Annotated in this window: 83 protein-coding genes and 1 pseudogene; 14 read left to right on the forward strand and 70 right to left on the reverse strand. The window is 72.2% G+C overall.

The annotated features are described in order from the left end of the window. Positions 1-95: 95 nt before the first annotated feature. The 9 genes from argH to AB0B35_RS33005 all read right to left on the reverse strand — a co-directional run bounded on the left by argH (position 96) and on the right by AB0B35_RS33005 (position 8,559). Complete coding sequence (gene argH, locus AB0B35_RS32965; protein WP_361053029.1) at positions 96-1,529, reverse strand: argininosuccinate lyase; 1,434 nt, start codon at positions 1,527-1,529, stop codon at positions 96-98. A gap of 85 nt (positions 1,530-1,614) precedes the next feature. Beyond that, a complete protein-coding gene (locus AB0B35_RS32970) occupies positions 1,615-2,145 on the reverse strand; it encodes an arginine repressor (RefSeq protein ID WP_361053032.1) in 531 nt (176 codons plus the stop codon). A gap of 58 nt (positions 2,146-2,203) precedes the next feature. Further along, on the reverse strand, positions 2,204-3,142 hold the full coding sequence (gene argF, locus AB0B35_RS32975) for an ornithine carbamoyltransferase (protein WP_361053034.1): 939 nt from the start codon (positions 3,140-3,142) through the stop codon (positions 2,204-2,206). Further along, entirely contained in the window at positions 3,139-4,413 is a 1,275-nt protein-coding gene (locus tag AB0B35_RS32980; protein WP_361053037.1) for an acetylornithine transaminase, read from the reverse strand. The genes argF and AB0B35_RS32980 overlap by 4 nt, the downstream gene beginning before the upstream one ends. Beyond that, positions 4,410-5,318, reverse strand: a complete 909-nt coding sequence (gene argB, locus AB0B35_RS32985; RefSeq protein ID WP_361053039.1) for an acetylglutamate kinase — start codon at positions 5,316-5,318, stop codon at positions 4,410-4,412. The genes AB0B35_RS32980 and argB overlap by 4 nt, the downstream gene beginning before the upstream one ends. A 67-nt stretch (positions 5,319-5,385) precedes the next feature. Next, positions 5,386-6,540: a bifunctional glutamate N-acetyltransferase/amino-acid acetyltransferase ArgJ gene (gene argJ, locus AB0B35_RS32990; RefSeq protein WP_361053043.1), complete on the reverse strand. Its 1,155-nt coding sequence runs from the start codon at positions 6,538-6,540 to the stop codon at positions 5,386-5,388. Beyond that, entirely contained in the window at positions 6,537-7,550 is a 1,014-nt protein-coding gene (argC, locus tag AB0B35_RS32995; RefSeq protein ID WP_360538683.1) for an N-acetyl-gamma-glutamyl-phosphate reductase, read from the reverse strand. Before argC ends, argJ begins: the two co-directional genes overlap by 4 nt. Before the next feature lie 80 nt (positions 7,551-7,630). Continuing rightward, positions 7,631-7,882 carry a hypothetical protein gene (locus AB0B35_RS33000; protein ID WP_361053047.1) on the reverse strand — a complete coding sequence of 84 codons (252 nt, stop codon included), beginning with the start codon at positions 7,880-7,882 and terminating at the stop codon, positions 7,631-7,633. Further along, the gene (locus tag AB0B35_RS33005) at positions 7,879-8,559 is read right to left on the reverse strand and encodes a TNT domain-containing protein (RefSeq protein WP_361053049.1); all 681 of its coding nucleotides are present in this window, start codon (positions 8,557-8,559) and stop codon (positions 7,879-7,881) included. Before AB0B35_RS33005 ends, AB0B35_RS33000 begins: the two co-directional genes overlap by 4 nt. A gap of 107 nt (positions 8,560-8,666) precedes the next feature. Here AB0B35_RS33005 and AB0B35_RS33010 point away from each other — a divergent pair, with 107 nt between their 5' ends. Next, positions 8,667-9,272: a helix-turn-helix domain-containing protein gene (locus AB0B35_RS33010; RefSeq protein ID WP_361053052.1), complete on the forward strand. Its 606-nt coding sequence runs from the start codon at positions 8,667-8,669 to the stop codon at positions 9,270-9,272. Continuing rightward, the gene (locus AB0B35_RS33015) at positions 9,269-10,537 is read left to right on the forward strand and encodes an MFS transporter (protein WP_361053055.1); all 1,269 of its coding nucleotides are present in this window, start codon (positions 9,269-9,271) and stop codon (positions 10,535-10,537) included. The genes AB0B35_RS33010 and AB0B35_RS33015 overlap by 4 nt, the downstream gene beginning before the upstream one ends. Before the next feature lie 231 nt (positions 10,538-10,768). On the opposite strand, the gene AB0B35_RS33020 is transcribed toward AB0B35_RS33015, so the two are convergent. The 11 genes from AB0B35_RS33020 to AB0B35_RS33070 form a co-directional block, all read right to left on the reverse strand. Beyond that, positions 10,769-11,479, reverse strand: coding sequence for a pyrimidine reductase family protein (locus AB0B35_RS33020; RefSeq protein WP_361053058.1), 711 nt, complete (start codon positions 11,477-11,479; stop codon positions 10,769-10,771). Between the two features lie 8 nt (positions 11,480-11,487). Continuing rightward, entirely contained in the window at positions 11,488-12,378 is an 891-nt protein-coding gene (gene folP, locus AB0B35_RS33025) for a dihydropteroate synthase (protein ID WP_361053061.1), read from the reverse strand. Beyond that, a complete protein-coding gene (pheT, locus tag AB0B35_RS33030) occupies positions 12,378-14,858 on the reverse strand; it encodes a phenylalanine--tRNA ligase subunit beta (RefSeq protein ID WP_361053065.1) in 2,481 nt (826 codons plus the stop codon). Before pheT ends, folP begins: the two co-directional genes overlap by 1 nt. A 2-nt stretch (positions 14,859-14,860) precedes the next feature. Beyond that, entirely contained in the window at positions 14,861-15,952 is a 1,092-nt protein-coding gene (gene pheS, locus AB0B35_RS33035; protein WP_360538659.1) for a phenylalanine--tRNA ligase subunit alpha, read from the reverse strand. Between the two features lie 228 nt (positions 15,953-16,180). Then, a complete protein-coding gene (locus AB0B35_RS33040) occupies positions 16,181-16,993 on the reverse strand; it encodes an RNA methyltransferase (protein WP_361053068.1) in 813 nt (270 codons plus the stop codon). 8 nt (positions 16,994-17,001) lie between these two features. Then, positions 17,002-17,373 carry a 50S ribosomal protein L20 gene (rplT, locus tag AB0B35_RS33045; RefSeq protein ID WP_120320125.1) on the reverse strand — a complete coding sequence of 124 codons (372 nt, stop codon included), beginning with the start codon at positions 17,371-17,373 and terminating at the stop codon, positions 17,002-17,004. 41 nt (positions 17,374-17,414) lie between these two features. Beyond that, the gene (rpmI, locus tag AB0B35_RS33050; protein WP_120320124.1) at positions 17,415-17,609 is read right to left on the reverse strand and encodes a 50S ribosomal protein L35; all 195 of its coding nucleotides are present in this window, start codon (positions 17,607-17,609) and stop codon (positions 17,415-17,417) included. 70 nt (positions 17,610-17,679) lie between these two features. Then, the gene (gene infC / locus AB0B35_RS33055; protein ID WP_360538725.1) at positions 17,680-18,255 is read right to left on the reverse strand and encodes a translation initiation factor IF-3; all 576 of its coding nucleotides are present in this window, start codon (positions 18,253-18,255) and stop codon (positions 17,680-17,682) included. A gap of 345 nt (positions 18,256-18,600) precedes the next feature. Further along, positions 18,601-19,065 carry a PH domain-containing protein gene (locus AB0B35_RS33060; RefSeq protein WP_361053072.1) on the reverse strand — a complete coding sequence of 155 codons (465 nt, stop codon included), beginning with the start codon at positions 19,063-19,065 and terminating at the stop codon, positions 18,601-18,603. Between the two features lie 207 nt (positions 19,066-19,272). Continuing rightward, complete coding sequence (gene hisG, locus AB0B35_RS33065; RefSeq protein ID WP_360538650.1) at positions 19,273-20,118, reverse strand: ATP phosphoribosyltransferase; 846 nt, start codon at positions 20,116-20,118, stop codon at positions 19,273-19,275. Positions 20,119-20,231: 113 nt separating this feature from the next. After that, positions 20,232-20,504, reverse strand: a complete 273-nt coding sequence (locus AB0B35_RS33070; RefSeq protein WP_361053075.1) for a phosphoribosyl-ATP diphosphatase — start codon at positions 20,502-20,504, stop codon at positions 20,232-20,234. Between the two features lie 85 nt (positions 20,505-20,589). Here AB0B35_RS33070 and AB0B35_RS33075 point away from each other — a divergent pair, with 85 nt between their 5' ends. Further along, positions 20,590-21,537, forward strand: a complete 948-nt coding sequence (locus AB0B35_RS33075; RefSeq protein ID WP_361053079.1) for an NADP-dependent oxidoreductase — start codon at positions 20,590-20,592, stop codon at positions 21,535-21,537. A gap of 35 nt (positions 21,538-21,572) precedes the next feature. Here the strand turns inward: AB0B35_RS33075 and AB0B35_RS33080 are convergent, their stop codons facing one another. The 24 genes and pseudogenes from AB0B35_RS33080 to pyrR all read right to left on the reverse strand — a co-directional run bounded on the left by AB0B35_RS33080 (position 21,573) and on the right by pyrR (position 48,500). Continuing rightward, positions 21,573-22,481 (reverse strand): GerMN domain-containing protein, encoded by a 909-nt coding sequence (locus AB0B35_RS33080; protein ID WP_361053082.1) that lies wholly within the window; start codon positions 22,479-22,481, stop codon positions 21,573-21,575. A 115-nt stretch (positions 22,482-22,596) separates the two neighbouring features. Further along, positions 22,597-23,070: a 6,7-dimethyl-8-ribityllumazine synthase gene (gene ribH / locus AB0B35_RS33085; RefSeq protein WP_203690014.1), complete on the reverse strand. Its 474-nt coding sequence runs from the start codon at positions 23,068-23,070 to the stop codon at positions 22,597-22,599. Next, a complete protein-coding gene (locus AB0B35_RS33090) occupies positions 23,070-24,302 on the reverse strand; it encodes a bifunctional 3,4-dihydroxy-2-butanone-4-phosphate synthase/GTP cyclohydrolase II (protein WP_361053085.1) in 1,233 nt (410 codons plus the stop codon). Before AB0B35_RS33090 ends, ribH begins: the two co-directional genes overlap by 1 nt. Before the next feature lie 85 nt (positions 24,303-24,387). Further along, positions 24,388-24,990, reverse strand: coding sequence for a riboflavin synthase (locus AB0B35_RS33095; protein WP_203690010.1), 603 nt, complete (start codon positions 24,988-24,990; stop codon positions 24,388-24,390). A gap of 40 nt (positions 24,991-25,030) precedes the next feature. Next, a complete protein-coding gene (ribD, locus tag AB0B35_RS33100; RefSeq protein ID WP_361053089.1) occupies positions 25,031-26,119 on the reverse strand; it encodes a bifunctional diaminohydroxyphosphoribosylaminopyrimidine deaminase/5-amino-6-(5-phosphoribosylamino)uracil reductase RibD in 1,089 nt (362 codons plus the stop codon). A 268-nt stretch (positions 26,120-26,387) separates the two neighbouring features. Further along, positions 26,388-27,335: pseudogene (locus AB0B35_RS33105) on the reverse strand (response regulator); the annotation flags it as partial. Continuing rightward, on the reverse strand, positions 27,332-28,039 hold the full coding sequence (rpe, locus tag AB0B35_RS33110) for a ribulose-phosphate 3-epimerase (protein ID WP_361053092.1): 708 nt from the start codon (positions 28,037-28,039) through the stop codon (positions 27,332-27,334). The pseudogene AB0B35_RS33105 and the gene rpe, both read right to left, overlap by 4 nt. Positions 28,040-28,217: 178 nt before the next feature. After that, positions 28,218-29,675 carry a transcription antitermination factor NusB gene (locus AB0B35_RS33115; RefSeq protein ID WP_361053095.1) on the reverse strand — a complete coding sequence of 486 codons (1,458 nt, stop codon included), beginning with the start codon at positions 29,673-29,675 and terminating at the stop codon, positions 28,218-28,220. After that, positions 29,672-30,598: a methionyl-tRNA formyltransferase gene (gene fmt, locus AB0B35_RS33120; RefSeq protein WP_361053097.1), complete on the reverse strand. Its 927-nt coding sequence runs from the start codon at positions 30,596-30,598 to the stop codon at positions 29,672-29,674. The genes AB0B35_RS33115 and fmt overlap by 4 nt, the downstream gene beginning before the upstream one ends. A 3-nt stretch (positions 30,599-30,601) precedes the next feature. Next, positions 30,602-31,159 carry a peptide deformylase gene (gene def, locus AB0B35_RS33125; protein ID WP_360538621.1) on the reverse strand — a complete coding sequence of 186 codons (558 nt, stop codon included), beginning with the start codon at positions 31,157-31,159 and terminating at the stop codon, positions 30,602-30,604. A 160-nt stretch (positions 31,160-31,319) separates the two neighbouring features. After that, positions 31,320-33,221 (reverse strand): primosomal protein N', encoded by a 1,902-nt coding sequence (locus AB0B35_RS33130; protein WP_361053213.1) that lies wholly within the window; start codon positions 33,219-33,221, stop codon positions 31,320-31,322. 241 nt (positions 33,222-33,462) lie between these two features. After that, positions 33,463-34,653: a methionine adenosyltransferase gene (gene metK, locus AB0B35_RS33135; protein WP_155370367.1), complete on the reverse strand. Its 1,191-nt coding sequence runs from the start codon at positions 34,651-34,653 to the stop codon at positions 33,463-33,465. Between the two features lie 133 nt (positions 34,654-34,786). Continuing rightward, the gene (coaBC, locus tag AB0B35_RS33140) at positions 34,787-35,980 is read right to left on the reverse strand and encodes a bifunctional phosphopantothenoylcysteine decarboxylase/phosphopantothenate--cysteine ligase CoaBC (RefSeq protein ID WP_361053100.1); all 1,194 of its coding nucleotides are present in this window, start codon (positions 35,978-35,980) and stop codon (positions 34,787-34,789) included. A gap of 10 nt (positions 35,981-35,990) precedes the next feature. Next, positions 35,991-36,257, reverse strand: a complete 267-nt coding sequence (gene rpoZ / locus AB0B35_RS33145) for a DNA-directed RNA polymerase subunit omega (protein WP_203689990.1) — start codon at positions 36,255-36,257, stop codon at positions 35,991-35,993. 34 nt (positions 36,258-36,291) lie between these two features. Continuing rightward, on the reverse strand, positions 36,292-36,906 hold the full coding sequence (gene gmk / locus AB0B35_RS33150) for a guanylate kinase (RefSeq protein WP_361053103.1): 615 nt from the start codon (positions 36,904-36,906) through the stop codon (positions 36,292-36,294). Between the two features lie 390 nt (positions 36,907-37,296). Beyond that, entirely contained in the window at positions 37,297-37,611 is a 315-nt protein-coding gene (gene mihF, locus AB0B35_RS33155) for an integration host factor, actinobacterial type (protein WP_120320109.1), read from the reverse strand. 212 nt (positions 37,612-37,823) lie between these two features. After that, the gene (gene pyrF, locus AB0B35_RS33160) at positions 37,824-38,669 is read right to left on the reverse strand and encodes an orotidine-5'-phosphate decarboxylase (RefSeq protein ID WP_361053106.1); all 846 of its coding nucleotides are present in this window, start codon (positions 38,667-38,669) and stop codon (positions 37,824-37,826) included. A gap of 73 nt (positions 38,670-38,742) precedes the next feature. Further along, entirely contained in the window at positions 38,743-40,002 is a 1,260-nt protein-coding gene (locus AB0B35_RS33165; RefSeq protein WP_361053216.1) for an adenosylmethionine--8-amino-7-oxononanoate transaminase, read from the reverse strand. Positions 40,003-40,076: 74 nt separating this feature from the next. Next, positions 40,077-41,189, reverse strand: coding sequence for a quinone-dependent dihydroorotate dehydrogenase (locus AB0B35_RS33170; RefSeq protein WP_361053109.1), 1,113 nt, complete (start codon positions 41,187-41,189; stop codon positions 40,077-40,079). Further along, positions 41,186-44,548, reverse strand: a complete 3,363-nt coding sequence (gene carB / locus AB0B35_RS33175) for a carbamoyl-phosphate synthase large subunit (RefSeq protein WP_361053112.1) — start codon at positions 44,546-44,548, stop codon at positions 41,186-41,188. Before carB ends, AB0B35_RS33170 begins: the two co-directional genes overlap by 4 nt. 1 nt (position 44,549) lies before the next feature. Next, positions 44,550-45,689, reverse strand: coding sequence for a glutamine-hydrolyzing carbamoyl-phosphate synthase small subunit (gene carA, locus AB0B35_RS33180; RefSeq protein WP_361053115.1), 1,140 nt, complete (start codon positions 45,687-45,689; stop codon positions 44,550-44,552). After that, complete coding sequence (locus tag AB0B35_RS33185) at positions 45,686-46,963, reverse strand: dihydroorotase (protein ID WP_361053219.1); 1,278 nt, start codon at positions 46,961-46,963, stop codon at positions 45,686-45,688. The genes carA and AB0B35_RS33185 overlap by 4 nt, the downstream gene beginning before the upstream one ends. 44 nt (positions 46,964-47,007) lie before the next feature. Next, a complete protein-coding gene (locus AB0B35_RS33190) occupies positions 47,008-47,916 on the reverse strand; it encodes an aspartate carbamoyltransferase catalytic subunit (RefSeq protein ID WP_361053118.1) in 909 nt (302 codons plus the stop codon). Further along, positions 47,913-48,500 (reverse strand): bifunctional pyr operon transcriptional regulator/uracil phosphoribosyltransferase PyrR, encoded by a 588-nt coding sequence (pyrR, locus tag AB0B35_RS33195; RefSeq protein WP_361053121.1) that lies wholly within the window; start codon positions 48,498-48,500, stop codon positions 47,913-47,915. The genes AB0B35_RS33190 and pyrR overlap by 4 nt, the downstream gene beginning before the upstream one ends. A gap of 325 nt (positions 48,501-48,825) precedes the next feature. Here pyrR and AB0B35_RS33200 point away from each other — a divergent pair, with 325 nt between their 5' ends. After that, positions 48,826-49,314, forward strand: a complete 489-nt coding sequence (locus AB0B35_RS33200) for a transcriptional regulator (RefSeq protein WP_120320100.1) — start codon at positions 48,826-48,828, stop codon at positions 49,312-49,314. A 72-nt stretch (positions 49,315-49,386) separates the two neighbouring features. Here the strand turns inward: AB0B35_RS33200 and nusB are convergent, their stop codons facing one another. Both nusB and efp read right to left on the reverse strand, forming a co-directional pair. Further along, positions 49,387-49,800, reverse strand: a complete 414-nt coding sequence (gene nusB / locus AB0B35_RS33205) for a transcription antitermination factor NusB (protein ID WP_203690101.1) — start codon at positions 49,798-49,800, stop codon at positions 49,387-49,389. A 54-nt stretch (positions 49,801-49,854) separates the two neighbouring features. Further along, positions 49,855-50,412: an elongation factor P gene (gene efp, locus AB0B35_RS33210; protein ID WP_360538589.1), complete on the reverse strand. Its 558-nt coding sequence runs from the start codon at positions 50,410-50,412 to the stop codon at positions 49,855-49,857. 183 nt (positions 50,413-50,595) lie between these two features. Between efp and AB0B35_RS33215 the strand changes: the two genes are divergently transcribed. Together AB0B35_RS33215 and AB0B35_RS33220 are read left to right on the forward strand one after the other, a co-directional pair. Then, positions 50,596-51,264, forward strand: a complete 669-nt coding sequence (locus AB0B35_RS33215; protein ID WP_120320097.1) for a response regulator transcription factor — start codon at positions 50,596-50,598, stop codon at positions 51,262-51,264. 13 nt (positions 51,265-51,277) lie between these two features. After that, positions 51,278-52,549 (forward strand): HAMP domain-containing sensor histidine kinase, encoded by a 1,272-nt coding sequence (locus AB0B35_RS33220; protein ID WP_361053124.1) that lies wholly within the window; start codon positions 51,278-51,280, stop codon positions 52,547-52,549. Between the two features lie 27 nt (positions 52,550-52,576). Here AB0B35_RS33220 and AB0B35_RS33225 read toward each other — a convergent pair whose 3' ends face one another. Then, complete coding sequence (locus tag AB0B35_RS33225; protein ID WP_361053127.1) at positions 52,577-53,095, reverse strand: hypothetical protein; 519 nt, start codon at positions 53,093-53,095, stop codon at positions 52,577-52,579. A gap of 58 nt (positions 53,096-53,153) precedes the next feature. Between AB0B35_RS33225 and AB0B35_RS33230 the strand changes: the two genes are divergently transcribed. Both AB0B35_RS33230 and AB0B35_RS33235 read left to right on the forward strand, forming a co-directional pair. Further along, entirely contained in the window at positions 53,154-54,305 is a 1,152-nt protein-coding gene (locus AB0B35_RS33230; protein ID WP_361053129.1) for a branched-chain amino acid ABC transporter substrate-binding protein, read from the forward strand. 23 nt (positions 54,306-54,328) lie between these two features. Continuing rightward, positions 54,329-54,979: a hypothetical protein gene (locus tag AB0B35_RS33235; protein ID WP_361053132.1), complete on the forward strand. Its 651-nt coding sequence runs from the start codon at positions 54,329-54,331 to the stop codon at positions 54,977-54,979. A gap of 10 nt (positions 54,980-54,989) precedes the next feature. On the opposite strand, the gene aroQ is transcribed toward AB0B35_RS33235, so the two are convergent. The 16 genes from aroQ to AB0B35_RS33315 form a co-directional block, all read right to left on the reverse strand. Further along, positions 54,990-55,424, reverse strand: a complete 435-nt coding sequence (aroQ, locus tag AB0B35_RS33240) for a type II 3-dehydroquinate dehydratase (protein WP_361053135.1) — start codon at positions 55,422-55,424, stop codon at positions 54,990-54,992. An 11-nt stretch (positions 55,425-55,435) separates the two neighbouring features. Then, complete coding sequence (gene aroB, locus AB0B35_RS33245) at positions 55,436-56,512, reverse strand: 3-dehydroquinate synthase (RefSeq protein ID WP_361053139.1); 1,077 nt, start codon at positions 56,510-56,512, stop codon at positions 55,436-55,438. Position 56,513: 1 nt separating this feature from the next. After that, positions 56,514-57,020, reverse strand: a complete 507-nt coding sequence (locus AB0B35_RS33250; RefSeq protein WP_361053142.1) for a shikimate kinase — start codon at positions 57,018-57,020, stop codon at positions 56,514-56,516. A 42-nt stretch (positions 57,021-57,062) separates the two neighbouring features. Further along, positions 57,063-58,241 carry a chorismate synthase gene (aroC, locus tag AB0B35_RS33255; protein ID WP_360538566.1) on the reverse strand — a complete coding sequence of 393 codons (1,179 nt, stop codon included), beginning with the start codon at positions 58,239-58,241 and terminating at the stop codon, positions 57,063-57,065. 115 nt (positions 58,242-58,356) lie between these two features. Further along, entirely contained in the window at positions 58,357-60,438 is a 2,082-nt protein-coding gene (locus tag AB0B35_RS33260) for a PQQ-dependent sugar dehydrogenase (RefSeq protein ID WP_361053144.1), read from the reverse strand. A 143-nt stretch (positions 60,439-60,581) separates the two neighbouring features. After that, positions 60,582-61,700 (reverse strand): glycerophosphodiester phosphodiesterase, encoded by a 1,119-nt coding sequence (locus AB0B35_RS33265; protein ID WP_361053147.1) that lies wholly within the window; start codon positions 61,698-61,700, stop codon positions 60,582-60,584. Positions 61,701-61,815: 115 nt separating this feature from the next. Next, on the reverse strand, positions 61,816-63,030 hold the full coding sequence (gene mltG, locus AB0B35_RS33270) for an endolytic transglycosylase MltG (protein ID WP_361053150.1): 1,215 nt from the start codon (positions 63,028-63,030) through the stop codon (positions 61,816-61,818). Between the two features lie 37 nt (positions 63,031-63,067). Further along, positions 63,068-63,874, reverse strand: coding sequence for a shikimate dehydrogenase (locus AB0B35_RS33275; protein WP_361053153.1), 807 nt, complete (start codon positions 63,872-63,874; stop codon positions 63,068-63,070). Next, positions 63,874-65,118 (reverse strand): endolytic transglycosylase MltG, encoded by a 1,245-nt coding sequence (gene mltG, locus AB0B35_RS33280; RefSeq protein WP_361053157.1) that lies wholly within the window; start codon positions 65,116-65,118, stop codon positions 63,874-63,876. The genes AB0B35_RS33275 and mltG (AB0B35_RS33280) overlap by 1 nt, the downstream gene beginning before the upstream one ends. Before the next feature lie 133 nt (positions 65,119-65,251). Then, positions 65,252-66,475, reverse strand: coding sequence for an endolytic transglycosylase MltG (gene mltG, locus AB0B35_RS33285; protein WP_361053160.1), 1,224 nt, complete (start codon positions 66,473-66,475; stop codon positions 65,252-65,254). Next, positions 66,472-66,930, reverse strand: a complete 459-nt coding sequence (gene ruvX / locus AB0B35_RS33290) for a Holliday junction resolvase RuvX (protein ID WP_361053163.1) — start codon at positions 66,928-66,930, stop codon at positions 66,472-66,474. The genes mltG (AB0B35_RS33285) and ruvX overlap by 4 nt, the downstream gene beginning before the upstream one ends. A 164-nt stretch (positions 66,931-67,094) precedes the next feature. After that, positions 67,095-69,773, reverse strand: coding sequence for an alanine--tRNA ligase (gene alaS, locus AB0B35_RS33295; RefSeq protein WP_361053166.1), 2,679 nt, complete (start codon positions 69,771-69,773; stop codon positions 67,095-67,097). After that, positions 69,770-70,075 (reverse strand): hypothetical protein, encoded by a 306-nt coding sequence (locus AB0B35_RS33300; protein WP_361053169.1) that lies wholly within the window; start codon positions 70,073-70,075, stop codon positions 69,770-69,772. The genes alaS and AB0B35_RS33300 overlap by 4 nt, the downstream gene beginning before the upstream one ends. 15 nt (positions 70,076-70,090) lie before the next feature. Then, positions 70,091-70,543 (reverse strand): DUF948 domain-containing protein, encoded by a 453-nt coding sequence (locus AB0B35_RS33305; protein WP_120320084.1) that lies wholly within the window; start codon positions 70,541-70,543, stop codon positions 70,091-70,093. A gap of 80 nt (positions 70,544-70,623) precedes the next feature. After that, entirely contained in the window at positions 70,624-72,852 is a 2,229-nt protein-coding gene (locus tag AB0B35_RS33310) for a hypothetical protein (protein ID WP_361053172.1), read from the reverse strand. Beyond that, positions 72,852-74,252, reverse strand: a complete 1,401-nt coding sequence (locus tag AB0B35_RS33315) for a replication-associated recombination protein A (RefSeq protein WP_361053175.1) — start codon at positions 74,250-74,252, stop codon at positions 72,852-72,854. Before AB0B35_RS33315 ends, AB0B35_RS33310 begins: the two co-directional genes overlap by 1 nt. 74 nt (positions 74,253-74,326) lie before the next feature. Here AB0B35_RS33315 and AB0B35_RS33320 point away from each other — a divergent pair, with 74 nt between their 5' ends. Beyond that, positions 74,327-75,061 (forward strand): GNAT family N-acetyltransferase, encoded by a 735-nt coding sequence (locus AB0B35_RS33320; protein ID WP_361053178.1) that lies wholly within the window; start codon positions 74,327-74,329, stop codon positions 75,059-75,061. 9 nt (positions 75,062-75,070) lie between these two features. On the opposite strand, the gene AB0B35_RS33325 is transcribed toward AB0B35_RS33320, so the two are convergent. The 4 genes from AB0B35_RS33325 to AB0B35_RS33340 all read right to left on the reverse strand — a co-directional run bounded on the left by AB0B35_RS33325 (position 75,071) and on the right by AB0B35_RS33340 (position 79,434). Further along, positions 75,071-75,790: a M50 family metallopeptidase gene (locus tag AB0B35_RS33325; protein WP_361053181.1), complete on the reverse strand. Its 720-nt coding sequence runs from the start codon at positions 75,788-75,790 to the stop codon at positions 75,071-75,073. Positions 75,791-75,974: 184 nt separating this feature from the next. Beyond that, positions 75,975-76,781, reverse strand: coding sequence for a sugar nucleotide-binding protein (locus AB0B35_RS33330; RefSeq protein WP_361053183.1), 807 nt, complete (start codon positions 76,779-76,781; stop codon positions 75,975-75,977). Further along, on the reverse strand, positions 76,781-78,574 hold the full coding sequence (gene aspS / locus AB0B35_RS33335; RefSeq protein ID WP_360539332.1) for an aspartate--tRNA ligase: 1,794 nt from the start codon (positions 78,572-78,574) through the stop codon (positions 76,781-76,783). The genes AB0B35_RS33330 and aspS overlap by 1 nt, the downstream gene beginning before the upstream one ends. Positions 78,575-78,831: 257 nt before the next feature. After that, positions 78,832-79,434 (reverse strand): hypothetical protein, encoded by a 603-nt coding sequence (locus tag AB0B35_RS33340; protein ID WP_361053186.1) that lies wholly within the window; start codon positions 79,432-79,434, stop codon positions 78,832-78,834. 35 nt (positions 79,435-79,469) lie between these two features. Between AB0B35_RS33340 and AB0B35_RS33345 the strand changes: the two genes are divergently transcribed. Continuing rightward, entirely contained in the window at positions 79,470-80,165 is a 696-nt protein-coding gene (locus tag AB0B35_RS33345) for a response regulator transcription factor (protein WP_361053189.1), read from the forward strand. Continuing rightward, positions 80,162-81,493, forward strand: coding sequence for a HAMP domain-containing sensor histidine kinase (locus AB0B35_RS33350; protein WP_361053192.1), 1,332 nt, complete (start codon positions 80,162-80,164; stop codon positions 81,491-81,493). Before AB0B35_RS33345 ends, AB0B35_RS33350 begins: the two co-directional genes overlap by 4 nt. Positions 81,494-81,605: 112 nt before the next feature. Here AB0B35_RS33350 and AB0B35_RS33355 read toward each other — a convergent pair whose 3' ends face one another. Genes AB0B35_RS33355 through AB0B35_RS33365 form a run of 3 tightly spaced genes read right to left on the reverse strand, consistent with a single transcriptional unit; the run spans position 81,606 to position 85,283 of the window. After that, complete coding sequence (locus AB0B35_RS33355; protein ID WP_361053195.1) at positions 81,606-83,165, reverse strand: glycoside hydrolase family 3 N-terminal domain-containing protein; 1,560 nt, start codon at positions 83,163-83,165, stop codon at positions 81,606-81,608. A 54-nt stretch (positions 83,166-83,219) separates the two neighbouring features. Next, the gene (gene hisS, locus AB0B35_RS33360) at positions 83,220-84,554 is read right to left on the reverse strand and encodes a histidine--tRNA ligase (RefSeq protein ID WP_361053197.1); all 1,335 of its coding nucleotides are present in this window, start codon (positions 84,552-84,554) and stop codon (positions 83,220-83,222) included. A 33-nt stretch (positions 84,555-84,587) separates the two neighbouring features. Then, positions 84,588-85,283 carry an MBL fold metallo-hydrolase gene (locus AB0B35_RS33365; protein ID WP_361053200.1) on the reverse strand — a complete coding sequence of 232 codons (696 nt, stop codon included), beginning with the start codon at positions 85,281-85,283 and terminating at the stop codon, positions 84,588-84,590. A gap of 282 nt (positions 85,284-85,565) precedes the next feature. Here AB0B35_RS33365 and AB0B35_RS33370 point away from each other — a divergent pair, with 282 nt between their 5' ends. The 3 genes from AB0B35_RS33370 to AB0B35_RS33380 all read left to right on the forward strand — a co-directional run bounded on the left by AB0B35_RS33370 (position 85,566) and on the right by AB0B35_RS33380 (position 88,331). Continuing rightward, on the forward strand, positions 85,566-86,510 hold the full coding sequence (locus AB0B35_RS33370) for a peptidylprolyl isomerase (RefSeq protein ID WP_361053203.1): 945 nt from the start codon (positions 85,566-85,568) through the stop codon (positions 86,508-86,510). Positions 86,511-86,536: 26 nt separating this feature from the next. Then, positions 86,537-87,358, forward strand: coding sequence for a peptidylprolyl isomerase (locus AB0B35_RS33375; RefSeq protein ID WP_361053206.1), 822 nt, complete (start codon positions 86,537-86,539; stop codon positions 87,356-87,358). A gap of 154 nt (positions 87,359-87,512) precedes the next feature. Continuing rightward, positions 87,513-88,331, forward strand: a complete 819-nt coding sequence (locus AB0B35_RS33380; protein WP_361053210.1) for a peptidylprolyl isomerase — start codon at positions 87,513-87,515, stop codon at positions 88,329-88,331. The last annotated feature ends 88 nt before the right edge of the window (positions 88,332-88,419 follow it).

An 88,419-nucleotide genomic window follows, 5' to 3' on the forward strand; every position in this document is an offset into this window, starting at 1 on the left:
TAGTTCAACTGGGTTTGCGTTCTTTATCGGCGGTCGGACCGCAGATCATGACCGCAAACAGCGATCTTCAGCGCCGCGCCGAAGGCCGGGGCGGGTCAGTGGGGGACGACGGATTCGGCGGACCAGGTGTGCCAGGTCTTGAGTTGGTCGGTGACCGAGGCGAGCTGGTCGGCCACGGGGCCGGGGCCGGTGGAGCCGGGGGTGGTGCGGGCGGCGAGGGCCGATTTGACGGTGAGCACGTCGCGCACCGACGGGTCCAGGTGCTCGCTGACGGTGGCCAGGTCGCTGTCACTGACCTCGTGCAGTTCGCATTCGCGCACCGAGCACAGGGCCACCAGCTTGCCGGTGATCTCGTGCGCGTCGCGGAACGGCACGCCCTTGCGGACCAGCCAGTCCGCCACCTCGGTGGCCAGGGAGAAGCCGACGGGCGCGGACGCGGCGAGCCGGTCCACCCGTACCGTCATGGTGGAGATCATCCCGGCGAGCGCGGGCAGCACGAGGGTGAGCGTGTCGACGGCGTCGAAGACGGGCTCCTTGTCCTCCTGCATGTCCCGGTCGTACGTCAGGGGCAGGCCCTTGAGCATGGTCAGCACGTTGACCAGCCCGCCGATGAGGCGGCCGGCCTTGCCCCGGGCCAGCTCGGCGATGTCGGCGTTCTTCTTCTGCGGCATGATCGACGAGCCGGTGGCGAAGGCGTCGTCCAGCTCGACCCAGCCGAACTCGTACGACGTCCACAGCACCACCTCCTCGCCGAGCCGGGACAGGTGCACGCCGAGCAGCGCGGTGATGAACAGGAACTCGGCGACGAAGTCGCGGTCGCTGACGGCGTCCATCGAGTTGGGGAACGAGGTGCGGAAGCCGAGTTCCTTGGCGACCGCGCCGGGGTCGAGCGGCAGGCCGGAGCCGGCCAGGGCGCCCGCGCCGAGCGGGCTGACCGCGGTGCGCTCGTCCCAGTCGCGCAGCCGGTCGAGGTCGCGCAGCAGCGGCTGCACGTGGGCGAGCAGCCAGTGGCCGAAGGTGACCGGCTGGGCGTGCTGCACATGGGTCAGGCCGGGGGCGGGGGTGTCGACGTGGCGGCCGGCCTGCTCGGTGAGCGCGTCGGCGAGTTCGGTGATGCGCCCGGCCAGGTCGCGGGCGTGGTCGCGCAGGTAGAGGCGCAGGTCGGTGGCGACCTGGTCGTTGCGGGAGCGGCCGGCGCGCAGCTTGCCGCCGAGCGTGCCGAGGCGCTCCAGCAGGCCGCGTTCGAGGGCGGTGTGCACGTCCTCGTCCTCGATGGTGGGCCGGAACGTGCCGGTGGCCACGGCGGCGTCGAGGTCGTCGATGGCGGCCAGCATCTTGCCGAGCTCGTCGGGGTCGAGCAGGCCGGCGGCGGCCAGGACGCGGGCGTGGGCGCGCGAGCCGGCGAGGTCGTACGGCGCGAGCCGCCAGTCGAAGTGCACGCTGACCGACAGCCGTGCCAGTGCCTCGGCGGGTCCGTCCGCGAACCGCCCTCCCCAGAGCCGGGTCATGTTCTGTTCCGTCCTTCGCATTTGTTGATCATGAAGTTATGGCAGGGACACGCCGTCGAACCGTGCCATAAGTTCATGATCGACGGGGTGGGGCGTGCGGGGTGGGTCAGGTGAGGTCGTCGTCGAGGGGGGCCAGGTCATCGGTGGTGTCGAGGCCGGCCCAGGTGGCGAACTTGGCGGCTAGGGCTTCGCCGCCGGCGGGGTCGCGGGCGACGACGAAGATGGTGTCGTCGCCGGCGATGGTGCCGACCAGGTCCGGCAGGCCGCTGCGGTCGATGGCGCTCGCCAGGTAGTGGGCCGCGCCGGGCGGGGTGCGCAGGACCGCGAGGTTGCCGCTGTGGTCGGTGCCGTTGAGGACCTCGCGGAGCAGGCGGATCAGGCGGGCCGGCCCGATCGTGGCCGGGCGCAGGGCCGGGTGGCCGTCCTCGGGGATCAGGTAGACCGCCGGTGCGCCGTCGCGGCCGCGTACCTTGACCGCGCCCAGCTCCTCCAGGTCACGGGACAGGGTCGCCTGGGTGACCTGCACGCCGTCCGCCGCGAGCAGCTCCGCGAGCTGGGTCTGCGACGTCACCGCGCCGCTGCGGATCAGCTCCTCGATCCGGGCGTGGCGCGCGGTACGAGTCATCGGCGCGGTCATGCCTCAACCTCCGTCCGCTCGGGCGTCTCATGTGCACCGTAAGGCATGGCGGTGCGCCTCACGCGTGCTCCATGAGGAACGTCAGCAGCGCCTTCTGCGCATGCAGTCTGTTCTCCGCCTGGTCGAAGACCGCGCTCGCCGCGCCGTCCATCACCTCGTCCGTGATCTCCTCGCCCCGGTGCGCGGGCAGGCAGTGCAGCACGATCGCGTCCGGGTCGGCGTGGGCGAGCAGCGCGGCATTGATCTGGTACGGCAGGAACGGCGTGATCCGGTCCAGCCCGTCGCCCTCGTGGCCCATCGAGGTCCAGGTGTCCGTGGCGATCACGTCCGCCCCGGACACGGCGTCCTTGGCCTCGGTGTACTCGGTGACCGAACCGCCGGTGCGGGCCGCGACCGCGGCCGCCTGGGCCAGGATCTCGCGGTCGGGGGTGAACCCGAACGGCCCGGCGATACGCACGTGCATGCCCGCCACGGCCCCGCCGAGCAGGTACGAGTGCGCCATGTTGTTGGCGGCGTCGCCGACGTAGGTCAGCGTGCGGCCCTGGGTGTGCCCCAGCCGCTGCCGGACCGTCTGCAGGTCGGCGAGCACCTGGCAGGGGTGGAAGTGGTTGGTCAGCGCGTTGACGACGGGCACGGTCGCCGCGGCGGCCAGCTCCTCGATCCGGGTGTCCTCGAAGGTCCGGATCACGATCGCGTCGACGTAGCGGGACAGCACCTTCGCCGCGTCCGACATGGTCTCGCCCCGGCCGAAGTGCGTGTTCGTGGCGTCGATGAGGACGGCGTGCGCGCCGAGTTCGGAGATGCCGACCTCGAACGACACCCGGGTGCGCAGCGACGGCTTCTCGAACAGCACGGCGATCGACTTGCCCGCCAGGGCCTTGCGGTGCCCGCGCCGGTTCTCGGCGTACTCCTGGGCGAGCGTGAGGACCTGGTCCTGCTCGGCCGAGGTCAGGTCGTCGTCGCGCAGGAAGTGCCGTCTGCTCGGCGTGGCGGTCATGCGGAGGCTCCGGTCTCGGTGGGGGAACCGGCCTGCGCGACGATCGCGGGCTGGGCCGGTGTCTCGGGCTGGGTCTGGGGCGCGACGAGGTCGAGGACCGTGCCGAGCGCGGCCAGGAACGCGTCGGCCTGGGCGCTCGTGAGGATCAGCGGCGGGGCCAGCCGGATCACGTCCGGCTGCGCGGCGTTGACGATGAACCCGGCGTCCAGCAGCGCCTTCTGCACGGCCGGGGCGACCGGCGCGGTGAGCACGACGCCGAGCAGCAGGCCGGCGCCGCGTACGCCGTCGACCAGCGGGTGGTCCAGGGCCTCGACGCCGCGGCGGATCCGCTCGCCGATCCGCTTGACGTGGTCGAGCAGGCCGTCGGCGGCGATGGTGCGCAGCACCGCCAGGGCCGCGGCGCAGGCGACAGGGTTGCCGCCGAAGGTGGTGCCGTGCTGGCCCGGGGTGAACAGCGCGGCCGCGCCGCCCGGGTGCGACTGGGCGAACGCGCCGTCGGCGAACGCGATGGTCGCGCCGATGGGCAGGCCGCCGCCGAGGCCCTTGGCCAGGGTGATCACGTCGGGGGTGACGCCCTCGGCCTGGTGGGCGAACCAGTGGCCGGTGCGGCCGACGCCGGTCTGCACCTCGTCGAGCACCAGCAGCGCGCCGTGCCGGGCGGTGATCTCCCGGGCCGCGGCGAGGAAGCCGGGCGGGGCCGGGACGACACCCGCCTCCCCCATGATCGGCTCCAGGATGACCATGGCGGTCTGGTCGCTGACGGCGGCGGCCAGGGCCGCGGTGTCGCCGTACGGGATGTGCGTGACGTCGCCCGGCAGCGGCCGGAACGGGTCGGCCTTGGCGGGCTGGCCGGTCAGTGCGAGCGCGCCCATGGTGCGGCCGTGGAACGCCTGCTCGCAGGCGACGACGTGGGTGCGCCCGGTGCGCCGGGCCAGCTTGAACGCGGCCTCGTTGGCCTCCGCGCCCGAGTTGGCGAAGAACACCCGGCCGGGGCGGCCGGTCAGCGCGAGCAGCAGCTCGGCCAGGGCGACCGGCGGCTCGGCGACGAACAGGTTGGACACGTGCCCGAGCTGCGAGATCTGCTTGGTGACCGCGGCGACGACGGCCGGGTGGCCGTGGCCGAGCGCGTTGACCGCGATCCCGGACAGCAGGTCGACGTAGGAGCGGCCCGCCTCGTCCACCACGACCGAACCCGCCCCGCTGACCAGGGCCAGCGGCGGGGTGCCGTAGTTGTCCATCAGCGACTGCTGCCACCGCTGCGTCAGCGTCATGGCTTCTCCCCGCTCGTGTCGTCGGCGCCGGGCCGCATGGTCTGGTCATCGGGGACGACCATGGTGCCGAACCCCTCGTCGGTGAAGATCTCCAGCAGGGTGGAGTGCGGGACCCGGCCGTCGACGACGACCGCGGACGGCACCCCGCCCCGCACGGCCCGCAGGCAGGCTTCCATCTTGGGCACCATGCCCGCCGACAGCGTCGGCAGCAGCGCGTCCAGCTCCTTGGCCGTCATCTTCGAGATCAGGCTGTCGGTGTCCGGCCAGTTCGCGTAGACGCCGGGCACGTCGGTGAGCACGATCAGCTTGCGCGCGCCCAGCGCGATGGCGAGCGCTGCGGCGGCCGTGTCGGCGTTGAGGTTGTGCGCCACGCCGTGCACGTCCGGGGCGACCGTGGACACCACCGGGATGTGCCCGGTCGCGAGCAGGGCGTCGACCAGCGAGGTGTCGACGCTGAGCACGTCGCCGACCTGGCCGATGTCGACCGGCTCGCCGTCGATGACGGCCGGGCGGCGTACCGCTGTGAACAGCCCCGCGTCGTCGCCGGCCAGGCCGACCGCATGCGGGCCGTGGCCGTTGATCTCGGTGACCAGGTCCTTGCCGACCGACAGCAGCACCATGCGCACCACGCTCATCGCCTCGGCGGTGGTGACCCGCAGGCCGCCCTTGAACTCCGAGGCGATGCCCATCCGGTCGAGCATGGCCGAGATCTGCGGGCCGCCGCCGTGCACCACGACCGGGCGCAGCCCGACGGCACGCAGGTAGGCCATGTCGGCGGCGAACGAGGCACGCAGCTCGGGCGTGGTCATCGCGTGGCCGCCGTACTTGACCACGATCGTCTCGCCGCGCAGCTCCGTCAGCCACGGCAGCGTCGCGACCAGCGCGGCGGGATCCAGTCCGCTCATGCCTTCTCCTCGCTGCGCTCGTCGGCAGCATGTCCGCCGGCCCGCACGATGAGCTCGCTCCGCTCGCTCATGACGAGTACGCCGAGTTCTCGTGCACGTACGCGTGGGACAGGTCGTTGGTCCAGACGGTGGCGCTGTCGTCGCCGGCGTTGAGGTCCACGGTGATGCGCACGTCGACCCCGGACAGGTCCACCTTGCTGCGGTCCTCGGCCGCGGCACCCGCGCGGCAGACCCACACGTCGTTGATGGCCACGTCCAGCTCGTCGGCCTCGAAGACGGCGTCGGTGCAGCCGACCGCGGCCAGGATCCGGCCCCAGTTCGGGTCCTTGCCGAACAGCGCGGTCTTGACCAGGTTGTTGCGCGCGATCTCGTGCCCGACGACGACCGCGTCCTCCTCCGAGGCGGCGTTGACGACCTCGATGGCGATCTGCTTGGTGTGCCCCTCGGCATCGGCGAGCAACTGCTGGGCCAGGGAGTGGCAGGCCTGGGTGACCGCGGCGGTCAGCTCCTCCTGGGTCGGCTCGACGCCGGACGCGCCCGAGGCCAGCAGCAGCACCGTGTCGTTGGTCGACATGCAGCCGTCGGAGTCGAGCCGGTCGAAGGTGAGCCGGCAGGCCTCGCGCAGCGCCTCGTCGAGGGCGTCCGCGCCGGCCACCGCGTCGGTGGTGAGCACGCACAGCATCGTCGCCAGGGACGGGGCGAGCATGCCCGCGCCCTTGGCCATGCCGCCGACGGTCCAGCCGTCGCCGGTGATCTCCACGACCTTGGGCCGGGTGTCGGTGGTCATGATGGCCTCCGCCGCGGCGAAGCCGCCCGCCTTGGCCAGCGCCTTGGCCGCGCCGTCGACGCCGGCCAGCAGCTTGGGCATGGGCAGCCGCTCGCCGATCAGCCCGGTCGAGCAGACCGCGACCTGGCCCGCGCCCATGCCGCCGAGGCGGGAGGCGACGTACTCGGCGGTGGAGTGGGTGTCCTGGAAGCCGCCGGGGCCGGTGCAGGCGTTCGCGCCGCCGGAGTTGAGCACGACGACCTTGACCGCCCGGCCTCGGACGACCTGCTGCGACCAGAGCACCGGGGCGGCCTTGACCCGGTTGGCGGTGAACACGCCCGCGGCGGTGGCGTCGGGGCCGTCGTTGACGACCAGCGCCAGGTCCAGCGCGCCGGTGCTCTTCAGCCCGGCGGCGACACCCGCGGCCCGGAAGCCCTTGGGGGAGGTGACCGTCATGGTGCCACTCCGTACACAGACAGGCCGGAGGTCTCCGGCAGCTCGAACATGATGTTGGCGCACTGGACGGCCTGGGCCGCGGCGCCGCGGCCGAGATTGTCGATCGCGCTGACCACGATGATCCGGCCGCTGTCGACATCCACGGTGGCCTGCAGGTGAGCCGAAGCCGAACCCAGGGTGGCGGCGGTGTGCGGCCAGGCGCCCTCGGGCAGCAGGTGCACCAGCGGCTCGTCGGCGTACGCGTCGGCGAGCACCGCGCGGACCACGCCCGCGGTGATGTCGCAGTTGGTGGGCTTGGCGGTGACCGTGGCCAGGATGCCCCGCGGCATCGGCGCGAGCACCGGGGTGAACGACAGGCTCGTCGCGCCGGTGGCCTGCTTGATCTCCGGCACGTGCTGGTGCGCGCCCACCTTGTACGGGCTGAGGTCGCCCATCACCTCGCTGCCCAGCAGGTGCAGCTTGGCCGACTTGCCCGCACCCGAGGTGCCGGAGGCGGCGACCACGACCACGTCGTCGGGCTCGGCCAGCCCGCTGTGCAGCAGGGGCGCGAGCGCGAGCGTGGTGGCCACGGCGTAGCAGCCGGTGGCGGCGACCCGGGACGAGCCGGCGATCAGCTCGCGCTGGCCGGGCAGCTCGGGCAGGCCGTAGGTCCACGCCCCGGCGTGCTCGCCGCCGTAGTAGCGGGTCCACGCGGCCGCGTCGTGCAGCCGGTGGTCCGCGCCCAGGTCGACGACCTTCGCCGAGGCGGGCAGGGCGGCCGCGACGGCACCGGACTCGCCGTGCGGCAGGGCCAGGAAGACAAGGTCGGCGTCGGTGAAGGCCTCGGGGGTGGTCTCGGTCAGAATGAGGTCGAGCCCGGTGAGGTGCGGGTGCACCGCGGCGACGGGCTTGCCCGCCTGGCTGTGCGCCGTGGCCGCGACGAGTTCGAACTCGGGGTGCCCGGCGATGAGGCGCAGCAGCTCGCCGCCCGCATAACCGCTCGCCCCGGCGACGCCGATCCGGATTCCCATACCTACCTCCGCATAAACATTCGCCATGAGCATACGACTCGGTGCATGTTCATGCAAATGAGGCTCGCGTCACTCATCGCCTAATCATCGGGGAAACCGGTAAGCACCTCGTAGAAGCGGGTGCAGGCGGCGGCCTCGGTGTCGAGGACCTCGCGCACGTCGTACACCCCGCGCTCGTAGGAACCGATCTCCCAGCGCTCGCCGGCCGGGCGCAGGAACCAGAAGTCGGTAGGGATCGGCACGTGCTCGTGCACGCCCGGCACCTGGAACGACTCCGGCGCCTGCCCGGTCTCCAGCAGCGCGGTGACGAGCACGTGCCGATCCGGGATCACCCGCGCACCGCCGGCAGCTCCTCGACCAGGTAGCCGTGGTCCAGCAGCCAGGTCACGCTCAGCTGGGTCCCGGCCTCAGGCACATACGCGCCCATCAGCTTGTACTGCATGCCCATGCCGTGCTGGCCGAACCAGGGCGCGGTCATGCCCGCGTCCACGGTGAACGGCTTGGCCACGCAGTACACGTGGTAGTTGGCCTGCGGCGCGCCCTGCGGCGTGTTCAGGTTCTGCGGCGGCAGCGCCCGCTCGGCGTACGGCGTGCGCACCGGGGCCAGGAAGGAGCCGCCCGCGAAGCCGAAGCGGTCGAGCCGCGCGCCGACGGCCAGCTCGACCGGGTTGCGGTCGACCATGTCGCCGTGGGTCATGAAGCCGTCGTTGGGCGGGTAGACCCAGTTCGCGCCGTCGCGGAACCGCGCGACGAAGTCGGCCTCGGTCAGCGTGCCGAACCGCTGGTAGCCGTGCAGCAGCGGGCCGACCACGCCGGAGCGCGGCAGCGGCTTCGGTCCCAGTTCCGGACGGGCGGGGTCGAAGAACTTCGCGGTCGCCGGCGCGATCGCGGGCGTGCCGGGCCGGCACTCGCCCCGGCCGTAGCCGAGCGCTGCGGACGCGTCGGCGGCCGGTGCGAGCGGGACGAGCAGTGCCGCGGCGAGCGCGGCGACCAGGAGACGGATTTTCACAAAACCCCCGTTAGTGAACCAATAGGCGTGATCACTAACGGACGGGAGGGCGATGGGGTTGCTCTGTCGACTCCCCAAGAAACGTTTGATGGTCTAGACTCCCCAACATGTCTTTGGGAGACGAGGAGCCGACCGGGCGTACGGTCACCGGCGACCTGCGCGCCCTGGCCCACCCGATCCGGCTGCGCATCCTGTCGCTGCTCACCGGCGCCGAGATGACCGCCGCCGAGATCGCCCGCGAGCTGGGCATCACCCACGCCAACGCGAGCTACCACCTGCGGCTGCTGCTCAACGCGGACTCGATCGAGGTCGCCGGGGAGGAGAAGATCCGGGGCGGGCAGGCCAAGCGCTACCGGTACGACGTCGCCAAGGCCTTCACCCCGCGCGGCGACCAGGCACACCCACGGCCCGACGACGTCCAGATCGTGTACGCCGCACTCGCCGCCGAACTCCAGCGCCGCGCCCGCTCCATCGTCACCGGCCCCGCCGCCGTCGGCACCCTCACCGACGCCGAGCTGTGGCTCGACCTCGACGAGTGGAAGGCGATCCGCGACCGGATCGCCCGGGCCAGCGAGCACATGCACCGCATCGCCCGGCGCCCGCACACCCCGGGCACGGTGCCCGTCAGCGCCACCATCGCCCTGTTCCGCCTGCAGGACGACAGCATCAGCGCCACGAGCGCGTCCCCCACCCCCGCCGAGGAGCAGGCATGACCACCTTCCGCGAATCGCTCGCGCCGCTGCGCCACGCCCCGTTCCGCCATCTGGTCACCGGCCGGGTGGTCAGTCTGCTCGGCAACGCCGTCGCGCCGATCGCGCTGGCGTTCGCGGTGCTCGACCTGACCCGCTCCCCCGTCGCCCTCGGCCTGGTCGTCGGCGCACGGTCGGTGACCAACGTGCTGTTCGTGCTCTTCGGCGGTGTGCTGGCCGACCGGCTGCCCCGCAACCTGGTCATGGTCGGTTCCAGCGTGCTGGCCGCGCTCACCCAGGCCGCCGTCGCCGCGTTGGTGCTCACCGGCACGGCGACGATCCCGCTGCTGATCGGGCTGAGCGCGGTCAACGGCATGGTCAGCGCCATCGCGATGCCCGCCACCGCCGCGCTGCTGCCGCAGACCGTGCCCGCCGACCTGCTCACCCCGGCCAACGCCCTGAACCGGCTCGGCGGCAACACCGCCATGATCGCGGGAGCCGCGCTGGGCGGCATCCTCGTCGCCGCCGTCGGCCCCGGCTGGGGCCTGGCCGCCGACGCCGCCACCTTCGCACTGAGCGCGCTCGCGTTCGCCCTGGTCCGCGTGCCGAACGTCCGCGACCGAGCCGTGCCGCGCGAAAGCACCCTGCATGAACTGCGCGTCGGCTGGACCGAGTTCGTCTCGCGCAGCTGGGTGTGGTCGATCGTGCTGGCGTTCATGTTCATCAACGCGGCGCACAGCGGCGGCATGAACGTGCTCGGCCCCACCGTCGCCGACCACACCATCGGCCGCTCCGGCTGGGGCACCGTGCTCGCCGCGAGCACCACCGGCATGGTCGCCGGGGCCGTGGTGGCGCTGCGCCTGCGGCTGCGCCGTCCGCTGCTGGTCGGGTGCGTCAGCACGCTCGGCTTCGCGCTGCCGACGCTCGCCCTGGCCGAGCTGCCGACCCTGCCGGTGCTGATGATCGCCGGATTCATCGCCGGGTTCGCCGTCGAGCAGTTCGCCATCGCGTGGGACTCGGCCCTGCAGCGGCACGTGCCCGCGGACCGGCTCGCGCGGGTGTACTCGTACGACATGCTCGGCTCGTTCCTTGCCATCCCGGTCGGCCAGGTCGCCGCGGGTCCGCTCGCCGCGTGGATCGGCACCCGCAACGCCCTGCTGTGCGCGGCGGGGGTCATGGTGCTCGGGGTGCTCGGCATGCTCACCAACCGCGGCGTACGCCACCTGCGCGCCGACACCCCCGTCACGCCGGCCGCCTCGGCCCGCCAACCCGCCCCGACCGCGGCCTGACCCACCCCGCTCCGCTTCCGGCCGCCCCCGCCCCCGTGCCCACGGACACGACCCGCATGCCGGGTGCCACGGACACGACCCGTGCGGCGTGCACGGCGGGCCCGACTCGCACCAAGGTCGTCCGACTTGCCAGGCACATGGGCGAATGCGTCTTCAAGATACGCACAGGTGCCAGGCAAGTCTGACGATCTTCGCGCCGCCCGTGCCGCCGCTCCCGTCCCAGAGGGCAGGTCAGGGGCGGGTGTGGCGGAGGAAGAGGTGGGTGCCGTCCGTCAGGACGTGGGCGGGGGTCAGCCGGTGGGGGGTGGACGGGGGGCCGGCGACGATGCGGACCGAGCCGGGGCCGGCCAGGGTCGGGCTGACGGTGAGGCAGAGCTCGTCGACCAGGTCGGCGGCGACCAGGCTGCCGAGCAGGTGCGGTCCGCCCTCGCAGAGGATCTGGGTCAGGCCGCGCGCGGCCAGCTCGGCGACCAGCACGGCCGCGTCGACCGAGGAGTCGCCGCAGTCGATCACTTCGGCCGGCTCGGGGTACGCGTGCGGCGCGGCGGCATGGGTGATGACGATCGGGCGTGCGGGCGGGTCGGCGAAGAACCTGTCCGGGATGTCGCCGGCGCGGGTCACCACCGCGAAGCGCGGGTGCGGGGTGAGTCCCTGGGCGACCCGCCAGGCCTGGGCGCCGGCGTCGAGCAGGGTCGCGCCGTACCCCTCGACCCGGATCGTGCCCGCGCCGACCACGACCACGTCGGCCTGCATCCGCAGACGCTTCATCAGGTCCTGGTCGGCGGGGCTGCCCAGCGAGCCGGAGCGGCCCTCCAGGGTGGCCGCCCCGTCCAGCGAGGTGATCATGTTGACCCGCAGCAGCGGCCGGTCCGCACGCGGATACGCCGCGAGCAGCTCGGACTCGGACAGCTCATCGGCGGGTTCGGGCGACAGCCTGCGCATACGCGACCTCACATGTTGTGCACGGTGTAGGCCGGCTGCCGCCAGCCCAGGATCGCCTCGGTCATGCGCACCGCGTCGACGGACTCGCGCACGTTGTGCATGCGCACGATCCGGGCCCCGAGCATGATCGAGGCGACCGCGGCGGCGAGGCTGCCGGACAGCCGCTCCCCCTGCGGCCGGTCGAGCGTCTCGCCGACGAAGTCCTTGTTGGAGACCGCGGCGAGCATCGGGTAGCCGACCGCGGCGATCTCCGGCAGCCGCCGGGTCAGCTCCAGGGTGTGGAACGTGTTCTTGTTCAGGTCGTGGCCCGGATCGATGACGATCTGGTCGGGGCGCACCCCGCGCTCCAGCGCGACGGCCACCCGCGAGCGCAGGAACTCCGCGATCTCGCTCGCCACGTCGGCGTACTGCGGGCGCGGGAAGTGCGTGCGCGGCTTCGCCCGGCTGTGCGTCACGATCAGCTGGCTGTGCGGGTGCGCCGCCACCAGATCGGCCAGCGCCGGGTCGTGCAGGCCGGTGGTGTCGTTGACGACGTGCGCGCCCCCGTCCAGGCACGCCTGGGCCACGTCGGCGCGGAACGTGTCCACGCTGATCACCAGGTGCGGGTGCCGCTCGGCGGTGGCCCGCACCACCGGCAGCACCCGCTCCAGCTCGACGTCGGCGTGGACCTCGCCGCCCTCGGGGGAGAACTTCACCCCGCCGATGTCGACCCAGTCCGCGCCGGCGGCGGCCGCGGCATCCACTGCCGCGACCGCCGCGTCGAGCGCGTACGTGGCCCCCTTGTCGTAGAACGAGTCGGGGGTCCGGTTCACCACCGCCATCACCGCGACCTGGCGGTCGAAGTCGAACTCGCGTCCGGCGATGACCCGCTTCGCAGCGGTGATGTCGGGGATGAACATCAGGCGCCGCGCAGGACCGCGCCGAAGCGCTGCGCCGTGACGGCCACCGCCGCGTCCCGGGCCGCGACCGCTTCCTCGACGGTCAGGGTCCGGTCCGGCGCGCGGAACGTCAGCTTGTACGCCAGCGAGCGCTGACCGGCGCCGAGCTGCTCGGACGTGTACACGTCGAACAGCCGCACCGACTCCAGCAGCGGACCCGCGCCCTCGGCCAGGGCCGCCTCGACCTGCGCCGCGGGCACCTGCGACGGCAGCACGAGGGCCACGTCGATCAGCGCCGGCGGGTACGTCGAGAACACCGGCGGCGGGGTCGGCCCCGGCAGCGGCACCGCGTCCAGGTTCAGCTCCATCGCGCAGGTGCGCTTGGGCAGGTCCAGCGCGGCGCACACGGCCGGGTGCAGTTCGCCCGCGTGCCCGACGACGACGCCGTCGACCGAGATCGCGGCGCACCGGCCCGGGTGCCACGGCGACTGCTGGGCGGCGGCGACACCGATCGACGCGTCCGGCACGGCCGAGGCCGCCAGCACCTCCCGCGCGGCCTGCACGGCGTCCGACCACGACGCCGCCCGGCCGGGACCCCACCAGCCGGAGCGCTCGAACTCGCCGGCCAGCACGACGGCCACGTGCCACGGCTGCACCGGGACGGAGGCGTTCGCCTTCTCCCACAGCGCCGGGTCGGGCCGGCCCGCCACACCCATCACCGGCGGCACACCGGCGGACAGGTCGGGCAGGAAGACCAGGCCCTGCTCGAACAGCGCGACGTCGCGCTGCCCGCGGCCGACGTTGCGCTTGAGCGCGGTCAGCAGCGGCGGCAGCAGGCTCGTCCGCATCAGCGGTTCCTCGTCGGACAGCGGGTTGGCCAGCCGCACCGCGTCGGTCGGCAGGCCGAGCGCGGACAGCGCGGTCGCGGACACGAACGGGTACGACAGCACCTCGACGTAGCCCTGCTCGGCCAGCGAGCGCCCGACCGAGCGCTTGCGGCGCTGCGCCGGGGTGAGGCCGTTGCCGGGCGGGGCGATCGGCAGCACGCTGGGCACGTTCTCGAAGCCGTCCAGGCGGACGACCTCCTCGACGAGGTCCGCGGGCTGGCGCAGGTCCGGCCGCCAGGACGGGGTGATCACGTCGACGCGGTCGTCGTACACCGCGACGTCGCAGCCGACCTCGGTGAGCACGTCACCGACGCGGTCGACGGAGTAGTCCACGCCGATCAGCCGGCTGGGCTCGGTCGCCGCCATCGAGATCATGGTCGGGTCGCCGGGGTGGTTCAGGTCGAGGATCTCCGCGCCCGCCGTGCCGCCGCCGTGCTCGACGAGCAGGCTCACGGCGCGCTCGATCGCGACCAGGCACAGCTGCCGGTCGACGCCGCGCTCCCAGCGCTTGGCGGCCTCGCTGAACAGCTTGTGCCGCCGCGCCGTGCGCCCGACCATCGTCGGGTCCCAGTGCGCCGCCTCGAACAGCACGTTGACCGTGCCGTCGACGACCTCGGACGTCTGCCCGCCCATCACGGCGGCCAGCGACACGGGGCCGGTGTCGTCGCAGATCACCATGTCCTCGGCGGACAGCACTCGCGCCTGACCGTCCAGGGTGGTGAGCTTCTCGCCCTCGGTGGCCCGGCGCACCACGAGACCGCCGGTGATCCGGTCGGCGTCGAAGGCGTGCATCGGCTGGCCGAGTTCGAGCATCACGTAGTTGGTGATGTCGATGGCCAGGCCGAGCGTACGGACACCGGCGGTGAGCAGGCGCTTGGCCATCCAGTCCGGGGTCGGCGCGGACGGGTCGATCCCGCGCACCAGCCGGGCGGCGAACCGGTCGCAGCCCTGGGTGTCCTGGATGGTCACCGGCCAGGCCGGGGTCGCGGTGCCGCCGGGGGCGGGCGCGAGGCCGGGGTCGGTGAACCGGCCCTTGAACGCGTGGCCGAGCTCCCGGGCCAGGCCGCGCACCGACATCTGGTACCCGCGGTCGGGCGTGACCGTGACGTGCACCTCGATGTCGTCGAGGCCGACCACCGGGCGCGCGTCGTCGCCCGGCTGCGCCTGCACCGACTCGGGAAGCACGATGATGCCCTCGTGGTCGCCGGACAGGCCCAGCTCCGCCGCGGAGCAGATCATGCCGTGCGAGTTGCGGCCGTACGTCTTGCGCGCGCCGATGGTGAAGCCGCCGGGCAGCACACCGCCGGGCAGGATCACCACGACGCGGTCGCCCTCGGCGAAGTTGCGGGCCCCGCAGACGATCTCCTGCGGCGCGCCGGTGCCGTTGGCCTGGCCCACGTCCACGGTGCAGAAGCGGATCGGCTTCTTGAACTCGGTCAGCTCCTCGATGGTCAGCACCTTGCCGACCACCAGCGAACCCTGCACCGAGTGGCGCTGGTCCGCGATCTCCTCGACCTCGATGCCGAGGTTGTTCAGCGCGAGGTCGAGATCGGCCTCGGTGAGGTCCGCGGGCAGCTCGACATGCTCACGCAGCCATGACAGTCCGACCTTCATGGTCAGTGCACCTCCATGCCGAACGCGCGGGTGAACCGCACATCGCCTTCGATCATTTCCCGCATGTCGCTCAGGCCGTTGCGGAACATCAGGGTCCGCTCGATGCCCATGCCGAACGCGAAGCCGGAGTACACCTCCGGGTCGATGCCGCAGGCCCGCAGCACGTTCGGGTTCACCATGCCGCAGCCGCCCCACTCGACCCAGCGCGGGCCGTCGCGGTGCTCGGCGAACCACACGTCGAACTCGGCCGACGGCTCGGTGAACGGGAAGTAGTGCGGCCGCCAGCGGGTGCGCGCGTCCGGGCCGAACATCGCGCGGGCGAAGTGGTCCAGCGTGCCCTTCAGGTGGGCCATGGTGATGCCCTTGTCCACGACCAGGCCCTCGACCTGGTGGAAGACCGGCGAGTGGGTCGCGTCGAGCTCGTCGGTGCGGTACACCTTGCCCGGCACCACGACGTAGATCGGGGGCTTGCGGCTGAGCATGGTGCGCGCCTGCACCGGCGAGGTGTGCGTGCGCAGCACCAGACCGGACTCGGTCGCGCCGGTCGCCGACTCGGCGGCCTTCACCCAGAACGTGTCCATCAGGCCGCGGGCCGGGTGGTCGGGCGAGATGTTCAGGGCGTCGAAGTTCGCCCACTCCAGCTCGACCTCGGGGCCCTCGGCGATCTCGTAGCCCATGCCGACGAACAGGTCGCCGACCCGTTCCATCAGCGTGGTCAGCGGGTGGCGGGCGCCGCGGGGGCGGCGGTCCCAGGGCAGGGTGACGTCGACGGCCTCGGTCTCCAGCACCCGCTGCGCCTGCTCGGCTTCGAGGATCACGTGGCGCGCGTCGTACGCGGCCTGGATCGCGGTGCGGGCCTCGTTGACGCGCTTGCCCGCGTCGGACTTCGCGGCCGGCGGCAGCGCGCCGATCTCGCGGCGGGCCAGCGACACCGCGGAGCGGTCACCCAGGTGAGCGGCCTTCTGCACGGCCAGCGCGTCGAGGTCGGTGGCGTCCGCGAAGGCCTTGTCCGCCGCGGCGACGGCGTCGTCGAGGGCGGCCGGATCGAGCATCGCGGCCTGCTTGGGGTCGTACGGATCGTGACGGTATGTCATCAGAACTCCAGATCGGCAACCGGATCAGTCTAGGCGTAGGGCCAGGACGGGCACGCGCGGCTTCGCCGCCGCCCACCGGTGCGACCTGAGAGGAAGAGCTGAGCGCAGTCAGTTCCGCCGCCCGCCACCGGCGGGCTGGCTAAAGGAACGGCGCGTCATTCTCGGCTCCCTCTCGGACATCGTCTCGCCACGGAGCATACCGCGCGGCGCGCTCGCTCCGCGCGCCCGTTACCGGCGCTGGGCGCGGGCCGAGGCGTAGAGGCAGACCGCGGCGGCGGCGGCGAGGTTGAGGCTCTCGGCACGGCCGTGGATGGGCACCCGGACCGCGGCGTCGGCGGCGTCGCGCAGCTCGTCGGGCAAGCCGTGGGCCTCGGACCCGAACAGCCACGCGGTGGGCCGGGCCAGGGAGCCGTCGTCGGCGAGGTCGTCGAGGTCGGTCGCGCCGTAGCCGGAGGTGGCCAGGGTGCGCAGGCCCGCTTCACGCAGGGCGGCCAGGGTCGCGGCGGCGTCGGGGGCGCGTACCACGTCGAGGTGGAACAGGCTGCCGGCGGAGGCGCGTACACACTTGGGGTTGAAGGGGTCCACGGCGTCGCCGGCGAAGATCACGGCGGTGGCGCCCGCGGCGTCGGCGGTGCGCAGCACCGTGCCGGCGTTGCCCGGGTCGCGGATCTCGACGGCTACCGCGACCAGCCGCGGCGCGCGGGACAGGGCGGCTTCGAGGGGCACGTCCAGCAGATCGCAGACGGCGATGACGCCCTGCGGGGTGACCGTGTCGGCCAGCGACTGCATGGCCTCGTCGGTGACCACGGAGAAGTTCGCGCCGCGCAGCAGCGTGCGGTGGCGGGCGCGGCCGTCCTCGGTCACGAAGATCTCGCGGACCGCGCCGGCTTCGAGGGCCTCGCGGACCGCCTGCGGGCCCTCGGCCAGGAAACGGCCGGCCTTCTCGCGGTCGCGGCGGCGGTGGAGCTTGGTAGCGGCAACGACCCGGGGAGTCCGCTGTGTGAACAGCGGGTCCCCGGGTCGCTGGAAGTGCTGCGTCACCGACGAGCTCAGGCGGCCTGAGCCTCGGCGACGGCCTTCTTGGCCACCGCGACGATGCCGGCGAACGCGGCCTCGTCGTTGACGGCCAGGTCGGCCAGGATCTTGCGGTCCACCTCGACACCCGCGAGCTTGAGGCCCTGGATGAGGCGGTTGTACGTCATGCCGTTGGCACGAGCGCCCGCGTTGATGCGGGTGATCCACAGCTGCCGGAAGTCGCCCTTGCGGTCCTTGCGGTCGCGGTAGGCGTACTGCATCGAGTGGAGGATCTGCTCCTTCGCCTTGCGGTACAGGCGGGAGCGCTGGCCGCGGTAACCGCTGGCGGCCTCGAGCAGGGTACGGCGCTTCTTCTGGGCGTTGACCGCCCGCTTGACGCGTGCCATATCAGCTTCTCCTTCAAAAGTTCTTGGCTAAAAGGCGCGCGTCAGCGGCCGAGCATCTTCTTGATGCGCTTCTCGTCGGCCTTGGCCACCGGGACCGTGCCGCTCAGGCTACGGGTCTCCTTGGAGGACTTGACCTCCAGGCGGTGACGCAGACCGGTCTGCTCGCGCATGATCTTGCCAGAGCCGGTCACCTTGACCCGCTTGGCCATGCCGCTGTGCTTCTTCATCTTCGGCATTAGGAAGTTCTCCCTGTCACAAATCTCGCCGCACAGCGGGGGCTGTGCGGCAGGTGCCCATCGAGCGTCGTCAGGCCTGCGCCGAGGTCTCGGCCACGGCCTCCTCGGCCTCCGCACCGGTGCCTTCGTCGCCCTTGCGGGCGGCGATCTTCGCGCTGCGGTGCGGCGCGAGCACCATGATCATGTTTCGCCCGTCCTGCTTCGCCGACGACTCGACGAAACCGACCTCCGCGACCTCTTCCTCCAGCTTGCGCAGGAGGCGGAAGCCGAGTTCCGGGCGGCTCTGCTCGCGACCGCGGAACATGATGGTCACCTTGACCTTGTCCCCGGCCTTCAGGAACCGCACGACGTGACCCTTCTTGGTCTCGTAGTCGTGCGAGTCGATCTTCGGCCGGAGCTTCATCTCCTTGATGACCGTCTGCTGCTGGTTACGCCGGGCTTCCCTGGCCTTGAGCGCGCTCTCGTACTTGAACTTGCCGAAGTCCATGAGCTTGCAGACCGGCGGGCGTGCCATGGGCGCAACCTCGACCAGATCCAGATCGACATCGGCGGCCAGCTGCAGGGCGCGCTCCAGCGGGACGATGCCCACCTGCTCGCCCTCGGGGCCGACCAGTCGGACCTCACGTGCCCTGATCTGATCGTTGATGCGTGGCTCGACGCTGATGTGGCCTCCCTCAATCGTGGTCCGCACCGCCGGATTCGCGGCGATGCGCTTGGCGTCTGACCGAAAGCAGAAGGCCCAGGCGACAGCCTGGGCCCGCTCGACCGGTCTGGGTGCACGCCAAGTGCACGACCTGAGATCAGGACAGGAAACGTCCCTCATCAGGTGACCGGACCCGGCTCGCTCGGTGGCGAACGGGTGGGAGCAGGCGCTCCGCTTGCCTCCGGAGTGCCGGACCACGCCAGAGCATGATCACGGGCAACCGGAAAGGTCGACTGGCAAAGATTACCACAACCCGGGATTGCGCCTCCGGGCCGGGGAGGGTATGGCTCAGCTCACGGCCGGTGCGGGCTGCTCCGCGCGGGCGGCGGCGCGCAGCGCGCGCAGGGACTGCACCGCCTGCAGCGCGTACGCCCGGTCCACGGCCTGCACGGCGAGCACCGAGACGGTGTCGTCGTTCTCCAGCTCCAGGCTCATCCAGGGCTGGTTGCGCTCGATGTTGATCGCGCGCACGGCGCCCCACGGCAGCTCGTAGCCACCGATGATGTTGCGGACCCGCACGCCGTCGGCGTCGGCTTCGACCCGCGGCCGGGCCACGGCCATGATGCCCAGGGCGAAGACGATGCCCAGGCCGATCATGGCGTACTGGTCACCCGTGCGGAACACGCCCTCGCCGACCTCGGTCAGGGCGGTGCCGATGAAGGTGAAGAGCACCAGCACCGCGACCGCGGCGGCGATGCACACCTTCCGGGTGCGCTGGGGCCGGAAACTGACGCGCTGTCCCTCACTGCTCACCCCGCCGAGTCTGCCACGCGTGTCGCCGACGGCTCCCACCGCCACGGCCTGCCATCGACGCTGGCCTGTCCCATCGACTTTCCGATCCTCGGAGTCGACGAGATAGGCCGGCGTCTGTCGCATCGCAGGCACCGCACCCAGGGCGGCCACGGTGAGTCGGGTGACCCGGGGCAGGGGTGGCATCGCTCGCGCCCCGGTCACCGCCCGCTACAGGCGGCAGGCGTGGATGTCGGTGACCAGGATGGCGCGGGCGCCCAGGTCGTACAGCTCGTCCATGATCCGGTGCACCTCGGTGCGCTGGACCATCGCCTGCACGGCGACCCAGCCCTCGCGGTGCAGCGGCGACACCGTCGGCGACTCGATGCCCGGGGTGAGCGCCACCGCGCCCTCCAGCCGGTCGGCGCGCACGTCGTAGGCGAGCATCACGTACCGCCGGGCCACCAGCACGCCCTGCAACCGTCGCAGCAGCTGACTGACCGCACCGTTGCGCTCGCCCTCGGGCCGCCCGACCAGCACCGCCTCGGAGACCAGGATCGGCTCGCCGACTGGAACCAGCCCGGCCTGGCGCAGCGTCCCGCCGGTGGCGACGACGTCGGCGATCACGTCGGCGACGCCGAGGCGCACCGCGTTCTCCACCGCGCCGTCGAGCTTGACGACGTCGGCTTTGATCTCGTGGTCGGCCAGGTACCGCTCGACCACCCCCGGGTAGGCCGTGGCGACCCGCCGCCCGGCAAGGTCCGGCAGATCCCGCACGGTCTCCGGAGGCGCGGCGAACCGGAACGTGGCCGGCGCGAACCCCAGCGGCAGCAGTTCGCTGACCGGCGCACCGGAGTCGACGAGCAGATCCTGCCCGGTGATCCCGAGGTCGAGGTCCCCGGAGCCGACGTACACCGCGATGTCCCGCGGCCGCAGATAGAAGAATTCGACCCCGTTGTCGGCATCCACGCAGACCAGGTCGCGATCGTCCCCGCGCTGGCGGTAGCCGGCTTCGCGGAGCATGTCGGAGGCGGGTTTGGACAGGGTGCCCTTGTTGGGCACGGCAATGCGAAGCATCTCTGTGAACTCGATTCTGTGATCAAGGCTAGTTGATCATGAAGTTGTGGCGGCGACACACCGTCGAGCCGTGCCATAAGTTCATGATCAACCCGGAGGAGACACGGGCGGGATCACAGATGTCGGTAGACGTCCTTGAGGGTGAGGTTTGCGGCGAGCATCAGGACCTGGGTCTGGTAGAGGAGTTGGGAGATCTCTTCGGCGGCCCGCTCGGGACCCTCATGCTCGGCGGCCATCCAGGACTCCGCCGCTTCCTCGACCACCTTCTTGCCGACCGCGTGCACCCCGGCGGTGACCGCCTTGACGGTGCCGGAGGCCGGGTCACCCGCGGCCACCTTGGCCTGCAGCTCCTCGAACAGCTCCTCGAACGTCTTCACACGGGTCATTCTGCCCGATCCCGGCGCCGACGCCCGCAGCGCCCGGCCCGCGCGGCACATGCTGGGACGACCCCCGGGCGAGGATCATGGGGGTATGACCGAACGCATGCTCGCCGTACGCCAGGACAGCCTGGGCGGGCCGGAGGTGCTCCGGCTGGCCGAGGTGGACCGCCCCTCCCCGGGTCCGACCGAGGTGCTGGTGCGAGTCCGGGCCGCCGGGGTCAACCCGGTGGACTGGAAGGTGCGCACCCGCGGCGGCGCCTTCGGCCCCCCGCCGTTCACGGTGGGCTGGGACGTCTCCGGCGAGATCGCGGAGATCGGCGCGGGGGTGACCCGGTTCGCGGTGGGCGACGAGGTGTTCGGCATGCCGCGCTTCCCGCAGGCCGCGAACGCCTACGCGCAGTACGTCACCTCCCCGTCGCGCCACCTGGCCCGCAAGCCCGCCGGGCTGGACCACGTGCACGCCGCGGCGCTGCCGCTGGCCGCGCTCACCGCCTGGCAGGCGCTGGTCGACACGGCGCAGGTCACCGAGGGGCAGCGGGTGCTGGTGCACGCCGCCGCGGGCGGGGTCGGCCATCTCGCGGTGCAGATCGCCAAGGCCAGGGGCGCGTACGTGCTCGGCACCGCCCGCGCTGCGAAACACGAACTGCTGCGCGAGCTGGGCGTGGACGAGCCGATCGACTACACGGCGTACGACTTCGTCCAGGTCGCCAAGGACGTCGACGTGGTGCTCGACACGATCGGCGGCGACTACGAGGACCGCTCGCTGCACGCGCTGCGCCCCGGCGGCATCCTCGTCGGCATCCTCAACGCGGGCAGCGCCGCCGAGACCGCCCGCAAGGCGCAGGCGCTCGGCGTACGCGGCACCGGCATGCTGGTTGAACCCGACCACACCGGGCTGGAGGAGGTCGCCGCGCTGATCGAGGCGGGCCGGCTGCGCCCGCTGGTCGCGGCGACGTTCCCGCTAGCGGAGGCGGCGCAGGCGCACCAGCTGGGCGAGACCGGGCAGACCACCGGCAAGATCGTGCTGACCGTCGACTGAGCCGGCGGGGCCGCCACGCGACCCCGCCGGTTCGCTCACTTCACCGTGACGGTGTGGTTGTCGACGAACATCTTCGCGCCGTCGTTCTCCGAGATGTCGAAGACCTCGATCACGTACGTGCCGGTGGGCAGCGACAGCCGCAGTTTCGCCTCGCCCTGGGCCGGGCCGCCGGCGTCGAGGGTGATGAAGCCCTCGCGCACCACGGTGCTCCCCCGGCGGACCTCGTAGTTCATCGTGGCCTCGAAGACCATGCCGGCGACGTGCAGGGTGAAGTCCTGGGGCACGGTCGCGCCCTCCTGCGGGTCGATCAGCCACACCGGCAGAAGTGTGGTCGCGGCCGGGGCCCGGCGCAGCGGATCCTTGGTGCCGACGTGGCCCCACAGCTCGTCGACGGGTTTGCCGTCGAGGTGGATGCGCACCTTGGGTTTGCCGCTGACCGCCGTCGCCGTCCACACGAGCTGCTGCACGGCCTGGTGCGCGGCGAACGAGCCGGCGTCGCCGTTGATCCGCGCCCCGGACAGGTCGACCGTGACGGTGTCGCCGCTGACGGACACCCCGCGCACCCGGGCACTGGCCGGCCACATGCTGGAGTAGTCGGGGTCGTACGCGGTGCGGCCGTCGAGCATCTCGGCGACCGCGGCCTTGACCTTCGCCGCGGCCGAGCCGTCGCCGGTGGACAGCCGGTGAAACTCGCGGACCAGCTTCGGCTCGCCGCGGTCGTTGGCCAGGTAGTAGACGGCCAGCGCCCCGCTGGTGCCCGCGGGTGGGGCGGGTTCCTCGGTGGAGGTGGGCGCGCTGGGCGAGGGTGCGGTGGTGCCCGGCGCGGCCGAGGCCGACGGCGCCGCTGACCCCGTGGGGTCCGGTGAGGGTGTGGTGGGGGTGCACGCCGCCGTGAGCGCGACGAGCGCCACCGACGACAGCACGCGGAACCTCAACGCAGACATACCTCAGGTGTACGACTCCCCCGCCACCTCCACCACCCACCGTTAAGGCGAAAGCAAAGCAAGGGCACCTTCTTGACGAACGTCCGTGTAGAAGGTGCCCTTCCTTGCTTTGCGGTCAGCGGGTGAGGTGGCGGAGGGTGACGGCGGCGTCGAGGGCGGCGACGACCGCGCCCCAGCCCTTGTCCTCGCTGGACTCGGGCAGGCCGGCGCGGTCGCGGGCCTGCTCGACGGTGTCCACCGTGAGGACGCCGTGGGCGACGGGGGTGGACTCGTCGAGCGCGATGCGGGTCAGGCCCTCGGTGACCGAGGAGCTGACGTACTCGAAGTGGGCGGTCTCGCCGCGGATCACCACGCCGAGGGCCACCACCGCGTCGTGCCGGCGGGCCAGGGCCTGGGCCACCACGGGCAGCTCGACCGAGCCCGCGACGTGGGCGACCTGCACGTCGGCCACGCCGCACGCCTTGGCCGCGGCCTGCGCCCGGTCGAGCATCTGCTCGACCAGGTCGGCGTGCCAGCGGGTGGCGACGATGCCGAGGCTGAGCCCGGTCGCGTCCACGGTCGACAGTTCGGGGGCGCCGTGACCGGCCATCAGCTCAGCCCTTCCAGGTCGTCCAGGTCGGACAGGTCCAGCTCGTGGCCCATCCGGTCGCGCTTGGTACGCAGGTAGCGCAGGTTCTCCGGGTGCGGCCGGATCGGCAGCGCCTCTCGGCCCACCACCTTCAGCCCGTACCCGTCCAGCCCGGCGCGCTTGGCCGGGTTGTTGGTGAGCAGGCGCATGGTGCGCACGCCCAGGTCGTAGAGGATCTGCGCGCCGGTGCCGTAGTCGCGGGCGTCGGCGGGCAGGCCCAGGTCCAGGTTCGCGTCGACGGTGTCCCGGCCGGCGTCCTGCAGCTGGTATGCCTGGAGCTTGTGCAGCAGGCCGATGCCGCGGCCCTCGTGCCCGCGCACGTACAGCACCACGCCGCGGCCCTCCTCGGCCACCTTGCGCAGCGCCGCCTGCAACTGCGGGCCGCAGTCGCAGCGCACCGAGCCGAACACGTCGCCGGTCAGGCACTCCGAGTGGACGCGGACCAGCACGTCCTCGCCCTCGCCGATCTCGCCGTAGACCAGCGCCACGTGCTCGGCGTTGTCGTGTGTGGCGTGGTAGCCGACGGCGGTGAAGTCGCCGTACTCGGTGGGCAGGCGGGCCTCGACGACCCGGCTGACCAGCTGCTCGGTGCGGCGGCGGTAGGCGATCAGGTCCGCGATGCTGATCAGCACCAGCTCGTGCTCGGCCGCGAAGCGCTGCAGGTCGGGCAGGCGCATCATGGTGCCGTCGTCGTTGACCATCTCGCACATCGCGGCGGCCGGGTGCAGGCCGGCGAGCTGGGCGAGGTCGACGCCGGACTCGGTGTGCCCGGGGCGGCGCAGCACGCCGCCGGTCTTGGCGCGCAGCGGCACCACGTGGCCGGGCCGGGCCAGGTCGGTGGGCTTGGTGGCGGCCTCGCCGAGCAGGCGCAGGGTGCGGGCGCGGTCGGCGGCGGAGATGCCGGTCGTCACGCCCTCGCGGGCGTCGACGGTCACGCAGTACGCGGTGCCGCGGCGGTCCTGGTTCGTGTAGTACATCGGCGGCAGTTCGAGGCGGTCGGCCTCCTCCTCGGTGATCGCCACGCAGATGTAGCCCGAGGTGTAGCGCACGGTGAAGGCGACCAGCTCCGGCGTCGCCAGCTCCGCGGCGAAGATCAGGTCGCCCTCGTTCTCGCGGTCCTCGTCGTCGACCACGATGACGGGCTTACCCGCCTTGATCGCCGCAATGGCATCTTCGATGGTGTTGAGGCTCATGCCGCCACCTCGCTGCGCTCGCCGGCGACCTGAGCCTCAACCAGGCTGAGCTGCCCGATTCGTTCGCTTCGCTCACTCATGATGTTCACTTCGCTCCCCGCTGCGCTGCGACCAGCTTCTCGACGTATTTGGCGATGACATCGACTTCCAGGTTCACCAGCGCGCCGGGCTGCTTGCGGCCGAGCGTGGTGAGCTCCAGCGTGGTCGGGATCAGGCTCACCGTGAAGGACTCGTCGTCGACCGCGACCACGGTCAGCGAGATGCCGTCCACGGTGATCGACCCCTTCTCCACGATGTACCGGGACATGCCCTCCGGGAGCAGGATCCGGACATCTTCCCAGCCGCCGCCGGGGTTCTTCGAGGCGATCGTGCCCACGCCGTCCACGTGGCCCTGCACGATGTGCCCGCCCAGACGGGTCGCCGCGGTGACCGCGCGCTCCAGGTTCACCCGCTCGCCGGGGGCGATCGAACCGAGCGAACTGCGGTCGAACGTCTCCTTCATGACCTCGGTCTCGAAGGTGTCGCCCGAGGTGGAGATGACGGTCAGGCAGACGCCGTTGACCGCGATCGAGTCGCCGTGCTTGGCGTCGGACACGACCAGCGGGCCGCGTACGGTGACCGTGGCCCCGTCGCCCTCCCAGGCCAGGCTCACGACCTCGCCGAGCTCTTCCACGATGCCGGTGAACACTCGTTCCTCCTCGCGTGCCGGCGACTGGCGTCCGGCCGTGTCACAAAGTGCCGCTGTCCGCGCTCACGCGCGGACGGGCGGTCAGGCGCAGATCTGGCCCGACACGGTCAACATCTAGCACCTCGAGGTCGATGGCGTCCGTGATGGTTGTCACCCCCGCGCCGACGAGTGCGGCCGGGCCGTCACCGAGCAGCTTCGGCGCGACGTACGAGATGATCAGGTCGACGAGGCCCGCGGCCAGGAACGCTCCGGCCAGCCGGGGGCCGCCTTCGAGCAGCACGCTGCGGATGCCGCGGTGGTGCAGTTCACTGAGCACCGCGCGCAGGTCCACCCGGCCCTCGGCGTCGCCGCCGAGCAGCGCGGTGGTGGCGATCAGGGTCGGCGCGGCGCCGTCGCGCACTCGGGCGCCGGCGGGCGTACGCCCCTGCGAGTCGATCACCACGCGCAGCGGCTGCCGGATGGCCAGGCTGCCGGTGCGCAGGTCACGGGTGGTCAGGCGGGGATCGTCGGCGAGCACCGTGCCGACCCCGACCATGATCGCGTCCACGGTGCCGCGCAGCCGGTGCACGTCCATGCGGGCCGCCTCGGAGGTGATCCACATGCTGGTGCCGTCGGCGGCCGCGGAGCGCCCGTCGAGCGTGGCGGCGGTCTTCCAGATCACGTAGGGCCGTCCCCGGCGCACCGAGGTGAGCCACGCGATGTTGCCCTCCTCGGCCTCGGCGGTGCGCACCCCGGTCAGCACCTCGACGCCGGCGTCACGCAGGGTCTGCTCGCCGCCCGCGGCCAGGGGGTTGGGGTCGTCCACGGCGATCACGACGCGGGACACGCCCGCGCGGATCAGCGCCTGGACGCACGGGCCGGTGCGGCCGGTGTGGTTGCAGGGCTCCAGGGTGACCACGGCGGTGCCACCGCGCGCCTTCTCCCCCGCCTGGGCCAGCGCCACGATCTCGGCGTGCGGTCCGCCCGCGTACGCGTGGAAGCCCTCGCCGACGACGTGTCCGGCGGAGTCCAGCAGCACGCAGCCGACAACCGGGTTCGGGCTGGTGGTGCCCAGTCCGCGCGCCGCCAGCTCGATCGCCCGCGCCATGGCCTTGTCCTCGGCCGGGCTCACCGTGGGTAGCTGCCCCATCCGCTCGTACCTCCCTGCAGATGTCGTGCTCGCCTGCAGCCGTGACCGGCCTGGGCCCTCCGCCTCGCTGCGGACGGCGCCGAACGGCTGCTCCAGCAGGCGACGTGTGCCTGACCGGCACGCCAGTGTGTCACGCGTGCGGGCCGGTTTCGGCGGCGGTGTCGCTCTCTGTGACGCGCTGCTGGGGCAGAGCGGGCGAGGGCTCCGCCGCGGGCCGCCGCCGAGGCAGGGGCCCGGCCGGGTCCTGCGGCTCGGCCGGGCGGTCCGAGCGCTGGTCGAGAGCCACCCAGTTGCCGTAGTGCTTCTTGGCCGCGGCCTTCATCTCCGAGGCGACGGCGACCACCTCGCCCGGGTGGCGGAACACCCGGCTCGTCGACACGGCCACCCCGATCGACAGTGTGACGAGGTTGACCTCGAAGACCTTGCCGCGCCGGTCGACCACCTCCAGGTAGCCGCGGGCCGAGTCGACGGGGTCGTAGAGGGCGTCAGCGGCCCGCTGGAAGTCGTAGATGGCGTAGCTGGTGATCTCCTGCACCTGGGAGGGGTGGCAGACCACCACGAAGTCGTCGCCGCCGACGTGGCCCAGGAACGCGGGGGGCAGGCCCACCGACACCGTCGCCCGCCGCATGGACCGGGCCAGCGCGCTGATGAACTGGTCGCCGCGGCCGAAGCCGTACACGTCGTTGACGCTCTTGAACCGGTCGATGTCGACGTAGCAGACCGCGTAGTCGTCGCCCGCCTTCAGCCGGTCGGCGATCTCCCGCAGGATGCGGGTGTTGCCGGCCAGCCCGGTCAGCGGGGAGACCTCCCGTGCCTCCTGGTTGCGCCGCAGCGTCGCGCGCACCCGGGCGATCAACTCCGAGGTGTCGAACGGCTTGACGATGTAGTCGTCCGCGCCCGCCGCCAGGCCGGCCACCTTGTCGGAGGTGAGCGCCTTGGCGGTGAGCACGATGATGGGCAGCGCGGTGACCATCGGGTCGGCGCGCAGCCGCCGGGTGAGCTCCAGGCCGTCCATCTCCGGCATCATCAGGTCGACCAGGGCCAGGTCGGGACGGCGGTGCTCCAGCAGCGCCAGCGCCTCCGGGCCGCTGTGCGCGCTCATCACGTCGAACCCGTGCAGGCGCAGGTTGACCTCGACCACGCGCACGATGTCGGGGTCGTCGTCGACGACCAGGATCACCTCGGCCTGGCCGGCTGCCTGCGGCTCGGTGGTCAAACTGTCGTGCCCCCACTGTCCGATGTGGTCTGACGGGCGACGGCCGCCTGCGCCAGAGCACGCAGTTTACGACAGGCTTCGGCGGGATCGTGGGCTCCGTACACCGCGGTTCCGGCGACGAACGCGTCCGCGCCCGCCAGCGCCGCCGCCTCGATGGTGTCCGCGGCGATGCCGCCGTCGACCTCGATGCGGATGTCCAGGTGGCCGGCGTCGACGTGGCGGCGCGCGGCGCGCACCTTGTCCAGCATCTCCGGCATGAACGCCTGGCCGCCGAAGCCCGCCTTGATGGTCATCACGAGGATCGTGTCGAAGTGCGGCAGCAGTTCCAGGTACGGCTCGATCGGGGTGTCCCGGTCCACCGCCAGCCCGGCCAGGGTGCCGGCCGCGCGCAGGTCCTTGGCCAGCGCCACCGGATCATCGCACGCCTCCGCGTGGAACGTCACGTTGTACGCCCCGAGCTGCGCGTACGCCGGAGCCCAGCGTTTCGGGTCCTCGATCATCAAATGGCAGTCGAAGGGGATGCCGGTGGCCCGGCGCAGGCTCTCCACCACGGGCGGGCCGATGGTCAGGTTCGGCACGAAGTGGTTGTCCATCACGTCGACGTGCAACCAGTCCGCCGCGCCCTCGACCGCTTTCGCCTCGGCGGCGAGGTTCGCGAAGTCCGCGGCGAGGATGCTGGGGGCGATGATGATGTCGGGCGTCACACGATCAGCTTACGGAGCGTGAAGCGGGATTCGCTCGCCGCGTCCCCCTCCCGCCGTCACACGACGGGAGGGGCTTCTCAGGCGTTCGGCCGTTGCGGCGGCGGGCTCTGCGCCCCTGCCGCCGACCGGGTCCGGCCGCGGCCCTCGGGGTCTCGCCGCGGCAGGGCCGGGGCGAGGCTCAGGACTTGCGGCGCAGCAGGGCCAGGAACATCGCGTCGGTGCCGTGCCGATGCGGCCACAGCTGCACCGTCGGCCCGTCGCCCAGGCCGGGCATACCAGCGGGCAGCGACTGGCGGGCGTCCACGAACTCGACGTCCATTCCGGAGCGGCGCACGGCCTCGGTCACGCTGACCTGCGTCTCCACCAGGTGCGGCGAGCAGGTCACGTACGCCACCAGCCCGCCGGGGCGCACCGCCCGCAGGGCTGCGGCGACCAGCTCGCGCTGCAGCTTGGTCAGCGGCGGCAGGTCCGAGGGCTGGCGCCGCCAGCGCGACTCCGGCCGCCGCCGCAGCGAGCCAAGGCCGGTGCACGGCGCGTCGACGAGCACCCGGTCGAAGCCGCCCTCGGGCAGGTCCCGGTCGGAGCCGACGCTGCGCCCGTCGGTGCAGACCACCGTGGCGGGCAGGCCGCGCACCGCGTTGGCGACCATGTTCGCCCGGTGCTCGGTGACCTCGACCGCGGTCAGGTGCGCGCCGCGCTGGGCGGCCAGCGCGGCCAGCAGGCCCGCCTTGCCGCCGGGGCCCGCGCACAGGTCGAGCCAGCGCTCGTCGGAGCCCTCCAGCGGGGCCTCGATCAGCGCGCTCGCGACGAGCTGGCTGCCCTCGTCCTGCACGTGCGCCCGGCCGGTCTTGATCTCGACCAGCTCACCGGGCGAGCCGCCGCCGAGGTAGACCGCGTACGGGGAGAACGCGCCGGGCTGCCCGCCGACGGCGTCGGCCAGCTCGACCGCGTCGGCACGGCCGGGCCGCGCGCACAGGTGCACCTCGGGCCGGTCGTTGTCGGCGCTGAGCAACTGGGCGGTCTCGGCGAGGTCGCCGCCGAGCGCCTCCCGGAACGCCCGCACGATCCACTCCGGATGGTTCTCGACCACCGCGAGGTGGCCGACCGGGTCGTCCTGTTCGGACGGCGCCACCTGGGCCAGCCAGGTGTCCAGGTCGCGCTCGGCGATGCGGCGCATGACCGCGTTGGCGAAGCCGGCCGCGCCGGGCGCGACCGAGTGCACCAGGTCGACCGTGGAGGCGACGGCGGCGTGCGAGGGCACGCGGGTGTGCAGCACCTGATACGCCCCCAGGCGCAGCGCGTCGCGGGCCGGCGGGTCGATGCGCGAGATGTCGCGGTCCGCCGCCACGGCGATGATCTTGTCGAGGGTGCCCCGGGCGCGCAGCGTGCCGTAGGTCAGCTCGGTGGCGAACGCCGCGTCCCGCCCGAACAGGCCGGCCTCGCGCAGCAGCCCCGGCAGCACCAGGTTCGCGTACGCGTCGTCGCGGTGCACCGCCAGCAGCGCCTGGTACGCCGTCATCCGGGACGGGTCGTGGGCGGGCCGCCCCGCCCGTGGCCCGCGCCCGCCCCGGGCGTCGCGGTCGTGCTGGCGCGGCTTGGCCGCACCGGAGCTGCTGCCCCCGCGGAACGATGTCACGAGAAGCTGTCCTCACCCTCGACACGGACCCCGCGGGCCCAGTCCACCGCCGACATGGGCTTCTTGCCCGCGGCACGTACCTCGCCCAGCTCCACCGGGCTCGTCGCGGTGCCGACCAGCACCCGGCGCTTCTCCACCAGCAGGTCGCCGGGCTTGAGCGCGGGGCCGTCGGCCACCGGCAGCACCGGGCCGAGCTTGACCCGCTCACCGCGGAACGTCGTCCACGCGCCGGGCCCCGGCGTGGTGGCGCGCACCCGCCGGTCCACCGCGAACGCCGGCTCGTCCCAGCGCACCTCGGCATCCTCGACGGTGATCTTCGGAGCCAGGGTGATGCCGTCGGCCGGCTGCGCCACGGCCCGCGCCGCGCCCGCGCCGATCGCGTCGAGCACCGTCACCAGCAGCCCCGCGCCGTCCACGGCGAGGCGCTCCAGCAGGTCGCCGGACGTGTCGCGGGGACGGATCGTCTCGGTCAGCGTGCCGAACACCGGCCCGGTGTCCAGGCCCGCCTCCAACTGGAACACCGACGCGCCGGTGAACTCGTCGCCGTGCCAGACCGAGTGCTGCACCGGGGCCGCGCCGCGCCACGCGGGCAGCAGCGAGAAGTGCAGGTTCACCCAGCCGTGTACGGGGATCTCCAGCGCCACCGGGGGCACCAGCGCGCCGTACGCGACGACCGGCACGCAGTCGGGTGCCAGCTCGCGCAGCCGGTCCAGGAACTCGGGCTCACGGGGCCGGGCCGGGGTGAGCACCTCGATGCCGCGCTCGTCGGCCCAGGCGGCCACGTGCGAGCGCACCATCCGCCGCCCGCGGCCCGAGGGCGCGTCGGGGCGGGTGACCACGGCCAGCAGCTCGTGGCCGGACTTCTCGATGGCGTCCAGGGAGGGCAGCGCCACCTCGGGCGTGCCGGCGAAGACCAGGCGCACGGGTTACCTCCCCAGACCGAACGGGCTCGGCGCGGCGTGCGGGGAGACCTTCACGACCGTCCGGCTGGGGTCGTACCAGTCGGCGCGGCGGATGTCGCGCAGCGCGGTCTTGCGCGCCTGCGCGTCCAGCCGCTCGATGAAGATGACGCCGTCGAGGTGGTCGGTCTCGTGCTGGATGCAGCGCGACATCAGGCCGGTGCCGACGATCTGCAGCGCGTCGCCGGACTCGTTGAAGCCCTTGGCGATGACGTTCTTGCGGCGTTTGGTGTCGTAGTACAGCCCCGGCACGGACAGGCAGCCCTCGTCGCCGTCCATCTCCTCCTCGTCGGGGAAGTGCAGCACCGGGTTGATCAGGTGCCCGACGACGTCGTCCACGTCGAAGCTGAACACCCGCAGCCCGACACCGATCTGCGGCGCGGCCAGTCCCACGCCTCCGGCGTCGCGCATGGTCTCGGTCAGGTCGCGCACGAGCCCGCGCAGTTCCTTGTCGAAGGTGACCACCTCGTCGGCGGGGGTGCGCAGCACCGGATCCCCGAAGAGTCGGATGGGCTGGACGGTCACAGGGGTCGTCTCCTCGAGTACGAAGGGCAGTGCTGATCAGTCTACGGAGTGGCCCGTGCCTGCCTGCACGATCGGTCGCGCGGCGGGGCGTTTGTCCGCTTATCGACGCCGCACATCACACCACACGCCGATCGCACGGATGCCGCAGCCGAGTGGCGGGTCAGAGTTCGTGCGGGTCCAGCTGGATGCGGACGGGGTGGGGGGCCTTGCGCAGGCTGCGCACGCCGGCCGCGTCGTGCAGGGCCTTGGCCAGGGCCAGGCCGCCCGCGCGACCGGTGCGCAGCAGCATCCGCTCCTCGTCGTCGCCGACCGGCAGCGGGCCCAGCACCTGCACGCCGTCGGGCAGCCTGGCCAGGTCCAGCAGGTCGTTGACCGCGTCCGCCTGACCGGTCAGCGTGGCCATCCGGGCCGCGGGCGGGAAGCCCAGCTCCCGGCGCTCCCCCAGCTCCCGCTCGGCCAGCCAGGCCGGGTCCCAGCGCACCAGCGCCTGCACCGTGGCCAGGCCGCTGTCGGCCACCACGACCACCTTGCCGCCCCGGCCACCCGGGCGGGCCAGCGCCGCCGCGTTGAACCAGCGCCGGGCCGCCTCCTCGGTGGCCCGCAGGTCGGCCCGGGTCAGCAGCGCCCAGGCGTCCAGCAGCAGCACCGCGCCGTAGCCGCCCTCGGCGACCGGCTCCGCGCCCGGCGTGGCCAGCACCAGGGCCGCCTCTGCGGGCACCGAGGCCAGCACCGCCTCCCGCCCCGAGGTGCGCACCGGCACGCCGGGCAGCGCCCGGCCCAGCTCCTCGGCGGTACGCCGCACGCCGGTCACCGCGGCCCGCAGCCGCCGGCCGCCGCACGCCGGGCAGGTCCAGCCCGCGGCGGGCCGGGCACACCAGCGGCACGTGGCGACCGCGTTGGCGCTGCCCAGCGCCAGCGGACCGGCGCAGTGGACGCAGCGGGCCCGCTCCCGGCACTCCTGGCAGGACACCGCCGGCACGTACCCGCGCCGCGGCACCTGCACCAGCACCGGCGCACCCGCCGCCAGGGCGTCGCGGGCGGCCAGCCAGGCGGCGCTCGGCAGTCGGGCCGAAGCGGCGGCCGGATCACGGGCCAGCTGGTTGTCGTCGGCCGGCTGCACCACCGGCGCGTACCGCCGCAGCTGGTCACGGTTGGCGGCGATCTCCTTCGCCCAGCCGGTGGCCAGCAGCAGCTGCGCCTCGGCGGTCCGGGCGAACCCGCCCACCAGCACCGCCGCGTCCTGCTGCTGGGCGCGGGTGAGCAGCACCTGCCGCGCGTGGGGGTACGGCGAGCGCGGCTCGGCGTGCAGGTCGTCGCCGTCGTCCCAGATCGCCACCAGGCCCAGGTCCGCCACCGGGGCGAACGCGGCCGCCCGGGTGCCGACGACCGCCGCGACCTGGCCGCGCCGGGCCCGCAGGAACCGCCGGTAGCGCTCGGTGGGCCCCAGCGCCGCGGCCAGCGCCACGTGCCGGTCCGGCCCCAACAGGGCGGTCAGCGCGGTGTCCAGGCGCTCCAGGTCGCGGGCGTCGGCCACCACGACCACCGCGCCCCGGCCCGCGTGCAGGGTCGCGGCGACGGCCTCGGCGATCCGGTCCGGCCACTGCTCGCCGGGCAGCGCCGACCACACCGCCCGTGGTGCGCGCCCCGCGCCCAGTGCCCGCAGGAACGCCTCCCCCGCCGGATACCGCTGCCAGCCCTCGTGCGGCGGCTCCGGGACCCGGCCCGTCGGGGCGGCCGGGACCGGTTCAGCCTCGACCTTCGCCTGCCGGGGCGGCACCGCCAGGCGCAGCACGTCGGCGAGGCTGCCCGCGTACCGGTCGGCGACCTCGCGGGCCGCGCGCAGCACCTGCGGGTCGAGCACCGGCTCCGCCGAGACGACCTTCTCCAGCCAGGACAGGCGGCCCTCGTGGGAGGTGTCCTCGACGCGGTCGAGCAGCCAGCCGTCGACGAGCTGGCCGCTGAAGCGCACCTTCACCCGGGTGCCGGGCCACGCCGTGACGTCGAGGTCGGCGGGGACGCGGTAGTCGAACGTGCGGTCGAGATGCGGCAGGGGCACATCCACGCACACCCGCGCGACGGGCAGGCGCTCGGCCGGCTCACGATCACGTTTCGGGCGGGGAGTCACCAGAAAGTCTTAGCAGACCCGTCCGACGCCCGGACCCGCGCTCGCCCCGCCGACGGCGGACGTCGTCCTGGCCGGCCGGCAGCGGCACCAACCGCCACACCCGCCAGAGTTAGGAAGGGCACCTTCCACAACGCATAGCGTTAAGAAGGTGCCCTTCCTTTGCGTGGGGCCGGGTGGGTCAGCTGACGGCGGACTTGAGGTCGGCGACGCGGTCGGTGCGCTCCCAGGTCAGGTCCGGCAGCTCGCGGCCGAAGTGGCCGTACGCGGCGGTCTGCTGGTAGATCGGGCGCAGCAGGTCCAGGTCCCGGATGATCGCGGCCGGACGCAGGTCGAAGACCTCGCCGATCGCCCGCTCGATCCGCTCCACCGACACCGTCTCGGTCCCGAAGGTCTCCACGAACAGGCTCACCGGCTTGGCCTTGCCGATGGCGTACGCCACCTGGACCTCGCAGCGCTCGGCCAGCCCGGCCGCGACGACGTTCTTGGCCACCCAGCGCATCGCGTACGCCGCCGAGCGGTCGACCTTCGACGGGTCCTTGCCGGAGAACGCACCGCCGCCGTGGCGGGCGTAGCCGCCGTACGTGTCGACGATGATCTTGCGGCCGGTCAGGCCCGCGTCGCCCATCGGGCCGCCGATCTCGAAGCGGCCGGTCGGGTTGACCAGCAGCCGGTAGCCCTCGGTGTCCAGGCCCAGGCCGTCGAGCTCGGGCGCGATGACGTGCTCGCGCACGTCCGGCGTGAGCAGCGACTCCAGCGAGATGTCCGGCGCGTGCTGCGACGAGACCACCACGGTGTTGAGCCGGACCGGCTTGAAGCCGTCGTACTCGATGGTGACCTGGGTCTTGCCGTCGGGGCGCAGGTAAGGAATCGCGCCGTCCTTGCGGGCCGCGGTGAGGCGGCGGGCCAGCCGGTGCGCGAGCGCGATCGGCAGCGGCATCAGCTCCGGCGTCTCCGAGCAGGCGAAGCCGAACATCATGCCCTGGTCGCCCGCGCCCTGCGCGTCGAGGGAGTCGGCGCCCTCGCCGGAGCGCTGCTCCAGCGCGCTGTCGACGCCCTGCGCGATGTCGGGCGACTGCGAGCCGATCGACACGCTCACGCCGCAGGAAGCGCCGTCGAAGCCCTTCTTGGAGGAGTCGTAGCCGATGCCGAGGATCGTGTCGCGCACGATGGTCGGGATGTCGGCGTACGCCTGGGTGGTGACCTCGCCGGCGACGTGCACCTGACCGGTGGTGATCAGCGTCTCGACGGCGACGCGGCTGCGCGGGTCCCGGGCGAGCAGCGCGTCCAGGATGCCGTCGCTGATCTGGTCAGCGATCTTGTCCGGGTGACCCTCGGTGACCGACTCCGAGGTGAACAGGCGACGTGCCACTCGATTTCTCCAATACAGCGCTTGATGACGATGGATGGACCGTAAGGCCATCGGCGTCCTGGCGAAAGTCTAGTTCCCTACAACGCCGCAAGGGCGCAAGCCCTGCCCGAGAGTCCGCAGGACGGGACGGCGGTCACAGCAGGGCGACGACCTGATCCCAGACCGCGTCGGCGAGATCGTCCTTGCTCCGCGAGGGCAGTTCGCGCTGCGAACCGTCCGCGCCGAGCACGACCGCCTCGTTGTGGTCGGCCCCGAAGACCAAGCCCTGGCCGACCTCGTTGACCACGATCAGGTCGGCGCGCTTGCGCACCAGCTTGCCGCGGGCGTGCTCCAGCGCGTCGTGGGTCTCGGCGGCGAAGGCCACCAGCACCTGGCCGGGCCGCTTGTTCGCCCCCAGTTCGGCCGCGATGTCCGGGTTCAGGGCCAGCTCGATGACCGGGGCCGCGCCGTCGTCGGTCTTCTTGATCTTCTGGTCGGCGTACGCCGCCGGGCGGAAGTCGGCCGGGGCGGCGGCCATGATCACGGCGTCGGCCTCCTTGGCCGCGCCGACCACGGCGTCGCGCAGCTCGGCCGTGGTGCCGACCCGGATCAGGTCCGCTCCGGCGGGCGCGGGCAGCGACACGTTGGCGGCGACGAGCGTCACCCGGGCGCCCCGGGCGATCGCGGTGCGCGCGAAGGCGTACCCCTGCTTGCCGGAAGATCTGTTGCCCAGGAAACGCACCGGGTCGAGCGGCTCACGGGTGCCGCCGGCGGTGACCACGACGTGGCGGCCGGCCAGGTCGGCCCGCGGGTCCACGCCGCGGGCCAGCACCCGGAGCGCGACCTCGAAGATCTGCGCCGGGTCGGGCAGCCGGCCCTTGCCGGTGTCCTTGCCGGTGAGCCGGCCGACGGCGGGCTCGATGACCAGCGCGCCGCGGCGGCGCAGCGTCGCGACGTTGTCGGCGGTTGCCGGGTGCTCCCACATCTCGGTGTGCATGGCCGGGGCGAACACCACCGGGCACCGTGCGGTGAGCAGGGTGTTGGTGAGCAGGTCGTCGGCCATGCCGTGGGCGGCCTTGGCCAGCAGGTCGGCCGTCGCGGGCACGACGAGCACCAGGTCGGCGCTCTGCCCGAGCTTGACGTGCGGCACCTGCGGCACGTCCGCCCACACCTCGGTGGCGGCCGGCTGGCCGGACAGCGCCTCCCAGGTCGGCGCGCCGACGAAGCGCAGCGCGGAGGCGGTGGGCACGACGCGCACCGAGTGACCGGACTCGGTGAGCAGGCGCAGCAGCTCGCAGGCCTTGTAGGCGGCGATGCCGCCGCCTACACCCAGGACGACGCGAGCCATGTCGGGAGGCTCAGGCCTCGTTGGTCGGTTCGGCGGTGAGCAGCCCGGCGTTGATCTCCCGCATGGAGATGGACAGCGCCTTCTCCTGCGGGGTGGTCTCCACCAGCGGGCCGACGTACTCCAGCAGGCCCTCGCCGAGCTGGCTGTAGTAGGCGTTGATCTGCCGGGCACGCTTGGCCGCGAAGATCACCAGCGAGTACTTCGACGAGGTCTTGTCGAGCAGCTCGTCGATGGGCGGGTTGGTGATGCCTTCGGGTTGGGCGACGGTTCCAGCCACGTTCCAGTCCTTGTCTCAGAGAGTGTGCCGGGCGCTAAACGCGCGGGCGTGCGGCAGCGAGCGCCGGCGAACCGAGTAATCCTACCAACTCGTCTGCGGCGCGCTCGAGGTAGTCGTTCACGACAGTCACGTCGAACTCGGACTCCGCGGCCAGTTCCTCGTCGGCGTGGGCCAGGCGGCGGCGGATGGTCTCCGGGCTCTCGGTGCCCCGGCCGATGAGCCGGCGGCGCAGCTCCTCCCGGCTGGGCGGGGCGAGGAAGACGAGCTGGGCGTCCGGCCAGGTCTCGCGGACCTGGCGGGCGCCCTGCAGGTCGATCTTCAGCAGGGCGGGGATGCCGGCGGAGATCCGGCCCTCGACCGCCGCGCGCGGCGTGCCGTAGAGGTTGCCGGCGAACTCGGCCCACTCCAGCAGCATGCCGGTGTCGGCCAGGCGCTCGAACTCGGTGCGGTTGACGAACGTGTAGTGCTTGCCGTCGATCTCGTAGTCGCGCTTCTTGCGGGTGGTGACCGAGACGGACAGCCATACCCAGGGCGAACGCTTGCGGATGACCTCGATGACGGCATCCTTGCCGACACCGGAGGGACCGGAGAGCACGGTAAGGCGGGCGGGCGCGGCCGCTCTGGCGGCGAGCGGTACGTCGTCTTCCATTCTCAAGTTCTACCCAATCGCGGAGCGGAGGTGGGAGCCGGGCCCCTGTTTGAGCAGTACGTCACCAAGTCTTAACAGGGGGTTCCGGCCCGGATGGGGCCTTCCTGCCCGCATAAACGAACCAGCGGCGCTGCCGTTTCGACAGCGCCGCCGGGCGACGATCTGCGCAACGTCCCGCTCACCCGATGGTGTGAGTGTCACTCACGCCGAAGTGGCAGGTCGTTGCGGTGGGCAGGCGGTGGAGCCTCGGCACACCGCTGCCCGTTCACCGCGGACGGGGCGTCCGCCCGCGGCGCGGAACGTGGCGTGCACCGTGGCGCGCCGCTATGAGCGGCGGCGCGCCGGGACACGCGTTGTTCCGGGGTCTTTCCGCTGACGAGGTTCGTCGGCTCAGGCCGCGAACTCGGCCAGCAGCGCCTTACGCTGCTGGTCGCCCAGCCCGCGCAGGCGGCGGGAGTCGGCGATCTTCAGCTTCTCCATGATCTGCGTGGCCCGGATCTTGCCGATGCCGGGGAGCGCCTGCAGCACGGCCGAAACCTTGAGCTTGCCGACGACATCGTCGCCCTCGGCGCGGTCAAGCACGGCGGCCAGGGTGGTCTTGCCCTGCTTGAGCTGCTCCTTGAGCTCAGCCCGAGCCTTGCGGACCTCCGCGGCCTTCTCCAGCGCGGCAGCGCGCTGCTCTGGGGTCAGTGACGGGAGCGGCACCAGTTCTCCTCAGGTCCTCTTGGTCACGCCGACGGGATCGCCGGCGTGTGGTGCGTCGGGTTCCCCACCGGACTCGGTGGCTAACCTTCGGCACCCGTTGCTGGTGAAAACCCGCGTGACTGGTGGGCCACGCGAGCAGATCAGCCCAGCGCGGGGAAACCTAGCGGTCGACGGCGTTTTCGGCAACGTCACCGCGCATGATCACGGAAAGGTCACGACCGGCCCGGACGTCCCAATGCGTCCCGGCAGGCATCGAGAGTCCGAGATGCCGCCTCCCGCAGCGCGTGCACGTCGGGGCCCGCGCCGAGCACTTCGCGCGACGACGACGGCAGCACCGCGCCGAGGTTCCCGGCGAAGATCCGGCGAAGATCGTCGGCCGTTCCGCCCTGCGCGCCGAGGCCCGGAACGAGGAACGGGCCGTTCACCTGGGAGAGGTCGTGACCGGTTTCGCCGATGGTCGCTCCGACCACGAGTCCGAGGCTGCCGAGCGGCTCCACACCCTTGTTGAGCTGGGAAATCTCGTCGATGATCGCCTGCGCGACGGTACGGCCGTCGATACCCCGAGCGTGCTGCACGGCCGGACCCTCCGGGTTGGACGTGAGAGCCAGAACGAAGACGCCCCCGCCGTGCTCAGCCGCCATGTCGAACATCGGCGCGAGCGATCCGAGTCCCAGGAACGGACTCGCGGTGATCGCATCGACATACATAGGCCTCGATGGGTTCAGATACGCGTCGGCGTACGCGGCGGCCGTCGAACCGATGTCGCCCCGCTTGACGTCGAGGAGCACAAGGGTTCCGGCCTGCCTAAACTGTCGGATAGTTGACTCAAGAATCTCCACCCCGCGGGACCCGAATCGCTCGAAAAACGCCGACTGCGGTTTGACGACGGCGACCCGACCGGCCAGCGCGTCGACCGTGATCCGGCAGAACGCCGCCACTCCGTCGGCGTCGTCGGGCAGGCCCCACGCCCTCAGCAGCGAGCTGTGCGGATCGATCCCGACACACAGCGGGCCGCGCTCATCCATCGCCCGCGCCAGGCGCGCACCGAACGGCTCCATGAAATCTCCTCACTCACTTTCGGATGTGACCGTCGCAGCCGCACGGTCGCGCTCGGCGACCGCTCGGACGGGGTCACGACGAACAGGCCGCCGCGGCCGCGTACATCGCCTTGGTGATCGCCGACACATCCTCATCGGAGCTGACGAACGGCGGCATCGTGTAGATCAGGTCGCGGAACGGGCGCAGCCACACGCCGTGCTCCACCGCGGCGGCCGTGGCGGCCGCCATGTCCACGTCGTGGTCGAGCTGCACCACGCCGATCGCGCCCAGCACCCGCACGTCGGCCACACCGGGCAGCTCGCGCACCGGCGCCAGGCCGGCCCGCAGCCCCGCCTCGATCCGGCGCACCTGCGCCCGCCAGTCACCCGACAGCAGCAGCTCGATGCTGGCGTAGGCGACCGCGCAGGCCAGCGGGTTGCCCATGAACGTGGGCCCGTGCGCGAGCACCGGCACCGCGCCCTCGGAGATGCCCCGGGCCACCTCGGCGGTGCACAGCGCCGCGGCCAGTGTCAGATATCCGCCGGTCAGCGCCTTGCCGACGCACATCACGTCGGGGGTCACCCCGGCGTGGTCGGCGGCGAACAGCTCGCCGGTGCGCCCGAAGCCGGTGGCGATCTCGTCGAACACCAGCAGCACGTCGAACTCGTCGCACAGATCGCGCAGCGCGCGCAGGTAGCGCGGGTCGTGGAAGCGCATGCCGCCCGCGCCCTGCACCACCGGCTCGACGATGACCGCGGCCAGCTCGTGCGCGTACGCCGCCAGCGCCTGCTTGAGCACCGTCACATAGGACTCGTCGTACTGCGCCGGAGGCGCGTCCACGAACACCTGGCGCGGCAGCGCGCCGCCCCAGAGGGAGTGCATGCCGCCCTCGGGATCGCACACGCTCATCGGCTGCCACGTGTCACCGTGATAGCCGCCACGCCACGTCGCCAGCCGCCGCTTGGCCGGCCGGCCCCGCGACACCTGGTACTGCAGGCACATCTTGATCGCGACCTCGACGCTGACCGAGCCCGAATCGGCCAGGAACACGTGCTCCAGCCCGGCCGGGGTGATGTCGACCAGCTTCCTGGCCAGGCGCACCGCCGGTTCGTGAGTGAGCCCGCCGAACATGACGTGACTCATCCGTCCCAGCTGGTCGGTGACCGCGGCGTCGAGCACCGGGTGCCGGTAGCCGTGGATCGCCGCCCACCAGCTCGACATCCCGTCGATCAGCTCGCGCCCGTCGGCCAGCGTCAGCCTCGTGCCCTGTGCGCCGTCCACGACGAGCGGCGTCTGCCGGCCCGGCATGGGGCCGTACGGGTGCCACACGTGTGCCCGGTCCAGCTCCAGCAGCTCGTCCTGGGTGAAAGGAAGGGCACCTTCCCAACGCTCCGCGTTGTGGAAGGTGCCCTTCTTAACCTCGTCGGTCACCGGGTGGCCTCCGGGGCCCGTCGCGCGGCGGCGCGTACGAGCGCCGGGCCGTGGTAGATGAATCCGGTGTAGAGCTGCACCAGGCTCGCGCCCGCGTCGAACATGCGGGCGGTGTCGTCGGCGCTCAGAAGGCCGCCGACGCCGATGATCGGCAGGCGGCCGTTCGTCTCGCCGTGCACGAACGACACGACCTTGTGCGCCCGCTCGGTCAGCGGCGCGCCGGACAGCCCACCCGCCTGCGCCGCCGTGGCCTGGTCGGCCGGTGCGACCCCGTCCCGGCTGAGCGTGGTGTTCGTCGCGATCAGACCGGCCACGCCCCGCGCCAGGCACACTTCGAGCAGCTCGGCGATGGCGTGGTCGGTCAGATCAGGAGCGATCTTCACCAGCACGGGCTTGGCCCGCCCAGCTTCGCCGGTCGCCGCACCGCCGGGCGGCGCCGACTCCGGGGCGCCGGGAGTGCCGGGCCCGCCCGGCGCCGCGGCACGCGGCTCGATCAGGGCGGCCAGGATCGCGTCCAGCTGGTCCCGGTCCTGCAGACTGCGCAGACCCGGAGTGTTCGGCGAGGAGACGTTGACAGCGAAGTAGTCGCCATAGGACTTCAGCGCGTCGTACGACGCCCGGTAGTCCGCGACGGCCTCCTCCAGCGGAGTCACCTTGGACTTGCCCAACGAGATCCCCAACGGCACACCCAGCGGCCCCAACGCGGCCAGCCGCCCCGCGAGCGCGGCAGCCCCCTCGTTGTTGAACCCCATCCGGTTGATGATCGCCCTGCTGTCCGGCAACCGGAACAGCCGCGGCCGGTCATTACCCGGCTGCGCCAGCGCGGTCACCGTGCCGACCTCGACGAACCCGAACCCGAGCGCGGGCCACGCCTTCAGCGCGACCCCGTTCTTGTCCATCCCCGCCGCCAGCCCGACCGCGTTCGGAAACCGCACCCCGAACACGTCCACCGGCCGCTCGACCGCATAACGCCGCCTGAGCAGGCTCAGCACCGCCGGCTGCCGGGAGATCCCGGCCAGCCTCCGCAGCGTCCACTCATGCGCGTGCTCGGCGTCCCCGCCCCCGATCCGGAACAACCGGGGGCGGACCACCTTCTCGAACAGGGTCACGCGGAGAGCTCCGGGCGGATCACGGCGTGGAGGTGTTGGAGGGGGCGGACGGTCATGTCGCCGCGGATCAGGGCTTCGATGCCCATGACGGCCGCCGCGGCGCCGGGGACCGTGGTGCAGCAGGGGATGTCGGCGGCCACGGCTGCGGAGCGGATTTCGTAGCCGTCGGAACGCGCCTTGGCGCCCGAACCTTGCGGGGTGTTGATGACCATCTTGACCTCGCCGGAGGCGATGAGGCTGACGGCGTCGCGGTCGGCGTCGTCGCTGTGCTTGCCGACGACCTCGCAGACGATGCCGTGGCGCCTCAGGACCTCGCCGGTGCCGACGGTGGCGACGATCTCGAAGCCGAGGTCGGCCAGGCGCTTGACCGGGAAGATCATGCCTCGCTTGTCGCGGTTGGCGACCGAGACGAAGATCTTGCCGCTGGTCGGCAGGGTGCCGTACGCGGCGGCCTGGGACTTGGCGAACGAGTGGCCGAACGCCATGTCGATGCCCATGACCTCGCCGGTGGACTTCATCTCCGGCGACAGCAGCGTGTCGACGCCCTTGCCGGCGGGGGTGCGGAAGCGCTTGAACGGCAGCACCGCCTCCTTGACCGCGACCGGGGAGTTCTCCGGCAGCAGGCCGCCGTCACCTTCGGCGAGCAGCATGCCCTCGGCCCTCAGCTCGGCGATCGTCGCGCCGAGCATGATCCGGGCGGCGGCCTTGGCCAGCGGCACCGCGGTCGCCTTGGAGACGAACGGCACGGTACGCGAGGCGCGCGGGTTGGCCTCCAGGACGTAGAGCATGTCGTCCTTGAGGGCATACTGCACGTTGAGCAGGCCCTTCACGCCGACGCCGCGGGCGATCGCCTCGGTGTACTCGCGCACCACGTCCAGGTGGCGGCCGCCGAGCGTGATCGGCGGCAGGGCGCACGCCGAGTCGCCGGAGTGGATGCCGGCCTCCTCGATGTGCTCCATCACGCCGCCGATGTAGACGTTGCCGTCGGCGTCGCAGAGCGCGTCGACGTCGATCTCGATGGCGTCGTCGAGGAACCGGTCCACCAGCACCGGGTGCTCCGGCGAGATGTCGGTGGCCCGGCCGATGTAGTCGCGCAGCGTGGCGTCGTCGTAGACGATCTCCATGCCGCGCCCGCCGAGCACGTACGACGGTCGGACCAGCACCGGGTAGCCGACCTCGTCGGCGATGCGCTTGGCGTCCTCGTACGAGATGGCGGTGCCGTGCGCCGGGGCGCGCAGCCCGGCCTCGGCCAGGACCCGGCCGAACGCGCCGCGCTCCTCGGCGAGGTGGATCGACTCGGGGCTGGTGCCCACGATCGGCACCCCGGCGTTCTTGAGCCGCTGCGCCAGGCCCAGCGGCGTCTGCCCGCCGAGCTGCACGATGACGCCGATGACACCGGGCCCGCCCGCGGCGACACCCGAGCTGTGCTCGGCGTGCACCACTTCGAGGACGTCCTCGAAGGTCAGCGGTTCGAAGTAGAGGCGGTCGGCGGTGTCGTAGTCGGTGGAGACGGTCTCCGGGTTGCAGTTGACCATGACGGTCTCGTAGCGGCCCTGGCCATCCGCCGACGAAACGTCGCGAAGCGCCATCACGGCGTGCACGCACGAGTAGTCGAACTCGATGCCCTGGCCGATGCGGTTCGGGCCGCTGCCCAGGATCAGCACCTTGGGCCGGGCACTCGGGGCGACCTCGGTCTCCTCGTCGTAGGACGAGTAGTGGTACGGCGTGGCGGCGGCGAACTCGGCGGCGCAGGTGTCGACGGTCTTGTAGACCGGCCGCACGCCGAGGCGGTGGCGCAGGGTGCGCACCCCGTCCTCACCCGCGAACTCCGGGCGCAGCGCGGCGAGCTGGCGGTCGGACAGGCCGGCCCGCTTGGCCTTGCGCAGCAGCGCCAGGTCGACCACGGGCGCGTCGAGGATCTCGGCGCGCAGCTCGACCAGGCCGAGGATCTGGTCCACGAACCACGGGTCGATGCCGCCGGAGGCCTCGGTCACCTGGGCGACGGTCGCGCCGTGGCGCAGCGCCTCCTCCACGGCGTACAGGCGGCCGTCGTGCGGGGTGCGCAGCGCGTCGAGCGCCTCCTCGACCGAGCCGAAGCGGTCCGGCGCGGTCCAGAAGCCGCCGGCCTTGGTCTCCATCGAGCGCATCGCCTTGTTCAGCGCCTCGGGGAAGTTGCGGCCCAGGCTCATCGCCTCGCCGACCGACTTCATCGTGGTGGTCAGCTCCGGGTCGGCCCCGGGGAACTTCTCGAACGCGAAGCGCGGGATCTTCACCACGACGTAGTCGAGCGTCGGCTCGAACGCGGCCGGGGTCTTGAGCGTGATGTCGTTCGGGATCTCGTCGAGGGTGTACCCGATGGCCAGCTTCGCCGCGATCTTCGCGATCGGGAAGCCGGTGGCCTTGGACGCCAGCGCCGACGAACGCGACACCCGCGGGTTCATCTCGATGACGACGATGCGCCCGTTCTCCGGGTTGATCGCGAACTGGATGTTGCAGCCGCCGGTGTCGACGCCGACCTCGCGCAGCACGGCGATGCCCAGGTCGCGCATGTCCTGGTACTCGCGGTCGGTGAGGGTCATCGCCGGGGCGACGGTCACCGAGTCGCCGGTGTGCACGCCCATCGGGTCGATGTTCTCGATCGAGCAGATGACCACGACGTTGTCGTGCTTGTCGCGCATCAGCTCCAGCTCGTACTCCTTCCAGCCGAGCACGCTCTCCTCGATGAGCACCTCGGTCACCGGCGAGGCGGCCAGGCCGCTGCCCGCGATCAGGTCGAGCTGCTCCGGGGTGTGCGCCATGCCGGAACCCAGGCCGCCCATGGTGAACGACGGCCGGATGACGACCGGCAGGCCCAGCTCGGCGACGGTGTCGCGGACCTCGGCCATGGAGTGGCAGACCCGGCTGCGCGGCACCAGGTCACCGGTCAGCCCGAGCCGGGCGCCGGCCTTGGCGACGATGTCCTTGAACAGCTGCCGGTCCTCGCCGCGCCGGATCGCCTCGATGTCGGCGCCGATCAGCTCGACGCCGTACTTCTCCAGCACCCCGGACTCGTGCAGGGCGACCGCGGTGTTCAGCGCGGTCTGGCCGCCCAGGGTGGGCAGCAGCGCGTCGGGGCGCTCGGCCGCGATGACCTTCTCCACGAACTCGGGCGTGATCGGCTCGATGTAGGTGGCGTCGGCGAACTCGGGGTCGGTCATGATGGTCGCCGGGTTGGAGTTGACCAGGCTGACCCGCAGGCCCTCGCTGCGCAGCACCTGGCACGCCTGGGTGCCGGAGTAGTCGAACTCGCAGGCCTGGCCGATGACGATCGGCCCGGAGCCGATGACCATCACGTGCTTGAGATCGGTCCGCTTCGGCATCTCACTTGCCTCCGTTGATGAGCTGCTGACGGACCTGGCCGGGGCGTTCCACGAGCTCCACGAACCGGTCGAACAGGTAGTCGGCGTCGTGCGGCCCCGCTGCCGCCTCCGGGTGGTACTGCACGGTGAAGGCGGGCACGTCCAGCGCGCGCAGGCCCTCCACCACGTTGTCGTTCAGGCACACGTGGGACACCTCGACCCGGCCGAAACCGGTGTCGGCCACGCCGTCCAGCGGCGCGTCGACCGCGAAGCCGTGGTTGTGCGAGGTGACCTCGACCTTGCCGGTGCTGCGGTCCATCACCGGCTGGTTGATGCCGCGGTGTCCATAACCCAGCTTGTACGTGCCGAAGCCCAGCGCGCGGCCCAGGATCTGGCTGCCGAAGCAGATGCCGAACAGCGGCAGGCTCCGCTTCATGACCTCCTGCGCCAGCATCACCGCGTGGTCGGCGGTGGCCGGGTCGCCGGGGCCGGGCGAGAAGAACACCGCGTCCGCGCCGACCGACAGCAGGTCGCCGAGCGTGGAGTTCGCGGGCAGCACGTGCGTGGTCACGCCGCGCGCGGCCAGCCGCCGCGGCACGTTGCGCTTGATGCCCAGGTCCAGCGCCGCCACCGTGAAGCGGTGCTCGCCGATCGCGTCGACGGTGTACGCCTCCGGCGTCGTGACCTCGGCGGACAGGTTCGCCCCGGTCATCTGCGGCTGCTGGAGCACCCGGGCGAGCAGCGCCTGCGGGTCGCGCTCGACGCTGGACACGCCGACGCGCATCGCGCCGCGCTCGCGCAGGTGCCGGGTCAGCGCCCGGGTGTCGACGCCGCTGATGCCGACCACGCCGGAGCGGGCCAGCCGGGTGCCGAGGTCCTCGGTGGAGCGCCAGTTCGACGGCGTGCGGGCCGGGTCGCGGACCACGTAGCCGGCGACCCAGATCCGGTCGGACTCGTCGTCCTCGTCGTTCACACCCGTGTTGCCGATGTGCGGCGCGGTCTGCACCACGACCTGGCGGTGGTACGACGGATCGGTGAGGGTCTCCTGGTAGCCGGTCATGCCGGTGGTGAAGACCGCCTCGCCGAAGGTCTCGCCGACGGCCCCGTAGGACTCGCCGCGGAACGTGCGGCCGTCCTCCAGGACCAGAATTGCCTCGGTCACTTCTGCACCTTTCCGTCGAGCACCGTCGGCACACCCCGCAGGAAGGTGGCGACGATCCGGCCGGGCACGGTCATCCCGGCGTACGGCGTGTTGTGGCTGAGACTGGCCAGCCCGGTCGGGTCGACGCTCCACCGCACCGTGGGGTCGACCAGGGTCAGGTTCGCGGGCGCGCCCGCGACCAGGGCGTTGCCGTGCCCGTCCAGGCCCGCGATGCGAGCCGGGGCGTACGACATGCGCTCGGCGATGAGCGGCCAGTCCTCACCCAGCACGTCGAGGACGATCGGCAGCGCGGTCTCCAGGCCGAGCATGCCGGGGCGGGCGTACGCCCACTCGCACTCCTTGTCCTCCGCGGCGTGCGGGGCGTGGTCGGTGGCCACGATGTCGATCGTGCCGTCGCGCAGGCCCTCCCGCAGCGCCTCGACGTCGGCGTCGGTGCGCAGCGGCGGGTTCACCTTGTAGACGGGATCGTAGGACTCCGCCTTCTCGTGGGTGAGCAGCAGGTGGTGCGGTGTGACCTCGGCGGTGACGCGGACGCCCCGGGCCTTGGCCATGCGGATGATCTCGACGCTGCCCGCGGTGGACACGTGGCAGACGTGCAGGCGCGCGCCCACGTGCCCGGCCAGCAGCACGTCCCGCGCGATGATCGACTCCTCGGCGACCGCGGGCCAGCCGGTCAGCCCGAGCCGGGCGGAGACGTCGCCCTCGTGCATCTGCGCGCCCTGGGTGAGCCGGGGCTCCTCGGCGTGCTGGGCGATGACCCCGTCGAACGCCTTGACGTACTCCAGCGCCCGGCGCATCAGCCGGGGGTCGGCGACGCAGAAGCCGTCGTCGGAGAAGACCCGCACCCGCGCCGCCGAGTCGGCCATCGCGCCCAGCTCGGCCAGCCGCTCGCCGGCCAGCCCGACGGTCACCGCGCCGATCGGCTGCACGTCGACCAGCCCGGCCTCCTGACCGAGCCGGTACACCTGCTCGACCACGCCCGCGGTGTCGGCCACCGGCGAGGTGTTCGCCATCGCGCAGACGGCGGTGTAGCCGCCCAGCGCCGCGGCGCGCGAGCCGGTGTACACCGTCTCGGCGTCCTCGCGGCCCGGCTCGCGCAGGTGGGTGTGCAGGTCGACCAGGCCCGGCAGGGCGACCAGGCCGGCGGCGTCGACGACCTCGGCGCCGTCGGCGCTCAGGCCCTGGCCGATCTCGGCGATCACACCGTCGCGCAGCACCAGGTCGGTCGGCTCGCCGCCCAGCACGCGGGCGTTGCGGATCAGGATGTCGGGCACGGGCGTCCTCCGGACGGTCATCGGGCTGCTGGTGGGAGGCTGGGTCATCGCGCGCCTCCGAGCAGGAGATACAGGCAGGCCATACGGACCGACACGCCGTTGGTGACCTGCTCGACGATGGTGGAGCGGGGTGAGTCGGCCACCTCGGGGGTGATCTCCATGCCGCGGTTCATCGGACCGGGGTGCATGACGATCGCGTGCGCGGGCATCCGGCGCAGCCGGGCGCCGTCGAGGCCGTAGCGGCGGGAGTACTCCCGCGCCGAGGGGAAGTAGGAGTCGGTCATGCGCTCGCGCTGCACCCGCAGCATCATCACCACGTCGGCCTGCGGCAGCACCGCGTCGAGGTCGTAGGCGACCTGGACCGAGGCGTTGAGGTCGGTCGGCACCAGGGTCGGCGGCCCGACCAGGGTCACCTTCGCGCCCAGGGTGTTGAGCAGCAGCACGTTGGACCGGGCCACCCGGCTGTGCAGCACGTCACCGACGATCGCCACGTGCAGGCCGTCGATGCGGCCCATCCGCGAGCGCATCGTGTACGCGTCCAGCAGCGCCTGGGTCGGGTGCTCGTGGGTGCCGTCGCCGGCGTTGAGCACGCTGCCGGTGACCCAGTTGGCCAGCCGGTGCGGGGCGCCGGAGGCGGGGTGCCGGATGACGACCGCGTCGGCGCCCATGGCCTGCAGCGTCCAGGCGGTGTCCTTGAGGCTCTCGCCCTTCTCCACGCTGGAGCCCTTGGCCGAGAAGTTGATCACATCGGCGCTCAGCCGCTTGGCGGCGGCCTCGAAGGAGATCCGGGTGCGGGTGGAGTCCTCGTAGAAGAGGTTCACCACGGTGCGGCCGCGCAGCGTGGGCAGCTTCTTGATCTCGCGGCCGGAGACGCTGGCCATCTCGGTGGCGATGTCGAGGATCTCGGTCGCCGTGGCCGCGTCCAGGTCGGCCGTCGACAGCAGGTGCTTCATCGGATGCCGCCCTTCGCACCGGTGGCCAGGACCACCTCGTCGTTCCCGTCGATCTCCACCAGCTTCACTTTGACCTGCTCGGACAGGGCGGTGGGGATGTTCTTGCCGACATAGTCGGCGCGGATCGGCAGCTGCCGGTGGCCGCGGTCGACCAGCACGGCCAACTGCACGGCGGCGGGGCGGCCCAGGTCGGACAGGGCGTCGAGGGCGGCCCGGATGGTGCGGCCGGAGAAGAGCACGTCGTCGACCAGGATGACCTTGCGGCCGTCCACGCCGCCCGCGGGCTCCTCGGTGCGCCCCACCGCACGGACGGAGCTGCTGCGCAGGTCGTCGCGGTAGAGCGTGATGTCGAGGATGCCGACCGGGAGCTGCACGCCCTCGAAGGCGTGGATGCGTTCGGCGAGGCGGCGGGCGATCGGGACGCCGCGGGTGGCGATGCCCATCAGCACCACGTCGGAGGCCCCGGAGGTCTTCTCCAGGATCTGGTGCGCGATGCGGTCCAGCACGCGGGAGACGTCCGCGGCGGAGAGAACGGTCTTCGTGGGAGCCGGCCCGGCCGGCTGCTGGTGCGACTCGTCTGTCATTGGGCGCGCCAAGGCAGACCTCCTTCCCCGCCTCACCGGACGGGTCGTTAAAGGATGTCAAGGTCATGATCGTCGACCGTGGCCGGCGACCGTCTGATCAGTAAACTTAGCAGTGAGGCGGGCGGCCTCGACGCGCGGGGGTGAGTCAATCCGCAGGTCATACCGTTGACACTGGCGGATCAGTTCAGTTGATCAAGCTAGTCGGATGAGGTTGTCTCAACTTGGTGGTCAATGAGCACTTGACCGCGTGTCTTCTGCGCCGTACCGTCACGCTGCGTAGCGATCGTCGGGGAACCCGCCCCGGCAAATAGCTGGGAGTGTCGGAATGCCGTCTGATTACGCCAAGTCCCTCGGTGCGCGACTGCGCTCCATCCGCCAGCAGCAGGGCCTGTCCCTGCAGGGCGTGGAGGAGAAGTCGAACGGGCGTTGGAAGGCTGTGGTCGTCGGCTCGTACGAGCGTGGTGACCGTGCTGTCACGGTGTCCCGACTGGCCGAGCTGGCCGACTTCTACCGGGTGCCCGTGGGCGAGCTGCTGCCCGACGGCCCCGCCCCGCGCCAGGAGGCGACGAGCAAGATCGTCCTCGACCTGGAGCGCCTCTATGACGGCGCCAAGGAGGACCTCGCCTCCGTCGCCCGCTACGCGCGCGCCATCCAGCAGCAGCGCGGCGACTACAACGGCCGGGTGCTCTCCATCCGCGCCGTCGACCTGCAGGCGCTGGCCGTCTTCTACGACTGCACCCCCACCGAGCTGATCGAGCGGCTGGCCGACCACGGCGTGCTCGTCGCCGACCCGCGCGCGTTCTTCGCGAGCTGACACTCTCCCGCACGACGAAAGCGGCCTTTCACCCCCGGCGGGGTGGAAGGCCGCTTTCGCGTGGTGTGGTGCTCAGTGGCGCGGCGCGTAGTCCGCGATACGGCCGAGCAGGCCGTTGAGGAAGCGCGGCGAATCGTCGGTGGAGAGCTCCTTGGCCAGCTCGACGGCCTCGGTGATGGCCACCGGGTCGTCGATCTCGGGCACGTAGAGCAGCTCATACACCGCGATGCGGGCGAGGTTGCGGTCGACCACCGGCATCCGGTCGATCGTCCAGCCCTCGGCGAAGGTGGCGATCGTCTCGTCGATGTCGTCCAGGTGCTCGTTGACGCCCTCAGCGAGCGACACCGCGTACGGCAGGTGCTCCGGGCGCGGCGACTCCATGCGCTCCAGGTATGCCGCCAGCACGGTGCGCACCGGCAGGTCGCGCAAATCCGCCTCGTAAAGCACGTCGAGTGCCCGCTTGCGCGCCTTGCGGCGCGCGGGCATCTGCGACTTCGGTCCCTCAGCCACGAGCAGTCCCCCCGACGGGCACGAAGCCCATCAGGCCCGGCCCAGGTAACGGCCGTCGCGGGTGTCGACCTTGATCTTCTCGTCGGTGACGATGAACAGCGGCACCTGCACGGTCGCGCCGGTCTCGATGGTCGCCGGCTTGTTGCCGCCGGTCGAGCGGTCGCCCTGCAGGCCCGGCTCGGTGTAGGTGACCTTGACGATCACCGAGGTCGGCAGTTCGACGTACAGCGGCACGCCCTCGTGCGTGGCCACGACGACCTCGGCCTCGGGCAGCAGGTAGTTCACGTTGTCGCCGACGGTCTCGCCGCTGACGTGGATCTGGTCGTAGGTGTCCAGGTCCATGAAGACGAAGTCGTCGCCGTCGGCGTACAGGTACTGCATCGTGCGCTTGTCGACGTTCGCGGTCTCGACCTTGGTGCCGGCGTTGAAGGTCTTGTCGACGACCTTGCCCGTGAGCACGTGCTTGAGGGTCGTCCGCACGAAGGCCGGACCCTTGCCGGGCTTCACGTGCTGGAACTCGACGACGGCCCAGAGCTCCTTGTCGAGGTTGAGCACCATGCCGTTCTTGAGGTCGTTCGTGCTAGCCACAGCCAGGCTCCCGTACATGATCAGATACTTGACAAAGAACAGACCTGACTACTTTACCGGCCCGTGATCTCAGGCCGGGCGCGCGGGTGGCCGGGGACACGCTGTGACCGCCGCCGGTCGCGGCGACCCGCTCCCAGCGGCCGCGCTAGCCGGACGAGCATTCTGGTTGCTAGCCTCGCCGCCGTGCGGGTGCTGGTGGTGGAGGATGACCCTGAGGTGCGCGGGGTGGTCGTGACCGCCCTGCGCGCGGTCGGGTTCGCCGTCGACCAGGCGGCCGACTGGAGTCAGGCCGACGTGAACATGAGCGTCAACGACTACGACTGCCTGGTCCTGGACCGCATCCTGCCCGAGGGCGACTCCGCCGGGCAGCTGCGCCGCCGCCGCGAAGCGGGACTGGGCGTGCCCGCCCTCATGCTGACCGCCCTCGACGACGTCACCGACCGCGTCGCCGGCTTCGAAGCCGGCGCCGACGACTACGTCGTCAAACCGTTCGTCGCCGCCGAACTGGTGCTCCGCGTCCGCGCCCTCTGCCGCCGCCGCGGCACCATGCTCCCCCCGGTGATGAGAGCAGGAGACGTCGAGGTCGACACCGCCCGCCGGGAGGTCCGCCGCGACGGCATCCTGCTCACCCTCACCCCGAAGGAGTTCTCCGTCCTGGAGATGCTCCTCGTCCGCCGCCCCGCCGTCGTCACCCGCGCCGACCTCTTCGAACACTGCTGGGACGAACAAGCCGACCCCACCTCGAACGTCGTGGACGTCGTAGTGGGCCAACTCCGCCGCAAACTAGGCGACCCGCCCCTCATCACCACCGTCCGCGGCACCGGCTACCGCGTCGACCTGGCCGGCCGCTGATGAAGGAAGCGGCATGAGGCGGGAGACGAGGCAGCTGCAGACGGCGGAGCGGCTGGCGGGGCTGCGGATGCGGTTGACGGCGCTGCTGCTGGCGCTGAACATCATCGGGCTGGCGGGGATGGGGGCGGTGGCGCTCGTCGTCGATGAGCGGCAGCGGGCCGAGGCGGTCGCGGCTGATCTGCATCGCACGGCCGGGACGGCGGTGGCGCTGCTGTACTACGACTCGGGTGCGCTGCTGCTGGACAAGCTCTATGACAACGCCATAGCGCAGGGGTCCACGGCGGTGTACGTGTACGAGGCCGATCGGACCGATGTCACGCTGGTGTTCGCGCATCCGGCGCGGCTGGCCGTCATCGCGCCGCCGACGCTGCTCGGGCCCGCCAGGCAGGTGCGCTCCGCGGGCGGCGAGCTGAGCGAGGCGGTGCGTGACGAGCGGCAGGAGGTCATACACCTGCTCGCGGTGCCGTTCCGGCACGCCGAGACGGGGGCGATCGCGGGCACCGTCGTCGCGGTCGCCGACCCAGGACCGGGGCAGGCCGCTCACCAGCGCCTGGCCCTCGCGCTGATCGTCGGCGGCACCGCGTTCACGGTGATGACCTGTGTCGGCGGTTACCTGCTGGCCCGCCGCGGCACCCAGCCCATCGCGGACGCCCTCACCCAGCAGGAGCGGTTCGTCGCCGACGCGGCCCATGAGCTGCGTACGCCGCTGACCGTGATCCGGGCGGTGTCGGAGTCGGCGCTGGACTCCCCCGCCCGGCAGCCGGACGCGCTGCGCCGGGTCATCGCGGCCACCGACCGGCTGACCGACGCGGTCGCCGCGCTGCTGACCCGGGCCCGGCTGGTCGCCGGCCTGCGCCACCTGGAGCGCCAGCGCTTCCGGCTGGACCAGCTCGCCGAGGAGGTGCTGGCCGACACGGTGCAGCCGCCGCACACCGCGACGGCGTACACCCGGCCCGCGGTCGCCCTGGGCGACCCCACGCTGGTCCGCATCGCCCTGCGCAACCTGATCCACAACGCGGTGCAGCACGGCCGCGACGGCGAGGCCCCGGCCACCATCACCCTGACGGTCGAACCCGGTTCCGTCGTGATCCGCGACGCCGGTCCCGGCCCCGGCGCCGACCTGCCCGCCACCGGCGGCGAGCGCTTCCGCCCCGGCTCCCCCAACGGCACCGGCCTGGGCCTGGCCATCGCCCGCTGGGTGGCCGACCTCCACGACGGCTCCCTCACCCTGCGCCCCGCCGACGGCGGCGGCACCGAAGCCACCCTCACCCTCCCCACCCCCTGACCCGCCCCAGGACCAGGTTGATCTTGGTCAGGCGGGGGTGGGGCCGGCGCGGGTGCCGATGGGGGTGACGGCATACCAGTGGCCGTTCAGGCCGTGGCCGTTGGTGTCGCCGGGCATGCGGTCGCCGGTGTAGCCGTAGAGGGGCCAGCCGGCGAGGGTCATCTGCTGGGTTCCGTCGGGGCGGGTGAGGGTGCCGATGAGCTGGCGGTCGATGCCTTCGACGCGGATCGGGTCGGCGGCGGGGACCGGGAGCCACTGCTGGGTGCAGGTGCCGGTGCACGCCGACCGGGAGGGGCGGTTGGCGTCCAGTTCGCTGCGGTAGAGGACGTAGCCCTGCTCGTCGATCACTATCCAGCCCAGGGTGTCGGAACTGATGCCGAAGAGGGCAGGTTGCAGGCCCGAGGGGCGGCCAGGGGCGGGCGCCAGGGTGGGCTGGACCGTCACCTGGCCGCTGCTGCAGGCACCCAGTAGGGTCGCGACCAGCACAAACACGGCCGCCACCCGCTTGCGGGCAGTCGGCCACGCCGTTTCCACCGGGTTACTCATGCAATCCTCACGCTCATCCGGGCAGGATAGGCGCACCCTACGTCGAGGAGGTCGGCTGTTGCGAGGGCCGTACGCACGGGTTGTCTCGACGCTGGCGCTGCTCGCGCTGGCGGCGACGCCCGGCTGCGACGCGACAGCGGGCACCGCGGCCCCGCCGGCCCGGCCGTGCGGGTTGAAGATCGCCGTCATCGGCCCGCTCAGCGGGGCCTCGGCGGATCTCGGAACGAACATCCGCTCCGGCGCCGCACTGGCGGTCGAGCAGTACAACGGGCGGCATCCCGACTGCCCGGTGACGCTGCAGGACTTCGACTCGCAGAGCGACCCGAAGCAGGCCACCGCGCTGGCGCAGCAGATCGTGGCCGACCCCGCGATCCTCGGCGTGGTGGGGCCCGCCTTCTCCGGCGAGACCGCGGCCGCCCTGCCGCTGCTCGACCAGGGCCGCGTCACCATCGTCAGCCCGTCGGCGACCCGCACCAACCTGAGCCAGCGCGGCTGGTCGACGTTCCATCGCGTGATCGGCAACGACGCGGCGCAGGGCCCGGCGGCCGCCCGCTACATCGACACCGTGCTGCACGCTCGCAAGGCGTTCGTCATCGACGACACCGGGGCGTACGGCCGCGGCCTGGCCGACGAGGTCGCCGCGACCCTGTCCGGCAGGGTGGTGCAGCGGGCCGCGGTGCCGCCCCGCCAGGTCGACTTCTCCTCGGTGGTCAGCCAGATCCGCTCCGCCGGGGCCGACGTCGTCTTCTACGGCGGCTACTACTCCAGCGGCGGCGCCCTGCTCAAGGCGATGCGCGACGCGGGACTGACCGCCACGTTCGTGGGCGGCGACGGAGTCAAGGACGCCGGCTTCATCCGCGCCGCGGGGGTGCGCGCCGCCGAGGGGGCCGTCATCACCTGCGCCTGCCTGCCGCCCGAGCGCGCGTCCCGGGACTTCCCGGTGCAGTACCGGGCCGGGTTCGGCAAGGACGCCGGCACCTACAGCGCCGAGGGGTACGACGCCGCGTCGATCTTCCTGGCCGGCTTCGAGGCCGGCCGCACCACCCGCCCCGACATGGAGGCCTTCGTGGACAAGTACGCCCACGACGGCGTCACCGGGCGGCTGCAGTTCACCCCGCAGGGTGAGCTCGTGGACAACGCCATCGTGGTCTGGGCCTACCGAGTCGCCGACGGCGCCGTCGTGACCGACCGCGAGATCCCCCGCACCTGACCTGCCTGAGAGGAGACCGTCCCATGTCAGCGACCCTGCTCACGGACCTCCCCCCGCTTGCCGCCCCGGCCGAGGCCGCGCCCGCGGACACCTCCCGGGCCGAGATGGCCCCGCTGGACCGCGCCCTGTCGCAGGCTCCACTGGGGGCGTACCCGCTGCTCGAAGCGGCGTTCGGCTGGCAGGAGATGCGCCCGTCGGGGTGGCACCGCCCTGCGGCGGCGACCGCCATCGCGTCGACCTCCTCGCCCGCCGCGGCGGCCCGGCTGGCCAGCCTGCTCTCCACGTTGACCTGGGCCAACGTGGTCCGCACCGAACGTGACGGGTTGCGGGTGGAGGTGTCGGCCGGGGCGTACAACCGGATCGTGCGGGCCCTGACCGGGGCCTGGCGCAGCCGGACCCAGCTGCTGGCGGCGTCTTCCGCCGTGCCGGAGTCGCGCCAGGCGGCGCTGGGCCTGTGGCGGATGGCGATGCTCACCGGCGGCGTCGACGCACACGCCGGGCAGCTCACCGTCCGGGCCGGCTCGCCCGCCGCGGCCCAGTCCCTGGTCACCGCGGCAGCCATCCTCGGCATGCCCGCCGTGGCCGACCGCCCCCGCGAAGGCGGCCACCCGGTCCGCGTCACCGGCCGCGCCCAGGTCTACCAGCTCCTCACCGAGGCCACCGGCCAGCGCTGACGGAACCGGGTCAGTCGGTGAGGCGGTGGAAGAGGTGTTCCAGGGCCAGGCGGTAGCCGTCGACGCCCAGGCCCGCGATGACGCCGGTGGCGACGGCGGAGACGACCGAGTGGTGGCGGAACTCCTCGCGGGTGTGGATGTTCGAGATGTGGACCTCGATCAGGGGGCCGTTGAGCATCGCGCAGGCGTCGCGGACGGCGTAGGAGTAGTGGCTCCACGCGCCGGGGTTCAGGACCACCGCGGCGTGCTCGTCGGCGGCCTGGTGCAGCCAGCCCACCAGCTCGCCCTCCAGGTCGGTTTGGCGGCACTCGACATCCAGGCCGAGCAGCGCGCCCGTCTTCTCGCACAGCTCCACCAGCGTCGCGTACGTGGTGACGCCGTACACGTCGACCTGGCGGGTGCCGAGCCGGCCGAGGTTGACCCCGTTGAGCACGTACACCTTCATGGCGGTCTCCTTCAGGAGGCGACGGACAGGTAGGCCTCGGCGAGCAGGGCCTCGTCGTCGACGGGCACGGTGACCGGCTCGGCGATGCCGTTGAGCAGCACGAAGCGCAGCGCCTTGCCGCGGGCCTTCTTGTCCACCGACATGGTGGCGCGCAGGTCGTCCCAGGCGTCGGCGGGATAGGACACCGGCAGGTCCAGCGAGCGCAGGACGGCGGCGTGGCGGGCGGCGGTGGCCTCGTCGAGGCGGCCGGTGAGCACGCCCAGGCGGGCGGCGTACACCAGGCCGACGCTGACCGCGTGCCCGTGCGACCAGCGGTAATCCTCCCGGCGCTCGATGGCGTGACCGAGCGTGTGGCCGTAGTTGAGGATCTCGCGCAGCCCGGACTCGCGCAGGTCCTCGCTCACCACCCGGGCCTTCACCGCGATCTTGCGTTCGATCAGCTCGCGCAGCACCGGGCCGGCCGGGTCGACGGCGGCCCGCGGGTCGCGCTCGATCAGGTCGAGGATCACGGGGTCGGCGATGAAGCCGCCTTTGACCACCTCGGCCATGCCCGCGAGCAGCTGCGCGGTGGGCAGCGTGGCCAGCGCCTCGGTGGCGCAGAGCACCCCGGCGGGCGGGTAGAACGCGCCGACCAGGTTCTTGCCGGCGGCCGTGTTCACCCCGGTCTTGCCGCCGACGGCCGCGTCGACCATGCCGTTGATGCTGGTGGAGACCGGCACCCAGCGCACGCCGCGCAGCCAGCAGGCCGCGACGAAACCGGCCAGGTCGGTGACCGCGCCGCCGCCGACGCCGACCACGACGTCGTTGCGGGTGAACGAGGCCCGGCCCAGCTCGTCCCAGCAGCGCTCGGCGACGCCGATGGACTTGCCGGCCTCGGCGTCGGGCACCTCGATCATCACCGGCTGGACACGCGCGTCGACCAGGTGCGCGGCGGCCTGCTCGGCGTACGCGCGCACCGGCGGCGCGTACAGCACCGCGGCCCGGTCGGCGCCGGAGACCAGGGCGGGCAGCTCGGCGAGCACGCCGGGGCCGACCAGCACGTCGTACGGCTGGTCGCCGCCCACGGCGATCCGGGTCAGCTCTGACATCTCAGCCCTTCAGCAGCTCGACCAGCTCGGCGGTGATCTCCTCCGGGGTGCGCCCGTCGGTGACCACGGTGTGCGTCGCGACCTGCTCGTACAGCGGCCGCCGCTGGTCCAGCAGGAAGCGCAGGGTGGCCCGCGGGTTGAAGTTCAGCAGCGGGCGGCCCTGGCCCAGCCCGACCCGGGACACCGCGTCGGACAGGTCCACGCTCAGGTAGACCACGGTGTGCCCGGCCAGCAGCGCCCGGTTGTCCTCGGCGAGCACCGCGCCGCCGCCCAGCGCCAGCACGCCGGAGTGCTCGGCCAGCGCCGCCGCGACCGCGGCCGTCTCCATGGCGCGGAAGTGCGGCTCGCCCTCGTCGATGAAGATCTCCGAGATGGGCTTGCCGGCGGTGGCCTCGACGTCGGCGTCGGTGTCGCGGAACGGCACCCCGTACGCCTGCGCCAGCAGCTGCCCGACGGTCGACTTGCCGGCCCCGGGTGCCCCGACCAGGACACACAACGGCTTGCTCACGGTGTTCCCCTCCCCGGTCCACGGCGCGGACCCGGCGGTCTGTCAGCGGATCAGCAGGTTGTCCAGGTAGCCGGCGAGGTTGCGGCGGATCTCGGTGACCGAGTCGCCGCCGAACTTCTCCGTCGCCGCCTCGGCCAGCACCAGCGCCATCATCGACTCGGCGACGACCGCCGCCGCGGGCACCGCGCACACGTCGGAGCGCTGGTTGATGGCGGTGGCGACCTCGCCGGTGGTCACGTCCACGGTGGACAGCGCCCGGTTCAGCGACGAGATCGGCTTCATCGCGGCGCGCACCCGCAGCGGCTCGCCGGAGGTGATGCCGCCCTCCAGGCCGCCGGCCCGGTCGGTGACCCGCTTCACGCCGTCGGGCGTCGGCACGATCTCGTCGTGCGCCACCGAGCCCCGCGAGCGGGCCTGGGTGAACGCGTCGCCGATCTCGACGCCCTTGATGGCCTGGATGGACATCAGCGCGGTGGCGATGCGGGCGTCGAGCTTGCGGTCCCACTGGGTGTGCGTGCCCAGGCCCGGCGGCACGCCGTAGACGAGGACCTCGACGATGCCGCCGAGGGTGTCGGCGTCGCGCTTGGCCGCGTCGACCTCGGCGACCATGCGCTCGCTGGCCTGCGGATCCAGGCAGCGCAGCGGGTCGGCGTCGATGCGCTCGGTGTCGCCGGGCACCGGCACCAGGCCGGACTTGGCGACCACGGAGCCGAGCTCGACCACGTGGGACAGCACGTCCATGCCCAGCGCCTGCTTGATCAGAGCCTTGGCGACGGTGCCGACGGCGACGCGGGCGGCGGTCTCCCGGGCGCTGGCGCGCTCCAGGATCGGCCGGGCGTCGTCGTGGCCGTACTTCTGCATGCCGGCAAGATCGGCGTGGCCGGGCCGGGGGCGGGTCAGCGGCGCGTTGCGGGCCTGCGCGGCCAGCAGGTCCGGGTCGACCGGGTCCGCCGACATCACGGTCTGCCACTTGGGCCACTCGGAGTTGCCGACCTGGATCGCGACCGGGCTGCCCAGGGTGCGTCCGTGGCGCACACCGCCGAGGATCGTCACCACGTCCCGCTCGAAGGCCATGCGCGCGCCGCGGCCGTAGCCGAGGCGGCGGCGGGCCAGCTCGTGGCCGATCTCGTCACTGGTGATCTCGATTCCGGCGGGCACGCCGTCGAGCACGGCGACCAGCGCCTGCCCGTGCGACTCCCCTGCGGTCAGCCAACGCAACACGATCACCAGTCTGTCACGGCGGCCCGGCAGCCTGCCCGCCACGCCCCGCCGGTGTCACCAGACGGGACGTAGGTCACGTGAGCTGGACGGGTCCGGTTCCACCAGGCGGGCCGGGTCATTTCAGCGTGATCGTCACGGGTTCGCTGCGGTCGCTGCCGACGCGGGCGACGATCTCGTACGTGCCCGCGGCGGGCGAGGCCCCGGCCGGCACCCGGCGGCCCTTCTTCTCGCACGTGTTGCTGGCCTTGCCGTTCCACGTCGCGCTGTAGGCGCGGGACTGGCCCGGCGCGAAGCGGACCACCTGGCTGCCGCGCACCGGCCCGCAGTCGTCGGACGACCAGAGCTTCTCGCCGTCGCGCAGCAACTGCAGCTCCTGCAGATCGGCACCGACGTCGCGCACGCAGGAGCGCTTCGACGTGTTCTGCACCTTCAGGCCGATGGTGAGCGAGGTCTTGCGGGCGACAGTCGTCTTCGCGGGCGCCGCGGTGATCTTCAACTCGTCGTCGGTGCACAGCTTCTTGTCCACCTTGGCGTCCTTGGGCGCCGCACCGGCCGCGTCGGCGTAGCGGACCCGGTAGAGCTTCGCCTTGGCCGCGTACGGGCCGTCCTTGGCGTCGTCGGGGTAGAGCGCGCTGAAGTACAGCCCGTCCGTCCCGGCGGCGATGCCGGCGATGGTCGACTTGCCGTTGCCGTTGTACTCCACCAGCGTCTTCGGACCGGTGACCTTGCCCTTGGCGTCGAAGGCGAACATCACGATGCGCTTGCCGCGCACCTGCGGGCCGGTGGCGTAGGTGGGGCCGCTCTCGGAGATGTACGCGTTGCCGTACAGCTCCTTCGGGAAGCCCGCCCCCTGGTTGTTCTCCTCCTGCACGAAGGTCACCCCGACCGGCGCGTGCGCCACGGTCCAGTTGTAGAGCGCCTTCTTCTTCATCGCGCTGTCGCCGACGTACCACTCGAAGTCCGCGCCCCGGGTGACCCGGGCGAACCGGTCCACCGAGGGTCCGTTCTCCACCGAGTAGTGCTGCCCGTCGGCGGCCCGCCACGCGCCGCCGAACGGGTTGCGCAGGCCCAGGGCATAGACGTAGTCCCTGGCCTTGTCGCCGTTGCCGGCTTTGTAGAACGGGTTGTCGGCGGGGGCGCTGCCGTCCAGGTTCATCCGCAGCACCTTGCCGCGGAAGGAGTCCTTGTCCCGGGCCGTCTTCGGCTCGAACGCGTCCGCGACGTGCACGTACAGCTTGCCGTCCGGCCCGATGGTGAGGTTGGAGATCTGGTGCGAGGCCACCATGTCCTCGCCCTTCATGTCCAGCACCGTGGTGACCTTGGTCGCGCTCATCCCGTCCTCGGAGCTGGTCAGCCGGACCACCTTCGGGTAGAGCTTGCTGCCCGTCTTGTAGACCATGGCGGCGAACAGGTCGCCGGTCTGCGGTTCGACCACGATCCCGCCGAGGCCCATCTCGCCGTCGCCGGGGAACTTGTCGGTCGGGTCGAAGTTCAGCAGATCCTTGGCGTACGTCGCGACGCTGAAGTCGCCGCGGACCACCTTGATCTGCCCGTAGAGCTCGTTGACGTAGAAGCGCGGGGCGTCGGGCGAGGCGGGCGGGGTGGCCGCCATGGCGATGCCGACCGGCAGCGCGAACCCGGACGCGACCTCCTCCACCACGTAGCCGTCCTGCATGGTGCGCCACTGCGGCGCGCCGGGCAGCGGTTCGAGCTGCACGTCGGTGCGGAACGGGCGGACCGAGTACGGGCTCCACTGCGTGCCCGGGTCCGCCGAGGACGACCGGAACCGGGCGCGCACCTCGAACGCGCGGCCCGGCGGCAGCTCGGCCGCCCCGGCCAGCGAGCCGGTGAACTTTCCGTTGCCCAGGTGGGTGTGCAGGCGGGACGCGCCGTGCACGCACTCGGCGGCCCACACCCGCTCGACCGGCTCGGGGGCGGCCGACCAGATCTCCCAGTCGCTGCAGGCGTGCTCGTCGCGCACGTCCGCGTCGGCGAACGGCTGCGCCTCCATGTGCACGTCGGCCCCGTTGAGCAGCTGCCCGTCCGAGGACGGCTCGCTGATCTCCGGGGCGAGCGGCGGGATCGACGCCACCGCGGCCGGGCTCGCCGGGCTCACGAACGACAGCAGCCCCGCGACCGCGATCACCACGATGGCGAGCGCCACCTCACCGGCCATGGCGACCTTGCGCGCGCTCATCCTCGACTCCCGTTCGGCTCCGGTAACGGACAACCGCGCCAGAGTATCGAGGAAAATCGGATATTAAGGACTAAACACGCTGATATCGCTAAGATGCGCACGGCCACCGGGCGCTCGGCGGTCCGGTGGCCGTGCGCCGCCGATCAGGCCCGGTGCAGCGCGCGGGCCAGCACGCCCAGGTCCGGGTTGTCGGTGAAGAAGCCGTCCACACCCGCGGCCAGGTACGCCGCCAGCTCGTCGAGGATCCGGCCGTACTCGGCGGGCACCGCGCCGTTGCGCAGGTTCACCGGCAGGAACTGGTTCTCCGCACGGAAGGTGTACGGGTGCACCTTGAGGCCCTCCCGGTGCGCGTCGGCGACCAGCGACGTCGGCGCGGCCAGCGAGCCGTCGGCCGCCCGCGGGATGACCAGGCCCTTCTCCGGACCGATCCCGTTGATCACACCGGCCAGCTCCCGCAGGCCCGCCGGGCTCAGGTACTCGGCGTACGAGCGCGGGTCGTTGAACGGGCTGCCCGCCCCGGCCAGGAACACCAGCGGCGCCTTGAGCCGGTGGGCCGAGCGCAGCTCGCGCAGGTTCGCCGCCTCGAAGGACTGCACGAACACCGGCGCGTCCCGGCGGTCCAGCCCGAACCGGCGCAGCGTCGCCACCAGCGGCCGCTCCAGCGGCAGCCCGGCGTTCTGGAAGTACGTCGGGTGCTTGGTCTCCGGGTAGACGCCGATCTCCCGGCGCAGCTCCTTGGACAGCCGCTCGCGCAGTTCGAGCACCTCGGTGAAGGTCGGCACCTCGAACAGGCCGTTGTAGACCATGTTGCGCTGGCGCACCGCGGGCAGCCGCTCCACCGCGCGCAGCGTCTTCAGCTCGGCGAGGGTGAAGTCCTCGGTGAACCAGCCGGTCACCGCCACGCCGTCGATCGTCTTGGTCACCCGGCGGGTCGCGAACTCGGGCCGCGCGGACACGTCGGTGGTGCCGGAGATCTCGTTCTCGTGCCGGGCCACCAGCACCCCGTCACGGGTGCTGACCAGGTCGGGCTCGATGAAGTCCGCGCCCATGCGGGCGGCCAGCTCGTACGACGCGAGGGTGTGCTCGGGCCGGTAGCCGCTGGCGCCCCGGTGGCCGACCACCAGCGTCCGGTCACGATCGTGAGCACGCACCGGCTCATTGTCGCGGTCCTCGCCGGACGCCCACGCCGGCACGCCGATCAGGGCGGGGGTCGCCACCGCGGCGCCCAGCGCCCCGGCGATGAAAAGGTCACGTCGGTCCATCGTCTGCTCCTCCATGAGTGCTACGCGGAGGAGTCCAGCGGTCGCGGACGGCCGGTGATCGACGGCGCGGTGACATCGGGGCGAATTCGGCGCGATGTCACCGCACCGCATCCGGTCAATCGCAGGAGTTGCGGGCCAGCTTCTTGTTGCGCACGGCGATGTCGTTGTCCCGGCAGAACTGCTCGTAGTTCGTGGAGAAGGCCGAGTTGCCCTTCTGATCGATCGCGACGAAGAAGTACCAGCCTCCCTTCGCCGGTTTCGCCGCGCCGGCCAGCGCCGCTCGGCCGGGGTTGTTGATCGGCGTGGGCAGCAGCAGCACGTTGTGGTTGTACGGGTTCTTCTTGTCGTTCTGTTCGGCGCTGGTCATCTTCCCCGACCCGATGGGCTCCAGCCCCTTCGTCTCCCGCCAGTAGTTGATGGTCACATCGAACTCCAGGCAGGTGCACACACCCGCCTTCGGCTGGAAGATGCGGTTGTAGGCGACCCGGGCCACCTTCGGCAGGTCGGCCGCGGTGCCCGACTCCGCCTGGGCCAGCGAGGCGACGATCAGCATCTCGTACGGGGCGACCTTCAACCCGCCGCGCACCGATTCGGTGAACTTCAGCTCGCCGGTGACCGCCAGGAACCGCCGCACCATCGTCTCCAGCGCGGACCGCGCGGTGACGTCCGGCGGGAACTCGTAGGTGTCCGGGAACAGGAAGCCCTCGACCGACTTCGTGACCTTTCTGCCGTCGCGGTCGAACCACGACTCCGGGACGCCCAGCTTCACCGGGTCCTTGCCCGCGGCCGCGAAGTCCGCCTCGGGGATGCCCAGCTTCTCCGACAGCAGCTTGTAGATCTTGAACGACGACAGCCCTTCGCGGACGGTCACACCCTTCACGATGCGCCGGGCCGGGTCGAGCAGCATGGTGATCGCATCGGCGGCGCTGAGCCGCAACCGCAGCCGGTAGTGACCCGGCTGGATCGTCGCGGCTTTCGGGTTCTCCTCCCACGCGTCGAGGAAGGCCTGCTCGCTGGCGATCACGTCCTTGGCCTTCAGCACCTCGGCCATCCGCGCCCCGGTCGCCTTCTCCGGAATCTCCAAGGTCACTTCGGCGGTGCCGTCGGCGGAGGTGTAGTCCGGCGTGCCGAACCAGCCCTTGACCCGGTCGAAGCCGAGATACATCGCGGCTCCCGCACCGGCCAGCAGGAACAGGGTGAGCATCCCGGCCAGCACGGCGCGGTTGCGGCGGCGTCTGCGGCGCTTGCGCGGCCCGCGCCCGCCGGCCGGGCGGCGCGGCCTGCGCTGTTCGGGCTCGTCACCGAACGCGATGAAGAACTCTTCCGTCACCGGTCTGCCTCCCCAGGGTCGCACCGACCCGGACAGGCTAGCCGCGACGGGCGTCCCGCAGTGCCCCGCGCATCGCCTCGACCGGCGCGACAACCCCCGTGAACTGCTCGAACTGGCCCAGAGCCTGATTCAGCAGGAGATCCAATCCGGACACGATGCGGTTTCCGGCGCGCTGCGCCGAGGCGGCCAGCGGAGTCGGCCACGGGTCGTAGAGCGCGTCGAACAGCACCGTCTTGGGCCGCCACGGCACCTGCAGGTGGTCGGCGACGCCCTTGGGCACGGTCGAGATGACCACGTCGGCGGCGGCGCACTCCTCCGCCGCCGCCCAGCCCGCGCCGGTCAGCGGCACGCCGAGCGCGTCGGCCACCGGGCGCAGCTCGTCGATCGCCTCGGGACGGCGGGCGTACACGATGAGGGACTCGGCCCCGAGCCGCGCCGCGGCCGCCACCGCGGCCCGTGCGGTGCCGCCCGCGCCGAGCACGGCGACCCGCGCCGCCGTGCTGACCCCGGCTTCGCCCAGCGCGGCGACCATGCCGGGCACGTCCGTGTTGTCCGCGTGCCAACTGCCGTCCGGCTGGTGGACCAGGGTGTTCGCGGCCCCGGTCGCGGCCGCGACCGGGCTGACCGCCGACGCGACGGTCAGCCCCACCTCCTTGAGCGGCATGGTCAGCGACAGCCCCGCCCACTCGGACCCCAGGCCCGCCACGAAGGCGGGCAGGTCGGCCTCGGCGCACTCGATCGCGGTGTACGACCAGCCGGTCAGTCCCGCCGCCGCGTAGCCCGCGTTGTGCAGGACGGGCGACAGCGAGTGGCTGACCGGCTTGCCGAGGACCGCTGCGCGCATCAGCAGGAACTCCGCTCCAGCGCGCCGTTCTTCACCGCCGTCTGGTTGTCCTTGCAGAACTGGGTGTGGGTCGACGAGAAGGCCGAGTGGCCCTCCTTGTCGATGGCCACGAAGTAGATCCAGTCACCCTTCGGTGGATCGGCCGCCCCTTCGAGCGCCTTCTTGCCCGGGTTGTTGATCGGGGTGGGCGGCAGACCCTTGGCGTTGCGGTTGTACGGGTTCTTCGGGTCGGTCAGCTCGGCCTGGGTGAGGTCGCTGGAGTGCACGGCCTTCTTGCCGGCCATCTCCCGCGAGTAGTTGACGGTGACGTCGAACTGCAGGCAGTGGCAGGTGCCGATCTCGGCCACGGCCTTCTCGCTGAAGACGCGGTTGTAGGACACCCGGGCGACCTTGCCGAGGTCGTCGGCGTTGCCCGCCTCGGCCTGGGCCAGCGACGCCACGATCAGCGCCTGGTAAGGCGAGATGTTCAGCGCGGCGGCCTTGTCGGCGTAGCCCATGTCCCCGGTGACCTTCATGAACCGCTCGACCATCATCGACAGGGCCGACTTGGCGGTCACGTTCTTCGGGAACTCGTAGGTGTCCGGGAACAGGAAGCCCTCGATCGAGCGGCTCTCCTTCTTGCCGTCCTCACGCTTGAACCACCAGGCCGGCACGCCGAGCGCGATCGGGTCCTTGGCGGCGGCCTTGAACTCGGCCTCGGGGATGCCCAGCTTCTCCGACAGCACCTTGTAGATCTTGAAGGTGGACAGGCCTTCGGCGATGAGGATGCCGTTGACCAGCCGGTTCTTGGTGTCCAGCAGCATCGTGATCGCGTCGGCGGCGCTGATCTGCACGCGCAGCTTGTACAAGCCGGGCTGGATCTTCTTGGCGTCGGGGTTGTTCTCCCACGCCTCGATGAACGCCTGCTCGCTCTTGATCACGTCGTGCTGCTTGAGCACCTCGGCCATGTCCAGGCCGCGGGACCCCTGCTTGATCTCGACCTCGACCTCGGCGGAGCTGGCCGCGCTGGTGTAGTCGGGGGTGACCAGCAGATTCTTGATCTTGTCATAGCCCAGGTACGCGCCGCCGGCCAGACCGCCGAGCAGGAACAGCGTGAGGAAGAGGGCGAGGAAGGAGCGCCCGCGCTTCTTCTTCTTTTTCTTCTTCTTGTTGTTCCGGCCACGGTTGTTGTCCACCCCGTGCCGACGCCGCTGTTGGCCGCGCTCGGGATGCTCCTCGAACGACAGGAAAAGCTCGTCAGTCATCGGTGCCCTCTCACGTACGGGTCGCCATCGGCGGCTACGTTACACGTGAAGGGTTTTGCACACCCCCGGGCGGACGGTGGGTTTTCAGCCGCCACCCAGGATCTAACGGGCTTATTCGGACAAGACGGGCGGCTCAGCAAGAGCTCTGCTTGAGCACCTTGTTCTTCACGGCCGTCTCGTTGTCCTCGCAGAACTCCTCGAAGGTCTCCGAGAAGGCCGAGTGGCCCTCCTTGTCGGTCGCCACGAAGTAGTACCAGTCCCCCTTCGGCGGCGACATCGCGCCGTCCAGTGCCGCCTTGCCCGGGTTGTTGATCGGCGTGGGGATCATCCCCTCGGCGTTGCGGTTGTAAGGGTTCTTCTCGTCGGTCAGCTCGTCGTGGCTGAGGCCGCTGGACGGCTTGGGGTCCTTGCCCGCCAGCTCGCGCGAGTAGTTCACGGTCACGTCGAACTGGAAGCAGGCGCACGTCAGGTCGGGGATCCGCTTGTACACCCGGTTGTAGGCGACCCGGGCCACCTTGCCGAAGTCGTCGGCGTTGCCCGCCTCCGCCTGGGCCAGCGAGGCCACGATCAGCGCCTCGTACGGCGCGATCCCGCCGAGCTGCGCCGGGACCGTCTCGGCGAAGTTCATGCTGCCGGTGACGGTGAGGAAGCGGTTGACCATGACCCGCAGCATGCTCTCGGCGGTGGCGTTGGGCGCGAACTCGTAGGTGTCGGGGAACAGGAAGCCCTCGATCGACGGCGCGACCTTCTTGTCGTCGGTGCGGTTGAACCACCAGTCGGGGACTCCGAGTGCGATCGGGTCCTTCGCGGCGGCCTTGAATTCGGCCTCGGGAATGCCGGTCTTGGCCGACAGCAGCTTGAACACCCGGAACGAGCTGAGCCCCTCCGGGATCGTGATCCCGTTGACGATGCGGTTGCGCAGGTCCAGCAGGCGCAGCACCGCGTCCTTGGCGCTCATGTGGGTGCGCATCTTGTAGAAGCCGGGCTGGATGCGCAGCGCGTCCGGATTGCGCTCGCCGGCCTCGATGAAGGCCTTCTCGCTGGCGATCACGCCCGCCGCCTTCAGCGTGCGGGCGATCTCGGCCTGCGTGTCGCCGCTCTTGATCTCGATCTGCACCTCGGCGCCGTCGGCCGAGGTCTCCCAGTCCGAGGTGCCCAGCGCCCCGCTGATCTTCTGGTACACCACCATGGCGCCGATGCCGAGCGCCCCGAGCAGCACCAGGGCCAGGCCCATGGCCAGCACGGACCGCATCCAACCGAACCGCCTGCGTTGACGACTGGCCTCACCCGGCGGCAGTTGCTGCCGGGGATCTTCGTCGTGGTCGTCGTCGAAAGCACGGTCCAGTTCGTCGATCATCCTGCTCGCCTTCGCTGCGCGTCGAGCCAACCCTGCAGGATCTCCACAGCGGCCGCCTGGTCGACGACGGCACGCTGCCGCTTGCCCCGGACACCGCGGTCGGCGAGCCGCCGGGTGGCCGTGACGGTGGACATCCTCTCGTCAGCGAGCACCACCGGCACCGGCACGATCAGACCGGCCAGGGCGTCGGCGTATGCCCTCACGTGCTTGGCGGCCGGCCCCTCGACCCCGGCGAGGTTGATGGGCAGTCCCACCACCACCTCCACCGTGCCATGGTCGGCCACCAGGCGCGCGATCTCCACCATATCAGCCGAAATGTCAGAGTCGTCCGCTTTGGCCTGGCGAGCCACGGTGACCAGCGGAGTTGCCAGGATTCCGTCCGGATCGCACACCGCCACCCCGATCCGCACCGTGCCCACGTCGATCCCCAGCCGAACCCCACGGGTCCACGTCATCGCCGTCACTCCTTTCGATCAGCAAACCAAAACACCGAGGGCACCCCCGCCGACGCTGCGCGTCGCGAAGGTGCCCTCGCCGGATGTCCGTCACCGCCGCCTCCGGCGGTTAGGAAGGGCACCTTCTACATCGAAAAACGATAAGAAGGTGCCCTTCCTTCGCCTTAGCGGGTTTGTACTGCGTTCTGGACCGAGGCCAGCAGGTGGGGGGCCTGGTCGGCGGGTAGGCCGCCGCCCTGGGCCAGGTCGGCGTTGCCGCCGCCGCGGCCCGACAGGGCACCCTTGACCAGGTCCTGCGCGGACAGGCCGCGGGACTTGGCCGCGTCGTTGACCGCCACGATCAGCGACGCCTTGCCGTTGGCCCGCGACGCCACCGCGACGACCGCGGGACGGTCCGCCGGGAAGCGGCCGCGCACCTCCTGCGCCAGTGTGCGCACGTCGTTGACCGCCGCGCCCTCCGGCGCCTCGGTGCCCACGTACGCCACGCCGCCCAGGTCGAGCGCGCCCTCGGCCAGCGCCGCGGCCCCGCCGAGCACCAGCTGCGCGCGCATCTTCTCCAGCTCACGCTCGGCGTCGCGCAGCTGCGACACGGTCTGCTCGACCCGGTCGCCGACCTCCTCGCGCGGCACCCGGTACAGCTCGGCCAGGCGCGACACCAGCAGGTGCTCCTTGGCCAGGTGGCGGAACGCGTCCATGCCGACCAGCGCGTCGACCCGGCGCACGCCGGAGCCGATCGACGCCTCCGACAGGATCTTCACCAGGCCCAGCTGGCCCGAGCGGGCAGCGTGGGTGCCGCCGCACAGCTCACGGGCGTACTCGCCGACCTCGACGACACGCACGTACTCGCCGTACTTCTCGCCGAACAGCGCCATCGCGCCCAGCCGCTTGGCCTCGGCCTGCGAGGTGACGAACGCCCGCACCTCCAGGTCGCTCATCAGCACCTCGTTGACCTGCTGCTCGACGTCGATCAGCACGCTGGCCGGCACCGCGCCCGGCGTGTTGAAGTCGAACCGGAGCCGGCCCGGCGCGTTCAGCGAACCCGCCTGGGTCGCCGACTCACCGAGGAAGTTGCGCATCGTCTGGTGCACCAGGTGCGTCGCGGTGTGCGCGCGGGAGATCGCCCGGCGGCGCTCCACGTCGATCTGGGCGTAGCCGGCCTCGCCGGAGCGGACCTCGCCCTCGACGACCCGCGCCTTGTGCACGATCAGGCCCGGCAGCGGCTGCTGCACGTCGAGCACCTCGACCTTGCCGCCGCCGACCGTGATCAGACCCAGGTCGGGCAGCTGGCCGCCGCCCTCGGCGTAGAACGGGGTGACGTCGAGCACGACCTCGACCAGCTCACCCTCGCCCGCCGACGTGATCAGGCCGCCGCTGCCGATCAGCGCGCGCACCTTCGACTCCCGCGACACCTCGGCGTAGCCGGTGAACTCCACCGCCCCGCCCACGTCGAGCGCGCCCCGGTACGCCGACAGGTCGGCGTGACCCGTCTTGCGCGCCTGCGCGTCGGCCTTCGCCGCCGCCTTCTGGTCGGCCATCAGCCGCTTGAAGCCGTCGACGTCGACCGTCAGACCCTGCTCCGCCGCGATCTCCAAGGTGAGGTCGATCGGGAAGCCGTACGTGTCGTGCAGCTTGAACGCCTTGTCGCCCGCCAGGGTCTTGCCGCCGGACTTCTTGGTGTCGGCGACCGCCACGTCCAGGATCGTGGTGCCCGCGCGCAGCGTGCTACGGAACGCCTCCTCCTCCGCGTACGCGTACTGCGAGATGCGGCCGAAGTCGGTCGCGATCTCCGGGTACGACGGCGACATGCTGTCGCGCGCCACCGGCAGCAGCTCCGGCAGCGCCGGGTCCTCGTAGCCGAGCAGGCGCATCGCCCGGATCGCCCGGCGCATGATACGGCGCAGCACGTAGCCGCGGCCCTCGTTGGACGGGGTCACGCCGTCGCCGATCAGCATCAGCGAGGTGCGCACGTGGTCGGCGATGACGCGCAGGCGCACGTCGTCGGGGTGCGACTCGGCGGCGGTGGTGGTGTGGCTGACGTTGTAGCGCTTGCCGGTCAGCTCGCACGCCTTGTCGATCAGCGGGCGGACCTCGTCGATCTCGTAGAGGTTGTCGACGCCCTGCATGATCGACGCCATGCGCTCCAGGCCCATGCCGGTGTCGATGTTCTGCGCCGGCAGCTCGCCCAGGATCGGGTAGTTCTCCTTGTCGGTGCCCGGACCCCGCTCGTACTGCATGAAGACGTTGTTCCAGATCTCCATGTAGCGGTCCTCGTCGACCTCCGGACCGCCCTCGCGGCCGTACGCCGGCCCGCGGTCGACGTAGATCTCCGAGCACGGGCCGCACGGCCCCGGGATGCCCATGGACCAGAAGTTGTCCGCCTTGCCGCGGCGCACGATGCGCTCCGCGGGCAGGCCGACCGCGCGCCAGAACCCGATCGACTCGTCGTCGTCGAGATACACCGTCGCCCAGATCTTGTCCTGGTCGATGCCGAAACCACCGGCCTCGATCGGCTTGGTGATCAGGTCCCAGGAGAGGCGGATCGCCTCCTCCTTGAAATAGTCACCGAAGGAGAAATTGCCGTTCATCTGGAAGAACGTGCCGTGCCGGGACGTCTTGCCGACCTCGTCGATGTCCGGCGTCCGGATGCACTTCTGCACGCTGACCGCGCGCCGGAACGGCGGGGTCTGCTGGCCCAGGAAGTAGGGCACGAACTGCACCATGCCGGCATTGACGAACAGCAGGTTCGGATCGTCGATGGCCGGCAGTGGAGCGCTCGGAACCACGGTGTGCCCGTTGGCCTCGAAGTGCGCCAGAAACCGTCGCTTGACTTCCGCGGTCCTCATCGCTGCTGCTCGCCTTCCTGCTGCTGCTTGAACTGATAGAACTTGCTGCCGACCCCGTGCGCCCAGGGCAGGTCGACGGGCTCGATCGACACGCCGTCCTCGAAGGCGGCGAAGAGCTGGTCCTCGCGGTCGGCCATGCCGTCGCGGACGTCGTCCATAAAGCTTCGCACCGAGCCCGCGGCGTGACCAATGGATTCCTGGGCGGTCCCGGCCAGCCCGGCCGGGGTGAACTTGCGTGCCTGGCGGGTCACCAGGCGCACCACCACGACACCGACGCCGATGCCCACACCGAGCCACAGCAACCTGCGGATCATGGCTCAGCCCCGCCGGGTGCGCTTGCGCGCCTTGAGCTCGTCGCGCACCGACTTCGCCTCGTCGGCCTCCTTGCGGGCCGCCGTGGCGCGCCGTACGCCGTACGTGAACGCGGCCGCCTTCACCAGCGGGCTGGCCGCGGTCGCCGTGACGACGCTCACCAGGTTCGACACGTTAGCCGTGGTCGCCGCCAGGTGCTGGGTCATCACGTCGACCTTCGCCAGCTGCACGTTCACCCCGTCCAGCGTGACCTGCGTCTGGCCGAGCGCCGTGTTGACGTTGTCGACGGTCAGGTTCACGTTGTCCAGGATCGGGCCCGTACGCTGGCTGACCTGCCGCAACGTCACCGTGGCGGCGTCGACGGTGTGCCGCAGCCGCAGGATCGGCACGGCAAGCACCAGCACCAGCATCGCGAACGCACCCGCCGCGATCAGCGCCGCGATCTCGCCTCCAGACATGCCACATCCTCCGCACGTCGCACTTTGTCCTGACGTGCAGACCCTACCGCCCGCCGGGACGGCGCTCGCAGCAGCCGGGCTCAGCTCGCCGACGGTGTCGGGGCAGGACTCTCCTCACCGGTCTCCTCGTCCCCGCCGGCGCCCTGCTCGCCGTTCGGATCCGCGGTGAACCGGATGCGGTCGTCGGCGACCGTGTTCAGCACCTTGATCGTCACCGCGGAGCCCTTGCAGGCGTCCGGATCACCGGCCGGCGCGGCCGACGGGGCCGCCGACGGATCGGCGCTCGGCTGCGCCGGCTCCTGGCTCGGGCCGACGGTCGGCCGGTTGCGCAGCAGGTCCGTGCACTCCGGGGTGGTGATCGGACGGACCCACAGGTCCAGCGTGAACTCGTCGCGCCGCCAGCACGAGAACTTGCCCTCGGTGCCCTCGTCCAGCACGCAGCTGGCCACGTTCCACCGGGACCAGCCCGCGTCGGTGAGCGCCTTGGTGTACGCCTCGGTGGTCTCGTCGATCCCCCGCTGCGACTCCAGCGAGCGCTCGCGGTAGCGGCACTCGATCAGACACCAGCGACTGCCGTAGATGTTGTCCTCGGTCTTGCCCGAGGTGACCGCCCACGACGGCACGTCCAGCGCGTCCAGCGTGGTCAGCACCGGGTCACGGGTCGCAGCGCGCAGCACGAAGTAGAACGGCAGCGCGCCCACGACGACGGCCACCAGCGCGATCAGCGTCCACATGCGCAGCCGCTGCTGCTCGCGCAGCTGCTTGCGCACCTCCGACCGGGCGCCGCGGATGGCGTCGACACCCGCGGCCAGTCCGGCGCGGCGGTCGCCGGCCGGCGGCACCACGGCGTTCGGGTCCGGCGGGCGCACCGCGATCGGCTCGGGGCGGCCCGGCGGACGGCCGCCACCGGCGGGACCGGGGCCCGCGGCGGGACCGCCCGGCTTGGGGCCCGGACCCGCGTGCGGGCCGGGCATCGGACCGGCGGGAGCTGGTCCGGCGTGCGGGCCGGGCATCGGACCGGCGGGAACTGGTCCGGCGTGCGGGGCGGCAGGTCCAGGGCCCGCGTGGGGACCGGCCTGCGACGGCATGCCGCCGAGCGGAGCGGGGCCGCCCTGCGGCGGCGGACCGGCCGGCGGCACGGGCACGCCACCGCGGTTCGGGCGGGCCGGGGAGACCGGCGCGACGGCAGGGAAGCCCGCACGCTGCGGTTCCGGGCGGGCGGGCGGCGTCACGGGCTTGCCCGCCGGGCCGGCAGGCATGCCGGGGCGGCCGCGACCGCCGTCCGCGGCCGGCGGGTTCCCGACGGCGCGCGGCATCTCACCGGTACGGGTGGGGTCCATCTCGCGGCGGCGCACCACCGGCGGCTCCCCGCCGGGCTTGCGCAGCGCCTGCTCCGGGCGGCCACGGCCCGGCGGCGGCTCGACCGGCGCGGGCTCGGGACGGCCCCGGCGCGGCTCCTCCGGCTGGGCGGCACGACGGCCGGCCGGCTCGTCGGCCACGTGGCGGCGGCTGCCGGTGTCGTCGGCGGCGACCCGGCGACCCGGCGGCTCCTCCGCGGCCCGGCGGCCGACCGGCTCTTCTGCGGCCCGGCGGCCGACCGGCTCCTCCGCGGCCCGGCGGTGACCGCCGGTGGGCTCCTCCTCGGCGCGGCGGCGGCCGGTCTGGGTGTCCTCACCGGCACGGCGGCGGCCCGCGGCGGTGTCGTCATCGGCTCGGCGGCGGCCCGCGGGCTCTTCCTCGGCGCGGCGGCGGCCGCTCAGCGTGTCCTCACCGGCGGGGCGGAACCCGCCCGTCGGGTCCTCACCGGCACGACGGCGACCGGCCGGCTCGTCGTCGGCGCGGCGGCGACCCGAAGACGGCTCCTCCGGGGTGCGCCTGCGGCCGCCCTGGGTGTCCTCGACGGGACGGCGGACGCCCGCGGGCTCCTCGGCGGCACGGCGGCCACCGCCCGTGGGCTCCTCGACGGGACGGCGGATGCCACCCGTGGGCTCCTCGGCGGCACGGCGACCACCGGCGGTGTCCTCGTCCCGGCGGCGGCCCGCGGGGGCGTCGCCGCCACGCGGGCGGCGACCGGCGTCCGCGGGCGCCTGGGGGGCGCCACGGCCAGCGGGGGCGTCGTCGCTCAGCGCGCTCAGCTTGTCCCAGCGGCTGCTGCCGCCGTCGGTGAAGTCGCTGTCGTCGAACTGGTCCTTGGCCTGCTTCGCGCCGCGCAGGTCGTCGAGCCAGCCGGTCTCCTCCTGCGGGACCTCCTCGGCCTCGCCGCGGCCCTTCTTCCGGCCCCGCCCGTCGGTCGCATCGGCCCTGCTCATCAGTTCTCCTCGCTTCGCTCGGATTTGCCCGTCCCCCGCACGACGGCGCGCAACTTCGGCAGGCGTTCGGCGATGTGCCGTTCGCCACCGTGTCCGGTGGGACGGTAGTAGTCCACTCCCACCAGATCGTCGGGCGGGTACTGCTGACCCACCACACCTCGGGTGTCGTCGTGCGGGTAGCGGTAGCCGGTGCCGTGGCCCAGGCCTCGCGCGCCCGCGTAATGGGCGTCGCGCAGGTGCGACGGGACCGCACCGGCCTTGCCCGCCCGCACGTCGGCGAGCGCCGCCGAGATGGCGGTGGTGACCGCGTTGGATTTGGGCGCGGTGGCCAGGTGCGCCACCGCCTGGGCCAGGTTGAGCTGCGCCTCGGGCAGGCCGACATGCTGCACCGCGTACGAGGCGTTGACCGCCGCGGTCAGCGCCGTCGGGTCCGCCAGGCCCACGTCCTCGCTGGCGAAGATGATCAGGCGGCGGGCGATGAAGCGCGGGTCCTCCCCCGCGGTCAGCATCCGCGCCAGGTAGTGCATCGCCGCGTCCACGTCCGAACCGCGCATGCTCTTGATGAACGCGCTGATCACGTCGTAGTGGGCGTCGCCCGCGCGGTCGTAGCGCAGCGCCGCCACGTCGACCGCGCGCTCGGCGGTGGCCACGTCGATCTCGGGCACGCCGTCCCCGTCGTGGATCGCCAGCGCGGAGCCGGCGGCGGCCTCCAGCGCGGTGAGCGCCTTGCGCACGTCACCGCCGGCCAGCCGGACCAGGTGGTCCTCCGCCTCGGGGTGGAGGGTGACCGTGCCGCCCAGGCCGCGCGGGTCGGCCACGGCGCGGTGCACCAGGCCGCGCACCGCCTCGTCGTCCAAGGGCTTGAGGGTGAGCAGCACGCACCGCGACAGCAGCGGCGAGATGATCGAGAAGTACGGGTTCTCCGTGGTCGCCGCGAGCAGCGTCACCGTGCGGTCCTCGACCGCGGCCAGCAGCGAGTCCTGCTGGGTCTTGGTGAACCGGTGCACCTCGTCGATGAACAGCACGGTCGGCGCGCCGCCCGCCCGACGCCGCCGGCGCGCGGTGTCGATGACCTCGCGCACCTCCTTGACCCCGGCGGTCAGCGCGGACATCGCGACGAAGTGCCGGTCGTCGGCCTCGGCGACGAGGTGGGCGATGGTGGTCTTGCCGCAGCCGGGCGGCCCCCACAGGATCACCGACATGGGCGCGCCGCCCGCGACCAGGCGGCGCAGCGGCGCGCCCGGTGCCAGCAGGTGGTCCTGGCCGACCAGTTCGTCGAGCCCGGACGGGCGCAGCCGGACGGCCAGCGGGGCGTCCGCGGACGGCGCCTCGAACCCCGGCGAGCTGATCCGTCGATCAGCCGGCGAGGGCTCCAGGGAGAAGAGGCCGTCGGTCTGCATCACGCAGACGATACCCGGCACCGTCTCCGGCCGCCTCGGCCGATCTTCCCCCACCTGGCCGGTAAGGTGGCGCCGTGGCTCTCACCCCTGACTTCCTCGGCCGTGAAGACCTGCTCGCGAAGGTCGGCGACCACCCCTACGCGCGCCTGACCGCCGGCGGCGACGACGTGCGGGGCTACCTGCTGGACGGCGCGCTGGCGTGGACCTCGCTCGGTCCGTGGGGACCGGTGGCGGCCTCGCTCGGCGACCCGGCCCCGGTCGCCGCGCTGTTCGCACGGCTCGCCGCCGACGGCGCGCTGGCCGCGGGCACCTGGCTGCACCTGCCCCGGCTCTCCCGCGCCGAGACGGCCGCGGCGCTGCCCGCCGACGTGCACGACGACTGGGACTTCCTGTGGACCACCGCCGCGCCCGCGCCGCACCCTGGTGAGTCCGCGGTGGTCGCGCTGGACGAGACCGACCACGACGGCATCGCCGCGGTGCTCGACGACGCGCTGCCGCACAGCACCAGCCGCCCCGGCGACCCGCGCATCCGGTGCTGGTACGGCATCCGTGAGGGCGGCCGGGTGGTGGCCGTCGCGGGCGACCGCAGCCCGAACGGCGTCGGCTTCCTGGCCGGCATCGCCGTCACCTCGACCGCGCAGGGCCGCGGCCACGGGGCGGCCTTGACCACCGCGCTGACCCGCCGCCTGATCGCCGAGTTCGGCATCAGCTCGCTGGGCGTGATGTCCGACAACACCCGCGCCCTGGCCCTCTACCGCCGCCTCGGCTACACCGAGTCCATCCTGCGCACCTCACTGCGCCTGTCCTGAGGCGTGGGGTCACCGAGGCAGGGCGGTGTCCGGCAGCAGGTCGAGCAGGTATGCCCCTGCCAGCACGGAGCCCACGGTCCAGAGCAGGAACACGAAGACCCAGAACCCGCCCGGCAGCCGGGTGATGCCCGCGAGCTGGTCAGGGTCGGACCGCATCCCGCTGCCCCGCCGCCGGTGCAGCTGCACCTCCACCACCGGCCGCACGCCGCCGATGAGCAGGAACCACACTCCCGTGTACGCGAACAGCGCCTGCCACGGCGCGGTGGCGTACCAGGACACGGCGAACACGGCCGCGCCGGTGGCCAGGATCAGCAGCAGCCCGTAGAAGTTGCGGATCATGATGAGGATCGGCACCAGCAGCACGATGGTGATCCACAGCAGCAGCCGGATGTGACCCCGGTCGAGCAGCGCCGCGCCCGCGATGCCCAGCAGCGACGGGGTCGCGTAGCCGGCGAGCAGGGTCACCGCCATGCCGATCCCGGTCGGCTTGCCCTTCATGATCGTGAGCCCGGACGTGTCCGAGTGCAGCCGGATGCCCCGCAGCCGCCGCCCGGTCAGCACCGCGGCGGCCGCGTGCCCGCCCTCGTGCGCGATGGTGATGGCGTTGCGCACGACCCGCCAGGTCGTGTTGACGACTACCAGCGCCAGCGCGATGAGCGCCGCCCCGGCCACGACGCCGAACGGGGGCTGCGCCTGCGCGCCGAGGATGTCACCGAGGGAGAACGGCATCAGCGCACCTTACCCGCGCCCCATCACCCACACGATCCCCCGCCCGCTTTCGATGCGATAGGCCGACGTCGTTTTGCACGAAGCGGTCGGCGAAGGTGTCCCGTGCGCGGCTTACATCTTTTTCGATGTGCTCACACGAAAAAGATGTGACCGCTCGGACTCGTATGTTCGCTCACGCCCCCGGTCAGGACAGGATCTCGGTGACGCCGCGTAGGCGCGTGCGCAGGACGGACGCGGCGAGGGTGGGGTCGAGGCGGACCTCGGCCGGGGAGACGAAGCCGCGTTCGAGGGCGGAGCCGGCCGGCACCCGGTCGGCGGGGATGCCGTGCTTGGCGGCGATGCGCACGCCCAGCTCGTGGCGGCTGATCGCCTCGGGGCCGGCCACGTTGAGGATGCCCCGGAAGTCGCCCTCAGCCAGTTCCAGCAGGGCCGCGGCGAGGTCGTCGACCGCGACCGGGCACCGGATGTGGTCGGTGAACAGCACGCCGTCCACCCGTCCGGCCGCCATGTCCAGCGCGAGCTGGTGCTGCTTCGAGGCGTCGTCCCCGATGATGAGCGAGGTGCGCGCGACGGCGGCGTCAGGGTGCACGGCGAGCACCGCGGTCTCCGCCGCCGCCTTGGCCGCGCCGTACGGGTACACCGGCTCCGGCAGGTCGGCCTCGATGTACGCGGTCGGGCGACCTTTGAAGATCGCGTCCGAGGACACGTGCACCAGCCGCGCCCCGGTACGCGCCGCGGCCGCCGCGACGTGCGCCGCGCCCAGCGCGGTGACCGCCCAGTCCGACTGGACGTAGCTGGTGTGCACCACGGCGTCGGGCCGCAGCTCGTCGAGGAGCAGGTCGACGGCCGACCGGTCCCGGACGTCGAGCGGCACCAGCCCTTCCACACGAGTGGAGTGGCTGGTGCCGGTCACGTCGTGCCCCGCCGCGCGGGCGAGGGCGACCAGGCGGCCACCGGTGTATCCCGAACCTCCGGTGACCAGGATCCGCATTACTTCGCGGCGGCCTTGGCCTTGGCTGCGTCCTCGCCCGGGGCCTTCGGCTTGGCGTCGACGCCCGCCTCCAGGCGCTGCTGCGCCGTGATCGGGGTGGGCGCGCCGGTCAGCGGGTCGAAGCCACCGCCGGACTTCGGGAACGCGATGACGTCGCGGATCGAGTCGACACCGGCCAGCAGCATGCAGACCCGGTCCCAGCCCAGCGCGATGCCGCCGTGCGGCGGCGGGCCGTACGCGAACGCGTCGAGCAGGAAGCCGAACTTGTCCTTGGCCTCCTCGTCGGTGATGCCGAGCAGGGTGAACACCCGCTTCTGCACGTCGCCGCGGTGGATACGGATCGAGCCGCCGCCGATCTCGTTGCCGTTGCAGACGATGTCGTACGCGTATGCCAGCGCCTTGTCCGGGGCCGACTCGAAGTTGTCGATCCAGTCCTCGTTCGGCGAGGTGAACGGGTGGTGCACCGCGGTCCAGGCGCCCTCGACGACGCCCTCGCCCGGGATGTCGACCGGCTCGAACATCGGCGCGTCGACGACCCAGCAGAACGCCCACGCCGACTCGTCGATCAGGTTCGCCCGCTTGGCGATCTCGATGCGGGCCGCGCCGAGCAGCTCCTGCGAGTGGCGGCGGGTGCCGGCCGCGAAGAACACGGCGTCGCCGGGCTTCGCGCCGACGGCGTCGGCCAGGCCGTTCAGGTGCGCCTCGGACAGGTTCTTGGCGACGGGGCCGCGGGCCTCGCCGGTCTCCGCGTCGAGCACCACGTACGCCAGGCCGCGGGCGCCGCGCGCCTTGGCCCAGTCCTGCCAGCCGTCGAGCTCCTTGCGGGTCTGCGCCGCGCCGCCGGGCATGACGACCGCGCCGACGTACTCGGCCTGGAACACCCGGAACTCGGTGCCCGCGAAGTACTCGGTCAGCTCGGTCAGCTCGACCTGGTAGCGCAGGTCGGGCTTGTCGGAGCCGTAGCGGTTCATCGCGTCGTGGTAGGTGATGCGCGGGATCGGCGTCGGGATCTCGTGGTCGGCCAGCTCGCGCCACAGCGAGCCGACGATCTCCTCGCCGAGCTCGATGACGTCGTCCTGGGTCACGAACGACATCTCGATGTCGAGCTGGGTGAACTCGGGCTGCCGGTCGGCCCGGAAGTCCTCGTCGCGGTAACAGCGCGCGATCTGGTAGTAGCGCTCCATGCCGGCGACCATCAGCAGCTGCTTGAACAGCTGCGGCGACTGCGGCAGCGCGTACCACGCGCCGGGCTGCAGCCGGACCGGGACCAGGAAGTCGCGCGCGCCCTCGGGCGTGGACCGGGTCAGCGTCGGGGTCTCGATCTCCAGGAAGTCGCGCGCGCCCAGCACCTCGCGGGCGATGGCGTTGGCCCGCGAGCGCAGCCGGATCGCCTTGGCCTGGTTGGCGCGGCGCAGGTCCAGGTAGCGGTGGCGCAGGCGCGCCTCCTCGCCGACGGTGACGTGCTCGTCGATCGGGAACGGCAGCGGCGCGGCCTCCGACAGCACGGTCAGGTCGGTGACGGTGACCTCGATCGCGCCGGTCGGCAGCTCGGGGTTCTCGTTGCCCTCGGGCCGCTGCCCCACGGTGCCGGTGACCTTGACGCAGTACTCGTTGCGCAGCGCGTGCGCCTGGGCCTCGTCACGGAACACGATCTGCACGATGCCCGAGGCGTCGCGCAGGTCGATGAAGGTCACTCCGCCGTGATCACGTCGCCGGGCCACCCAGCCGGCGAGGGTGACGCTCTGGCCGGCGTGCTCGGCACGCAGACTGCCAGCGGTGTGGGTACGGATCACGATGCTCTCCTCGGACTGCGGAAACACGCCGCCATGAGTACGGGCGACGCCAGAGGTCATTCTCGCATGTGCCCGGGTCCGCCCCGTCGTGAGCGCTGCCTACCTGAAATCAGCCTCAAACGCAGCCCAAGAAGGGCTTAGCGAGCTTTGTCCCCGGCCCGGTCGATCCGAGGCTCGTTCACATGACGTCCGCGCTCCGTGCCCCCGTCCGGCGTGCCGCCTCTCACGCGGCACGCCGCGGGGGCCGGGACGCGCCGTCACCGGACGGTGGTGACCTCCGAGTACGGCCGCCCCTCCCACCAGATCGCGTCGACGATGATCTGGTCGGCGGCGCGGTGGAACTGCACCACGACCCGCTCCGGATCCGGCTGCGAGGTGGCGACCTGGTAGTCGCCGCGCGGCGTGGCCGACACGAGGTAGACCCGCTCGTTCGCCATCCGGATCACCGCGGTGCCGCCCGCGGTCGGGAAGCTGCGCAGGTAGGACCGCGAGCCGTCGGACTCGGTGAACACCTGCCAGCCGTCGACCGTCATGGCCGGTGACGGCTGCGCCGGCGGCTTGGCCGCCGGGGTCGGCGACGTGCGCGCCGGAGCGGGCGAGGCCAAGGTCGCCGGTGGGGGCGGGGACGACGACGGCACGGGGGGCAGCGTCACCGTGGGCACCGGTCGCGACGGCGTGACCAGCGGCTCGGGCAGTTGCGGGGGCAGCGCCTCCAGGCGCAGCGGCACCGGCTCGGGCACCGCGGTGGCCAGCACGGGGCCCAGCCCCACCCACACCACGGCGGCCGACGCGGCGGTCAGCACGAACCAGCCGCCGACGTACGCCAACGACCTCGCGCGAAACGGCCACCCCGAACCCATCCCGCTATCTAACAGCTTCCGATACGGTGCCAGCCATGCCCCTCGTACTCGTCGTGGAGGACGACCCCGCCATTCGCGACGCGCTCGGCAACGCCCTGACCGTCGCCGGATACGCCGTGCAGACGGTCGGCACGGCGCTGCAAGGACTGAAGTCGCTCACCAGCGAACGCAGCGAGCGACCCGACCTGGTCATCCTCGACCTCGGACTGCCCGATCTGGACGGAGCCGACGCCCTGCGCATGATGCGGGCCGTCAGTGACGTGCCGGTCATCGTCGCCACCGCCCGCCGCGGCGAGCACGACGCGATCCGGCTGCTCAACTCCGGCGCCGACGACTACATGACCAAGCCGTTCTCCGCCGCGCACGTGACCGCCCGGGTGGCCGCGGTGCTGCGCCGGACCCAGCCGCGGTTCGAAGCCTCGGACACGGTGGTCGAGATCGGGCCGCTGCGCATGGACGAGAGCACCCGCGTGGTGACCCTGGACGGCTCCCCGCTCACCCTGACCCGCAAGGAGTACGACGTGCTGGCATACCTCGCGGCCCGGGTGGGCCGGGTGGTGACCCGCCGCGAGCTGTTCACGGAGGTGTGGCAGCAGCCCTTCGTCGGCGCCGACCAGACCCTGGACGTGCACCTGTCCTGGCTGCGGCGCAAGCTCGGCGAGACCGCGGCCCAGCCGCGCATGCTGCGTACCATCCGCGGCGTCGGCGTCATGCTGGTGCCGCCGTCATGAGGGCGATGCTGGCCCGTGGCGCGCTGGCCGTCACGTCGATGGTGGCGCTGGCCTTCCTTGTGCCGCTGGCGCTGGTCACCAAGCAGATCGCCGAGGACCGCGCGCTGCTCGACGCCCGCCAGCAGGCCGCCGCGGTGGTCACCGCACTGGCCGTGTCGAGCGACCCGGCGGTGCTGAGCCGGGCCATGGCGGCCACCGCCGACGGCCCGCGCCAGCGGCTGGCCGTGCACCTGTCCAGCGGGGTGTCGCTGGGCGCGAGCCGGGCCGAGATGGCCGACGTCAAGCTCGCCGCCGACCGGGGCGGCTCGATGACCGCGCCGGTCGCGGACGGGCTGGTGTACCTGCAGCCGGCCGCGCTCGACGGCGGCCGCAACGCCGTGGTCGAGGTGTTCGTGCCCGAGGCCGACCTGTCCCGGGGCGTGGCCACCGCGTGGTGGTCCATGGGCGCGCTGGCGGCGCTGCTGGTCGCGGTGTCGGTGGCGCTGGCCGACCGGCTCGGCTGGCGGGTGGTCGGTGCGACCCGGCAACTGGCCCGCGCCTCCCGCGCGGTCGGCTCCGGCGACCTGACCGTACGCGTGCACCCGGCCGGCCCGCCCGACCTGGTCGAGGTCGGCGAGGCCTTCAACGCCATGGCCGACCGGCTCAACGCGGTCATCGACGCCGAACGCGAGCGCGCCGCCGACCTGTCGCACCGGCTGCGCACGCCGCTGACCGCGCTGCGCCTGGACACCGACGCGCTGCCGCCCGGCCCGGAGAGCGACCGTATGCGCCAGGCTGTCGAAGCCCTCGACGCCGAGATCGACGCGATCATCGCCGGGGCCCGGCGCACCGCCGCCGAACGCGCCGCCGAGGAGACCGACCTCGTCGACGTCGTCGCCGACCGCCTCGCGTTCTGGGCCGTGCTCGCCGAGGACCACGGCCGCCCCTGGGAGGTCGTCGGCGCGGACGAGCCGGTCTGGCTGCCGGTCCCCCGATCCGACGCCATCGGCGCGGTCGACGCCCTGATCGGCAACATCTTCCGGCACACCCCGCACGGCACCGCGTTCCGCGTCACCGTCACCCCCGACGCGATGGTGGTCGAGGACGCGGGTCCCGGCATCGCCGACGCCGACGCGGCCCTGCAGCGCGGCGTCAGCGGCGGCGGCTCCACCGGCCTGGGCCTGGACATCGTCTGCCAGCTCGCCCGCCAAGCCGGCGGCAGCGTCGCCGTCGACCACGGCGACCTGGGCGGCGCCCGCATCACCGTCACCCTGACCTCGCTGGCCCCCACCTCCCCCGCCCCCGCCCACGCCGCCGCCGTCCGCTTCCGCCGCGGCCAACAAGCCTGACCCCACCCCACACAGCAAAAGCACCCTTCCCAAAGGAAGGGCACCTTCACATCGCTATTCGTAGAGGAAGGGCACCTTCTTAACTTCAGAGGGTGCCTGGGCTGGGATGACGTCAGCGCGATCCGGCGAGGGCCTCCGCGGCGGCCTGGCCGCACACGGCGGCTGCGCCGTACGTCGCCAGGTGCACCGCTCCGATCGGCTCCCCCGCCGCCACACCCATCTCGACCACGACCGTCTCCGGACGCGCCGCCACGACGGCCTCGATCAGGCGTGCCAGCCACGGGTGCCGGTGCGGGTCACGGCAGACCAGCACGGGGACGCGCCCGTCGGCTCCGGCCAGCACGTCGGCGACCGTCGCCCGCTCGTCCAGCCGCACGACCGTCGTGTCGGGCCGCAGCTCCTTCAGCGGCGCGCCCACGCCCCACGGCGTACGCGCCTCGATGGCCAGGTTGGTGGCCACCCCGAACTCGACCACGTGCGCGGGACCGGCCAGCGGCAACGTGCCCGCGCCGGTGACGCGCAGCGCGCGCCGGGCCGCGGCCAGGCCGACCTCGGGCCGGTCGGCGGCGTGCCACTGGGCGGCCGCGGCGGCGCGGGCACCGCGCAGGGCCGCGCTCTCGGCGGCGAACGTCGCGACCCGGGAGGCCGCTTCGGCCAGCCGGCTCTCCGGCAGCTCACCGCTGACGACCGCGTCGACGATGCTGGTGCGCAGCAGTTCCACGACGGCCTCGTCGGCGCTCTCGCCGCCGACGCAGATGGCGTCCGCGCCGCCGGCGATGGCCAGCGCGGCCGCCCCGCCCAGGCCGTAGCGCTGGGACACCGAGGCCATCTCGATGCCGTCGGTGACCACCAGGCCCTTGAAGCCGAGCTGCTCGCGGAGCAGGTCGATGAGCACCGAGCGGCTCATGGTCGCCGGGCGCTCCGGGTCCAGCGCGGGCACCAGCAGGTGCGCGGTCATGATGGAGCGCACTCCGGCGTCGATCGCCGCGGTGAACGGCGGCAGCTCGACCTGGCCGAGCCGGGCGGCGTCGACCTCGATGATCGGCAGGCCGTGGTGGGAGTCGACGCCGGTGTCGCCGTGGCCGGGGAAGTGCTTGGCGCAGGCGGCCACGCCGGTGGACTGCAGGCCCCGGATCCAGGCCGCGGTGTGCCGGGCCACCAGGTCCGGGTCGCCGCCGAAGGAGCGTACGCCGATGACCGGGTTGGCCGGGTTGTTGTTCACGTCCGCGGCGGGCGCGTAGTCCAGGGTGATCCCGGCCGCGGCGAGCTGCGCGCCGATGTCGGCGGCGACGGCCTCGGTCAGCGCCGGGTCGTCCACGGCGCCGAGGGCGTGGTTGCCGGGTCGGCGGCTGCCGTGCTCCACGTCGAGGCGGGTGACGTCACCGGACTCCTCGTCGACGGCGATGATCACGTCGGGGTTCTCCGCGACCAGGGCCGCGTTCAGCGCCGCGACCTGGTCGAGGTCGACGATGTTGCGGGCGAACAGCACGACGCCGCCCAGGCCGTCGTTGAGGCGGCGGCGCAGCCAGTCGGGTGGCACGGTGCCGACGAAGCCGGGTTGCAGCACCGCGTCGGCCAGCCGGAGCAGACCACGATCGTGCAGGTGGGGCCGCTGTCCCGGCGCTGTGGTGGTGCCCAGCGCCGGGGACGTGCGGTGGTCTGTCGTGGTCATGCGCGTACGGCCCCCGTTTCAGAGTCGAGGACCACACACTATTACTTAAGTTTCCTAATTAAAAGTCCCCTCCACCACCGGGATGAGATCCTCCGCCGGAGGTGTCCAGTTTCCGGCCGACGCCTCGACCTGATCGCCCGAACGGATGTCCTTCACGGTGTCCGCCGCGCCCTCGGCCCCGGGGAACCAGACGTACGGGATACCCCGCCGGTCGGCGAACTTGATCTGCTTGCCGAACTTGGCCGCGCTCGGCGACACCTCGGTCGCGATGCCCCGCGCGCGCAGCTGCGCCGCGATCCGGTCACAGGACCGGCGGTCCTCCTCGGCCCCCACCGCGACCAGCACCGCGGTCGGCACCGAGCGGCTGGCCGACAGCGCGTTCTCGCCGAACAGCACCCCCAGCAGTCGGCTGACCCCGATGGACAGGCCGACGCCCGGGAACCGGTCGTTGCCCGAGCTGGCCAGGTTGTCGTAGCGCCCGCCGGAGCACACCGAGCCGTAGCGCTCCAGCCCGGCCAGCGTCGTCTCGTACACGGTGCCGGTGTAGTAGTCCAGCCCGCGCGCGATCTTCAGCTCGGCCCGGCACAGCCCCGGCGAGTGCGCCGCGGCCGCCTCCACGACGGCGGCCAGCTCGGCCAGGCCCTCGTCCAGCAGCGGGTCGCTGACGCCGAGCTTGCGCACGTCGTCGACGAACGAGGCGTCGTCGGCGGAGATCTCCGCCAGCCCGAGCACCAGCCGCGCCTGCGACTCGGTCACCCCGAGCGGGGCCAGCTCCGCGGTCACCCCGGCCGGGCCGATCTTGTCGAGCTTGTCGACCACCCGCATCACCGCCTCCGGGTCCACCAGGTCCAGGCCCTGGTAGAAGCCCTGCAGCACCTTGCGGTTGTTGACCATCACGATCGGCTTGGGGATGGGCAGCCCGGCCAGCGCGTCACCGATGACCAGCGGCAGCTCGGCCTCGTAGTGCGCGGGCAGCGTGTCCCGGTCCACGATGTCGATGTCGGCCTGCAGGAACTCGCGGTAGCGGCCCACCTGCGGCCGCTCACCCCGCCAGGCCTTCTGGATCTGGTATCGCCGGAACGGGAAGTGCAGCTTGCCGGCGTTCTCCAGCACGAAGCGGGCGAACGGCACGGTCAGGTCGAAGTGCAGGCCGAGGCTCGCGTCGGAGGCGTCGCTGCTGTCGGCCTGCAGGCGGCGCAGCACGTACACCTCCTTGGAGGTCTCGCCCTTGCGCAGCAGCTGGTCGAGCGGCTCGACGGCGCGCGTCTCCAGTGACGCGAAGCCGTACAGCTCGAAGGTGCGGCGGATGTGGTCGAGGAAACGCTGCTCGATGATGCGCTGCGCGGGCAGCCACTCCGGGAAGCCGGACAGCGGCGTGGGCTTGCTCATGGGTAGATCACTCCAGGAAGGAAGAAGTCTGGATCAGAAGCCCCGGCGGGGCGCGTCGCCGACGCTCAGCAGCTCGCGCAGGAACGGGTTGCGCGCGCGCTCGCGGCCGATGGTCGTCGACGGCCCGTGACCGGGGAGCACCACGGTCTCGTCGGCCAGGGTCAGCACCTTGTCGCGCAGGCTCTCGGTCATGCGCGCCATGCTGCCGCCCGGCAGGTCGGTGCGGCCGATGCTGTCGCGGAAGAGCACGTCGCCGGTGAAACAGAGCGGCTCGCCCTCCTGTCCAGGCATCCGGAACATCACCGACCCGCCGGTATGGCCCGGCGCATGGTCCACGGTGATCTCCAGCCCGGCGAGGCTGAGCACGGCTCCGTCGGTCAGCTCGGCGACGTCGTCGGGCTCGGCGTACGGCAGCCGCCCGCCGAACATGGCGCTCAGGTCCACCGACAGCGCCTTGGCCGGGTCGGCCAGCAGTTCCCGGTCGGCCGGGTGGATCCAGGCGGTGATGCCCCGGGCTCCGCACACGGGCGTGACGGAGAAGGTGTGGTCCAGATGCCCGTGGGTGAGCACGACGGCGGCCGGCCGCAGCCGGTGCTCGGCCAGCACGGCGTCGAGGTGGTCCATGACCCCGATACCCGGGTCGATCACCACGCACTGCTCGCCGGGAGCGCCGGCGACCACGTAACAGTTGGTCCCGAACGCCTGCGCCGGAAAGCCCACCACAAGCACGACAAAACCCCTCTCCGCAGACTTCAGCGCCCAGCCTAGTGCTCGCGTGCGCATCGACGGCCCACGGCACGGACGTCACCGAAGGCGATCATCCATCACAGAACCAGGACGGGCATACGTGTTTCTCAGCGTTTACCCGTACACTCGCTCGGACGTGTGGCGCGGCCCACGCCCGGCCGAAAGGGCGGGCGCGGCGCGTGATGCGACACCAAACCCCTAACGTGATAAAGGTGACACAGCGGACATGCTTCGCTGCGGTCAATGGTGACAGGAGGAGCTCGGGTGGCTTCCAGCAATACCCGACAGCGCAAGCTGGCCCGCGCCAAGGTCGACCGGCAGATGGTGCGCCGGGCCGACCAGGAGCGCCGCTCGCGCCAGCTCAAGGCGGTCTTCGGCGGTGTGTTCGCGCTCGTTCTCGTCGGCGTGCTCGGGGCGTGGAGCCTCGGCGCCTTCGACGCGAAGCCGACCGAGACGGTCGCCGAGACCTGCGCCTGGAGCCCGCTCGACCTGGCGGGCAACCCGTCCCTCAAGGACGCGGGCAAGCCGGCCACGAACGGCATGCCGACCTCGGGCACGTCCGCGATGACCATCGCGTTCGCCGGCGGCAACGTCGTGGCCGACCTCGACCGCACCGCATCCCCGTGCGGCGCGGCCAGCCTCAAGTACCTCGCCGACAGCGGCTTCTACAACGACACCAAGTGCCACGCGCTGACCCACGCCGAGGGCGACTTCGCGCTGGCCTGCGGTGACCCGTCGGGCACCGGCAACGGCGGCGCGGCGTACTCCTGGTGGATGGAGAACCCGCCGGCCGTCGAGGCGCCGAGCGCGGCCCCGTCGACCACCAGCAGCGCCGCGGCCGACGCGTCGCCGAGCCCCGCCGCCGCGACCGCGGTCCGCTACCCGGCCGGCACCGTGGCCATGACGCCGAACCTCAACGGCAGCCAGTTCGTGATCTTCTACCAGGACTCGACCACCGAGACCGCGTACTCGATCGTCGGCAAGGTGACCGGTGCCGGCCTCGACGTCATCAAGAAGATCGCGCAGGCGGGCACCACCGCGAACGAGGCGGGCGAGGACGTCAAGCCCAAGCAGGACGTCGTCATCAAGACGCTGACGGTGGTCGACAACACCACCCCGGCTTCGCCGGCCAGCCCGTCCGCTCCGGCCAGCCCGGCTCCGTCCGGCGCGGCCACCTCTCCCAAGCCGTCGGCCTCGACCGCCAGTTGATCAGTAGTTAGCAGGAGGACAGACCCGTGAGTTCCACGATCCAGCGCCAGCGCGCGGCAGCCCGCGCGCGGCTCGAGCGCCAGATGGGCGAGCGGCTGGAAGAGGCCCGCAAGCGCAAGCAGCGCAACGCCGTGCTCGGCGCGGCGGTGGCCCTGCTGCTCGTCATCGGCGGCACGATCTGGCTGATGCGGACCGTCGGCGGCGACGACCCCCAGACGCCGGCCGCCGCCGCCCCGCTGCCCGAGGGCCAGGTGTGCACCTGGACGCCCGAGGACGCCAAGGCCAACCCGAACCTGAAGGACGTCGGCACGCCGCCGACCGAGGCCTCCAGCAAGGGCACGCAGACCATGACGATCACCACCAACTCCGGCGTGATCGAGGTCGCCGTGAACACGGCCAAGGCCCCGTGCACCGCCGCCGCGTTCACCTACCTGGCGGGCAAGAACTTCTTCGACAACACCAAGTGCCACCGCCTCACCACCGAGGGCATCAAGGTGCTGCAGTGCGGCGACCCGTCCGCCACCGGCATGGGCGGCCCCAGCTTCAAGATGGCCGAGGAGAACCTGCCCAACGTCACCGACCAGGCCACCGCCTACCCGGCCGGCACGGTCGCCATCGCCAACACCGGCCAGCCGGGCAGCAGCGGCAGCCAGTTCTTCCTGGTCTACGGCCCGACGACGCTGGACTCGAACTACACGGTGCTCGGCAAGATCACCAAGGGCCTCGACGTCGTGGAGAAGATCGGTGCCGCCGGCGCGGTCGACAAGGACGGCAAGGCCACCCCCGACGGTGCGCCGAAGAAGCCGGTCACCATCACCTCGTTGAAGCTGACCCCGGCCGAGAGCTGATCGCAGGTACGGCAGAACGCAGCGGGGCGGGACCTGAGGGTCCCGCCCCGCTCCGCTTCCCTTGTCCATCGCTTGTGGACACTGCGCGCCCGCCACCGGGTGCACCGCTCACCGTCACGGGTTACGCTGCGGTTCCACCTGTGACAGGAGCATCGTGACCACTTCCCCCTGGACCCCCGACAGCGGCCCGCACCAAGCACCCGCGGCGCAACGCCGCGGCACCAGCGGCTGGCTGATCGCGGCCGTGGTCACCGCCATCGTGGTGGTGCTGGTCTGCGCCGTCGTGGCCGTCACCGTGTTCGTGCTGCGCCTGCGCGACGGCGCCGCCACCGGCAGCGGACCCGCGGACACCACCGCGGGCGCCGCGGCCGGCGGCACGTGCCGGTGGCTGCCCGTCGAGGCGGCGTCGAATGTGAACGTCAAGGACGTCGGCACCCCACCGCAGAAGGTCCCGACGAACGGTGTCCAGCAGCTCACGATGACCACGAACCGCGGCGTGATCACGATCCAGGTGGATACCGGCAAGGCCCCGTGCGCGGCGGCCAGCATCACCCACCTGGCCGGCCGGCGGTTCTTCGACGGCACGAGCTGCCACCGCCTGGTCACCGAAGGCATCCAGGTGCTGCAATGCGGCGACCCGTCGGGCACCGGCATGGGCGGTCCCGCGTACCGGTTCGCCGAGGAGAACCTGCCCAACGCCACCGACCCGGCCCTCGCCTACCCCGCCGGCACGCTCGCCATGGCCAAGACCCAGGAGCCCCACACCACCGGCAGCCAGTTCTTCATCGTGTACGGCCCGACCCCGATCGCCTCCGAGTACACGGTGCTGGGCACGGTGACCGCGGGCCTGGACGTGGTGACCGCGATCGGCAAGGGCGGCGCGGTCGACCCCGCCGGCAACACCGCCACCGACGGCGCCCCCAAGTCCCCCGTCACCATCACCACCCTCACCGTCACCCCGGCCGCGCGCTGACCCCTTCGCCCGACTCTTGAAGACTCGCGCCCCAGGGGATGATAACTGTGGGGGGGTGGTTTTTGTTTTTGTGGGGGGGGAGGCGCGC

The sequence above is a fragment of the Catellatospora sp. NPDC049133 genome (genome assembly GCF_040648455.1).
Classification (GTDB): domain Bacteria; phylum Actinomycetota; class Actinomycetes; order Mycobacteriales; family Micromonosporaceae; genus Catellatospora; species Catellatospora aurea.

Excerpts from the sequence above, each read along its gene's own strand:
- argH (WP_361053029.1), bottom strand. The coding sequence starts at position 1,529 with ATGCGAAGGACGGAACAGAACATGACCCGGCTCTGGGGAGGGCGGTTC.
- AB0B35_RS32970 (WP_361053032.1), bottom strand. The coding sequence starts at position 2,145 with ATGACCGCGCCGATGACTCGTACCGCGCGCCACGCCCGGATCGAGGAG.
- argF (WP_361053034.1), bottom strand. The coding sequence starts at position 3,142 with ATGACCGCCACGCCGAGCAGACGGCACTTCCTGCGCGACGACGACCTG.
- AB0B35_RS32980 (WP_361053037.1), bottom strand. The coding sequence starts at position 4,413 with ATGACGCTGACGCAGCGGTGGCAGCAGTCGCTGATGGACAACTACGGC.
- argB (WP_361053039.1), bottom strand. The coding sequence starts at position 5,318 with ATGAGCGGACTGGATCCCGCCGCGCTGGTCGCGACGCTGCCGTGGCTG.
- argJ (WP_361053043.1), bottom strand. The coding sequence starts at position 6,540 with ATGACGGTCACCTCCCCCAAGGGCTTCCGGGCCGCGGGTGTCGCCGCC.
- argC (WP_360538683.1), bottom strand. The coding sequence starts at position 7,550 with ATGGGAATCCGGATCGGCGTCGCCGGGGCGAGCGGTTATGCGGGCGGC.
- AB0B35_RS33010 (WP_361053052.1), top strand. The coding sequence starts at position 8,667 with ATGTCTTTGGGAGACGAGGAGCCGACCGGGCGTACGGTCACCGGCGAC.
- AB0B35_RS33015 (WP_361053055.1), top strand. The coding sequence starts at position 9,269 with ATGACCACCTTCCGCGAATCGCTCGCGCCGCTGCGCCACGCCCCGTTC.
- AB0B35_RS33020 (WP_361053058.1), bottom strand. The coding sequence starts at position 11,479 with ATGCGCAGGCTGTCGCCCGAACCCGCCGATGAGCTGTCCGAGTCCGAG.
- folP (WP_361053061.1), bottom strand. The coding sequence starts at position 12,378 with ATGTTCATCCCCGACATCACCGCTGCGAAGCGGGTCATCGCCGGACGC.
- pheT (WP_361053065.1), bottom strand. The coding sequence starts at position 14,858 with ATGAAGGTCGGACTGTCATGGCTGCGTGAGCATGTCGAGCTGCCCGCG.
- pheS (WP_360538659.1), bottom strand. The coding sequence starts at position 15,952 with ATGACATACCGTCACGATCCGTACGACCCCAAGCAGGCCGCGATGCTC.
- rplT (WP_120320125.1), bottom strand. The coding sequence starts at position 17,373 with ATGGCACGCGTCAAGCGGGCGGTCAACGCCCAGAAGAAGCGCCGTACC.
- rpmI (WP_120320124.1), bottom strand. The coding sequence starts at position 17,609 with ATGCCGAAGATGAAGAAGCACAGCGGCATGGCCAAGCGGGTCAAGGTG.
- hisG (WP_360538650.1), bottom strand. The coding sequence starts at position 20,118 with ATGCTTCGCATTGCCGTGCCCAACAAGGGCACCCTGTCCAAACCCGCC.
- AB0B35_RS33070 (WP_361053075.1), bottom strand. The coding sequence starts at position 20,504 with ATGACCCGTGTGAAGACGTTCGAGGAGCTGTTCGAGGAGCTGCAGGCC.
- AB0B35_RS33075 (WP_361053079.1), top strand. The coding sequence starts at position 20,590 with ATGACCGAACGCATGCTCGCCGTACGCCAGGACAGCCTGGGCGGGCCG.
- AB0B35_RS33080 (WP_361053082.1), bottom strand. The coding sequence starts at position 22,481 with ATGTCTGCGTTGAGGTTCCGCGTGCTGTCGTCGGTGGCGCTCGTCGCG.
- ribH (WP_203690014.1), bottom strand. The coding sequence starts at position 23,070 with ATGGCCGGTCACGGCGCCCCCGAACTGTCGACCGTGGACGCGACCGGG.
- AB0B35_RS33090 (WP_361053085.1), bottom strand. The coding sequence starts at position 24,302 with ATGAGCCTCAACACCATCGAAGATGCCATTGCGGCGATCAAGGCGGGT.
- ribD (WP_361053089.1), bottom strand. The coding sequence starts at position 26,119 with ATGGGGCAGCTACCCACGGTGAGCCCGGCCGAGGACAAGGCCATGGCG.
- coaBC (WP_361053100.1), bottom strand. The coding sequence starts at position 35,980 with ATGGCTCGCGTCGTCCTGGGTGTAGGCGGCGGCATCGCCGCCTACAAG.
- gmk (WP_361053103.1), bottom strand. The coding sequence starts at position 36,906 with ATGGAAGACGACGTACCGCTCGCCGCCAGAGCGGCCGCGCCCGCCCGC.
- pyrF (WP_361053106.1), bottom strand. The coding sequence starts at position 38,669 with ATGGAGCCGTTCGGTGCGCGCCTGGCGCGGGCGATGGATGAGCGCGGC.
- carB (WP_361053112.1), bottom strand. The coding sequence starts at position 44,548 with ATGCCGAAGCGGACCGATCTCAAGCACGTGATGGTCATCGGCTCCGGG.
- AB0B35_RS33190 (WP_361053118.1), bottom strand. The coding sequence starts at position 47,916 with ATGAAGCACCTGCTGTCGACGGCCGACCTGGACGCGGCCACGGCGACC.
- pyrR (WP_361053121.1), bottom strand. The coding sequence starts at position 48,500 with ATGACAGACGAGTCGCACCAGCAGCCGGCCGGGCCGGCTCCCACGAAG.
- AB0B35_RS33200 (WP_120320100.1), top strand. The coding sequence starts at position 48,826 with ATGCCGTCTGATTACGCCAAGTCCCTCGGTGCGCGACTGCGCTCCATC.
- nusB (WP_203690101.1), bottom strand. The coding sequence starts at position 49,800 with ATGCCCGCGCGCCGCAAGGCGCGCAAGCGGGCACTCGACGTGCTTTAC.
- AB0B35_RS33220 (WP_361053124.1), top strand. The coding sequence starts at position 51,278 with ATGAGGCGGGAGACGAGGCAGCTGCAGACGGCGGAGCGGCTGGCGGGG.
- AB0B35_RS33225 (WP_361053127.1), bottom strand. The coding sequence starts at position 53,095 with ATGAGTAACCCGGTGGAAACGGCGTGGCCGACTGCCCGCAAGCGGGTG.
- AB0B35_RS33235 (WP_361053132.1), top strand. The coding sequence starts at position 54,329 with ATGTCAGCGACCCTGCTCACGGACCTCCCCCCGCTTGCCGCCCCGGCC.
- aroQ (WP_361053135.1), bottom strand. The coding sequence starts at position 55,424 with ATGAAGGTGTACGTGCTCAACGGGGTCAACCTCGGCCGGCTCGGCACC.
- aroB (WP_361053139.1), bottom strand. The coding sequence starts at position 56,512 with ATGTCAGAGCTGACCCGGATCGCCGTGGGCGGCGACCAGCCGTACGAC.
- AB0B35_RS33260 (WP_361053144.1), bottom strand. The coding sequence starts at position 60,438 with ATGAGCGCGCGCAAGGTCGCCATGGCCGGTGAGGTGGCGCTCGCCATC.
- AB0B35_RS33265 (WP_361053147.1), bottom strand. The coding sequence starts at position 61,700 with ATGGACCGACGTGACCTTTTCATCGCCGGGGCGCTGGGCGCCGCGGTG.
- AB0B35_RS33275 (WP_361053153.1), bottom strand. The coding sequence starts at position 63,874 with ATGCGCGCAGCGGTCCTCGGCAAGCCGGTCAGCCACTCGCTGTCGCCC.
- mltG (WP_361053157.1), bottom strand. The coding sequence starts at position 65,118 with ATGACTGACGAGCTTTTCCTGTCGTTCGAGGAGCATCCCGAGCGCGGC.
- mltG (WP_361053160.1), bottom strand. The coding sequence starts at position 66,475 with ATGATCGACGAACTGGACCGTGCTTTCGACGACGACCACGACGAAGAT.
- ruvX (WP_361053163.1), bottom strand. The coding sequence starts at position 66,930 with ATGACGTGGACCCGTGGGGTTCGGCTGGGGATCGACGTGGGCACGGTG.
- alaS (WP_361053166.1), bottom strand. The coding sequence starts at position 69,773 with ATGAGGACCGCGGAAGTCAAGCGACGGTTTCTGGCGCACTTCGAGGCC.
- AB0B35_RS33305 (WP_120320084.1), bottom strand. The coding sequence starts at position 70,543 with ATGTCTGGAGGCGAGATCGCGGCGCTGATCGCGGCGGGTGCGTTCGCG.
- AB0B35_RS33310 (WP_361053172.1), bottom strand. The coding sequence starts at position 72,852 with ATGAGCAGGGCCGATGCGACCGACGGGCGGGGCCGGAAGAAGGGCCGC.
- AB0B35_RS33315 (WP_361053175.1), bottom strand. The coding sequence starts at position 74,252 with ATGCAGACCGACGGCCTCTTCTCCCTGGAGCCCTCGCCGGCTGATCGA.
- AB0B35_RS33325 (WP_361053181.1), bottom strand. The coding sequence starts at position 75,790 with ATGCCGTTCTCCCTCGGTGACATCCTCGGCGCGCAGGCGCAGCCCCCG.
- AB0B35_RS33330 (WP_361053183.1), bottom strand. The coding sequence starts at position 76,781 with ATGCGGATCCTGGTCACCGGAGGTTCGGGATACACCGGTGGCCGCCTG.
- AB0B35_RS33340 (WP_361053186.1), bottom strand. The coding sequence starts at position 79,434 with ATGGGTTCGGGGTGGCCGTTTCGCGCGAGGTCGTTGGCGTACGTCGGC.
- AB0B35_RS33345 (WP_361053189.1), top strand. The coding sequence starts at position 79,470 with ATGCCCCTCGTACTCGTCGTGGAGGACGACCCCGCCATTCGCGACGCG.
- AB0B35_RS33350 (WP_361053192.1), top strand. The coding sequence starts at position 80,162 with ATGAGGGCGATGCTGGCCCGTGGCGCGCTGGCCGTCACGTCGATGGTG.
- AB0B35_RS33355 (WP_361053195.1), bottom strand. The coding sequence starts at position 83,165 with ATGACCACGACAGACCACCGCACGTCCCCGGCGCTGGGCACCACCACA.
- hisS (WP_361053197.1), bottom strand. The coding sequence starts at position 84,554 with ATGAGCAAGCCCACGCCGCTGTCCGGCTTCCCGGAGTGGCTGCCCGCG.